Source organism: Desulfosarcina alkanivorans (assembly GCF_009688945.1).
Classification (GTDB): Bacteria; Desulfobacterota; Desulfobacteria; order Desulfobacterales; family Desulfosarcinaceae; genus Desulfosarcina; species Desulfosarcina alkanivorans.
In genome coordinates, this window is sequence record NZ_AP021874.1 from 6,915,343 (window position 1) to 7,030,685 (window position 115,343).

General features: G+C 57.6%; 109 protein-coding genes, 2 pseudogenes and 2 riboswitches (2 of these 113 only partly in view). Of the genes and pseudogenes, 58 read left to right on the forward strand and 53 right to left on the reverse strand.

Annotated features, from left to right (window positions below; all coding sequences use genetic code 11):
• Positions 1-138, reverse strand: the 5' end (the start) of a protein-coding gene (gene tnpC, locus DSCA_RS30020) for an IS66 family transposase (RefSeq protein ID WP_155314961.1). The gene continues 1,254 nt to the left of window position 1, outside the view; only the first 138 of its 1,392 coding nucleotides appear in the window; the start codon lies at positions 136-138; its stop codon lies beyond the left edge, outside the window.
• A gap of 463 nt (positions 139-601) precedes the next feature.
• Here tnpC (DSCA_RS30020) and DSCA_RS30025 point away from each other — a divergent pair, with 463 nt between their 5' ends.
• Both DSCA_RS30025 and DSCA_RS30030 read left to right on the forward strand, forming a co-directional pair.
• Positions 602-1,510, forward strand: a complete 909-nt coding sequence (locus DSCA_RS30025) for a hypothetical protein (RefSeq protein WP_155319926.1) — start codon at positions 602-604, stop codon at positions 1,508-1,510.
• A gap of 19 nt (positions 1,511-1,529) precedes the next feature.
• The gene (locus tag DSCA_RS30030) at positions 1,530-2,069 is read left to right on the forward strand and encodes a peptidase associated/transthyretin-like domain-containing protein (RefSeq protein ID WP_155319927.1); all 540 of its coding nucleotides are present in this window, start codon (positions 1,530-1,532) and stop codon (positions 2,067-2,069) included.
• Between the two features lie 338 nt (positions 2,070-2,407).
• Here the strand turns inward: DSCA_RS30030 and DSCA_RS30035 are convergent, their stop codons facing one another.
• From DSCA_RS30035 to DSCA_RS30045, 3 genes and pseudogenes are all read right to left on the reverse strand, one after another.
• A complete protein-coding gene (locus DSCA_RS30035; RefSeq protein WP_155319928.1) occupies positions 2,408-2,572 on the reverse strand; it encodes a hypothetical protein in 165 nt (54 codons plus the stop codon).
• Between the two features lie 157 nt (positions 2,573-2,729).
• Positions 2,730-4,121, reverse strand: a complete 1,392-nt coding sequence (gene tnpC, locus DSCA_RS30040; RefSeq protein WP_155314961.1) for an IS66 family transposase — start codon at positions 4,119-4,121, stop codon at positions 2,730-2,732.
• A gap of 128 nt (positions 4,122-4,249) precedes the next feature.
• A pseudogene (locus DSCA_RS30045) lies at positions 4,250-5,023 on the reverse strand (IS110 family transposase); the annotation flags it as partial.
• A gap of 670 nt (positions 5,024-5,693) precedes the next feature.
• On the opposite strand from DSCA_RS30045, the gene DSCA_RS30050 reads away from it, so the two are divergent.
• The 4 genes from DSCA_RS30050 (at position 5,694) to DSCA_RS30065 (ending at position 9,497) form a co-directional block, all read left to right on the forward strand.
• Positions 5,694-6,707 (forward strand): transposase, encoded by a 1,014-nt coding sequence (locus tag DSCA_RS30050; RefSeq protein ID WP_155319909.1) that lies wholly within the window; start codon positions 5,694-5,696, stop codon positions 6,705-6,707.
• 135 nt (positions 6,708-6,842) lie between these two features.
• Positions 6,843-7,631, forward strand: coding sequence for a hypothetical protein (locus DSCA_RS30055; RefSeq protein ID WP_155319930.1), 789 nt, complete (start codon positions 6,843-6,845; stop codon positions 7,629-7,631).
• An 86-nt stretch (positions 7,632-7,717) separates the two neighbouring features.
• Positions 7,718-8,722: a transposase gene (locus DSCA_RS30060; protein WP_155319931.1), complete on the forward strand. Its 1,005-nt coding sequence runs from the start codon at positions 7,718-7,720 to the stop codon at positions 8,720-8,722.
• A 91-nt stretch (positions 8,723-8,813) separates the two neighbouring features.
• Entirely contained in the window at positions 8,814-9,497 is a 684-nt protein-coding gene (locus DSCA_RS30065) for an integrase domain-containing protein (protein WP_269434698.1), read from the forward strand.
• 149 nt (positions 9,498-9,646) lie between these two features.
• Here the strand turns inward: DSCA_RS30065 and DSCA_RS30070 are convergent, their stop codons facing one another.
• Genes DSCA_RS30070 through DSCA_RS30080 form a run of 3 tightly spaced genes read right to left on the reverse strand, consistent with a single transcriptional unit; the run spans position 9,647 to position 10,548 of the window.
• Entirely contained in the window at positions 9,647-9,922 is a 276-nt protein-coding gene (locus tag DSCA_RS30070) for a DUF2442 domain-containing protein (protein WP_155319932.1), read from the reverse strand.
• Positions 9,903-10,139 (reverse strand): DUF4160 domain-containing protein, encoded by a 237-nt coding sequence (locus DSCA_RS30075; RefSeq protein ID WP_155319933.1) that lies wholly within the window; start codon positions 10,137-10,139, stop codon positions 9,903-9,905. The genes DSCA_RS30070 and DSCA_RS30075 overlap by 20 nt, the downstream gene beginning before the upstream one ends.
• A gap of 1 nt (position 10,140) precedes the next feature.
• Positions 10,141-10,548, reverse strand: coding sequence for a helix-turn-helix domain-containing protein (locus DSCA_RS30080; RefSeq protein WP_155319934.1), 408 nt, complete (start codon positions 10,546-10,548; stop codon positions 10,141-10,143).
• Positions 10,549-10,673: 125 nt separating this feature from the next.
• Between DSCA_RS30080 and DSCA_RS30085 the strand changes: the two genes are divergently transcribed.
• The 3 genes from DSCA_RS30085 (at position 10,674) to DSCA_RS30095 (ending at position 12,825) form a co-directional block, all read left to right on the forward strand.
• Complete coding sequence (locus DSCA_RS30085; protein ID WP_167528015.1) at positions 10,674-11,990, forward strand: CHC2 zinc finger domain-containing protein; 1,317 nt, start codon at positions 10,674-10,676, stop codon at positions 11,988-11,990.
• A complete protein-coding gene (locus DSCA_RS30090) occupies positions 11,911-12,468 on the forward strand; it encodes a hypothetical protein (RefSeq protein WP_155319936.1) in 558 nt (185 codons plus the stop codon). Before DSCA_RS30085 ends, DSCA_RS30090 begins: the two co-directional genes overlap by 80 nt.
• A gap of 117 nt (positions 12,469-12,585) precedes the next feature.
• A complete protein-coding gene (locus DSCA_RS30095) occupies positions 12,586-12,825 on the forward strand; it encodes a hypothetical protein (protein ID WP_155319937.1) in 240 nt (79 codons plus the stop codon).
• 127 nt (positions 12,826-12,952) lie between these two features.
• Here the strand turns inward: DSCA_RS30095 and DSCA_RS33420 are convergent, their stop codons facing one another.
• Positions 12,953-13,093: a hypothetical protein gene (locus tag DSCA_RS33420; protein WP_155319938.1), complete on the reverse strand. Its 141-nt coding sequence runs from the start codon at positions 13,091-13,093 to the stop codon at positions 12,953-12,955.
• Between the two features lie 711 nt (positions 13,094-13,804).
• Here DSCA_RS33420 and DSCA_RS30105 point away from each other — a divergent pair.
• Positions 13,805-14,098, forward strand: a complete 294-nt coding sequence (locus DSCA_RS30105) for a hypothetical protein (protein ID WP_155319939.1) — start codon at positions 13,805-13,807, stop codon at positions 14,096-14,098.
• Between the two features lie 214 nt (positions 14,099-14,312).
• Here the strand turns inward: DSCA_RS30105 and DSCA_RS30110 are convergent, their stop codons facing one another.
• Complete coding sequence (locus tag DSCA_RS30110) at positions 14,313-14,813, reverse strand: cyclic nucleotide-binding domain-containing protein (protein WP_167528016.1); 501 nt, start codon at positions 14,811-14,813, stop codon at positions 14,313-14,315.
• Positions 14,814-15,022: 209 nt separating this feature from the next.
• Here DSCA_RS30110 and DSCA_RS30115 point away from each other — a divergent pair, with 209 nt between their 5' ends.
• The 3 genes from DSCA_RS30115 (at position 15,023) to DSCA_RS30125 (ending at position 17,509) form a co-directional block, all read left to right on the forward strand.
• Positions 15,023-15,934, forward strand: coding sequence for a DMT family transporter (locus tag DSCA_RS30115; protein ID WP_155319941.1), 912 nt, complete (start codon positions 15,023-15,025; stop codon positions 15,932-15,934).
• A gap of 68 nt (positions 15,935-16,002) precedes the next feature.
• Entirely contained in the window at positions 16,003-16,473 is a 471-nt protein-coding gene (locus DSCA_RS30120; RefSeq protein ID WP_155319942.1) for an HAD family hydrolase, read from the forward strand.
• 223 nt (positions 16,474-16,696) lie between these two features.
• Positions 16,697-17,509 carry a class I SAM-dependent methyltransferase gene (locus DSCA_RS30125; protein ID WP_155319943.1) on the forward strand — a complete coding sequence of 271 codons (813 nt, stop codon included), beginning with the start codon at positions 16,697-16,699 and terminating at the stop codon, positions 17,507-17,509.
• Between the two features lie 97 nt (positions 17,510-17,606).
• Here the strand turns inward: DSCA_RS30125 and DSCA_RS30130 are convergent, their stop codons facing one another.
• The 9 genes from DSCA_RS30130 to DSCA_RS30170 form a co-directional block, all read right to left on the reverse strand.
• Positions 17,607-19,436, reverse strand: a complete 1,830-nt coding sequence (locus DSCA_RS30130; RefSeq protein WP_197904693.1) for an HD domain-containing phosphohydrolase — start codon at positions 19,434-19,436, stop codon at positions 17,607-17,609.
• Between the two features lie 173 nt (positions 19,437-19,609).
• Positions 19,610-21,718, reverse strand: coding sequence for a PilZ domain-containing protein (locus DSCA_RS30135; protein ID WP_155319944.1), 2,109 nt, complete (start codon positions 21,716-21,718; stop codon positions 19,610-19,612).
• A 219-nt stretch (positions 21,719-21,937) separates the two neighbouring features.
• The gene (gene moaA, locus DSCA_RS30140) at positions 21,938-22,957 is read right to left on the reverse strand and encodes a GTP 3',8-cyclase MoaA (RefSeq protein ID WP_231716320.1); all 1,020 of its coding nucleotides are present in this window, start codon (positions 22,955-22,957) and stop codon (positions 21,938-21,940) included.
• 51 nt (positions 22,958-23,008) lie between these two features.
• Positions 23,009-24,538 carry a uroporphyrinogen-III C-methyltransferase gene (gene cobA, locus DSCA_RS30145; RefSeq protein WP_155319945.1) on the reverse strand — a complete coding sequence of 510 codons (1,530 nt, stop codon included), beginning with the start codon at positions 24,536-24,538 and terminating at the stop codon, positions 23,009-23,011.
• A complete protein-coding gene (gene hemC, locus DSCA_RS30150; protein ID WP_231716321.1) occupies positions 24,525-25,508 on the reverse strand; it encodes a hydroxymethylbilane synthase in 984 nt (327 codons plus the stop codon). The genes cobA and hemC overlap by 14 nt, the downstream gene beginning before the upstream one ends.
• Positions 25,463-25,696, reverse strand: a complete 234-nt coding sequence (locus DSCA_RS30155; protein WP_155319946.1) for an FmdB family zinc ribbon protein — start codon at positions 25,694-25,696, stop codon at positions 25,463-25,465. Before DSCA_RS30155 ends, hemC begins: the two co-directional genes overlap by 46 nt.
• Positions 25,697-25,940: 244 nt before the next feature.
• The gene (locus DSCA_RS30160; protein ID WP_167528017.1) at positions 25,941-27,296 is read right to left on the reverse strand and encodes a tetratricopeptide repeat protein; all 1,356 of its coding nucleotides are present in this window, start codon (positions 27,294-27,296) and stop codon (positions 25,941-25,943) included.
• Positions 27,297-27,300: 4 nt separating this feature from the next.
• The gene (gene selA, locus DSCA_RS30165; protein ID WP_155319948.1) at positions 27,301-28,728 is read right to left on the reverse strand and encodes an L-seryl-tRNA(Sec) selenium transferase; all 1,428 of its coding nucleotides are present in this window, start codon (positions 28,726-28,728) and stop codon (positions 27,301-27,303) included.
• Between the two features lie 12 nt (positions 28,729-28,740).
• Positions 28,741-30,114, reverse strand: coding sequence for an HDOD domain-containing protein (locus DSCA_RS30170; RefSeq protein ID WP_155319949.1), 1,374 nt, complete (start codon positions 30,112-30,114; stop codon positions 28,741-28,743).
• A 206-nt stretch (positions 30,115-30,320) separates the two neighbouring features.
• Positions 30,321-30,523, forward strand: a riboswitch (cobalamin riboswitch).
• Positions 30,524-30,748: 225 nt separating this feature from the next.
• Here DSCA_RS30170 and DSCA_RS30175 point away from each other — a divergent pair.
• The 9 genes from DSCA_RS30175 to DSCA_RS30215 all read left to right on the forward strand — a co-directional run bounded on the left by DSCA_RS30175 (position 30,749) and on the right by DSCA_RS30215 (position 39,053).
• Positions 30,749-31,813: a FecCD family ABC transporter permease gene (locus DSCA_RS30175; protein WP_155319950.1), complete on the forward strand. Its 1,065-nt coding sequence runs from the start codon at positions 30,749-30,751 to the stop codon at positions 31,811-31,813.
• Between the two features lie 2 nt (positions 31,814-31,815).
• Complete coding sequence (locus DSCA_RS30180) at positions 31,816-32,604, forward strand: ABC transporter ATP-binding protein (RefSeq protein WP_155319951.1); 789 nt, start codon at positions 31,816-31,818, stop codon at positions 32,602-32,604.
• A 3-nt stretch (positions 32,605-32,607) separates the two neighbouring features.
• The gene (locus DSCA_RS30185) at positions 32,608-33,552 is read left to right on the forward strand and encodes an ABC transporter substrate-binding protein (protein ID WP_155319952.1); all 945 of its coding nucleotides are present in this window, start codon (positions 32,608-32,610) and stop codon (positions 33,550-33,552) included.
• 51 nt (positions 33,553-33,603) lie between these two features.
• Complete coding sequence (locus tag DSCA_RS30190) at positions 33,604-34,995, forward strand: cobyrinate a,c-diamide synthase (protein WP_331457178.1); 1,392 nt, start codon at positions 33,604-33,606, stop codon at positions 34,993-34,995.
• The gene (locus DSCA_RS30195) at positions 34,979-35,599 is read left to right on the forward strand and encodes a precorrin-8X methylmutase (protein WP_331457137.1); all 621 of its coding nucleotides are present in this window, start codon (positions 34,979-34,981) and stop codon (positions 35,597-35,599) included. Before DSCA_RS30190 ends, DSCA_RS30195 begins: the two co-directional genes overlap by 17 nt.
• 101 nt (positions 35,600-35,700) lie before the next feature.
• Positions 35,701-36,435, forward strand: a complete 735-nt coding sequence (cobI, locus tag DSCA_RS30200; RefSeq protein ID WP_155319954.1) for a precorrin-2 C(20)-methyltransferase — start codon at positions 35,701-35,703, stop codon at positions 36,433-36,435.
• Entirely contained in the window at positions 36,422-37,480 is a 1,059-nt protein-coding gene (locus DSCA_RS30205; RefSeq protein ID WP_155319955.1) for a nucleoside recognition protein, read from the forward strand. The genes cobI and DSCA_RS30205 overlap by 14 nt, the downstream gene beginning before the upstream one ends.
• A gap of 205 nt (positions 37,481-37,685) precedes the next feature.
• Entirely contained in the window at positions 37,686-38,717 is a 1,032-nt protein-coding gene (locus DSCA_RS30210; protein WP_155319956.1) for a glycoside hydrolase family 3 N-terminal domain-containing protein, read from the forward strand.
• A 69-nt stretch (positions 38,718-38,786) separates the two neighbouring features.
• Positions 38,787-39,053, forward strand: coding sequence for a DksA/TraR family C4-type zinc finger protein (locus tag DSCA_RS30215; protein ID WP_155319957.1), 267 nt, complete (start codon positions 38,787-38,789; stop codon positions 39,051-39,053).
• A 3-nt stretch (positions 39,054-39,056) separates the two neighbouring features.
• Here DSCA_RS30215 and tsaD read toward each other — a convergent pair whose 3' ends face one another.
• Positions 39,057-40,061 carry a tRNA (adenosine(37)-N6)-threonylcarbamoyltransferase complex transferase subunit TsaD gene (tsaD, locus tag DSCA_RS30220; protein ID WP_155319958.1) on the reverse strand — a complete coding sequence of 335 codons (1,005 nt, stop codon included), beginning with the start codon at positions 40,059-40,061 and terminating at the stop codon, positions 39,057-39,059.
• A 297-nt stretch (positions 40,062-40,358) separates the two neighbouring features.
• On the reverse strand, positions 40,359-41,405 hold the full coding sequence (purM, locus tag DSCA_RS30225; RefSeq protein ID WP_155319959.1) for a phosphoribosylformylglycinamidine cyclo-ligase: 1,047 nt from the start codon (positions 41,403-41,405) through the stop codon (positions 40,359-40,361).
• Positions 41,406-41,832: 427 nt separating this feature from the next.
• Between purM and DSCA_RS30230 the strand changes: the two genes are divergently transcribed.
• Positions 41,833-42,999, forward strand: coding sequence for an aminotransferase class I/II-fold pyridoxal phosphate-dependent enzyme (locus DSCA_RS30230; RefSeq protein ID WP_155319960.1), 1,167 nt, complete (start codon positions 41,833-41,835; stop codon positions 42,997-42,999).
• Between the two features lie 441 nt (positions 43,000-43,440).
• Positions 43,441-44,136 (forward strand): ferritin family protein, encoded by a 696-nt coding sequence (locus tag DSCA_RS30235; RefSeq protein WP_167528018.1) that lies wholly within the window; start codon positions 43,441-43,443, stop codon positions 44,134-44,136.
• Between the two features lie 160 nt (positions 44,137-44,296).
• Here the strand turns inward: DSCA_RS30235 and DSCA_RS30240 are convergent, their stop codons facing one another.
• The 4 genes from DSCA_RS30240 to DSCA_RS30255 all read right to left on the reverse strand — a co-directional run bounded on the left by DSCA_RS30240 (position 44,297) and on the right by DSCA_RS30255 (position 50,482).
• Positions 44,297-44,749 carry a hypothetical protein gene (locus DSCA_RS30240; RefSeq protein ID WP_155319962.1) on the reverse strand — a complete coding sequence of 151 codons (453 nt, stop codon included), beginning with the start codon at positions 44,747-44,749 and terminating at the stop codon, positions 44,297-44,299.
• Positions 44,750-45,977: 1,228 nt separating this feature from the next.
• The gene (locus DSCA_RS33045) at positions 45,978-48,059 is read right to left on the reverse strand and encodes a molybdopterin-dependent oxidoreductase (RefSeq protein WP_155319963.1); all 2,082 of its coding nucleotides are present in this window, start codon (positions 48,057-48,059) and stop codon (positions 45,978-45,980) included.
• A gap of 102 nt (positions 48,060-48,161) precedes the next feature.
• Positions 48,162-49,862, reverse strand: coding sequence for an FmdE family protein (locus DSCA_RS30250; protein WP_155319964.1), 1,701 nt, complete (start codon positions 49,860-49,862; stop codon positions 48,162-48,164).
• 398 nt (positions 49,863-50,260) lie between these two features.
• Positions 50,261-50,482, reverse strand: coding sequence for an amphi-Trp domain-containing protein (locus tag DSCA_RS30255; protein ID WP_155319965.1), 222 nt, complete (start codon positions 50,480-50,482; stop codon positions 50,261-50,263).
• Positions 50,483-50,834: 352 nt separating this feature from the next.
• On the opposite strand from DSCA_RS30255, the gene DSCA_RS30260 reads away from it, so the two are divergent.
• Positions 50,835-51,821: a zinc-dependent alcohol dehydrogenase family protein gene (locus tag DSCA_RS30260; RefSeq protein WP_155319966.1), complete on the forward strand. Its 987-nt coding sequence runs from the start codon at positions 50,835-50,837 to the stop codon at positions 51,819-51,821.
• Positions 51,822-52,095: 274 nt separating this feature from the next.
• Here DSCA_RS30260 and DSCA_RS30265 read toward each other — a convergent pair whose 3' ends face one another.
• The gene (locus tag DSCA_RS30265; RefSeq protein ID WP_155319967.1) at positions 52,096-52,422 is read right to left on the reverse strand and encodes a winged helix-turn-helix transcriptional regulator; all 327 of its coding nucleotides are present in this window, start codon (positions 52,420-52,422) and stop codon (positions 52,096-52,098) included.
• A gap of 104 nt (positions 52,423-52,526) precedes the next feature.
• Here DSCA_RS30265 and DSCA_RS30270 point away from each other — a divergent pair, with 104 nt between their 5' ends.
• The 11 genes from DSCA_RS30270 (at position 52,527) to DSCA_RS30320 (ending at position 64,472) form a co-directional block, all read left to right on the forward strand.
• Positions 52,527-53,003: an enoyl-CoA hydratase/isomerase family protein gene (locus tag DSCA_RS30270; protein WP_197904694.1), complete on the forward strand. Its 477-nt coding sequence runs from the start codon at positions 52,527-52,529 to the stop codon at positions 53,001-53,003.
• The gene (locus DSCA_RS30275) at positions 53,003-53,821 is read left to right on the forward strand and encodes an SDR family NAD(P)-dependent oxidoreductase (RefSeq protein ID WP_155319968.1); all 819 of its coding nucleotides are present in this window, start codon (positions 53,003-53,005) and stop codon (positions 53,819-53,821) included. The genes DSCA_RS30270 and DSCA_RS30275 overlap by 1 nt, the downstream gene beginning before the upstream one ends.
• A 16-nt stretch (positions 53,822-53,837) precedes the next feature.
• Positions 53,838-54,713, forward strand: a complete 876-nt coding sequence (locus DSCA_RS30280; protein ID WP_155319969.1) for a B12-binding domain-containing radical SAM protein — start codon at positions 53,838-53,840, stop codon at positions 54,711-54,713.
• A 361-nt stretch (positions 54,714-55,074) separates the two neighbouring features.
• Positions 55,075-56,397: a sigma-54-dependent transcriptional regulator gene (locus tag DSCA_RS30285; RefSeq protein ID WP_231716568.1), complete on the forward strand. Its 1,323-nt coding sequence runs from the start codon at positions 55,075-55,077 to the stop codon at positions 56,395-56,397.
• Positions 56,398-56,643: 246 nt separating this feature from the next.
• Positions 56,644-58,350: a sensor histidine kinase gene (locus DSCA_RS30290; RefSeq protein ID WP_155319971.1), complete on the forward strand. Its 1,707-nt coding sequence runs from the start codon at positions 56,644-56,646 to the stop codon at positions 58,348-58,350.
• Between the two features lie 52 nt (positions 58,351-58,402).
• The gene (locus DSCA_RS30295) at positions 58,403-58,837 is read left to right on the forward strand and encodes a response regulator (protein WP_155319972.1); all 435 of its coding nucleotides are present in this window, start codon (positions 58,403-58,405) and stop codon (positions 58,835-58,837) included.
• 9 nt (positions 58,838-58,846) lie between these two features.
• Positions 58,847-59,242, forward strand: coding sequence for a response regulator (locus DSCA_RS30300; protein ID WP_155319973.1), 396 nt, complete (start codon positions 58,847-58,849; stop codon positions 59,240-59,242).
• Entirely contained in the window at positions 59,239-59,670 is a 432-nt protein-coding gene (locus DSCA_RS30305) for a response regulator (RefSeq protein ID WP_155319974.1), read from the forward strand. Before DSCA_RS30300 ends, DSCA_RS30305 begins: the two co-directional genes overlap by 4 nt.
• Before the next feature lie 16 nt (positions 59,671-59,686).
• Positions 59,687-60,979 (forward strand): sulfite exporter TauE/SafE family protein, encoded by a 1,293-nt coding sequence (locus DSCA_RS30310; protein WP_155319975.1) that lies wholly within the window; start codon positions 59,687-59,689, stop codon positions 60,977-60,979.
• Positions 60,976-61,665 carry a hypothetical protein gene (locus DSCA_RS30315; RefSeq protein ID WP_155319976.1) on the forward strand — a complete coding sequence of 230 codons (690 nt, stop codon included), beginning with the start codon at positions 60,976-60,978 and terminating at the stop codon, positions 61,663-61,665. The genes DSCA_RS30310 and DSCA_RS30315 overlap by 4 nt, the downstream gene beginning before the upstream one ends.
• 179 nt (positions 61,666-61,844) lie before the next feature.
• Positions 61,845-64,472 carry a PEP/pyruvate-binding domain-containing protein gene (locus DSCA_RS30320; protein WP_155319977.1) on the forward strand — a complete coding sequence of 876 codons (2,628 nt, stop codon included), beginning with the start codon at positions 61,845-61,847 and terminating at the stop codon, positions 64,470-64,472.
• A gap of 42 nt (positions 64,473-64,514) precedes the next feature.
• Here DSCA_RS30320 and DSCA_RS30325 read toward each other — a convergent pair whose 3' ends face one another.
• The 5 genes and pseudogenes from DSCA_RS30325 to DSCA_RS32195 form a co-directional block, all read right to left on the reverse strand.
• Positions 64,515-65,573, reverse strand: a complete 1,059-nt coding sequence (locus DSCA_RS30325) for a proline racemase family protein (protein WP_155319978.1) — start codon at positions 65,571-65,573, stop codon at positions 64,515-64,517.
• A gap of 9 nt (positions 65,574-65,582) precedes the next feature.
• The gene (locus DSCA_RS30330; protein WP_167528019.1) at positions 65,583-66,542 is read right to left on the reverse strand and encodes an ornithine cyclodeaminase family protein; all 960 of its coding nucleotides are present in this window, start codon (positions 66,540-66,542) and stop codon (positions 65,583-65,585) included.
• Between the two features lie 54 nt (positions 66,543-66,596).
• The gene (locus DSCA_RS32190; RefSeq protein ID WP_456236726.1) at positions 66,597-66,938 is read right to left on the reverse strand and encodes an AAA-type ATPase lid domain-containing protein; all 342 of its coding nucleotides are present in this window, start codon (positions 66,936-66,938) and stop codon (positions 66,597-66,599) included.
• Positions 66,924-66,986 (reverse strand): annotated as a pseudogene (locus DSCA_RS33085) (hypothetical protein); the annotation flags it as partial. The gene DSCA_RS32190 and the pseudogene DSCA_RS33085, both read right to left, overlap by 15 nt.
• A gap of 12 nt (positions 66,987-66,998) precedes the next feature.
• Positions 66,999-67,388, reverse strand: coding sequence for a transcriptional regulator (locus DSCA_RS32195; RefSeq protein ID WP_155319980.1), 390 nt, complete (start codon positions 67,386-67,388; stop codon positions 66,999-67,001).
• A gap of 459 nt (positions 67,389-67,847) precedes the next feature.
• Between DSCA_RS32195 and DSCA_RS30345 the strand changes: the two genes are divergently transcribed.
• The 3 genes from DSCA_RS30345 to cobT all read left to right on the forward strand — a co-directional run bounded on the left by DSCA_RS30345 (position 67,848) and on the right by cobT (position 72,046).
• Entirely contained in the window at positions 67,848-69,050 is a 1,203-nt protein-coding gene (locus DSCA_RS30345; RefSeq protein ID WP_155319981.1) for a multidrug effflux MFS transporter, read from the forward strand.
• Between the two features lie 131 nt (positions 69,051-69,181).
• A riboswitch (cobalamin riboswitch) is annotated at positions 69,182-69,395 on the forward strand.
• A 106-nt stretch (positions 69,396-69,501) separates the two neighbouring features.
• Complete coding sequence (thiC, locus tag DSCA_RS30350; protein ID WP_155319982.1) at positions 69,502-70,815, forward strand: phosphomethylpyrimidine synthase ThiC; 1,314 nt, start codon at positions 69,502-69,504, stop codon at positions 70,813-70,815.
• Between the two features lie 169 nt (positions 70,816-70,984).
• Positions 70,985-72,046: a nicotinate-nucleotide--dimethylbenzimidazole phosphoribosyltransferase gene (gene cobT, locus DSCA_RS30355; RefSeq protein WP_155319983.1), complete on the forward strand. Its 1,062-nt coding sequence runs from the start codon at positions 70,985-70,987 to the stop codon at positions 72,044-72,046.
• Positions 72,047-72,192: 146 nt separating this feature from the next.
• Here the strand turns inward: cobT and DSCA_RS30360 are convergent, their stop codons facing one another.
• Positions 72,193-72,465 (reverse strand): hypothetical protein, encoded by a 273-nt coding sequence (locus tag DSCA_RS30360; protein ID WP_155319984.1) that lies wholly within the window; start codon positions 72,463-72,465, stop codon positions 72,193-72,195.
• Positions 72,466-72,491: 26 nt separating this feature from the next.
• Here DSCA_RS30360 and tyrS point away from each other — a divergent pair, with 26 nt between their 5' ends.
• Entirely contained in the window at positions 72,492-73,775 is a 1,284-nt protein-coding gene (gene tyrS, locus DSCA_RS30365) for a tyrosine--tRNA ligase (RefSeq protein ID WP_155320606.1), read from the forward strand.
• 53 nt (positions 73,776-73,828) lie between these two features.
• On the opposite strand, the gene DSCA_RS30370 is transcribed toward tyrS, so the two are convergent.
• The 5 genes from DSCA_RS30370 to DSCA_RS30390 all read right to left on the reverse strand — a co-directional run bounded on the left by DSCA_RS30370 (position 73,829) and on the right by DSCA_RS30390 (position 78,507).
• A complete protein-coding gene (locus DSCA_RS30370; RefSeq protein WP_155319985.1) occupies positions 73,829-74,413 on the reverse strand; it encodes an IMPACT family protein in 585 nt (194 codons plus the stop codon).
• A gap of 37 nt (positions 74,414-74,450) precedes the next feature.
• On the reverse strand, positions 74,451-75,389 hold the full coding sequence (locus DSCA_RS30375; protein WP_155319986.1) for a WXG100 family type VII secretion target: 939 nt from the start codon (positions 75,387-75,389) through the stop codon (positions 74,451-74,453).
• A 66-nt stretch (positions 75,390-75,455) separates the two neighbouring features.
• A complete protein-coding gene (locus DSCA_RS30380) occupies positions 75,456-76,205 on the reverse strand; it encodes a hypothetical protein (protein WP_155319987.1) in 750 nt (249 codons plus the stop codon).
• Positions 76,206-76,390: 185 nt separating this feature from the next.
• Positions 76,391-77,041, reverse strand: a complete 651-nt coding sequence (locus tag DSCA_RS30385) for a CPBP family intramembrane glutamic endopeptidase (protein ID WP_155319988.1) — start codon at positions 77,039-77,041, stop codon at positions 76,391-76,393.
• A complete protein-coding gene (locus DSCA_RS30390; protein WP_155319989.1) occupies positions 77,005-78,507 on the reverse strand; it encodes an MFS transporter in 1,503 nt (500 codons plus the stop codon). Before DSCA_RS30390 ends, DSCA_RS30385 begins: the two co-directional genes overlap by 37 nt.
• A 142-nt stretch (positions 78,508-78,649) precedes the next feature.
• Here DSCA_RS30390 and DSCA_RS30395 point away from each other — a divergent pair, with 142 nt between their 5' ends.
• From DSCA_RS30395 to DSCA_RS30435, 10 genes are all read left to right on the forward strand, one after another.
• Positions 78,650-79,936, forward strand: a complete 1,287-nt coding sequence (locus DSCA_RS30395; protein ID WP_155319990.1) for a thiolase family protein — start codon at positions 78,650-78,652, stop codon at positions 79,934-79,936.
• Positions 79,937-80,042: 106 nt separating this feature from the next.
• Positions 80,043-80,198 (forward strand): hypothetical protein, encoded by a 156-nt coding sequence (locus tag DSCA_RS32085; RefSeq protein ID WP_167528020.1) that lies wholly within the window; start codon positions 80,043-80,045, stop codon positions 80,196-80,198.
• Between the two features lie 312 nt (positions 80,199-80,510).
• A complete protein-coding gene (locus tag DSCA_RS30400; protein WP_155319991.1) occupies positions 80,511-81,593 on the forward strand; it encodes an AI-2E family transporter in 1,083 nt (360 codons plus the stop codon).
• 73 nt (positions 81,594-81,666) lie between these two features.
• Positions 81,667-84,162 (forward strand): DNA gyrase subunit A, encoded by a 2,496-nt coding sequence (gene gyrA / locus DSCA_RS30405; protein WP_155319992.1) that lies wholly within the window; start codon positions 81,667-81,669, stop codon positions 84,160-84,162.
• Between the two features lie 5 nt (positions 84,163-84,167).
• On the forward strand, positions 84,168-85,202 hold the full coding sequence (locus tag DSCA_RS30410) for an NAD(P)H-dependent glycerol-3-phosphate dehydrogenase (protein WP_197904695.1): 1,035 nt from the start codon (positions 84,168-84,170) through the stop codon (positions 85,200-85,202).
• 149 nt (positions 85,203-85,351) lie between these two features.
• The gene (gene radC / locus DSCA_RS30415) at positions 85,352-86,077 is read left to right on the forward strand and encodes a RadC family protein (protein WP_155319993.1); all 726 of its coding nucleotides are present in this window, start codon (positions 85,352-85,354) and stop codon (positions 86,075-86,077) included.
• Positions 86,078-86,132: 55 nt separating this feature from the next.
• Entirely contained in the window at positions 86,133-86,408 is a 276-nt protein-coding gene (locus DSCA_RS30420) for a hypothetical protein (protein ID WP_155319994.1), read from the forward strand.
• A gap of 211 nt (positions 86,409-86,619) precedes the next feature.
• The gene (locus DSCA_RS30425) at positions 86,620-87,816 is read left to right on the forward strand and encodes a phosphoglycerate kinase (protein ID WP_155319995.1); all 1,197 of its coding nucleotides are present in this window, start codon (positions 86,620-86,622) and stop codon (positions 87,814-87,816) included.
• Between the two features lie 45 nt (positions 87,817-87,861).
• Positions 87,862-88,578, forward strand: coding sequence for a TVP38/TMEM64 family protein (locus DSCA_RS30430; protein WP_155319996.1), 717 nt, complete (start codon positions 87,862-87,864; stop codon positions 88,576-88,578).
• Positions 88,579-88,672: 94 nt separating this feature from the next.
• Positions 88,673-89,734, forward strand: a complete 1,062-nt coding sequence (locus DSCA_RS30435) for a hypothetical protein (RefSeq protein ID WP_155319997.1) — start codon at positions 88,673-88,675, stop codon at positions 89,732-89,734.
• A gap of 225 nt (positions 89,735-89,959) precedes the next feature.
• Here the strand turns inward: DSCA_RS30435 and DSCA_RS30440 are convergent, their stop codons facing one another.
• Positions 89,960-90,811: an alpha/beta hydrolase gene (locus tag DSCA_RS30440; protein ID WP_155319998.1), complete on the reverse strand. Its 852-nt coding sequence runs from the start codon at positions 90,809-90,811 to the stop codon at positions 89,960-89,962.
• 228 nt (positions 90,812-91,039) lie between these two features.
• Between DSCA_RS30440 and DSCA_RS30445 the strand changes: the two genes are divergently transcribed.
• Positions 91,040-91,303, forward strand: a complete 264-nt coding sequence (locus DSCA_RS30445) for a hypothetical protein (protein WP_155319999.1) — start codon at positions 91,040-91,042, stop codon at positions 91,301-91,303.
• Between the two features lie 13 nt (positions 91,304-91,316).
• The gene (locus DSCA_RS30450) at positions 91,317-91,637 is read left to right on the forward strand and encodes a YhbY family RNA-binding protein (RefSeq protein ID WP_155320000.1); all 321 of its coding nucleotides are present in this window, start codon (positions 91,317-91,319) and stop codon (positions 91,635-91,637) included.
• A gap of 108 nt (positions 91,638-91,745) precedes the next feature.
• On the opposite strand, the gene DSCA_RS30455 is transcribed toward DSCA_RS30450, so the two are convergent.
• Positions 91,746-93,701: a penicillin-binding protein 1A gene (locus DSCA_RS30455; protein ID WP_167528021.1), complete on the reverse strand. Its 1,956-nt coding sequence runs from the start codon at positions 93,699-93,701 to the stop codon at positions 91,746-91,748.
• Between the two features lie 309 nt (positions 93,702-94,010).
• Between DSCA_RS30455 and DSCA_RS30460 the strand changes: the two genes are divergently transcribed.
• On the forward strand, positions 94,011-94,310 hold the full coding sequence (locus DSCA_RS30460) for a hypothetical protein (protein ID WP_155320002.1): 300 nt from the start codon (positions 94,011-94,013) through the stop codon (positions 94,308-94,310).
• A 198-nt stretch (positions 94,311-94,508) separates the two neighbouring features.
• Here DSCA_RS30460 and DSCA_RS30465 read toward each other — a convergent pair whose 3' ends face one another.
• From DSCA_RS30465 to mltG, 15 genes are all read right to left on the reverse strand, one after another.
• Positions 94,509-95,291: a dihydropteroate synthase gene (locus tag DSCA_RS30465; protein WP_155320003.1), complete on the reverse strand. Its 783-nt coding sequence runs from the start codon at positions 95,289-95,291 to the stop codon at positions 94,509-94,511.
• Positions 95,288-96,532 (reverse strand): peptidase U32 family protein, encoded by a 1,245-nt coding sequence (locus DSCA_RS30470; protein WP_155320004.1) that lies wholly within the window; start codon positions 96,530-96,532, stop codon positions 95,288-95,290. Before DSCA_RS30470 ends, DSCA_RS30465 begins: the two co-directional genes overlap by 4 nt.
• Positions 96,533-96,637: 105 nt before the next feature.
• The gene (gene cbiR, locus DSCA_RS30475; RefSeq protein WP_155320005.1) at positions 96,638-97,459 is read right to left on the reverse strand and encodes a cobamide remodeling phosphodiesterase CbiR; all 822 of its coding nucleotides are present in this window, start codon (positions 97,457-97,459) and stop codon (positions 96,638-96,640) included.
• A 233-nt stretch (positions 97,460-97,692) separates the two neighbouring features.
• Positions 97,693-98,667 (reverse strand): adenosylcobinamide-phosphate synthase CbiB, encoded by a 975-nt coding sequence (gene cbiB, locus DSCA_RS30480; RefSeq protein ID WP_155320006.1) that lies wholly within the window; start codon positions 98,665-98,667, stop codon positions 97,693-97,695.
• A complete protein-coding gene (locus DSCA_RS30485) occupies positions 98,657-99,766 on the reverse strand; it encodes a pyridoxal phosphate-dependent aminotransferase (protein ID WP_155320007.1) in 1,110 nt (369 codons plus the stop codon). The genes cbiB and DSCA_RS30485 overlap by 11 nt, the downstream gene beginning before the upstream one ends.
• Positions 99,763-100,491, reverse strand: a complete 729-nt coding sequence (gene cobS, locus DSCA_RS30490) for an adenosylcobinamide-GDP ribazoletransferase (protein WP_155320008.1) — start codon at positions 100,489-100,491, stop codon at positions 99,763-99,765. Before cobS ends, DSCA_RS30485 begins: the two co-directional genes overlap by 4 nt.
• Positions 100,488-101,036 (reverse strand): bifunctional adenosylcobinamide kinase/adenosylcobinamide-phosphate guanylyltransferase, encoded by a 549-nt coding sequence (gene cobU, locus DSCA_RS30495; RefSeq protein WP_155320009.1) that lies wholly within the window; start codon positions 101,034-101,036, stop codon positions 100,488-100,490. Before cobU ends, cobS begins: the two co-directional genes overlap by 4 nt.
• A complete protein-coding gene (locus tag DSCA_RS30500; RefSeq protein ID WP_155320010.1) occupies positions 101,033-102,586 on the reverse strand; it encodes a cobyric acid synthase in 1,554 nt (517 codons plus the stop codon). Before DSCA_RS30500 ends, cobU begins: the two co-directional genes overlap by 4 nt.
• Positions 102,587-102,760: 174 nt before the next feature.
• The gene (locus DSCA_RS30505; RefSeq protein WP_155320011.1) at positions 102,761-103,285 is read right to left on the reverse strand and encodes a cob(I)yrinic acid a,c-diamide adenosyltransferase; all 525 of its coding nucleotides are present in this window, start codon (positions 103,283-103,285) and stop codon (positions 102,761-102,763) included.
• Between the two features lie 239 nt (positions 103,286-103,524).
• Positions 103,525-104,298 (reverse strand): precorrin-3B C(17)-methyltransferase, encoded by a 774-nt coding sequence (gene cobJ, locus DSCA_RS30510; protein WP_331457179.1) that lies wholly within the window; start codon positions 104,296-104,298, stop codon positions 103,525-103,527.
• Entirely contained in the window at positions 104,256-105,341 is a 1,086-nt protein-coding gene (locus tag DSCA_RS30515) for a cobalt-precorrin 5A hydrolase (RefSeq protein WP_231716323.1), read from the reverse strand. The genes cobJ and DSCA_RS30515 overlap by 43 nt, the downstream gene beginning before the upstream one ends.
• A complete protein-coding gene (gene cobM / locus DSCA_RS30520) occupies positions 105,338-106,114 on the reverse strand; it encodes a precorrin-4 C(11)-methyltransferase (protein WP_155320013.1) in 777 nt (258 codons plus the stop codon). The genes DSCA_RS30515 and cobM overlap by 4 nt, the downstream gene beginning before the upstream one ends.
• 58 nt (positions 106,115-106,172) lie before the next feature.
• Positions 106,173-107,390, reverse strand: coding sequence for a precorrin-6y C5,15-methyltransferase (decarboxylating) subunit CbiE (gene cbiE / locus DSCA_RS30525; protein ID WP_155320014.1), 1,218 nt, complete (start codon positions 107,388-107,390; stop codon positions 106,173-106,175).
• Between the two features lie 86 nt (positions 107,391-107,476).
• On the reverse strand, positions 107,477-108,580 hold the full coding sequence (gene cbiD / locus DSCA_RS30530) for a cobalt-precorrin-5B (C(1))-methyltransferase CbiD (protein ID WP_155320015.1): 1,104 nt from the start codon (positions 108,578-108,580) through the stop codon (positions 107,477-107,479).
• A complete protein-coding gene (gene mltG, locus DSCA_RS30535) occupies positions 108,577-109,593 on the reverse strand; it encodes an endolytic transglycosylase MltG (RefSeq protein ID WP_155320016.1) in 1,017 nt (338 codons plus the stop codon). Before mltG ends, cbiD begins: the two co-directional genes overlap by 4 nt.
• Before the next feature lie 291 nt (positions 109,594-109,884).
• On the opposite strand from mltG, the gene DSCA_RS30540 reads away from it, so the two are divergent.
• The 5 genes from DSCA_RS30540 to DSCA_RS30560 form a co-directional block, all read left to right on the forward strand.
• Positions 109,885-111,489 (forward strand): PAS domain-containing protein, encoded by a 1,605-nt coding sequence (locus tag DSCA_RS30540; RefSeq protein WP_167528022.1) that lies wholly within the window; start codon positions 109,885-109,887, stop codon positions 111,487-111,489.
• 1 nt (position 111,490) lies between these two features.
• The gene (locus DSCA_RS30545) at positions 111,491-112,144 is read left to right on the forward strand and encodes a response regulator (protein ID WP_155320018.1); all 654 of its coding nucleotides are present in this window, start codon (positions 111,491-111,493) and stop codon (positions 112,142-112,144) included.
• 365 nt (positions 112,145-112,509) lie between these two features.
• Entirely contained in the window at positions 112,510-113,226 is a 717-nt protein-coding gene (locus DSCA_RS30550; protein ID WP_155320019.1) for a 4Fe-4S dicluster domain-containing protein, read from the forward strand.
• A 2-nt stretch (positions 113,227-113,228) separates the two neighbouring features.
• Positions 113,229-115,028, forward strand: coding sequence for an aldehyde ferredoxin oxidoreductase family protein (locus DSCA_RS30555; protein ID WP_155320020.1), 1,800 nt, complete (start codon positions 113,229-113,231; stop codon positions 115,026-115,028).
• Between the two features lie 132 nt (positions 115,029-115,160).
• Positions 115,161-115,343: the 5' portion of a 4Fe-4S dicluster domain-containing protein gene (locus DSCA_RS30560; RefSeq protein ID WP_155320021.1), read on the forward strand. 519 nt of this gene lie beyond the right edge of the window; 183 of the gene's 702 nt are visible here — the first part of the coding sequence; its start codon is at positions 115,161-115,163; the stop codon falls past the right edge of the window.

Below are 115,343 nucleotides of genomic sequence, written 5' to 3' on the forward strand. Positions count from 1 at the left end.
CTTCTCGAGCCGTTTTTCGTGAAGTGCAATCCGCTGTTCCATATCGAAAAGCGTCCGTTCCAGAGCCATGATGTAATGACGCACCGGCTCTGGCGTCAGTTGCCAATCGAGTTCCGAAAAAGGTCTTTTGAGTGCCATGAAAAGCACCCTATCATAGCCAAAAAGAAAAATCTAGATTTATTTTGAATTATTCCAGATGGTTAGGGACCTTACTTTTGTGTATTGATTTCGGGGACTTGCGAAGCCAATCGGACCATCAAAGTACCCCGTGAATGCTTACCAAATAGCTATTCCAAAAACGGAGCTGTTTTAGGCCTTAAATCGATGTTTTTTAGTCAGAAAAGCGTTGTTTAAGAAATCGTCCGACGCCATTCACCGACCACACCTGCAACACCACCGTCATCCGCCGGTATTCCAACGGCGTGCCCTATGAAATCGAATCTCCCGACGGGTTGGTCACCCGGCTGACCGTCGATAGCCACAACCAGTTGACCGCCATCGACTATCCGGACTCTATCGGAGCACTAATACGAAAGAGGCACAACGTATCGGTGCGATTGAGCCGAGCGGAACCATGACAGTGTATCCATTGCAAACCACAATGTATACGATCACAGCCACCGGGTCGGGAGGGACAACCACTGCGAGTGCGGTCGTAACCGTAAACCATCCGATCACCCTGCAAATCACCGAACCGCTGGATGGAGCGGTGATATCGGATACGGCGGTGACCGTACGGGGAACCATTGCCCATGCCAATGGGCTCGAAACCGGCCTGATGGTCAACGGTGTTGCAACCATCATCGACGGTGGCCAGTTCACGGCCAATCACGTGCCGCTGGTTCAGGGAGAAAACACCATTACGGCCACGGCCACGGATACTTCCGGCCTCACGTTATCGGATTCCATCACGGTCAATGCGGAAATGCCCGAGGATTATATCCGCCTGACCGCCACTCCGGTTTCGGGAACGTCGCCTTTCGAGACCACGCTGCGGATTGACAGCTCGTTTGCCATCGCTTCAGTCCAGATGACCTATTTCGGGCCGGATGATGTGACCTTCATGGATCAGACCATTGATGAATCCCGGGTGGAGATCATCACCAGCGGCGTTTATACCTTCAGTGTCGAGGTTACCGATCGGCAGGGGGAAATATATACCGATAGCGTGAGTGTGGAAGTGGTCGAGGCGGCGGCGCTGGACGGCTTGCTGCGGGATAAATGGTCGGGAATGAAGGCGGCCCTGATTGCAGGTGATATTGAAAATGCCGTGACATTTTTTGTCTTTGAACGGCAGAATGCCTATAACCTTGTATTCGATGATCTATTGGACAAAATCGGTGACATTATCTCAGCCACGGGAGCGCTGGAATCGTTTGAAGCCTCCGATAGCCAGGCACGATACACCATAAGCTATCCCACTACGGTCGATGGAGTCGCCACCACCGCCGGGACTTATGTCATCTTCGTACAAGACACCGATGGACTATGGAAAATACGATTTTTTTAGACACACAAGGAGGATCTGAATGCCTCTGTATTTAAAATTCTGTATCACGATTCTGGCCCTCATTTTGACCTTTGTAACATGTCGGGAAATAAAAGACAGGCGCAAGCGAATAATCGTCACCATGGCGATATTGCTGGCTATCAGCACCTTCAGCAACCGATCGATTTACTGGTTTATCTACTGGGACGGGCCTTACTTCGGTCAAGTTGTAGACGCTGACACCGGTGAACCTATCGAAGGTGCTTCTGTGGCCGGCGTCTGGCAATTTGAAGGCTTCATACTGCTTATTGCTTCCCTGACCCATTTTGCCACTGCCAAGGAGACCGTAACCGATGCAGAGGGTAAATTTACGATTCCCCTAACCTCTATATGGCCTCCGGTTGTCAAGGAAAAAACTTCTCCCATGGATCGGAATAATCAATTTCTAAGCGAACCTCTTCCGTCTCTTTTCTCGGATCCCTTGACAAGCAATTCGTTGGTTCCGGCTTGCGTCTTCGGTCGCGAGCGTCAGCGCGTTTGGATAACGCGTCTGCACCAAACATCTATCAGGATTGACTGATTTGCCAGATGGTTCTTTGACAATCAGCGTGCCACCTTAAGGCGGCTTCAGAATATATTTCGATTCCCTTATTCCGGCGCAGTCAAAGGTATCGGCTCGTCCGACGGGCGGACGTCCAGTTAGGGTGTCACTCGGATAAGGGGCAGAACACGATCACCACCGGTCAAGCTATCCGTATGCGTGGATGGAACCGAAAGGTGCCGCCAATCAAAGCATTGAGCTTCGGGCATCGGGTCCACTCTTTTTTCGCAGTCGGGCTGCATGTCTTAAATCGAGAGACTCAGATCCGCCCGTTTGATCTCAGTTATGCGATAAGTTGACACCTTCCGGTTCCACATCTATTGATCGAAGAATCGTTTCATGTTGAACGCCTCCTTGTTTTTGAGCATAAAGTAAATGGCCCGGCCCAGCTTGTGGGTGAAGATTCCCAGAGCCTTGCCTTTATTGTATTTGTGTTCCAGTTTGGAAACGAAATACTTTGCCTGGGATGAATCCCTGAGCATGAGGATCGCGGCTTCCTTGATCGCCCATTTGAGATGGTGGTTGCCGATCTTCTTGTTGCTGTGCCCGGCCCACTTGCCGTCGGACTCTTTTACCGGCCGGATCAGCCTGGCATAGGATGAGAAATCCGTACGCGTTCACGGGATATTCCCGTATGAATCAAATCCAGGAAAGGTCAGGCATTATATTACGAAAGTAGGAAGCAATACATTCCACGAGAAATGGGAACGTGGGCTTTTCATTTAAACGGCAGGTCTCTTTCAGTGACAAGATCCGCTCGACCCACCGATTACCCTTTTCGCTTTGGGTTCCCAGACTGCGTTTTCGCCACAGCACACCAAAACGTAAGGCCCGCTCAGCGCGATTATTTGTAGGTTCGACGCCATGGTGATCGAGAAAGGTCCACAGACTGTCCATTTCCCGTACGATCTGACGGGCAAGTCTACCAGCATCGGTCTTGTCCTCCTCCCAAAGGGAGACGGTGAACAAGAAGAACGTATAAAAATCCGACCACTGTTTTGAGTCGGGAGGTTCTTTGGCAAACGATACCAGTTGCCTCAGCCAGGCGGCGACGATTTCTCCGAAGCGGCGAAGGTCGGGTTTCTTTCTTTCCGTCAGGGCATCGGCCTTGCGGATCAGGTGAGCCAGGCAGGTTTGGCGGTGCACCCATTTTTGGTATAGGCCGTATCCATCACTGACCAGAATGCCGTTCCAATCCTGGATTAAGTTTTCGAAGGCCTCCTTAGACCGGTGTGGGTCGATACGATAAAATGCCACCCGTTCATTTACCATGGCCCACAGCCAGTGCAGATCATTTTGCTTAAACCAGGATGTTTCGTCGATGTAGTTACACCAAAAGCGTCGGGCGATCTGGCCGATGCGTTCGTAGACTGGCAATAGCGCATTTGAGGTGCGGTCGACAATTTTCTGGATGGTTCCGGTGGCAATGGGAATGTCTAATACAGATTCGCACAACTTTTTGACATCGTTTCGGCTCATGCCCTTGATGCCGCTCAGTTCACCGATAAAGGCGGTAAAACGAGGACCGTAACCGGTGGACATCTCAGGTGGCAGCATGGCTTTGACCACGTTACCGCAGTTAGGGCAATCGCATTGCTGGAGAAGATAGTGATTGACTTGCATTTCGATTTCGGGAAGCTCAATATGTTGATGTACGTAAAACGTTTTCATCTTTTCCTGATCGAAAGCCGAATGCCCGCATGAGCAACGTTGCGGGGTCAACCAATAGCTCTCGGTCGGGTCCAGCACTTGCTGCTGGTGCGGCTTATGGCCTTTCTGACCGCCTTTAGCCTTTTTGCTCTTTTTTTGCTTTCTCTTCTTCCTCGCAAAAGGTGGATCGGAAGACGGTGGCTTGCTGGAGTTGTGAGAATTTTTCCGGGTCCGAACCTCGAGCTTCTCGAGCCGTTTTTCGTGGAGTGCAATCCGCTGTTCCATATCGAAAAGCGTCCGTTCCAGAGCCATGATGTAATGACGCACCGGCTCTGGCGTCAGTTGCCAATCGAGTTCCGAAAAAGGTCTTTTGAGTGCCATGAAAAGCACCCTATCATAGCCAAAAAGAAAAATCTAGATTTATTTTGAATTATTCCAGATGGTTAGGAGCCTTACTTTTGTGTATTGATTTCGGGGACTTGCGAAGCCAATCGGACCATCAAAGTACCCCGTGAATGCTTACAGAAATCCTGTACCCTGGGAAACCGCCTGACATCATGGACCTCGTACAGGATTACCAGGGCCAGGATCTGCCCGACACCGGGGATTGAGCGCAGCAGATATAAAGTGTGGTAATCATGCTGGCGGGCGGTTTTTTCGATATGCCATTCAAGCTTTTTAAGAATCTGATTCATGGCATCGATCATGGCCAAGTCGACTTCGATGCTCTTTCTGACAGCCGGGTCTTCAAACCTTTCGGCGACACCGCCATGGTTGTATTTGCGTGACAATTTTTTCCTGAACGCCGGCAGGTTGTACTGGGTATTGGTGTTGTTAATATGGGCTACCAGTTCGCTGCATCGTCTCGACAGATACATGCGCCGGCGCAGCAGATCCCGTGTTGCCCGCCACTTGGCCGGATAGGGATAAGCGGTGGGAAAATTGCCGCCTTTGAGTAACATGGCGAGTTTGTAAGAATCGATTTTATCGTTTTTGGTTTTGCCGCCGTGGATGGCTTTCATGTATAATGCGTGTCCAAGGACGAAATCGATTTTGTGATCGGCGCACAGATCGGCCAGCCAGTACCAGCAGAAGACACATTCAACACCGACAACAACGTCTTCGATAAACGGGAACACCAGTTCGAAAAAGAGTTCCGGGTCGGTTTTGATATTCAGGTGAACAACAATTTTTCCTTTATGGTCGAGGATGCAGACATACATTTTCCTGGCATGCAGATCGACACCGCAGTAATACTTGTGCTGTCGGTTGTAAAATTTCATGATGTGCCTCCTTTTGCTTGGGTAAGTATTTGTTAGGGGTAACAAAAGTTTACCGTTGCAAGTGAAAGGGGGCAACCCATCATCATGTTTTCTGTTCGAGAATGGGGTATTAAAAAGCTCGTCGGAGAACAGGAAATATGATGATGGGTTTACACGACAGCCCCGTTTCTTTGGGAGGCCATAACTAGTATCATTTGCATTTACTTTCTGGCCCATGTCAGCACTAGATAAGATGGATTTGGTGGTATTTAAGCCGGGGTATGATTCTCATCCGCCTGCAATACAAAGAGAGATGGAAAAACCTGAACAGATTGAACACACTTCACCGGATGGAGAATATTTTGTGGGACGGCGTGCTCATTGTGGAATATGGAGAAAATGCAAAGTTAAGTTGAATAAGGCAAAAAGTTTGGAAGAAAGAAGGCGAGCTTCTAATGAATGCCGTAATAGCTTGAACCAATTACGAGTCGACGACTCAAGGATTGCCAACTTTTCAAAGGCTTTAAAAAAGGCATAATAGTATCTGAATTAATATTGAAAATGGTTTTGATCCAATACTACCTTCATATATAAGCAAATGGAAATTAAAGATGATTAAATCAGGGAAAGTTAGGGACATCCATAAATTTATAAATTGACATAATCATAACCACCATGTAAAAAGACACCCATGCCACGTCAATCCCGCATCGATGCACCTGGCGCGCTTCACCACCTGATCATCCGTGGTATCGAACGAAAGGCTATTTTCAAAGACGACGCGGATCGGTATGGATTTATTGAAAGAATCGAGTCCATCTTTTCAGAGACCGATACCCCATGCTTTGCATGGGCGTTGATGTCCAATCATGTGCATCTTCTGACCCGCACTGCGCAGACCCCCCTGGCCACTTTAATGAGGCGGTTGCTCACCGGCTATGCGGTGGCATTTAATCGCAGGCATCATCGACATGGCCATCTTTTCCAGAATCGCTATAAATCCATCCTTTGTCAGGAAGACGCTTACCTGCTTGAACTGACCCGTTATATCCACCTGAATCCACTGCGCGCCGGAATAGTCAAAGATATTGATGCGCTAAACGTTTATCCGTTCACGGGACACAGCGTCATCATGGGCATTCAAGATGCGAAATGGCAGAACACTGAAAAGATTCTCGGCATGTTCGCCAAATACAAGAAGACCGCTCGGAGAAAATATCGGGAGTTCGTGGAGGGGGGAATCGATGCCGGTCGCAGGCCTGAATTGGTGGGCGGCGGGTTGATTCGCAGTGTGGGGGGATGGAAACAAGCAAAAATTCTATTGAAGGGACAAGAGCGGGTGAAAGGCGATGAGCGGATATTGGGCGACACCGATTTTGTCCAGGATGTGCTCAATCGGTGCAACGAAAATTATATGCGAAAATATCGATTGGCCGCTCAAGGGGTCGAGTTAGATACCTTGTCCAAAGGCGTCGCTGCGTATTTCAATCTGACCTGTGATCGGTTGTATAGCCCCGGCCGTTATCCCGCCGTTGTGCAGGCTCGCAGTGTGCTTTGTTTCCTCGCTGTCCGCCAGTTGGGTCTGACAGCCACCGAACTGGCCCGAAAAATTGGATTGACCCAACCGGCAATCAGTATTTCTGTGAAACGGGGAGAGGGGATCGTCAAGGAAAGAAGGTTCGATATTTCAGACTTCCTACCGTAATTTATATATTTATGGATGTCCCTAAGGTTCCTGTGAAACGGGGAGAGGGGATCGTCAAGGAAAGAAGGTTCGATATTTCAGACTTCCTACCGTAATTTATATATTTATGGATGTCCCTAAGGTTCCTATTTATGGATGTCCCTAAGGTTCTCTAAGGTTCTTGATCATGCCGAGGGTCTTGAAACCGGCCTGATGGTAAATAGCCTGCCCGCGATGATCGACGGCGATCAGTTCACGGTCAACCATGTGCCCCTGATCCAGGGAGAAAACATCATCACGGCCGCGGCCACGGATGCTTCCGGGCTTACGTTATCGGATTCTATCACGGTCAATGCGGAAATGCCCGAGGATTATATCCGCCTGACCGCCAGTCCGGTTTCGGGAACGTCGCCCTTCGAGACCACGCTGAGGATCGACAGCTCGTTTGCCGTCGCTTCAGTCCAGATGACCTATTTTGGGCCGGATGACGTCACCTATCTCGATGAATCAATGGATGAGATACGGCTGGAAGTTACGACAGAAGGCATACATACCTTTGAGATAGAGGCAACCGATTCAGAGGGCAATGTATATACGGATGAGATTAGCATTGAAGTGGTTGATCGGGCTGCGCTGGATGACTTGCTGCAAGACAAATGGACGAACATGAAAGCCGCTTTGATGGCCGGTGATGTAGATGGAGCGCTGGAATACCATCATGAGGATGCTCGGGAGCGCTATGCCGCCATCTACAATGCATTGGGTGATGATTTGGCAACGCTGGTTGGGCGAATGCAGAACATATCCTGGATAAATTACGTTAACGGAGTCGCTAAATACCGGATTCGACAGAATCATGAGATCAACGGTCAAGTCGTTACCATTACCTACTATATTTATTTTAGCCGCGACAAGAACGGGTTGTGGTTAATTGAAAGATACTGATAAATCAGGGGTGATAGTTTGGGAATTAGGGACGCCCTTAACATATAAACTTGACGCAAGCTGGTCGGGCTGATAATCAGTCCTGCATGCCCCGCCAAGCCCGCATAGACACCCCCGGAGCGCTGCACCACATCATTGCCCGCGGCATCGAGCGTCGCAAGATCTTCAACGACGACGAAGACCGCGACGCCTTCATCGAACGCCTGGGCACGATTCTCGATCAAACCGGAACCGAATGCTACGCCTGGGCGTTGATCCCCAACCACTTCCACCTTTTGCTGCGCACCGGTAGCGCTCCCATCGCCACGGTGATGCGCCGGTTGCTGACCGGCCATGCCATCTGTTTCAACCGCCGGCACCGGCGCAGCGGCCACCTGTTCCAAAACCGCTATAAATCCATCTTGTGCCAGGAAGACGCCTATTTGTTGGAACTGGTGCGATACATCCATTTGAATCCCCTGAGAGCCAAACTGGTCGCCGACATGAAAGCCTTGGACAAGTACCCCTACTGTGGTCACGCGACGGTCATGGGCACTATCGATTGCGCCTGGCAAAATGTTACGGTGGTTCTGAGGCAATTCGGTAAAAGAGTTGCGTCGGCGCGCAAGGGCTACCGGTCGTTTGTCGAAAAAGGAATCGCGAATGGAAAACGAACCGATCTGACCGGCGGCGGTCTGATCCGAAGCGCCGGCGGCTGGACCGCGGTGAAGGCGATCAGAGCTGCCGCTACCCATGAAAAGAGCGACGAGCGGATTCTTGGCGATGGCGCTTTTGTCGAACGGATTCTTGCGGAAAGCCAGGAGGTTTTAGATCGGCGTTATGCGCTGAAGGCCCAAGGATTGACCGTGGAAGATGTGGCTGATCGGGTTGCGCAGGTGCTTGGCATCACCACCGACCGGGTCTGGCTTCCCGGCAAGTACAAACAGCAGGTCATGGCCCGTAGCCTGCTCTGCTTTTGGTCGGTGCAGGAATTGGGCGAGAGCATGGCCGCCATGGCCGGGCGGTTGGGCATTTCCACTACAGCTGTGAGCAAGTCCGTCCGGCGGGGCGCCCACATCGCCGACGATCTTGGCGTGAAGTTGATAAGTTGAGGGCGTCCCATATGCCCCCTAAGTTGAGGGCGTCCCATATGCCCCGTAAGTTGAGGGCGTCCCATATGCCACCATATGCCACATATGCCCACTGCGGCAAACCGGCCATGGCGTCCAGAAATGGACCAATCTCACCAACAAACACGTGGGGGCGGTGGTGGACCGCTGGCAGGCCGAGGGTCTGGCCGTGGGCACAATCAAGGAATATCTCTCCGGCGTCCGCACCGTCTTGCGTCACTTCGACAACGACCGCATCGCCGCCGACAACCGGGCCTTCAATCTTGCAAACCGCGTCTACGTCAGCAACCAGGACAAATCCTTACCCCAGGCGGCCTACGAGAAAGCCGTGTCCGCCTTGCAATCAAGCAACAGCATCAACGACAACCGCATTGCCGCCCAGCTGATGCTCCAGCGTACGTTGGGCTTGAGAAAAGAGGAGAGCTTCAAGTTCAGTCCCGCCCGCAGTGTCCTGGCCGACGGGCGCATTTACATCACCGACGGCACCAAGGGGGGCAGAGACCGCATACTTCACCAGATCTCGGACCCGGCAAGGGTGGCCATTGCATACGCAAAAACCGTGCTCTCCGGAGCCAATACCATGGCCAACACCATGACCGAGCGGCAGTGGAACGCTCTGTTTTACCGCACCATCAAGGCCCAAGGAATTACGAAACAACAATGCGGAGCCTCTGCCCACGGCCTGCGCCACGCTTACGCCCGGGAGCGTTACCGGGCACTGACCGGCTTTGCCGCCCGGTCACGTCGATACCGCTGAAGCGTTTAGGGCCAATGCCCGGCAGGTGGCTGGCAGCGAATGGAAAAAACTGGACCAGGACGCCCGGACCTTGCTGAAAAGTGAGTTGGGGCACGGTCCCGACCGGGACGATGTGGTGGCTGTTTACGTGGGAAGTGCTTAGATGGCCGTCAGGCCACGTTGGGCATGGTCTTGCGCGGAGCTGGCGCACCCCTTAACAGGCCCTCGGTGCTCAGATCCTCGTCGATGTCAGGCCAGTGGATGCCGAATCCCCCACCTGCAAGCTGCCAGTTGCCGCGCTGCTCGGCGCTAGCGTGTAAAAGACGCGGATACCAGGCCAGAGGCACGCTGATCGTGCGGCCGTCCATCAGATCGACGCTCAGGCTGTCTTCGGTAAAATGTACGTCTTTGACCCGTTCACCAGGGTTAATCTGAGAAATACTCATGCCAGGCCTCCAAAAGCTCCTGTTGGTTGTCGATGACCAGTCTTTCCATCTCACGCAATTCTTTGGCGCTAAATCCCAGGTTGCGGACCAGCGCCACCGGATCGATCCAGAACTTGCAGGTTGCATCGTCCCGGTCGATGTGCACATGGGGCGGTTCGTTGGGCTCGTGACTGTAAAAATATAAGCGGTAGGGACCGGATCGCAACACCGTAGGCATGTCAGCTGGCCTTTTGCGCGAATGGCTGGATCGCTCCTTCCACCTTGTTTTTGACGATCATCGCATCGATCAGCTTGATGACCGCCTCCTGATCCTCGGCATCGAAATGTTCCAACTCCCGAAACCGTTTGATCAGCCTTGTGTTGTGCAGCGAACAGTCCTGCGGGGTCTCTCCGCTTAGCAGATAGTCCACGGAGGTATCCAAAAGACGGGATAGCTCGATGAGTTTTTCTGCTGGTGGAATGTGCAGCCCGCATTCGTATTTGTTGAACTGGGAAAAACCGATATCCGCCATGGCCGCCAGCTCCTTTTGCGTCCACCGCTTTTGCTTCCTCAGCGCTTTAAGCCTCTTTCCAAAGGACTTTCTTACGTTTTTATCGGCCATGATGATGCGGTCCCCCTTTATCATTTTTTGCCTCCTTCTATATCACAAGGGTTAACGAAGCTCTTGACATGTGTTCCTTATATGGATAACAGAAATCCGAAATACGGACAATGAAAATGCTTGACAGATTTTGGGGAGGAGGCCCCACTATGGCTATAGTGAAGGAGCGGATCGAGGCCGTCAAACGTGGCGTTGATCTGGTAGCCCTGGTAGAATCCAGGGGCATTGCACTCAAGAAAAACGGCAGCGGCTGGTTTGGCCTTTGTCCGTTCCACGACGACACCAATCCTTCTTTATCGATCAATCCGGATGAAAATCTGTTCCAGTGCTTCGGCTGCGGGGCTGCCGGTGACGTGATCCGGTTCGTTGAGCTGTTCGACAAGGTTCCGTTTACCGAGGCTGTCAAACGGCTGTCCGGCAGCGATCTTGACCGCCCACCCCGGTCCCGCCGGAAAAAGGAGACGCCCCCCAAAAAACCGACCGCCGCCCAGGTGAAGCTGTTGCGGCGGGTGATCGATTTTTACCACACGGCCTTTGCCGAAGATCCGCGAGCGATGCAGTACCTTGAGCGCCGGGGCATCACGGATAAAGCCGTGTACAGTGCCCACAAGCTCGGCTTTGCCAACGGCACGCTGCTCAACGTGCTGCCTCATGACGGCGATATCAGCGGGCAGTTAAAGGGCATGGGCGTGCTCGCGGACAATGGCCATGAGCACTTTTACGGGTATGTGACCTTCCCCTTGTATGATGCAGGCGGCAATCCGTGCGGCATTTATGGCCGCCGCCTGGATGAGATGGTGACCGGCAACGTGCCCGATCATCTGCAATGGCTGGCCGCCTGCAAGGTAAAAACCGTGCACATCTGCTTCGATGCCGACGAGACCGGACGCAAGGCCGCAGACAAGACAGTGGCCAGGCTTGAGGGCGAAGGCTTTACCACCCGCCGCATCGACCTTCCCGAGGGCAAGGATATCAACGACTTTTTTCTTTTAACCGCCGATGCCGCTGGCCGGTTCCAGGCCCTGGTGCACCCGCAAGCGCCGGTCAGCGGCCAGAAAGTGCCGGATACGGTGCGCGTAATGCCCATGGACGGCGGCTTTGTAATGCATGCCGCAGATTGCCGCTACGAGGTGCGGGGCATTGTCAAACGCGGCACCAAACTCAAAGCCACGGTCAAGGGGGTTGTGGGCAAAAAAGGGGCGGCCCGGCGCATGCACGTGGACACGGTGGATTTTTACTCGGCGCGCTCCAGGGCCTATCTGGTCAAGGCTGTGCGATGTGTTCGGGAAAGACGAGCAGACGGTGACCGCAGACGCCCAGCGCCTGCTGGAGCTGGCGGAGAGCCACAAAGCGCCCGACTCAAAGCCGCAAGCGTCCCAAAAGAAGATGAGCGATGCGGACCGGGCGGCGGCGCTGGCCTTTTTGAAAAACCCGGACCTGCTCGACGAGTTGCTGGCCGACTTTGAGACCATCGGCTACACCGGCGAGGCCATGAACAGACTGCTTTGCTACATCGCCGCTGTCTCGCGCAAGATGGACGAACCCTTGTCGGTGATGATCCAATCCAGGAGCGCCGCGGGTAAATCGTTTTTGCAGGACACGGTGTTGTCCCTGATCCCCATCGATGAGGTCATCAAATACACCCGCCTGACCGACCAGGCCCTGTTTTACAAGGAGTCGGACAGTCTCTATCACAAGATCCTGGCCATCGAGGAGCTGGACGGCACCAGCGGGGCCATCTACTCCATCCGCAGTATCCAGAGTTCCAAAAAAATTACCATCGCCTATAAGGGCAAGGATGCGGCCACCGGCAAGCTCAAAACCGAGGAGAACACGGTGGAAGGCCCGCTGATGGTCTTCATCACCACCACCGCGTGGATATCGACGGAGAGACGGCCATCCTGTACAACATCTGTAATCTGGATGCGTATGGCCTGCCAATAATTAACATTTAAGATGCGACCCCTATGCCTTCCTTTGCGGGGAGTGGACTTTCGCTTTTTCTATGGCCCCAAAGGATCGGATCGGTTTTGATAAAAAACGGCGGTTAAAGAGAGAAAAATGAACTCCTCAACCACCGCCTATTTTGTCAAATGTGGTGACCTGACCCCGTTTTTCTTTTGCCAACGCTTCCGGCTGGTGGAGTTGATAAGAGATGATTACCATCATCTCGATTGTTCAATCGCTCTTTCAAAACTTTTTCTCGTCAAGCAACCTTTGAAATCCCCGTCAGCTGGGTTTCAGTATCTTTGGGACAGTTCAGCCATACCTGCTGGACCGGTTCCCAATTGCGGCTTTTAGCGCTCCACCGATCGGGCCTTTTTTGCTTGGCCAGCTGATAGACCCTGTGGCGGTTAGCCAGGATCGTGTGATCCTCACCTCTATGACGTTGAGACGGGGTGACATATCTTCACTGCGCCTTCTCGAGTTAAGGGTCTTGAAATTCACCATACTTCCATAAACCATCTTGTGTTTGCCCATCACTATGAATCATTTTACCTCTTCCATGTGGTTCCCCATTTTTCCAATTTCCATCGTATATCGCCGTTATCCCTGAAGTATTTCCCATAGATCGGCTGCCCGGCAATCTTATCCTCTTCAAAGGATTGCGACCATGGCCAGGCCGTTGCGTGTGGAATATCCAGGCGTTTTTTACCACATTGTACCGCGCCACGAGGTTTGGAACCCCGCGTCGGATGGTTTGGAACCATGTTTTTGCTGGTAGGTTTAAACTATTATTCAATTTTATTTTAACTTCAGGCGGTGGTATAGAAGGTGATCGCTGGACTGGATTTTAAGGCTCATTTACGCGGTTTCAAACCAACCGTCAAATGGTTTAAAACCAAGTGTCAGATTACACGTCCGCCACGTGCCCTGAAACGCCCCACCGTTTGAGTCCGTGAACGTACAGCCAGGCCGGATAATTAAAATTGGCTCTGTGCGTCAGTCTCTGGACGGTGCCCCAACGGTTCCCGTCAGGGCCCGATTTTCCTGGTATAAAGTGGCAATATTTAAAATATATCTTGATTGTCACATAAATTCAATATATTGGGGGTTTATTGACCTCAATCCGGCACGGGCTTCGAACCCAAAACCCACCGGGGGCAACCCCGTTCCGGTTCGGTTCGGATTTCCGGCGCCATCCCGAAAAGAAACGGTGGCTGTGTTTCGTTGGCGGCTTATATTGAGGGGGCATCGATCATTGCTGACCGTCCGACCGGTTTTTTTAGCGTACGAGCGAAGCCGGAGCGCACCATTACCATAGAGGAGGACTGGTAACATGTGGGAACAGATTAAAAAATACATCATCATCGGCCTTATCATCGCCGCCGGATACTATATCCTGAGTCACCATTTCATTTACTATAACCGGTCTTTTTCCCTGATGCCCAAAGAAGAACTGACCCTCAAATACACCTTCTACAGCATGGACAACAAACGTCCGGAAACGATCCTGAAAGTCGATGAGCTGCGTTGGGCCGGCATCGGCGATATCATGGTGGAGAAAGAGATTGTTTCCGACAGCCGGATGCGGATGCTTGAGGACAAGGCGGAGATGGCATCGGATGAGTGATGCGGCGTTGGAAAAAAATGCGTCGCGAAGGCATCCGTTAGCCGCCGGATGCGACGCCCGTCCAGTGCGTGACGTGTTTCCTGTTTTCCCGGATGGGGCTTTTTCACTGCTGGTCTCCGGTGTCCGGTTCAGACTTGTTACCCCAAGGCAGGGCACTCCCCCCGTGACAGGCATGTTGAGGATGGCCGTCGAACGCCGATGAGGAGACCGGGTGTCATCCCATGGGGAGCATGTTGTCTGCCAGACGGTTGGATGCCTTTTTCAGGTTGATGCTGAGCAGGGTGGCCAATCCTTTCAGAATGCTGATCCCGATATCCGCTTTTTTTTCCAGAATGTCCTCGAAGGCCGAACGGGGAAAAACCGCCAGCCTGACCCTGGAGCGGGCAACGACCGTCGATGATCGTGGAAAATTGTTGATGATGGACATCTCTCCGATGGATCTTCCCCTTCTTAATGTGGCCATGACCTCACTGCTGTCGGGGCCGGTTTTTTTGGTCACATCCAGTTCCCCGCTTTCAATGAAACAGACAAAATCCGCCCTGTCCCATTCCCGGAACAACACCTCCCCGGGATCCAGGTCTACAAAATTCATCCGGACGGCGACTTCGAAAAGATCCTCTTTTTCCAGAAACTCAAACAGGGGGAGGTTGATGATAAAATCGACCAGTTCCTTTTCGGGGTCCGGCGATGCCGGCGCCAGTTGTTTTTCCAGCATTTTTTTTCCTGTCATTTTTGGGAATTCCCCGTTAATTCATGACGCATCTGCGTCGGGGAAACAAATCTCTGGCGATTTCGCGGCAAACCAGCTACAACCAATGGCCGGTGCCTGTGTTATCGGCACCGGGACATGAGGACGTTAATTCAATTGATCCAAACCCTTTTCCAACAGAAAGTCAAGGATTGACCCACCCGGAACCCACTCCAATGCTGAGCACCTATCTGAAATTGCTGATGACCGCCGTTTTCTGGGGCGGCACCTTTATCTCCGGCAGAATGCTGGCGGAATCCGTTGCGCCGTTTTCGGCTGCATTTTTTCGATTTCTCTTCGCCGCGGTGTGCCTGTATGCCATTATCTGGCGCAGGCAGGGGAAAATTCCCGGGTTGGAAAAACAGCAGATATTGCCCGTGGTGCTGCTGGGGTTGACCGGCGTATTTGCGTACAACGCATTTTTCTTCAGTGGCTTGAAGCTGGTCGCCGCCAGCCGGGCATCTATTATTATCGCCAACAACCCCATTGTCATTTCTGCGCTGTCCATGCTGTTCTTCAAGGAATTTCTCTCTCCAGCCAAGATCCTCGGCATTCTGATTTCCGTTGCCGGCGCCATTACCGCCATTTCCGGTGGCGATCCGTTGGCCCTGTTTTCCGGCGGCATCGGCCGGGGGGATCTGTTTATTTTTGGCTGCGTGATCAGCTGGTCGGCCTATTCGCTGTTGGGAAAACGTGTCATGCGCGACCTTTCACCGTTGACGGCCGTGTCCCACTCGGCGGCCGTCGGTGTGCTGGCGCTGCTGATCCCGGCCTGTGTGGAAGGCATGCCGACGTCGGCGCCGGGCTATTCCCTGGCCGATTGGGGCAACCTGGCCTATCTTGGATGGTTTGGAACGGTTCTGGGGTTTGTCTGGTACTACGAAGGCATCCGGGTGGTCGGGCCGTCCCGGGCCAGCCTGTTTATCAATTTTGTTCCCATCAGTGCGATCTGCCTGGCCAACCTTATTCTCAACGAGCCCTTGACGCCGTCACTTCTCGTGGGAGCCGTCCTGGTGATCGGCGGCGTTACCTTGAACCACCTGCCTGTGCCGGGTTTTCACAGGGCTCGATTAAAAGCGCCGTCATGAACCACGGGCGGATGCTTGTCCACCCTGTTAAAGGCGGTTCATGGGGCCAGACATGAAAGGAGATTCTCGTGTTATCCACAGCCATTCCCGGTTTTGGTGAACTGGCGCTTGAGCATTTGGTGCTGGACTATAACGGAACGCTTGCCGTGGACGGTGTTTTGCTCCCCGGTGTCAAAGCGGCACTGAATGCAATTGCAGAACACCTGACGGTCCATGTGGTCACTGCGGACACCTTCGGAAAAGCGGCTGACGGCCTCGATGGGGTCCATTGCCAATTGACCGTTTTACCGCCGGGGCGCCAGGACCAGGCCAAGGTCAACTTCGTCAACCGGCTGGGTGCGGAGCGGACGGCCAGTATCGGCAATGGCCGCAACGATTCACTGATGCTGGCCGCCTCCGCCCTGGGTATCATCGTTATCCTCGCGGAAGGTGCTTCCGCCATAAGCCTGAATGCCGCAGACATTGTCTGCACGGATATCGTCTCGGCGCTTGAACTGCTCGGACATCCATTGCGTCTTACGGCCACCCTGAGAACATGAGGTCCTCTGCGATAACCCGCCCTTGGCATGATGGGCGCTGCATTGACTAATTTCTATGACGATGTTAAGTGGAGGCCGCCAATAATGCTGACCAACGGTGATGCCTGTGGGGTATCGGGAAGAAAATGATTGTTGAAAGGCACCATGAACCCAGTCCAAAAAGACAAGACGTCGATTTCTGAATGTTACACCACGCTTTCATACGGGTTAAGGATCGAAAACGATGTCTGATTTAAGTTATTTCATGGAAAATGATGATGAAACGCTTCGCCTTGAAATAAAAACCGACCTGGACAATGTGAAGCGCCAGGCGCTTTGGGCCGGCCTGCGTCCGGGAATGCGTGTGGCGGACCTTGCCTGTGGACCGGGAAAAACCACCCAGTTGTTCCACGACCTCGTTCAACCTCAGGGAAGCGCGGTGGGAATTGACGGGTCAGCCAATAGAATTGCTCATGCCGAAAAAACGCATAGCCCCAACGGTCCTGCCTTTTTCTGTCGCAACCTGCTCGAGCCCCTGGATGACATAGCGCCCTTTGATTTTATCTGGGTGCGCTTTTTTCTGGAATACCATAAAACCGACGCCTTTCAAATTGTCAAGAACATCAGTCGCCTGTTGAATCCGGGAGGCATCTTGTGCCTGGTGGATCTCGATTATAATTGTCTCAGCCACTATGGCATTCCTGAAAGAATGCAGCGAACGATTTCCCGGGTAATTCATGTCCTGGAGAACAAAGAGGACTTCGATCCCCGTGTCGGCATCAAGCTGTATTCATTTCTATACGACCTGGGGTTCGAAAATATCGATGTCATGATGGAGCCGCATCACCTGATATTTGGCGAATTGGGCGCGGTGGACGAGTTTAACTGGACCACCAAGGTTGAAGTCGCGGTCAAGAAGTTCCAGTTTTTGCTGGATGAATATGAAAATGGATATGATGCGTTTTATGATGAGTTCAAAAAGGCGTTCAGCAATCCACGGCGCTTTACCTATACACCGCTGATATCCTGCCGCGGACGGCGTCCCGCAGGCGGATAACCGCATTGGTTCATTCCGATGGCGGCAGGCTGGTTTTACCGGTGCTTGCGGCCACCATCAGGCTGGGGCGGGCGCCGCTTGGTCGGGGAGCAGGGGCTCAACCCACTTTTTTCATGGGAATCACTTTTTTCGGAAAGTGCATTTCGGCTTTCTTAATCTGCTTGTCGTAAAACTTGACAAACGCGTCAACGATCTTCTCATCGAAGTGGATGCCCCGACCCTTTTCCAGGAGGCGGAATGCGTAGCTGATCGGCAGCGGGTCGCGATAGTGGCGCTTGGCGGTGACGGCCTCGAAGAAATCGGCCACCGCTATAATCCGTGCCCCGAGTGGAATCTCTTCGCCTTTCAGACCGTTGGGGTAGCCGCTGCCGTCAATTTTTTCATGGTGGGAACCGGCAATTTCCGGGACCTGGCTGAAGATCCCCTCAAAATTGACTTGTTCAAGGATCTTTTGCGTTTTTTCCGCGTGGGTTTTTACCTTCTCATATTCTTCCTGTGTCAACCGCCCCGGTTTTTTCAAGATGGCATCCGGCACACCGATTTTTCCATAGTCGTGCAGCAGGGACGCGACACGAATCATTTCCCGGTAGTTGGCCGACAGATTCAATTCTTCGCATATCCCCATCGCATAGTCGGTGACTTTTTCCGAATGGCCGGCTGTCAGAGGGTCTCTGGCGTCGATGCTTGCCGCCAGCACCTGCAGAATGGAGTCGAACTGACGCTGGCGGGCCTCCAGCAGGTCGGTATTGCTGATGCTGATACCAATGATCGAAGCGATTCCCATGAGAAGACTCAGATCGCTTTGCACCAGGGGGCGCTTGGAGCGCAGGTTGTCGACCGCCAGGACGCCAATGGATTTGCCGTCGCAGATAATGGGGCAGCATATGAAAGATTGCGTGCCCATCTGGTGGGCAAAGGCCAGGCTTCGCCTGGACAGGCTGTTTCCGATTTCTTTGATGTCATTGATTAAAAATGGTTTCTTCTCTTTGCAGGAAACGACAAAAACGCCCTTTGAATTGGGGTTGTCCAGGTGAAAGGCAGCCTTTTGGATGTATTCCAGCTGCCGGTCGTTATACCCGAATCCGGCGGCAAACGACAACAGGGTCCTTTTCTCATTGACGAGAAGGATCAGCCCGCGGTCATAGTCGAGCCGCTTTTCAAAAATAGAGATGGCCTGGGAAAGCACATCCGCTTTATTGGTCAGGTTGGCGATGGTCTGGCCGATTTCATTGGCAGTCCGCGTAATGTTATAGTTGATTTCGATCTGGGCGGCGAGCTGATCCGACGATTCCTTGAGATTGAATGCACTGGCTTTTAATTCTCTTTTCTCTGTATTTTCCGCAATCAGCATTACCAGCATCAGGGCGGTTAAACCCAAAAAGATCATCGGAAGGGTGACGAAACCGGCATCAACGATCAGCAGGGCCGTGAACAGCGGAATCAGCAGCAGTATCATCAGGTTCCTGATCTTCTTCCATATGGATGATATCTGCATATCCCATGAGATGATGTATCGGCAGCATTTACCGCCGGTGAACATGCATTCCGTGTGTTCGATCTTAGGCGGCTTGGAGTTGAATACCAAGGAGATGGCTTCCATAAAACCGATTCGATTCTGGCATTGAAAAGGCTCTTCCTTTACACCGGGGTATGGGGTGACCGTGATCTCTATTTTCTGGGGGCTTATTTTCCGGGATTTATAGGAGGCGGATTTTACGAATTTTTCCGTTGTCTTGCCAATGAGTTCGTAGACGGTGGACGGGTCGACGAGCCCTAAAACGTATTGGCGCATCATGCCGATGGCATCCGGGGATGCCGCATACTGGCCCGCTTCCCGGGCAAGAAAAGGGTTGCCCGTTTCGCGAAGCGCTTTCTCATAAAACAGGTTGATCTGCTGCTGGTTGAACCAGTGTCCCTGGTCGGCCACCTGGTATGGCTCCATGCCGGCATAGGCGATCAATTCATTGATATTTACAAAGCCGTACTTGTTTTTGATCAGCTTGATGAAGGAATCAACGATTCTGCTGTTGTAAATCCCGGGCCCTGTCGTCTTCCGGCGATTTCCCCATGTTCGACAACGCCTTTTCCATTGCTTTGGCCTCAATGCTTGATGAATTTCAACAGCCGTTTCAGATATCTGAAGTAATCATCAGTATGGTTCATGCTCAAAATCCACAGATTGTAGGTTTTTTCCGTCGGAACCTTCAATCGCTCAGCGCTTTGCGCCGGGTAGGTGAGCACCGGTAGTTCGTCAAGGTGAAACCGGTTGAACAGTTCCACCAGGCTGGCCTGTATGATGGGATAGCTCAGGCCTTCATGTTTGAGGATGATGAATTTGGCCGAATTGGTCAGATCGGACATGTTCAGGCCAATATCGGCAATATCGATCATGATTACCGCTTTCAGTTCACCCGCCATTTTGATCGAATAGAGGTGCCGGGAACGGACCAGGCCGATCTGGTCAAACGCCGCTTCCGTCTCCCGGATGTCGTGGTTGTCTGCGCCCAGGTCCAGGGCATGGATCATCAAGCCGCCGGAATGTTCCTCGTAGTGGCACTCCAGGTCGCGAAGGTCGCTCTCGGTGACGGGTGCAAGGTGCCAGCCCGCGGGAAGCGGGTTGGCGCTCTGTTCGCTTTTCCGAAAATGGAAGTAGGAAAAACGATCGATGGAGCATCCCCCGGGGTTCTGAATATGTTTGGCGGCGCCGCCGAAAACATGGTTTGGAAATTTATTTTCCGGCCGGTAGTAGCAGAAGACATAATTCATCTTGATGGAGTTGAGCCGGTGCGAGTCATTGATGAAACTGCCGATCTGGTTGAGCACGGCCAGGCCGCCCCGGTTCGTTGACGATCGAATGGCCGCATGGTGATGGATCAGCCAGGCGTTTTCGTAAAACCGCACCATGGCCATGTGGGCCAGAATCAGGCCATTTCGCTGATGAATGAAGTGCCGGGCGATCTCGGGACTTTCGGTGTACAGCTTTTTGTAGGTCGCTTTGATGCGGACCTTGTTTTTTTCTATGAATTCGTATTTTTGCGGGTAGATGAAGCCGGTTTCAAAGAAAAAGTTCCACAGGTCGTCCAGGTTGACCCGGTGGCATAGGTAGGAATTCTTATTGCCGGTCTGCTGGATGAGGGACAGGACTTTAATATGCTCGTCCGCGGGCATTTCCAAAATGGCAATTCCGCAACGGAGCATGCCGGCCTGTTCCGCGTCTTCGATGGACAGACTGTAAACCACCTGGGCGGCGCAGGTGACATGGGAGCCATCCCCGAAACAGATTTGAAGGTCCGGGATGATCAAGCCCGGCAACAGCACTGCATGGCTGACCTCCTCCCGGACAGCCAAGCCTGAGCCGGACAGATCCATCACTTCCAGGTGGATCTGCTTTTTAGAGAACGGATGGACGAAACTGATGGTTGGCAAGGGAACCATCTTCTGGCGGGTGCTTCTGAACTCTTTGGGCCTGAACCGCCGAATATGCCGCCGGGCAGGCTTCAATATCCATTCCTGGCTCTTGTGCCCATGGGTTTGTTTGATCACTCGGCATTCTCCGGAATAAAGGGTCCGGCTGCCGTCGAAAAGAATGACATTCACGGGCAAGTCGATATCCATCCACTCAAACGTCTGGGGAGGCGTCGTCCGCGCTTTAACCCGAAAGGAAAAAGCGGAAAAATCGAGCATGGATCCGTAGAACAGGGCCCCGTTCTGAGTCACATATACGTTGATGTCCATGCATCGGTGCCGCCTGGTGCTTCTGGCCTCTGCGGCACTGCAGGTTTCCGGTAAAATGAGGCGGATGGTTTCGTTGTTGATTTCCAGCACATCCGGTGCAGCCACGATAAACCGCTTGCCGTCAGGGATGAGGATGTTCTGAAAACAAAAGTCGTCCGGATGGTCGATGATGCCGCCTGCATCCTGTTGCCAGCGGCATGTCAGCCGGTTGTCCTGGCACGGCAGCGGGCTGGCCTTGATGGACAGGGTGCGGTGGTATCGCTTGTGTTGAAAATTGACGAAAATAGACTTGTCGAGAAAATTGGAGTAGTTGAGCTTGTCGATCAGTTGACGCTGGCTGATCGGTTTGGTTTTGCATGCATCCTCAGAAACGGGGGATGCGGGGGTGCTGGGGGTGGAGATGAGCTTTTTTTCGTTGGGACTGACCGCAGTGTCTGCCTGGGCAGTATCCGAATACAGGTTTGCCCGTTCCATGGCTGAGCCTCAGTGTCGACGTACCGTATCAATGCAATAGAAACAAAGGAATTGCTGTTCAGAACCAAGCTGCCTGGATGACCAGAACGAACTTTTCTGCACTCATCCACACAAACCGTTAGCATAAATTCCCTTTTGATGCAAGGGGTTATATAGAACAGACGCCTTTTCCGGATGGTAAGGGGAACGAAGGGGAAACTACCAAGGGGTTGTGGTTGGTCAGCCGCCGATACCCTGCATCTGGTCTTTTACGGTTGTGAACCCATTGGGGCAAAGATCATGCCTGGCCGCTTTTTGCCGCACCGCGGTTCTAAATATTTCAGCGATCTGTTCATCTGATCCGCCATTTCTCAACACCTCTTTGACGGGCTCATGGTGGTCCGAAAGCAGGCAGGCACGAAGCTTTCCGTCTGCCGTCAGGCGCAGCCGGTTGCAATGGCTGCAAAAATGATGGCTCAACGCGCTGATGAACCCGACTTCTCCACGGGCGCCTGCGATGCGGAAGCGCCTGGCCGGCCCGTCGCTGTATCCGTTGTCCACCGGAATCAGCTCGCCGATGGTGGCGATCATTTGCTGGATTTCCGGTGTCAGAATCTGATCCGTGGAACTGGTCCTGCTGTTTCCGATGGGCATGTATTCGATAAAACGGATGTGGAACGGATGGTCTATTGACAGCCTGCCGAAGTCGAGGATTTCGTCATCGTTGATGCCCCGCATGGCCACGACATTGATCTTGATGGGCGCGAAACCGATTTTCCGGGCCCGCTGGATGCCCTCCCAAACCCGATTGAACTGATGGTAGCCGGTGATCTGGGCGTATTTTTCCGGGTTCAGCGAGTCCAGGCTGACGTTGATGCGGCGAATGCCGGCGTCGAATATGCGCTGGGCGTTGGCAGCCAGCAGGACGCCGTTGGTGGTCAGCGATACATCTTTCAATTCCGGGATACGGGCCAACCGGCCCAGCAGGTCAATGGCCCCTTTTCTGACCAGGGGCTCTCCGCCGGTGATGCGAACTTTTCTGATACCGAGCCGGATGCCGATCCTTATCAGACGCAGGATCTCTTCGTAGCTCAGGATGTCGTCATGACCCAGTTTCGGGATGCGGCCCTCCGGCACACAGTAAAGGCACCTGAGATTGCAGCGGTCGGTAATGGAAACCCGTAGGTAGTTCAAATGACGTTTTTCACGGTCGACCAACTCGCCGACCGGGGCCATGCTGTTGTCCATGCTTTTTCCCATTGCAGTTTTCCGGCGCCACCGGCTGTTGCTGCGCAGTGCTTTCGCGCTGCCTTACGCCTGATGGCCCAAAATGGCCTGAATCAGGCCGGGGATCGTGTAGGTTTGCGCCTCCATGGTCACCGACAGGCCCAGATCCCTGGCCGTCTCAGAGGTAATGGGGCCGATACTGGCCACTGTGACACCGTCCATCAGGTCTCGGACGCGGTCCGGCGGCAGCAGCCGGTGAAAGTTTTTCACGGTAGACGAACTGGTGAAGGTCACCATGTCGATGGTCCCGTCTTCGAGACGGGCGATCAATTCTGCGGCGTTGTCTTCCACGCGCCGGGTTTCGTACACCGTCACCTCGTCCACCGTGGCGCCCATGCGGGTCAACTCGACGGGGAGCACGCTGCGCGCTTCTTTTGCCCGGGGCAGTAAAATCCTGCTGCCCTTGACCGGTGTGGCGGCAAAAGCATCCACCACGGATTCGGCGCGGTAGCTTTCCGGAACAATGTCGCTTTTCAGTCCCCGGGCCTGGAGCCGGTGGGCGGTTGCAGGCCCGATGGTGGCCGTCTTGATGTGCCCCAGCGCCCGAACGTCCAGTCCTTTTTCGATGAGGCGCCGAAAGAAAAAATCCACCCCGTTGACGCTGGTAAAGACGATCCAGTCATACCGGTCGAGGGCTTCGATGGCCTTGTCTGCCGGTTCCCAGTCCTTCGGCGGTACCACCCGGATGGTGGGGCACTGAATGCATTCGGCGCCATATTCCGTCAATTGCCGAACCAGTCCGCTGGCTTGCTCACGGGCCCGGGTGACCACGATGCGTCGTCCCATCAAGGGTCGGTTTTCGAACCACCGCATGGTTTTTCGCAGGTTGACCACCCCGCCAACGATGATGATGGCCGGGGCTTTGATGCCTGCCCGCCGGGTCTCATCGACGATGGTGGCCAGTGTGCCGGTTACGGTTTTCTGCTTGGGGGTGGTTCCCCAGCGGATCACTGCCACCGGGGTGTCCGCCGGTCGCCCGTTGGCAGCCAGGTTGCCGGTGATGGTCGGCAGGTTCTTGACCCCCATAAAGAAAACCAGGGTGCCGATGCCGGTCGCCAGCGCTTTCCAGTCCACACTGGATTCGGATTTGGTGGGGTCCTCGTGGCCGGTGACAAAGGCCACGTCCGACGTATAGTCCCGGTGGGTCAGGGGGATCCCCGCGTAGGCCGACGCACCGATGGCGGCGGTAACACCCGGAACCACTTCGAAGGGAATGCCCGCGGCGATCAACACTTCCGCTTCTTCGCCGCCCCGGCCGAAGATAAAGGGATCTCCTCCCTTCAGCCGGGCCACCGTGTTACCCTGCCTGGCCTTTTCCACGATCAGGGCGTTGATGCCATCCTGGGGAAGGGTGTGATCGCCTCCCTTTTTCCCGACATAGATCATTTCCGCATCGGGATTGGCGTGTGCCAGCAAGGCCGGCGACGCCAGATAGTCGTAGACGACCACATCGGCCATGGCAATGCAGTCCACGCCCTTTACCGTGATCAGGCCGGGGTCGCCCGGGCCGGCACCCACCAGAAACACGCGGCCTGTTTTATCATTGCTTTGCATCTGCGTTCAGCCTTTCCAGAATTTCTCCGGCACCTTCGGCCAGAAGCGCTTCAGCCAGTTCCAGTCCGACCTTTTCGCTCCCGGCTTCAGGCCCGGTCAGGGCCTGTTTGATCTGGTGGGAGCCGTCCACATCACAGACCAGGCCGGTGAGGGTGTAGCCCTTCTCGTCGATATGCCCGTGACCGGCAATGGGAACCTGGCAGCCGCCTTCGAGACGATTTAAAAATGCACGCTCGCCCATCACCACCCGCCGGGTGGGCAGATCGTCCAGGGCAGCCACCACCGATGCGATGCGCGGGTCTTTCTCCCTGGTTTCGATGCACAGGGCGCCCTGGCCCACGGCCGGCAGCATGATCGATTCGTCCAGGGTCTGGGTGATCCGGTCCGCCAGTCCCAGGCGGCGAATGCCGGCGGCGGCCAGGACGATGGCATCCAGCGACTCGCTTGCCAGCTTTTTCAAGCGGGTGTCCAGGTTGCCGCGCAAGGGAACGATCGTCAGATCGGGCCGTGCATGCAGGAGCTGGGCCGAGCGGCGGAGGCTGCTGGTACCCACACGCGATCCTTTTTTCAACTGGTCGAGTGGCCGTCCGCTGCGGGTGATCAGGACGTCACGGGGCTCTTCCCGCTCGGGAATCGCACCGATGCACAGGCCGTGGGGAATATCGGCGGGCATGTCTTTCATGCTGTGCACCGCCAGGTCGATGCGGCCGTCCAGCAGGGCTTCTTCGATCTCTTTGACGAACAGGCCTTTGCCGCCCACTTTGGCCAGCGGCACATCGAGAATCTTGTCCCCCCGGGTCTTGATGATGGCCAGTTCTACGGTGATCTCCGGATGGTGCCCGCTGATGGCATTTTTGACCCAGTTGGCCTGCCACAGCGCCAGCTGGCTGCCCCGGGTGCCGATGGTGACGGTGCCGCCGGCCATCAGTGACCACACCCGGCGCAGCTGGAGGCGCTGCACCCGGTGCATGAGGAGGCGCCGGCCGACTGACTCACGGTTTCGCCGCCGCTGCCCTTGCTGACAAAGCCACAGGTGGACATGAGGCGGCAGACCTTGTTTGCTTTGCAGTCGGGGCACTGGTCCGGCTCGCTGCCGCCCAGGACCAGATACTCGAAATTGTGACCGCATCCGTTGCAGTGGTACTCATAGATGGGCATGGAAGGGGTTCTCCTTGTTTTTGATCTTTCTCAACGTTCGCATTTACAAGGTTCCAGCGGCGGGCCGCGTGGAAACTCATCCGGATGGCATTTGTTTTTCTTGGGCCGTTCCTTTCGACCGTTGCCGCCGATTCACCGTCAGAAAGGTCTACAATAAGCACAAAAGCCCTGATAACAACCTTCGCCGGTTCAGGCCGGTCAACTTCGGTTGAATGGCATGGCCGCCCGTCTTCCCGGCCTTCTTTCAGGAAGCCTTGGCCGCCATCATGAGCTCCTGCGTCGCCTCGATCTGCGAACGGCTGCCATGGCCGAGGCTGTCGGCCAGTTCAAATTCTGCCAGTGCATGGTCCAACTTGCCCTGATTCAGGTACACGTTTCCCAGACGATGTCTGAAAACCCCATCGTCCGGGCGCAGGCGGACACTTTGCTCACACAGCACGGCAGCCACGTCCAGGCTTTCCCCCAGCCGGGTGTAAAGCTGACCTAAAATCGAGAGCGCGTCCGCATCTTCGGGATATATTTTGACCACGTTTTTGTAGGCCTGGATGGCTTCCCGGGTCAGCCCCAACGCATCCAGGCAGGCGCCCAGACTTTTGAATGCCGGCCCCGAGCGGGCGTTGATGCGGACAGCGTCCTCCAGGTAGGGCCTGGCTTTTTCATTTTTTCCCATTTCCACAAGCGTCTGGCCGATGTGAAAGACCACTTCGAACACGTTCGGTTCGCGGTCGTCGGCCTGCCTGAAGCATTCCAGCGCCAGCTCCCGGTTTCCCTGGAGCAGGAGGACATACCCTTTGTTGTAGATGGCCATCACGTCCTCCGGTGCCAGCCAGATGGCCTTTTCGAAGGCGGCCAGGGCATTGTCGTAATCTTTCAATACCCCATGGCACACCCCCAGGCTGTTTTGCAGATTGACGTCCGCGGGATCGAGCAGCAGGCCTTTTTGGAATTCATCCATGGCGGCGGTGATATCCCCGGCCTGGTAATGGCGGTCCCCGCTGATGTTCAGACTGACCGCATCGAACCGGGTAATGGTCCCCGGGCCGAAGAAGCCGGCGTGCTCGAGGGCTTTTTCCGCATTATCGACGATCTGGCCGCGCGTATAATTGATCGTCGGGTAGGTGGCAACGCCGATGGTGATGCGCGGGCGCCCGTTATCGGTGACAGCATCCATCAGTTTCCGGGCCAGCCTCCCGCCGTCGGTGACGGCCAGATGGGGGAGCACGCAGACCAGACGGTTTCGACCGGTCTTTGCCCAGGCACCGTCATGCGCCCGGCATAATCTGGCGACGGGCATGGCGGCGTCTTCCCCTAAACCGGTTTCCTCCTGACCGTCCGGCCTTTCCCTGGATGGCCGGTCCATCCTGACCGCAAGGGCGCACAGCATGGACGCGGTGGCCATACGGGTGTCGATGGCATCGGCCAGTCCCTTCCGGTCGAGCATGTCGGGGAAAAGGGCGTTGGGGGGCGCGACCGCGGCATTATCCCTGTCGGTGCAGATTTCCTTTTCGCTGCCTGCATCTATAAGGTCTTCGGAAGGGGAGAAGAGGAATTCCTTTGTCGCGCTTCGATTCTTGAACAGCTCCGGGGTTTGTTTTGCCATCGATTTACCTTCTCTCGGTGCCATGGGCCAGCATGTCTGCAAATGCCTTAACGATAATATCCAGTTCTTCTTCCTGTAATGTACGGGGATCCATAATGAATCGACCGTTTTCGATTCTGCCGATAATGGGCGGAGTATGGCTGCGCATCCACAACTCGACGGCATTGGCCGATATCCCGTCGACGGTAACCCCTGCGCAGCAGCTGGGCAGGTCCAGCATCGGCAGCGAACCGCCGCCGGCCTTCGAGGAATAATCGAGCAGTTCAACCGTGAGCGTTCTGCCGGGCAGTCCCTCAAGACGGGATTTGAGTGCTGCCGCCTGTGCCCGGATGACCGTCAGCGGCGTGGTCAGCATCCTCAAGGTGGGAACCTGTTGCACCGCCTGCTGCTCGTCCCGGTAGAGCCGCAAGGTGCCTTCCAGGGCCGCCAGGGTCATTTTGTCGATTCTCAGGGCCCGGGTCAGCGGATTGGCCTTGATCCGGTCGATGTGTGAGGTGTCACCCAGGATGATGCCGGTCTGGGGGCCGCCCAACAGCTTGTCACCGCTGAAGGTGACGACATCCACCCCGGCGGCCAGAGATTCCTGGACGGTGGGCTCCTTGTCCAGCCCATATTTGGAAAAATCCACCAGGGTGCCGCTGCCCAGGTCTTCCATCACGGGAAGATGATGGCGCCGGCCGATGGATACCAGGTCGGCGAGGGACACCGCAGCCGTGAATCCAACGATGCTGTAGTTGCTGGTGTGGGCCTTGAGCAGCAGGCCGGTCTGTTCACCGATGGCGTTTTCGTAGTCCCGGGGGTGGGTCCGGTTGGTGGTCCCCACCTCTTTCAGGATGGCCCCGCTTTTGGCCATGACGTCCGGAATTCGGAAGGCCCCGCCGATTTCCACCAGTTCCCCGCGGGACACAATCACTTCGCGACCGGTGGCCAAGGTGTCCAGGCAAAGCAGAACGGCAGCGGCGTTGTTGTTTACGACCATGGCGGCCCGGGCGCCCGTCAACTCGCACAGGATGTCTTCGACGGTACTGTAACGGGAACCCCGTTGTCCCTTTTCCAGGTCAAACTCAAGGTTGGAGTACCGGCTGGAAATTGTCGTCAATTGGTCCAGAACCGCCGGTGCGAGCAGAGAACGGCCCAGGTTGGTGTGCACCACGACACCGGTCGCGTTGACGGTGCGTTTCAGCTTAAGGGCCGTGGTTTTGCAGGCCCGTTGCTTCACTTCCGCCACCAGCGTGGCTTTGGAAAAACAGCCGTCGTCCACCGGTGCTTCGGATTCGAGTATCCGTCCCCGCAGGGCCTCGATGACGCCGCGGATGGCGGGAAGCAGGACGGTTTTGGGAATGTCGTCGAACAGTCGGTCCCTGGCCCCATACTCGAGAATACGGTCTACACCGGGGAGCTGTTTCAACTGAGCCTGTTTGCGTTTATCCATAGAGTTGGGTTCTCAATCGGTTGAGGGGTTAAGCTCGTCGTTGGTCTTTTCCACGGCTGGCTCGAAAACTTTCCCCGGGATCAGATCGACGAGGTCGCTTAACTGGGCCGTGGACAGGTCGATCCGTGCCAGGTGGTCGGTCAGGTTGTTAGTCCCCATGCGCTCCAGTTCGAGGCCGGAGTGGAATCTGGACATCAGCAGATCCGCCAGGTAGACGATGGTGGTCAATGCGTCGCTGTTTCGGGACTGGGCCGGATTGTGGTGATATCGGATCGCATCGGTAAGCGGCGCAGGCAAGGACCATTTTCGGGCCAGCAACGCCCCCACCCGGGTATGGTCCATACCCAGGATTCGGGTTTCCACATCGATGATTTCCGATTGGCGGTCCTGGAATTCCCGATAGAGCATCGGGTAGGCACCCGTGATATACTGATCGAGGACCACCTTGCCGATATCGTGAAGCAGTCCGGCCGTGTAGGCGACGCCGGGAACCGCTTTTCCTGTCGTGGCGGCAATTTTCTGAGCAATCATGGCGGTGCCGATGGCGTGGTGGTACAACCCTCCCTTGCACAGGCTGTATCCATTGCCCACCTGATTGAAGTAGCTCTGCACGGCTGCCGAAATGACCAGCCTGATAAACAATTCCTGTCCGAGAAAGACCAGGGCATGCCCTAGAGACGCCACGTCGTGGCGTTTGGTGAACATGGCCGAATTGCACAATTGGATGGTTCTGGCACTGATCACCTGGTCTTTTTTTACCTCTTCGGTGACTTTTTGGATGTCGTAACTGCCATCATCGGTGATCCGCAATACCTTCAAGGCGACCTGGGGGATGGGTCTGATTGCTTCAATGGCCTGCTGGATGTCTGCATTTGTCGGCGATGATTCGGCGATGGTCGTGTCCACCGCATCGAAGCCGGCGGGCTGGATGCTGCATTCCCAGTGCCGCATGTCCAGTTCAAGGCAGCAGGTGAAAAAACCGCCGGTTTCCGCACCGGCCACCTCAATCCCCTCGTTGTGGAGCGCGATGTAGACGTTTTCAGCCGTTCTTCCACCGATATCCAGATTGATGTCCTGGGATGTCAAGGGCCCCACCAGGGCACCGCCGGCCACCACGGCCTTCATGTTTTCGCGGGTGGCGCCCATTTGCTTCAGCTGCTGCAGGAATATCGGAATGCCGGTGGTGGCGTACTTTTCAGGCTGATCCAGGCTTCCGGCACTGACCGGCTCCGGTAACAACAGGTGGATAAGTCCTCCGACGCCGGCCGTGTCATCAAAAACGGCAACGCCCACACAGGTGCCTAAAAATGCCTGAAGCAGGCGGGAATCGGTATTGCCGGTTTCGAAAGACCCGGAGGCCACATGATATTTTTTTAAGACTCCCATTCTGGGCGGCCTTCCATTTTATGGAATTATCAACCTGAAAGCATACCATCAGTATCATATGGTTTTCAACCATGGATCTCCTTTTTTCACCAGCAGGCGATCCCTGATGCCCGCGGGAAATTTTAACCGGGAAGAAGCGTTTCGAATCCCTGCGCCGGGCGATAGGCTGGCAGATGTTTTGGGCATTGACAGGGCGGGGCATTTAACTTACAAGCGAAGATAAAGGTGCGTTTCGCTTAATAGGGAATCCCGTGAAAACCGGGAGCGGTCCCGCCGCTGTAACCCCTGCCCCTTTACACGGAACGAAAGGGAACCGATGGACCATGTGCCACTGCTCCGGGATGCCGGTGTGGGAAGGCGCCCATCGGGTGGGGAAAGCCAGAAGACCTGCCTTTCCTGGGTGCCGGAGACGCCTTCCTGGAAAAGGGTTCCCGGCCGTCATATGTCTGGGGCCAAGTAAACCGGGTGCAACCCTTCGAACCGTTTGACAGGTTTGAAGGGTTTTTGTTTTAGGCCACTGCCGTTGCCGGTTCGCGACGGGGAGCCGGCGGAGGACGCCCCTTCTGCCGGCAGAAGGCTGGGACCCTTGGCTAAAATTGACAGGAACCATCGCGGGCGCGAGAACGGATTAATTATGCCCGACGCAACACCCGACAAATCGATCCGGCGCCTGGGCCGCTGCAGCCGCCTCCTAACCGGTCTGATGGTCCTGGCGCTGCTGCTGACCATTATCCTGTCGGCCGGCATGGGTTACCTGAAGATCGCCTGGGTGGATGTGCTGCGGGTCGTCGGCGGCAGCCTGACGGGCAACGCGGCGCTGACCAGCGGGCTGGACGAACTGACCCGGGTCGTCATCATGGAGGTCCGTCTGCCGCGAATCCTCACCGCTGCTGCGGTGGGCGGCGGACTGGCCCTTTGCGGGGTGGTGTTCCAGGGCATCCTGCTCAATCCCCTGGCCGATCCATACACCCTTGGGGTTTCCGCCGGCGCCGCTTTCGGCGCTGCCCTGGCCCTCCTGCTGAACCTGACGGCGGCGGGCATTTACAGCGTCCCGCTGTGCGCCTTTATCGGGGCAACCGCCACCCTGGTGCTGGTCGTCTACCTCAGTTCGTCGGCCGGTGGGGCCAATGCCAACAACCTGATTCTTTCAGGCATCATCGTGGCGGCGATCCTGTCCGCCGGCATCAGCTTCCTGAAGTTTGTGGCCGACGAGCAGGTTTCGGTGATCATTTTCTGGCTCATGGGCAGTTTTGCTTCGAAAACCTGGGCCGATGCTGGCCTGACGTCCGCCTTTCTCCTGGTCGGCCTGGCGGTCTTCATCTATTACGCCCGTGATCTGAATCTGCTGTGCCTGGGGCGACGGGCCGCCGGATCGCTGGGTGTAGATGCCCGGCGGGTTCCCTGGATCCTGCTTGTCACTGCGTCTCTGGTGGCCGCCGCCTGCGTGGCCGTATCGGGGATTATCGGTTTCGTGGGCCTGCTGGTTCCCCACATGATGCGTGCCCTGGTGGGGCCGGATAACCGGCGCCTGCTGCCCATGTCCCTGTTCGGGGGGGCGATCCTGCTCCTGTGTGCCGATACGGTGACCCGTGCCGTGCTGCCCCATGAGATCCCTATCGGGGTGCTTACGGCACTGATCGGCGGGCCTTTTTTCTGCTATCTGTTCCGCAGGCGCCAGACCGGTGGAAAGGGCTTTTGATCATGAGCTTTTCCCTTTCCGGAATCGGTTTCGCCCATCCGGGCAAAACCATTTTTAAAGATCTGGACCTCAATCTCGCGTCCGGCCGCTTTACCGGCATCATCGGTCCCAACGGCTGCGGCAAGACCACGCTGCTGGACCTGATCTGCCGGCACCGAAGGCCCCAGAATGGTGATATCCGATATGCCGGCCGGCCCCTGGCCGCCTTCGGCCGGCGGGCGCTGGCCAGGCAGATTGCACTGGTGCCGCAGGATTACCGCGTCAATTTTCCATTTACTGTCGAAGAGGTGGTGTCCATGGGGCGATATCCCCATACGCCGCGATTCGGCGCCCCCTCCGCCGAGGACCGGGAGCGGGTTGCCCGGACCATGGCCGAGTGCGATGTGCTCGCCTTCAAGGACCGTCCCGTTACCACCTTGAGCGGGGGAGAGCGCCAGCGGGTGATTTTTGCGCGGGCGCTGGCCCAGGATACCCCGGTGCTGGTACTGGATGAGGCCACCGCCAACCTGGACGTCTGCCACGCCCTGACGATGCTGGACCGGGTGGCCGGCCTGGTGCAGGCTGAAAACCGGACGGTGATTGCGGTGTTTCAGGACCTGAACCTGGCATCGGCATACAGCCAGGAGATGGTGATGATCAAAGCCGGCCGGGTCGTGGCAGGCGGTCCCACTGAAGATGTGCTGACGCCGCAGAACCTGAACACCGTATTCGGCATCCAGGCCCGGGTGTCCGTTGACGATTTTACCGGACGACTTCAGGTCCGATATAAAAGGAGCCGATTGGGGGATTGAAGGATGGGGAATAGACAGATTTCATTCTGGGTTGCGGCCGTATGGCTGTTCCTGGCGGGAGCCGGGCTGGCCGGCGACCTTCAGGTGGATCCATCCGTGGTGGACGGCGGACCCTACCACCGGATCATCTCCCTGTACGGTGCCCATACGGAGAACCTGCTGGCCCTCGGGGCGGCCTCACGGCTGGCGGGCATCGATGGCCAGTCCGTCCATCTGCCCGGGGCAGGGGGCAAAGCGGTTTTTTCCTACCACGACGATCCGGAACGGTTTCTGGCCGCCCGGCCGGACCTGGTGCTGATCCGGCCGATGATTGCCCGCGGGTATCCCCGGCTGGTGCGGCGGTTGCGTCAGAGCGGGATCCGGGTGGTGTCGCTGCAGCCCACGACCGTGGACCAGTTGGCGGGATACTGGTCCCTGCTGGGGCAGCTTGCCGATCGGGAGCCGCAGGCCGACCGGATGATCCGCGTTTTCGAGCGCTCGGTGGCCGGCTTTAAGCGCCTGTCGGCACAGGTGCAAAAACGGGAGCGGGTATATTTCGAAGCCATCCACAGCAAAATGAAAACCTTCACCCCGCAGGCCATGGCCATTTTTGCACTGGAGACCGCCGGCGGGATCAATGTGGCTGCCGATGCGCCGGTGCGTGAAAACAATAACATCGCCGTTTACGGCAAGGAACGGCTGCTCTCCCATGCCGCCGAAATCGACGTGTTTCTCTCCCAGCAGGGGGCAATGAACCAGACATCGGTGGCGGCCATCATGGCCGAACCGGGGTTCGGCGTCATCAGGGCGATCAAAACGGGGCGGGTGTTCCAGGTGGACGAAACCATGGTTTCGCGGCCCACCCTCGGGCTGCTCAACGGAATCTACCACATCGGCTGTCTGCTCTATCCGGACCTGTATGGTTCCGCGGGGCGAGACATACTGGCGTCCGCCGGCATCGACGGTTGACGCCGCGGACCAGAGGGGACTTTTGAGGAGGTCGCGATCAAAGGCATTGTCATTGCCGGCACCCACAGCGGGGCCGGTAAAACCACCATTACACTGGGGCTGATGGCCGCACTTACGGCCAGGGGGCATACCGTTGCCCCCTTCAAAGTGGGGCCGGATTTTATCGATCCCGGCCACCACAGCCGGGTCACCGGGCGTGCCAGCCGGAACCTGGACGGCTGGATGCTCTCCCAGGCCTATAACCTGGACCTTTTCGCCCGGCAAGCCGGCGGCGCCGACATCGCCGTGGTGGAAGGGGTCATGGGCCTGTTCGACGGCTACGACGGCCGCAGCGAGGCCGGCTCCACCGCCCAGATGGCCAAGTGGCTGGATCTGCCGGTGGTTCTGGTGGTGGGCGCACGAGCCATGGCCCGCAGTGCCGCCGCCCTGGTACAGGGATTCGAACGGTTTGACCGCGGCGTGTCCTATGCCGGGGTGCTGTTCAACCACCTGGGCAGCGATCGCCATCTGGATTATCTGAAGGATGCCATGGACGGCCATGTGCACATGCCGGTGCTGGGCGGTGTGTTGCGTGATGAAACGATCGCCATTCCCGAGCGGCACCTGGGGCTGGTGACCCGTGATGATCACGATATGACCGATGCGGATCGCATCCGTCTGGCCGGGCTCGTCGAACGTCGACTCGACCTCGACGCGTTGCTGGAAGGGCTGCCTGAAATCGATCTTCAGGGGCGTCCATCGAGGCCGGTCCCCATGGGAAAGCCTGCCGGTGTGCGCATCGGTGTGGCCCGGGATGCCGCCTTCTGTTTCTACTATCCGGACAACCTGGAACTGCTTGCGGCGGCCGGTGCCCAGCTGGTCTATTTTTCTCCCCTGGCAGACAACCGTCTGCCGGAGGGGCTGGATGGCCTTTATTTCGGAGGGGGATATCCCGAACTGCATGCCAGCGACCTGGCCGATAACCGTCCGCTGCGGCAGGAAATCCGGCAGTTGAGCCGGAAGAATATGCCCATTTACGGCGAGTGCGGCGGATTCATGTACCTGTGCCGGGAGATGGGCGACACCCATGGTGATGTGTTCCCCATGACCGGTTGCCTGCCTTTCGGCACCCGCATGCTGGACCGGCTCAAGGCCCTGGGATACCGGGAGATTGCCCAGACGCAGCCCTCCGTGCTGGGACCGGCCGGCCAGATCATGCGGGGGCATGAATTTCATTATTCCACCATCGCCGATGGCGCCGGTGGGGTGTCCGGGGTCTACCGGGTGACCGACCGGGCCGGCATGGAGACGCCCGCCGAAGGTTTTGCGGCCGGCCAGACCCTGGGCAGCTACGTCCACCTGCATTTCGGCAGCTGTCCACCCGCCGCCCGGTACTTTGTAGACGCCTGCCGGCAGTGGCGCGATAAAACGAAGAGTAAAGGATTGAATGATGAAACCCAATGAGATCGAGCGGTTGAGTTTTCAGATGATTGACGGCGAAGCCGGCGTCCACGACTTCCCGCCGGATCAGTGGCAGGTGGTGCGCCGGGTGATTCATACGAGCGCGGACTTTGAATGGCAGGGGATGATCCGGCTGCACCCGGAGGCCATTGCGTCCGGGGTGGCCGCGATTCGCAGCGGCTGTGCCATCATTACCGACACCAACATGGCGCGGGTGGGCATCCGCCAGCGGGACCTGACCCGCTTTGGCGGCGCGGTGGCCTGTTACATGGCCGATGAACGGGTCGCCGAGACGGCCGCCCGGGAGGGCATCACCCGGGCCAAGGCGGCTGTGGACGTCGCTTTGCCGGCGCTCGCCGGCGGTATCTACGTCGTGGGAAACGCCCCCACGGCCCTGCTGCGGCTGATCGAACACATGGAGGCGGGCCGGGTGCGCCCGGCCCTGGTGGTCGGGCTGCCGGTGGGCTTTGTCAACGCGGCCGAATCCAAGGCCCTGCTGCTTGGGTGTGACGTCCCCCATATTACCAACGTGGGCCGCAAAGGTGGCTCCAACGTGGCTGCGGCCGTGGTCAACGCACTTATTGTCATGGCCGGCGAAAAAGACTGAGCCGGTTTGTTTTTTCAGAGGGCACAACAACGAGAAACGATTACCCGCTGCTGAACGGCTTCAGCCTTCAGCCTAAAAACCTATTTCTAACAGGCGACACCATGAACACTATCCAATACGGAACGCTTTACGGCATCGGCGTGGGGCCCGGTGACCCCGACCTGATCCCCCTTAAATCGGTCCGGATCATCAACCGGGTCGAGGTGATCTTCGCGGCCTCCTCCACCAAAAATGAACACAGCCAGGCCGTCACCATTGCCGCCCCCCACATTCCCGAAAACAGCGACGTGCGGCTGCTGCCTTTTCCCATGACCAAGAACCAGGCCGAAAAAGAGGCCTGCTGGCAGGCCCATGCCCGCACCATCATCGCCGAACTGGAAACCGGGCGAGACGTGGCTTTTCTCACCCTGGGCGATTCCCTGACCTACGCCACCTACGGGTATGTCCTCAAGTATGTGCTGGCCCTGGCGCCCGACGCACCGGTGGTCACCATTCCCGGTATTACGGCCTATCAGGCTGCGGCCGCCCGGGTGAACCGTCCGCTGGTGGAAGGCGAGGAATCCCTGCTGGTATTGTCCGGCGTCGAGGGGGGCCACCGCCTGCGCCAGCTTTCGGAAACCGTGGATAACGTGGTTTTCATGAAAGCCTACCGCAACGCAGGGGATATCATCGACGCCCTGAAAGAGAAGCACATGATTGAAAACAGTGTGGCCGTGGCCAATTGCTGCCTGGCCAACGAAGAGGTGATCGAAGACGTCAACACGTTGAAGCAGCGCAAACCGGGGTACTGGACCCTGGTCCTTGCCAAGAAAAAAAGCACCCATGAGGCAAGTTGAGGCGCGGCTGCCCTATGCGGCCCTGGCGATTTCAATGGCCTGCTCCCTTCTGCTGGTCGGCTGGGGGTGGCTGAACCTGGATGGGCTGACCGCCGATCGGCTGGCCCGGCGCCTCATCGTCCCACTGACCCGCCTGCTTGTTTTCATCGCCCTGGGACTGGTGGTCGGGCAGACGATCGAAGCCACCGGCTGGACCCGGCGTCTGGCCGTGGTGGCCGCTCCCCTGTTTCGCTTCAGCAACATAGGCCCTCGCTGTTCGGCCGCTTTCACGACAGCCTTTTTTTCCGGTGTGGCCGCCAACGCCATGCTGCTGTCCTTTTTCAAGGAGGCGACGATTACCCGGCGGCAATTGTTTCTGGGCAATCTCATGAACCAGCTGCCGGCTTATTTTCTTCACCTGCCGACCACCTTTTTCATTGTCATCCCCCTCACCGGTCGTGCCGGGGCGCTTTATTTTCTGCTGACGTTTGTGGCCCTGGTCCTTCGGACCCTGCTGGTGATGATATACGGCCGTCTGTTCTGCACGTCGGATTGGGTCTCGGAAGCGGCGGTCGACCCCGTGGCGCAGCGGGGCAAAGACCGGCGGGAGCCCATGGGAATCGTTCAGGCCATCCGAAAACGGATGCCCGGGCGGCTGATCCGCATTGCCGTTTACGTGGTTCCCATCTACACCCTGGTGTTCATGGTCAACACCATGGGCGGCTTTGATGCGGCACGCGAGTGGCTGGCCCGGTTCGTGGTCACGAGCCTGCTGCCGGTGGAGTCCCTGTCCGTTGTCATTTTAAGCTTTGCCGCAGAGTTTACCTCCGGCTTCGCCGCTGCCGGCGCCCTGATGGAGGCCGGGGTCCTGACGGTCAAGCAGACCGTGATTGCGCTTCTGGCGGGCAATGTCGTGGCATTTCCCGTTCGTGCCCTGCGCCACCAATTGCCGCGTTATATGGGGATTTTCTCGCCGGCCATGGGCCTGCAGCTGCTGCTTCTCGGCCAGACGCTGCGCGTCATCAGCCTGGTGGTTGTCGGGGTTGGGTATTACTGGCTTTTTTAAACGCGGCAAGGATTCGAGGATTCAGGGGAAGAGGCGTCCAACCGACGTCTGATCGATCGGCAATATGGGGTGCCTGGTTTCAGGTACAAAGACGATCCGGGAGTCTACATGCAATTGCACTGGTCTGGAACCCTTGACCCCTCCATCCCTTTGTGGCTCAATAGAGAGATCCCTGGGCCAGAAATACAACCTGGAATAGAGACCCATGCATCCTTCCGAAAGTAATTTTCTGGCCGGCCAGCGCTTGATGGTCGGCTTTGACGGCACCGATTTCAACGATGACCTGGAATTCCTTATCGGTACGCTGCAGGTGGGGGGGCTGATTCTCTTCTCCCGTAATGTGGATACACCCGATCAGATCCGGCATCTGTGCCGTGACTGCCAGTCTTTCGCTGCCAGCTGCGGCCTGCCGCCACTGTTCATTGCCATCGACCAGGAGGGGGGGCAGGTGGCACGGCTCAGGGCGCCCTTTACCCAGTTTCCCGGAAATCCGGCCATGACGCATCCCGACGACGCCGCCCATTTTGCCCGGGTGACCGCCGGAGAACTCACCGGTGTGGGAATCAATATGGACATGGCGCCGGTTTTGGACGTTGCCCCCGAAGGGGTGGAAAGCGTCATGGCCGGCCGTGCCTTCGGCAGTGACCCCGGTTGGGTCGCCGCCATGGGAGCCACGATGATCGACCATTTTCAGCGGCGCGGCATCATGGCGGTGGCCAAGCATTTTCCCGGCATCGGGCGCACGGTCCTGGACAGCCACCTGGCATTGCCCGACCTTGACATCGATGCCAAGACCCTGGCCGATTCGGATCTGGTTCCCTTCCAGGCCGCCATCCATGGCCGGGTGGCCGGCATCATGCTCTCCCACATCCGTTATGCCGGTATCGACCCGGTATGGCCGGCCAGCTTGAGCCCGGCGGTCACCGCCGACCTCCTGAGAGGCCGGATGGGGTACCAGGGTGTCGTGATGACGGACGACCTGGACATGGGGGCGATCAAACCCAACCTCACCATCGACACGACCATCGGACAGATCATGATTGCCGATGTGGACATCGCCCTGATCTGCCACAAAGGGCCCGATATCCAGGCGGCGTGTGAGAAAATCCGCAAGGCGCTGGTTGCCGACAGGGGGCTCCGGCGGATGGGCGTGCGTTCGGTGGAACGGATTCTGCGCTTGAAGCGCAGGTTCCTGGCGGGGCCCTGGGCCTTGAAATACGAGAACCCGAGGGGTTGACGACCGGTTCCGATAGATTGTATTCATGGTCCGATCAATAGTCGGCAGACTTTGAAGTAGGAGGAACTTATGGCCGGAGGCTGGTCCCGCGACGGGGCCGTTCAGGATCAGATAGACGCCAGTGTCGAAGATGCCGTCAAGCTGGCCAGGAGCCGATTGCCCGATGGCGAGGGGTCAACCCATTGCGAGGAATGCGAACGCCTTATCCCCGAAGCTCGCCGCAGGGCCGTTCCCGGCGTTCGCCTGTGCGTCAGCTGCCAGTCGGCGCTCGAAAAAAAACAGACCGATACCACCGGTTTTAATCGGCGCGGAAGCAAAGACAGTCAGCTGAAGTAGGCCTCAGGGTTTGAATTTTACCCGTGAATAGACATCGTCGTCCATGCCGGCGCGTTCGCCGGCTTTCAGTCGATGGTAACCCACGGCGGCCACCATGGCGGCGTTGTCCCCGCACAGGTCAAGGGCGGGGATGTGAACGGTAATGCCTTTTTCCGCCGCATCCCGGGTGATGGCGTCGCGCAGGCCCCGGTTTGCGGCCACACCGCCCACCACGGCCAGATGGCCGCATCCCTTTTCTCCGGCTGCACGGATGATTTTGTATGCCAGCACATCCACTACGGCTGCCTGGAATCCGGCGGCAATGTGGGCCTGGTCATCCCGGTAGGTGTCCGGGTGGGTCTGAATATAACGGCCCACCGCCGACTTGATTCCGCTGAAGGAAAAATCGAACCGGGCCTTGTCGAGATACGGCCGGGTGAAAAAAACCTTGCCCGAATCGCCCCGGGCCGCCAGCCGGTCGATCACCATCCCGCCGGGATAGCCCAGCCCCAGCATTTTCGCGACCTTGTCGTAGGCTTCCCCGGCGGCGTCATCCCGGGTCTGGCCCATCGGCTCGAACTCCCGGTGGGAGGTCACGTGATAGATGCTGGTGTGACCGCCGGAAACCAGCAGGGCCACAAAGGGGAAGGGCGGCGGGTCCGGTTCCAGGAACACGGAATTGATATGCCCCTCAAGATGATCCACGCCAATCCACGGAATCCCATGGCCGTAAGCGAACCCCTTTGCAAATGAGAATCCCACCAGCAGCGACCCCACCAGGCCGGGCCCCTGGGTGACGGCCACCCCATCGATCCGGGTTTCGTCGATACCCGCTTCGGCGATGGCGCCGTTGACAACGGGCACGATGGCCTCGATGTGTTTGCGGGAGGCCAGTTCCGGCACCACACCGCCGTAAGGGTGGTGGACGGCTACCTGCGAAGCCACCACCGAGGAGAGCACCTGACGCCCGTCGCGCACCACCGCCGCCGCCGTTTCGTCGCAGGATGATTCTATACCGAGTACAATCATGGTTCTCTTTCCGATCGGTTGCCGGTGGGCCTGACCGGCAACCAATAAAAAACCGAAACAGCGGCCATTTTCACCGGCCGTTCCGGCTTAAGTGCTCATTTCATCCATCAACGGGTTATCCCTGATTCTTTTTCCGGCTGGCAGACCCCGGACCGGGGTTTCGACTACCGGGCGCTCAGGTTTTGCAGACCGGCTGCCGCTTCTGCCCCTCGGCGATCCATTCGAACAAACGGGAGATGGACGCTATGATTTTTTTAAACATGGATACTCCCATCAAATGCGGTCTGATCCCGGGCTTTATACCAGTTGAACCCGGGACCTCGCGTTTTTACGGGTTTGGGTCACTTCTCCGATGGCCCACGCTTTCTCGCCGCTGCCGGACAGCCGGTTAAGCACTTCCTGGGTGCTTTCCTCCGGTACCACCGCTACCAGACCGACGCCATTGTTGAAGGTGCGCATCATCTCTTTTTCATCGACATTGCCCGCATCCTGCAAAAAGGGGAAGACGGGCGGAATGTCCCAGGATCCTTTTTTGATGGCGATACCGCAGGCCTGGGGGATCACGCGGATAATGTTGTCCGTGATGCCGCCGCCGGTAATGTGCGCCAGCCCCTGGATGGGAAGATCGCGAACCAGGGACTGGATGGTTTCCGAATAAATCCGGGTGGGGGTGATCAATTCTTCTCCCAGGGGTTTTCCCAGTTCGGGGACGTGGCTGTCCACCTTCAGCCCCAGCACATCGAAGCAGATTTTACGCACCAAGGAATAGCCGTTGCTGTGCAGGCCGCTGGAGGCGATGCCGATGATCTGGTGCCCGGGTCGGATTTCCGAGCCGTCGACAATTTTGGTGTTGTCGACGAGGCCCACGGCAAAGCCGGCCAGGTCATATTCATTGTCCTGGTAAAAACCGGGCATCTCTGCGGTTTCCCCTCCGATGAGGGCGCAATCGGCCTGTATGCATCCGTCGCCGATGCCTTTGACGATATCGGTGACCGTGCCGGTCTTGAGCTTTCCCGTGGCCAGGTAGTCCAGGAAGAAAAGGGGCCTGGCGCCCTGAACGGCAATGTCGTTCACGCACATGGCCACCAGGTCGATGCCCACCGTGTCATGGCGATCCATCAAAAAGGCGATCTTCAGCTTGGTGCCCACACCGTCCGTGGAGCTGACCAGCACCGGGCTTTCCATATTGGCGGTGTTCAGGGAGAACAGGCCGCCGAATCCCCCGATTTCACCCATGACGCCGGTCCTTCGGGTTTTCTTGGCGATCTTTTTTATGGCATCGACAAGGTGATCGGCCTTGTCGATGTCGACGCCGGCATCGGCATAGGTCAGCTTTTTTTTCATTCAAATACTCCTGACGGTTATTCGGCTGATTGGTGGATTCATTGTCAAAACGCCCTGTCTCTGCCCAAAGACGGTATTGGGATCAATCTCATATCTTCAGAATACGCTGTGGATCCTTTGGGTTGAAAGGTCAGGCCACCTCGATCCGGCCGGACGGCAACGTATAGAACAGGCGCTGTAAATAGGCGTAAAACTAATCTGATACCACCAAAAAGTCAAACCCATTTCCACGGATATTGGTGGATAAAGATCCCCGTGACCCGGGTCGCCGACGCTGATCGGGCCATGCCGCCGCGTTGCGGCCGACACGGCCAATAAAATTTTGACAATCTTCGGTGACTATTATATTTATCTTTATATTCAAGCCCTTTCTGACCGACTTTTAAAAACTATAACACCGCCCATATTTACCTAAAAGGAAGGCATCATGACCCGATTCGCCAGGCTGGACCGTTTGCCGCCCTATGTGTTCGCCACCGTCAACGAGATCAAAATGGAAGCCCGGCGCGCCGGGGAAGACATTATCGACCTGGGCATGGGCAACCCGGACATCGGCACGCCCCAGCACATTGTGGACAAGCTTACCGAGGCATCCCAGAATCCCCGGAACCATCGCTATTCGGCCTCCATGGGCATCACCAAACTGCGCATGGCCATCAGCGACTGGTACAAACGCCGCTACGATGTGGACATCGATCCCGAAAGGGAGGCCATCGTCACCATCGGCGTCAAAGAAGGCATGTCTCATCTGATTCTGGTGACCATTCGGCCCGGCGACGTGGTGTTTGCCCCCAACCCCACTTATCCCATCCATCCTTACTCCTCTATTATTTCCGGCGGTGATGTGCGGGGCATCCCGGCAGGCCCCGACCAGGATTTTTTCGAGAACCTGATCCAGGCCACCAAGCAGACCTGGCCCCGGCCCAAGGTGCTGGTGCTCAGCTACCCCCACAACCCCACCACGGAAGTGGTGGATCTGGATTTTTTCCAGCGGGTGGTGGATTTTGCCAGGGAACACGACATCATGGTGATCCATGATTTCGCCTATGCCGATCTGACCTTCGACGGATACGTGGCCCCCAGCTTTCTGCAGGCCAGGGGGGCCAAGGAGGTGGGGGTTGAGTTCTTCTCCATGTCCAAGAGTTACTCCATGGCCGGGTGGCGGGTCGGCTATTGCGTCGGCAACCCGGAAACCATCGCCGCCCTGAAGCGCATAAAAAGTTACCTGGACTACGGGATTTTCCAGCCGATCCAGATCGCCTCAATCATTGCCTTGAACGGCCCCCAGGAGTGCGTGGCCGAGATCCGCGATACCTATAAATCACGGCGCGATGCCCTTATTTCCGGATTGTCGCGGGCCGGCTGGGAAATCGAAAGCCCCAAGGGCACCATGTTCGTCTGGGCAAAAATCCCGGAGCAATACAGCAAGATGGGGTCCGTGGAGTTTTCCAAATTCCTCATCCGTGAGGCCCAGGTGGCCGTATCGCCGGGCCTGGGATTCGGCGAATACGGCGACGACTATGTGCGCTTTGCCCTCATCGAAAACAACATGCGCATCAGCCAGGCGGTGAGAGGTATCCGCAAAGTATTGTAGACGTTCAGGCAATGATTTTGGCGGCGTTACCGGTCGTCTCGGTATGCCTGATACATCTTCCTTCCTCCGGCCTTGCCAAAAACTGTGTCTGAACGTCTGCATGAAGACCTGCTGTCAGGGGGTGCGCTTCATGTTTCGACCTCGCTGCGGCCTTGGCGTGTCGCAGATCCCGCACCGCGGGGGGCAGAACTCCACCATTTCAGGGCAGGCTCCGCACCCAGGACAACGCTTTTGGACTGCGCTATCGGTCGTTGCGGTATGGATCATACAGAACTCAATTTATGTGAAGCCGGGGTTTAAGTTTTAGCGATATCCTTCAAATTAGATGATATGCTGGAATTGGCTATTTGGCCCCCTGTATTGGGTGTTAACAAGACGTCTATTGTAATCAATGTCCGGTATTTATTAATTCATGGTAAATTCGACACTTCTAAGGAAGTTATGATTTCAAGAAGACAACTATTGTATTTCTCTACTCTGTTTTTTTTCTATTCGCCTCTTGCAACCCTAAAATCTTTCGCTGTGGCAGATGGGGATAAATATGAAAAACGATACCCGTTGACCATTGACTTACTAAAAAAAGCTTATAGAACAGAGATGATCGCCAGTAAGCATTATGATGGATATTGCCAGAAAGCCCTTTCTGAAGATTATCAAAATATTGCATATCTTTTTTCCACATTATCAGTCTCTGAGAAAATACATGCAGATAACTATCAAAAATTAATCGTTTCTTTAGGAACAACGCTACGAAAAATAGAAATATCCGTATCCATTTCCAACACCAAGGAAAATCTAAATACTGCATCCATGAAAGAGTTAGAAAAAATAAATAAATTTTACCCGGAAATTCTAAAAGAATTATCATCTGAGTCACATGAACAGGCTGTAAAAAGTTGCATGTATTCCTGGAAATCGCATCAACAACACGAAGAGATGATAAATGATATCAAAAAATATTCTGGAGTATTTTTCAGACTGTTAGCCAGAAAAATTGAAGATATGAAACCCAATTATTATGTGTGTGAAATTTGTGGCTCTACAATAACTGAAAAACCGGAAAAGCCATGCGTGATATGCAGCTACCCTATGTCTCATTACAGAGCGATTAAACGACCAATTCTGTTGACCCCTTGATACCGTCAAACAAAAATCTGCCGAACGGGTTCAAAACGGCCTTGACGGTGCTCTTCATTTGGTCAGCAAATGCGTAGGCAAGAGAATGTCCTTTAAGATTAAAGTGGTACGCTGATGATTATCAACGCATATCGGCAGCTCTTATATAAAACTCAACAAATTAATCAACGGCCCGGTTTTTGGGTTCGCTGAATTTAAAGGTTAGATCAATATCATATTTTTCTTTAACTTTATGCTTTATCCATTCTTCAGCATCATCTCTCTCTTTGAAGACCATTGTCTCCCACTGTAGATCATTAATTTCAATAAGAGTTTCCCACATACGTGAGACACCAAATTCGACATCTTTTTTTGCTACAATTGCTACAATGTATTCGGGTAAGTATTTTGAAATTTCTTTATCCTGGGCCGCTATAGTTTCTATTTCAGACGCTGACACATCGAAATTAGAAGCATAAGAATAGTCTACAATGCAGTATTTACTGGTTTTAATTTTTTCTTTAAAAGATAAAAGTGTCCTATTTGAATGAATAATCTCTTCACCGGCGACTATTCCCTCACCAATGAACACAACACCTAATCCAGCATCCAAATTTTTCATCTTTATAGACATGACGTTTTCCTATAAGGATCTATCATCAGTTAGTACCCACCCATAAATGGCCAATTTGTCCGATATCTGCGTTGCGCTCAAAATTTTATCCTCGGAATATCAGCCATATGCCTGTGGGACATCCCGTGATCTATACGGGGCGGTAAAATTTTTCGCGCGCCTTGATCTCGACCCAATTTTCCTATTTCTGGATGAACACTAGTTACTCAACGCAATACGATGAGCATCGGTTGAATGTTTTTGGGGATTTGCACAAAAAATTGATTTCTACCTAGTTTTCCTTTTATCTACCATATCTCCTTGATTAATCAAAGATTTTTCGATTAACCGTCAACAATCAAAGGTTTTGCATATTGCAAAAAAAGACGGGTTAGAGCCAAATTTGGGTTGCTAACCGTATTTTACGATGAGCATTGCAACACTATAAGGGGGTAAATAGGATACAGGAATTCAAGCTGTATTTGTCCACCCAGAAAGTGATCCATCAAAAAAAAATCCATTATTGCGTGAAGTGGGGCCAACAGCTCTATCAGTATCATGACAAGCCTGCTGAGAATGCCCTAACCGATCAAGCTATCAGTGCTTTTCTAACCCAATTGTTAAAACATTGTAAACAATGGCAGGTCGAACAGGCAGGTGACGTTATACAACTTTTTTCCTTTTTCTGCAGGCGAAAATACATTGCACCTTAAATTCAGGATGCCTCATCCAAAAAGAAGTAAAAACTCTATACCCACGTTGCATAAGTCAATTTCGATGGCGTAAGGAGCACACTGGATCGAATCTAAAATTCGCTTTGGGCATTTTGGGGTTGAGTGTAAAAACAGGCCGTATCCATTTGTCTCGGATACGGTCTGAGACCTATTTCAAGGTAAACAACCGCTGTCAAATTCTACACCGTTAAAAAGTACAAGAAAAAAGCCCAACAGTGCCCCATGAAAAGACATCTTCTGGCATTAGCAGGTTTAGCAAATAATTGGCCAACCACTATATGTTGTGGTTGGCCTTTTTCATAGATGTTGAAACTATGTCGATGTATCTTAACCGGAAAAGTTCCCTCCTGAAGTTGGACTCCAACGAATCACAGGTCTGGGCATTGACCGTGCAGCAAAGATGATCTCGATGAATCTTTAATAAATGACTCTGTAATAGTGGACCGACCAAGATTATCATGCCGGGCGGTGGGACATTGAGTGGCCGCGCGGCCACTCAATGTCCCGATAGCTTGTCACGCCTTTTCCACCTTCACGAAATGCTCCTGGTAAGCGACGGCGCCGCCGGCCTGGTCCCAGACAGTCAATCCGCCGGACATGAAATTGTTGTCCGCAAGCCCTTTGCCAAAGGCGCGGCTTTCAGCGGCCAACTGGTGACCGAATCCGTGGATCACGAATATCGCCTCGGGATGGATCATGTCGGTTACCTTGGCCCGGATGGTCTCCCAATGGCCGTTCTGGGAAACCCGAACGGTGTCGCCGTCGTCCACACCGATGCCCTCGGCTTTCTTGCGGTTGATCCAAAGCAGGTTTTCAGGCATTTTATCAAACAGGGCCGGATTGTTCACGGTGTGGCCCTGGGTATGCAGAATGCAGCGGCCGAAGGTCAGGCGGAACTGGCCTTCCGGCGGTGATTGAGGTGATTCGTAAGGTTTAAGGGATGGCAGCCCATTGCTTTCCAGGCGGTCCGATACCAGCTCGATTTTGCCGCTGGGGGTTTTGAATTTGAAGGTTTCCATGTCCTTGTAAATGGGCGCGTCGGCCAGCGGAACCATGCCGGTGGCATTGAAATCCCCGATGGACACGCCGGTGCCTTCCAGCTGGAAATTCCACAAATCCTCCACCGAGTCGAAGGCCAGGTCGGGCAATCCCATCCGCCTGGCCAGGCCGCCGAAAATTTCCCAGTCGGCCCGGGTGTTATAACGGGGCGCCACCGCCCGCTGGCGAACGAAAAATTGCGGCTTCAGGGCATTTTTGGTGGCGATCACGTCATCGCGTTCCAGGTAAGGGGAGAGGGGCAGGACCACATCGGCGTTCCAGGCCGTATCCGACCAGCTGAAGGTAATGGAGACCAGCAAATCGAGATTGCTCCAGAGTTCCTTGATCCGCTCCTGGTCGGGATACCCCATCAACGGATCGTGACGATAGGCAATGTACCCCTTGACCGGATAGGGATCCGCGGTTTCCATGGCCTCGAACATCAAATGGAGCAGACCGGGGCCCGTCTCGAATTGCGGGTACCGCCAACCCACCCCGTCGGCCCGTTTCTCTTCGGGTTTGGGATACAGGTCCATAAAGGATTTCAACCCTTTTTTCCCCACATCGCCCGGTTTACTGACAAAGGGCAATCCCCCTTTGGCCCCGTAGGCTCCCAACAGGGCATTGATGGTGTAAATGGAACGGCAGATGTAAAAGGAGTCCTTGTAGCGTGCGGCCATCCAGCCCGGATGCCAGATTACGGCGGGGCTGGCCTCGGCCAGTTCCTTGACGAATGCCCGCAACTGGGTGGCAGGGATGCCGGTCTCTTGTTCCGCCCATTCCGGGGTGTAGGGTTTGACGAACTGTTCCAGTTTATTCATGCCCGCCACGTGGGCCTGGACAAAGGCTTCATTGTATAGACGCCGGGCGATCAGTTCGTGAATTACCGCCAGGTTGAAGGCATAGTCGGTACCGGGACGGATCTGCAGGTACCGGGTGGCCTTGGTTGCCGAGATATTGGCACGAACGTCGATCACGGTCAGCTTGCAGCCATTATCCATGGCATGCATGAGATTGCTTACTTCCTGGATATTGACGGCCTCGAAAATATTCCTGAATTGCAGCACCACGTGACGGGCGTGTTTAAGGTCGTAGGCCACGGCCTTTCGCCCCATACCGGTCAGGGAAATGGCAGCATGCTGGATATTCCGGGCGCAGGACGAGTCGTGGTTGCAGTAGTTAGGGGTTCCGATGCCGCGCAAAAACGCCCGGTGGTGATCCCTGAAAGGGCCGCCCCGATCGGAAAAGGCGATCCCCCGGGCGCCGTATTTCTCTTTTATTTTCGTCAATCGACCGGCAACGTAATCCAGGGCCTCGTCCCAGGAGGCCTCCCTCCACTTGCCTTCACCACGTTCGCCTGTGCGGATCAGCGGCGTCTGGGGCCGTTCGGAATCTTCAATCAATGCCGTTCCGGCCACCCCCCGCGGGCAAACCCCGGTCATGGCCGGGACATGGGGGTTGCCCCGAATGCGCTTCACCGTTCCGTTTTCCGAATCCACTTGAATGGGACAACGTGCCGTGCACATACCGCAGATACTGAACGCCTTACTTGTGGTCATTGGGTCTTCTCCTCTGGTTCGATGATAAAATAACGCGCGGCCCAAGATTCCCCTGCCGCGTCAATCGATTCGCGATCCGCTCAGGTCGAAAATGCCGAATGTCTATTTGCCAAAGGCACATTTGGGGAAACTGCAAGATTCACAAGACAGGCAGAAACTGCCGTGTCCCATTCGGGCCAGGTCCTGCCGGGTGACGGACACACCGGCCAGAAGGCGGGGTAGCAATAAATCCAGGGCCGTGGTCTGATAATAGAGGGCGCAGGCCGGCACCCCGAGCACATCCACGGCTCCGATGCGGGCTAAAAGGGTCATGGCTCCCGGCAAAATCGGCATGCCGAAGCGCAAATCCGTTACCCCGGCGTCCAGCAACCCCAGGCGAGTGACATCATCGGGATCTACGGACAGACCAGCGGTGGTCACCAGCAGATCGGCACCGCCAGCGATCAGCTCTTGAACGCCGTCGACAATCGCCTGCCGCTGATCGGGGACAACCAGCGAACCGACGATTCGGGATCCGATTTTTTCAATCTTGGCGCGAAGGATCGACTCGAACCCGTCCTCGACCAGCCCCTTGAACACTTCGGTGCCCGTGATCAATACCCCCACCCGTGCCCGGCGCAGGGGATGGACACGGAACACCGGTGTTTCACCAAGCACCGTGAGGGCTTTTTCAAAATCGGTGCGGGGCAGGAACAATGGGATGGCCCTGGTGCCGCCGAGGGGCCGTCCGGTTTTCACAATCGAATACCCCTTGCGGGTGGCGCACATGACGTTCGGAACCAGATTGAAGGCCTCGAGTCGGGCCTCGTCAATGGTCAACAACCCGTCGTCGGCAGCGGTAAAATTGATTTTTCCCTCTTTGGGAGGCGTCTCAAAGGCCACCCCGGGTCCGGCCATAACCCGGGCGAAGGCCAAGGCCGCATCATTTTCATGAACCCATCCGTCCCTTTCAGGCACGTCATCCGCCACATACACATTGGCCCGGCCCATCCGTTGCAGCCGGCACACATCGCCCGCGGCGATCCGCTGGCCATGAACAAAGGCCGCCCCCTTGGCTTGGCCGGGAACCACACGGGTCATATCGTGCAGGGCACGGTGCCCCACGGCATCCGCCAGGGGCAGGACCTTGAGTGGCGGCTGATCCTGAATCGGGCTCGACGCTCCCTGCCTTGGTTGGCGGTAGGGCGCCGATCCCTGGCATCCACGGCAGATCCGGCCATGTCGAACCGGATAGGCCTCATGACAGATGGGGCAATCGGCGGTGGGGCCGACCTCGCGCTTTTCAAGAAAGGCCGGTTGCATCCGTATGGTCTGAACCGAAAACAGGTTCTCGCCGGCCGTCGCCATTTCTTCATGCAGCCGGTCATTGTCCTGCTCCGCCTTTGGCTTGAGCTTATAAAACCATGCTTTTATCTCCGGCCAGGCATTGATTTTGGCAGAATCGATATGGACCCGGAACCCGCTGCCGTTGAGCTTGTCATAAAGGCTCAAGGCAAAACGTCCCAGCGGAACCACCTTGAGCCAGCCGTTTCCCGTGGTGCACAGGGTCAGCATTTGAATGGCGTCAGGAAGGCAAAAAGCGGTTTCACATACCGAATCGAACAAAATGGATTCGTCCAAGCGATCCAAGGCCATGCTGACCATCTTACCGCCCAGGATCAGTCCGGGGGCGGCATAGCCGTGAAACCGCCGAATCCGATGAATGTATTCGTCAAAAGTGTAGGGGATATGGGTGTGGTCCCGGCACCAAGGCCCATCACCAATCAGTTGGCGGGGGGGGACTACTTTTGCTATACTGGTCATTTACACTCCGTTTCATTCAGAAAATTATGATCAAACTCCAGAAGCGATACAAAACAACAGATTCAAACCAGGGCGAATGGCGGGTACCACTTTTCTCATACTATGTCAACGAAGACATAACGTGGTTCGAGAAAATTCCGATAAATTCCAGTATGGATGTTCTCAACGGCGGGTTGAAAACCGTGATATCGTTGCCTGCGCGAAAAAATCAAATCCTGTTCGCCATGAGAACCCAGATCGCCTCCATCATTGCCTTAAACGGCCCCCAGGCGTGTGTGGCTGAGATCCGGGATACCTGCACGTCCCGGCGCGGGATGTCTTGCTCCCTCCGGCCTTGCCCCAATCCTTATCTTGAAACCGATGCTTCCGGGGGGTGAACCAGCCGGAGAGAATGGCCTTCAATTCTCGCATTTGAACTGAAACTCGAGTTTTTCCGTCCGGCCTTCCGGTTCGTGCTCGACATTGAAGACCGCCCCGGTCGGTACGCGGATGCGTTCGCCGGTGACCTGAATCGTAAACGGTTGGTTCGGCTCCAGGCAGTTGGCCGGTCGCCGCAGTTTGGCCACGGTCTGCTTCACTGAACAGGCTTTTTCCACGTCACGTTCGGTTTTCTCTGGCATGCGGGGCTCCATGATAGGGTAAGGGATGGCGTCATGTTTCCATGACACCCTATCACCTGTGGAGATCAGGGAAGAGCCATCCACTGGCGGGCGGCCCGGTTGCTTTTCGCCGCGCCTGGCGGTTGCTGCGCCGGGGATAGCCGGAATCCCGCTGCAATTCAGGGAGGACGATATCTCATTTTTATGTCGTGAGTCGCATTGTCCAATCCATTGGTATCCATTTTGTTACTACGCCATTAAAAAGTGCCTACTTGCGATAGTGGAATGTGCGAACTATTATTCTTAGCCATTGCCGGGGGCAATTGAAATCATGAATATCCTGTCAGGACAAAAACTAAAGGAGAAAGAATCAATGAAAGCCATGATAATCCGAAATTTTGGCAGTTCCAGTGTATTTGAGTCTGCGGAAATCACCAAACCGGAGGTTAAGCCGGGCCACGTATTGGTTAAGGTCGCTGCCACCAGCATCAATACCGTCGATACCATGATTCGCGAGATGGGTAGGGAGCTGCCGATTTCACCGGAGCTGCCAGCTGTTTTGGGTATGGACTTCGCCGGCACTGTCGAATCGGTGGGTGAGGGTGTCTCTGAATATGCTGTTGGCGATGAGGTCTACGGCTGTGCCGGAGGCTTGGGTGATTTGCCGGGTACCCTTGCAGAATACATGGTTGCGGATGCCAATTTGATCGCTCACAAACCGGAAACCCTTACGATGCGTGAATCTGCCGCATTGCCTTTGGTGGGTATCACGGCTTATGAAGGGCTGACACGGGCCGGCGTTGCCCGGGGCCAGAAAGTGCTGGTCCATGGCGGTTCCGGTGGCGTTGGTCACATTGCGCTGCAGCTGGCGCGTCATTTCGGAGCTGATGTCTGTGCGACAGGCGGCGGCGACAGGCAGCTGGCACTGATCCAAGAACTCGGGGCTACCGGAATAAATTACAAGACCGAACCGGTTGCCGATTACGTTGCCAAGTATACCGACGGCGCCGGTTTTGATGTTGTTTTCGATTCAGTTGGCGGTGCGAACATGGCAAATTCCTTTGAAGCGGCCGCCCTCAATGGCCAAGTTGCTTCGACCGTGGCCATGGTTGAGCTGGATCTGTCAGTCGCGCATTTTAAAGGGCTGTCATTGCATGTCGTGTTCATGTTAATCCCGATGATCCACAATTATAAACGGGAAGAACACGCCAAGATTCTCAGGAAGCTGGCCGAAATCGTTGATGCGGGTGGTTTGCGTCCGATACTGGATGAACAGGGATTTTCCCTTGAGGAAGCTGGAAACGCTCATGACCGTCTTTCCAGCGGTCATGCCATGGGTAAAGTCGTTGTAGAAATATAGCCGATTTCGGAATGCCAACACCAGGGTGTGTCAACCGCTCCGGATTAAAACACCCTGGCATCTATTTTTTCTGCTTGTTGAATACCTTGTCACCAAAGTAGTAGCGGATGGTCTTTAACTCAAAGACAACAGCCTGTTTCAAAACGATTCATTTCGGTCAAGATCAAGGCGAACGATCATTTCCACCACAGACATACAGGCAGTATTTCGAGGATTGAAATGTGAGGCCAACGACGATACTGGCCGAAAGGGGGTGTATTGAAATTGGCTCAAGCTACAGGCCAAAATGGTTCCGTCCCCAGTCACGCATCATCATCATGACATCCCTCAAACTTTCGCCGACATCGGTAAGCGAGTATTCAACCTTTGGCGGCACCTCCGCATAAACCTTGCGGTGGATAATCCCATCTGCTTCCAGTTCACGAAGCTGCTTGGTCAGCATGCGCTGGGTTACACCCGGCATCACCCGTTTCAATTCTCCGAAACGATAGGTGCGCTCCATCAGGTGATAGAGGATGACTCCCTTCCATTTTCCGCCGATAATTTCCAACGTCGCCTCTACGGGGCATCCATTGTTACATTTGTACGTGCTGTGTCGCATTGATTTTCCTTATTGGTATCCTTTTTGTTACTACGACATTTAAAAGTGCCTACTTGCGCAATAAGAACGCACGAACTATTATCCCATGACGTTGTTGAGGTCAATTGAAATCATGCATATCCGGTTCGGACAAGAACAAATTCATGCAGATGGAAGTCGGCATGGGTATCCTTCCCTGCGGCGGCGGCGCATCCCGCATGGCGCGGCAGGTCGGACTGGGCCGGGCACTGGAAATCATTCTCAGTGCCCGCGACTTCGACGCGGACGAAGCGGAAGCATACGGCACCATCAACAAGGCGCTGGACCCGGATGAAATCGGTGAATACGTAATTACGTTGGCCAGGCGCATTGCCCAATTCCCGGCGGAATCAATCAATGCCTGCAAACAGATGGTGTACGAATCCATCGACAGGCCAATTGAAGAAGCCCTCAAGGCCGAAGCATTCTGGCTCTATCAGGCAACCAGCAAGACGCCCGCCATCAAGCGGTTCACCATCGCTGATGAAAAAGGCATGGAGCATGATATGGATAACCAGCGCAACTGGAACGATCTGGTGATGGACGTTCAGGAGATCAGATAATGACCACCCAACAAAAAACCATTCTTATTACCGGCGCCACCGACGGGATCGGGCTGGAAACTGCCAGAATGCTGGTCTCGTCGGGCCACGCCGTCTTGCTGCACGGGCGTAACCCGGCAAAACTGGAAACCGTGGCGCGAACGCTTGCAGCGCTGTCCGGCGGGGGGGGCGTGGAAAGCTACGTGGCCGACCTGTCACGGTTTGCCGATGTCGAGGCGCTGGCGAAGGCGGTGGCTGAAAAGCACGCCAAGCTCGATGTGCTCATCAACAATGCCGGCGTTTACAGCGTGTCCGATCCCCTTACCAAGGATGGGCTCGATGTTCGGTTTGCTGTCAATACGATTGCACCCTATCTGCTGACCAAACGGCTTCTGCCGCTGCTCGGCGCGTCCGGACGGGTAATCAACCTCTCCTCCGCTGCCCAGGCGACCGTCGATCCGGAAGCGTTGGCCGGACGGGTCAACCTGCACGCCGGTATGGCCTATGCGCAAAGCAAGCTGGCGATTACCATGTGGTCACGCGCTATGGCCCTTTCGCTCATGGATGACGGCCCGGCCGTCATCGCCGTCAATCCCCGGTCGATGCTGGGCAGCAAGATGGTGAAGCAGGCCTATGGCTTGGCCGGCGGCGATCTGCGCATCGGTGCGGAGATTCTTTGCCGTGCGGCTCTGTCAGATGAATTCGCGGCGGCTTCCGGGCAGTATTTTGACAATGACACCGGTCAGTTTGCCTCGCCCCACCCCGATGCACGGAACCCACAGAAATGTGAAGCGATGGTTCGTGTTATCGAAGAACTCCTGGCTGGAGCAATACGATAAAAAAATGGAGACAGGCATGTATTACGAAGGAAAAATATACCGTCCCTGGATGGAGGCCAACAGCCTGCTGATACAGACAACCCTGGGCTGTACGCATAATAAATGCACATTCTGCGACATGTTCAGGGAAAAGCGGTTTCGCATCCGGAAGATCGAGGAGATTTTCAAGGATATCGATCGAGCACGGCAGACGTTTCCGCATATCCGGTCCATATTTCTCATTGACGGGAATGTACTCGCCCTGAAAACCGGTTTTCTTCTGAAGATCCTGGACAAGGTCACCGAGACGTTTCCGGAGTGTGCAAAAATCGCCCTCTACGCCGGGTTGAATGATCTGAGGCGCAAAAGCGTCGAAGAACTCAAGGAACTGAAGCGGGCCGGGTTGACGCTGGCCTACACCGGATTGGAGTCCGGCGATCCGGTTACACTCGAGCGGATAAAGAAAGGCCTGACACCGGAACAGGCCGAAAAGGGAATGGCCCGGGCCAAAGCCGCGGGCATTGACCTCCTCGCGTCCATTATTTTCGGCATCGGTGGCAGGGACCGTTCCCGGGAACACATTGTTGAAACCACAAGGCTGCTCAACGTTATGAAGCCGGAACAGATCGCTCCCATGGCGCTGACGATCCAGCCGGGCACCGAACTTGCCAAACAGGTTGAATCCGGAGAATTCATCCAGGCAACCCCGTTGCAGATCCTTGAAGAGGAAAAATACCTCCTGGAAAACCTGTCGGGTTTCGAGACCATTTATCGGGGAGATCACGCCAATAACATTGTCTCTTCCAAGGGCATCCTGCCCGAATCCCGTGAGCTGTTCATAGGAAAGATTGACCATGCAATAGCCAATCATCCGGTTACGGAACACGACGTGCTCATGACATCACCCTGGTAGAAACAAGCTGTCATATATTCTCATTGAAAGGAAAGGCAATGGATATTTCTATCACGTATTGTTCACTGTCCAGATTGGCGGCCATGCTATCCCGGATTCTGACAGGTTTTCCGTTGTAGGATAACTACCTGTAATACAGGGTTATATCAAGTCGTTAAGTTGATGATGGGATGGGCCATCGTTTGTCTGCAGATTCAATGCCCCTTGTCAGTGCATCCGCCCCCTTCAGCGATTTATATTGATAATCGTTTGGTATGTTGCTTAAAAATCCGTGTAACGATATAGATGAAGCCAGAATTGAATGATTTCTTCCTTCTAACCGGACCCTTTTCCATTGAAAGCGCACGACCCTTTTAAATTGTTGGCTGTTGACAGCGACGCAAGGGCGCTGGACGACATCCGGGACTGCCTGGCCGAGGGCAAGCTTGACGTTACCACTGCCCCCTCGGGGGCTGAGGCGCTTCGGGTACTTGAATTCAGCAAAGTGGACCTGGTGGTCCTTGATCTTCAGATACCTGACGTCGACGGACTGTCTCTCCTCCAGTATATCCGGGAACATTTTAAAGACATCGAAGTCATTATGACCGCCGAGTTCCCCACTGTTCCCGATGCCGTTCTGGCGATCAAACGGGGAGCTGAAAACCTCCTTGTCAAGCCATTGCAGCCCGATGAATTGCGCTCAACCGTCAATCGCCTGATTGGAAAATTAAGCCATCGCCGGGCGCTGGTGTTTGAGTGTACACCGCCGGAAACCTATGGCCTGATCGGCATATCCGATGGCATTTGCAACGTTATCGAACGCATAGAACGTGCCGCCGCCATCAACGCCAACGTTCTCATCCATGGTGAAAGCGGCACCGGCAAAGAGCTTGTCGCTCGGGCGATTCACTACGGCGGCGACAGGGCAGCGGCCCGCTTTGTGCCGGTCAACTGCACGGCAATTCCTGATACTTTAATCGAGAGCGAACTGTTCGGCCACGTCAAAGGGGCCTTCACCGGAGCCAAGGATTCCAGGGCGGGATTTTTTCAAATCGCCGACGGCGGGACCATCTTCCTTGATGAGATTGGTGATGCCAGCCTTAATCTGCAGGGGAAACTGCTGCGCGTCCTCCAGAACAAGGAAATCCATATTGTCGGCTCCAGCCACGTTCGCAAGGTTGATACCCGCATCATCGCGGCGACGCACAAAGATCTTCTGGCCATGGTCGATAAAAACCTTTTCCGGGAAGATTTATATTACAGGCTGGATGTCGTTGATATTTATGTGCCGCCCTTGCGTGAGCGGCCGGCGGATATCCTGCCCCTGGTCAATCATTTCCTGAACCAGTATGCGAAAGAGATGGGCATTGAACCGCCGATCTTTACAGACCGGGCGATAGAAAACCTGAAAAATCACAGCTGGCCGGGCAATGTCCGTGAACTCGAGAACCTGGCGCAACGTCTCCTTGTAAATGCAGACAGCGACACCCTCGACGTGGCGGATTTGCCGAAAACAATGCGCCAGGGCGTGCGGCCCAGAGCCGAAGGGCTTCAAACCCTGAGTGCGTTGGAGGCCGAGCACATATTGCGCGTGCTGGAGTCCACCGGTGGCAATAAAACCCGGGCCGCCGCTATTCTCGGGATCGACCGCAAAACCCTGCGTGAAAAACTAAAACGCATTGTTGAGATCCACCAACCGGGGTAAAACGCCCCGCCGGGGTAAAACGCCCCGCCCGTTTGGCCCCCTTTCTGCCAATTTTGATCCTGCTTTCGCCGTACACGACCCTGCCGCTCATTCCTCCTTGTCGGGCAAAACAGCAAAATAATAATTAATATCAGGCTGTTAAAAAATTTAATGTGGTTGGATATGTGCTTGTTCACGTATTCTGGCCTGTCTTTTGCTCAGTTGGGACCCGACCGGAACTGCATCCAACCCTGAAAGGACCGGCACATGAACCCAAGGGATATCGAGCGAAAAAACTACTACCGACCGCTCCGGCGCAATATCCTGCTCGTCGTGATCTTCGTATCGTTTATTCCTTTGATTGTCGTCAGCAGCGGTATCCTGTTGCATATGTACACCAATTACCAGGAAAAAGTCCGGGTTCATCTCGAAACGCTGGTTAAAAAGCATAAACAGAATATTGATCACTTCCTGCGGGAGCGTCAAAACAACATCTCCTTTTTGGCCGACGTATACTCCTACGAATATCTGAGCGACAGTACCAACCTTTCCGCACTGCTGCAAAAGCTTCAAAGCACGTATGGTTATGTCTTTTCGGATATCGGCGTTGTGCGGGCCGATGGCGGTCAGGTTTCCTATGCCGGCCCCTTTCAACTGGAAAGAGCCCAATACGACGATGCGGACTGGTTCCAGGCCGCCATTCGGACCGATGCCTATACCAGCGATGTCTTTAAAGGGCTGCGGGGATTTACCCATTTCATCGTCACCGCACGCAAAGAAGTGGACGGGCAGCCCTGGATTCTGCGGGCCACCGTGGATTTTCTGGCCTTTAACGACGTGGTCGAAAATATCCTTATCGGTCAGACCGGTTTCGCCCGCATCATCAATCGCGTCGGTGCGTTGCAGACCCGGACCGCCGGACGTCCAGTGCCCGAAAATCATGCATATCTGGAACTCTTCCGGCATCCGGACCGAACCGGAAAGGGTGACATTCGGTTCGGCACCCGAAAAGACGAACACGGTGAAGACCTGATCTACGTGGCCGGTATGCTGAAAAACAACCAATGGGCCCTGATTTTCCAACAGGATAAAAAAGACGCGTTTCGCGATTTCTACAGGACACGCAACATTATCTTTCTGGCATTTGGCCTGGGCGGTATCGCCATCGCCACCATGGCCACCGTGCTTTCCGGGCGAATGGTCAACCGCATTGCCGCAGCCGACCGGGAGAAGGTCCTTATGAACAAGCAGATCGTCGAAAGTGGTCATCTGGCCTCACTGGGAGAACTGGCGGCTGGCATTGCGCATGAGATTAACAATCCCGTGGCAATCATGGTGGAGGAAGCCGGATGGATCGAGGATCTGCTTGAAGAGGAAACCTCATGTGAAAGTGAAAACCGGGGCGAGTTCAAACGCGCATTAACCCAAATTCGCAACCAGGGAATCCGGGCACGCGACATCACCCATAAACTGCTAAGCTTCGCCAGGCGATCGGACAGCCGCATGGACCGGGTCGACGTTAACGATTTGATCAGAGATATCGTCAGTCTGTCGGCACAGCAGGCAAGGTACAACAATGTTGAAATCAAGACCAGTCTCCTGGATTCCCTGCCGGCCGTCTGGGCATCACAGACCGAACTCCAGCAGGTGCTGATCAATCTGATCAACAATGCCATTGATGCAATCGACAGGCAGGGGGGGATCATTGAGGTCAAGACCTGGCGGCCGGCCTATGACAGAGTCCACTTTAGCGTTCAGGACAATGGCCCCGGCATACCCGAGGCAAACCTCAAACGGATATTCGAACCCTTTTTTACAACCAAGCCGGTCGGCAAAGGCACGGGACTGGGGTTGTCGATCTGCTACGGAATAATCAATACGATGGGCGGCGATATCGTAGCGGAAAGCCGGGTTGGAGACGGAACCCGGTTTGAAGTCAGCCTTCCGGTCAATGCGCCGAAGCGCAGCAGGTAAAACACGGCCGTGGTTACAAGCTGAAAGCCCTAACCCCATAAGGAGAAAAACAATGACAATCGCTAATTTGCTTCTGGTCGATGACGAAACCGCCTTTGTGGACGCCATGGCCCGGCGTCTGAAGAAACGCGATTTCGAGGTCTTCACCGCACATTCGGGGATGGACGCCCTGGATGTGCTCAGCCAAAACGGCGAGAAAATCGAGGTCGTCATTCTGGATGTCAAAATGCCCGGTATGGACGGTATCGAAACCCTTGCCGAAATCAAGCGAAAATACCCTTTGATCGAGGTCGTGATGCTGACGGGGCATGCCACTGTCTCCTCCGCCATCGACGGCATGAAACAGGGTGCCTTTGACTATCTGATGAAACCTTGCGACATGGCGGTCCTCGTAGACAAAGTCAATGAGGCGGCCGCCAAAAAGCGTCAGCAGGAGGAGAAAATTATCGAAGCCCGGATGAAGGCCATCACTACCCGGCGCGCATAGGTGTCTATCATGAAATCAATCCCGAACGAACCGATTCGGCTGCTGCTGATCGACGATGAAGACGCTTTCGTCCGTGTGCTGACCAAAAGGATGGCCAAGCGGCATATCGATGTAACCCCCGCCTTCAGCGGCACCGAGGCGCTTCAGCGCATGCGCCGGGCGGATTTTGACGTGGCGATGCTGGATCTCAAAATGGAGGGCATGGATGGCATCGAAGTCTTGAAAATACTCAAGAAAATGGTTCCCCAACTGCCCGTTATCATGCTGACCGGTCACGGGTGCCACGTTTCGGCCCAGGATGCCATTGCCAACGGTGCCTTTGATTATCTTTCGAAACCCTACGACTTCGAAGACCTTCTGCATAAAATCCGCGAGGCCCATCAAAGCGGAAAGGATGCCTTATGACCGATTTCACGGTGATGTTGGTGGACGATGAGAAGGATTTCCTCGAGCCGTTGGCCAAACGCCTGGAGAAACGCAATCTGCGTGTGCTCAAGGCAGGCAACGGTGAGGCCGGTCTGGAGATGATCCGGCAGACGCCTGTGGATCTTGTGTTGCTGGATGTGCGCATGCCCGGGATGGACGGGATCGAGGTGCTGCGGGCCATAAAGGCTTCCGATCCGACGATCGAGGTGGTCCTGCTGACGGGGCACGCCAGTGTCGAGGCTGCTTATGAGGGCATTGCCCAGGGGGCTTTTGACTACCTGATGAAACCCGTCGGTATCGATGAACTTATGTTCAAACTTCAGGATGCTTACAAGGCCCGCACGATAAGCTTGAAATGCAACAAACAGGGGGCTTCCCCTGATGAGTGCAACCAAAAATTTCAATGAAAGGAGCTTGATTGCCATGAGTTTTTTCAAACAATGGGCGCAATTCATGCTCGCCGGCGCGAAAGCACATGCCCGGTGGGAGAAGGAGATGTCCGACAACATTCTGGGGAGTCCCAAACGTTTGATGGTTCTTGGACTGTTTTTGCTGCCGGTTATCGTCGGCGGCATTGCCTTTGCGGATCAGTTGGTCAGCGAGATACCGGATGTGCTGGGGGGTAAGAAGGCTTACAGCCCGTCCTTTTTCACCACCGGCATCTTTCTGGCTTCAATCCTGATCGGCCTTGGCGCCGGATTGATTACCGGCTGCATCGGCGCCGGGGGCGGTTTCATCATCGCTCCGGCCCTGATGAGTGCCGGCATCAAAGGTATCCTGGCCGTTGGCACCGACCTTTTTCACATTTTTGCCAAGGCCATCATGGGCAGCGTGATCCATCGAAAACTGGGAAACATTTCGGTTCCCCTGGCGCTGATTTTTCTTATCGGCGCCATTCTTGGGGCAACCTGCGGGGGCGTGATCAACCGTGTGCTCTACGAGATCAATCCCGTGCTGAGCGATGCCTTCATCACCACGATTTATGTTCTCATGCTGGGGTTGCTGGGGATGTATGCCCTGACGGATTTTCTCAAAGCCCGCAGTAGGGGGGATGCCGGCGGGGCCCACGATCATGGCGGCAAGTCCGAAGGTGCCGATCTTGGGTCCCTGCCCCAGAAACTGCAGGGCATGCGGATTCCTCCCATGGTTACCTTCGATAAGGATATCGTTCCCGGGGGGCGCCAGATTTCTTCTGTCTTTCTGGTGCTCAGCGGTGCCCTGGTGGGATTTGCGGCGGCGATCATGGGTGTCGGTGGCGGGTTTTTGACCTTTCCGATTTTTGTCTATGTACTGGGTGTTTCCTCCATGACCACGGTTGGCACAGACATCTTCCAGATCGTCTTTACCGCCGGTTATGCCGCTGTCAGCCAGTACGCCATTTACGGGTTCATTTTCTACACACTGGCCATGGGCATGCTGCTCGGTTCGCTCATCGGCATCCAGATCGGGGCCATGGTCACCAAGGTTGTCAGCGGCATCACCATCCGCGGGTTCTACGCAATGGCCGTGCTGGCGGGGTTCGTCAACCGGGTTTTTGCCCTGCCCGGCAAACTCGGCGCCATGGACATCATTTCCATCGCACCGGCTACGGCCAAGATCCTCGACACGATTGGTATCTGGGCCTTTTTCATCGTGATCGGCGGTTTCGGCGTTTGGGTGATTGGCACCTTTTTGCGCAATATCAAGAACCTCAAGAAAGCGGAGGTGGCATCATGATAGCGGATAAGAAGATCTTTTTCATGGGGTCCGGCCTGCTGGTCGGGTTTGCGGTGGTGTTTTGCATCCTGTTTATGCCGATCTTCGGCGCCGGACAAAATGCGCTGAACTATTTTGACAATCTGTTTAATTCCATTTCCAAAGGGTCGGCCTATTACATTCCGGATCTGGTCAAAAAAAATGAGGCCTTTGACGGTCGGGAGGTCGCGGTGACAATCGATGCCGGTTCCGCAGAGCAGGCGGAGCGCACGACCATGCTGCTCTGGAAGGCCGGAGCCGCGGCCGAAGTCGATGACACCAAGGTTTCGTTAAAGGGTGATCTGGGAAGAATTCTGGCGGCCGGCCTCGAGGACGCCGATCTTCTGTTTCACAACCGATCCGAGGCCCTGCAGACCAAGTACGGCTTTGACGGGCGCGAGGCGCTCTACAGCTGGTGGAACGCCCTCAAGGGAATGGACAAGGAACTTAAGAAGCAAAAGCAATTTGAGAATGCCGCATTTGTGGCCACGGTGCAGGCCAAGGCCGTCGAGGTGGCGTTCAACTTCAACGGCATCGAGCCTCAGAATATTACCGACAAGATATGGATCGTTATCTTTGCCCTGGCGTTTTACATCATCTACACGTTATGGTTCGGCTTTTCCATCATGTACATGTTCGAAGGCTGGGGAATGGAACTTGAGCATTAACACCATCGACCCGGGGTCTTTCCGCACTCTTTACCGGATGCGGGAAGACCCTGATGATCAGCGCGTAAAAACACACCCGGCATGAACCCACACCGAACGCCCCGAAATTACGGGCTGCCGGGAAGTCGTGCCGGGTCTGCAATGACCCCTTTGATTGTTATGCGAGGCGTGGCCAGACCATGATGGGACGCATTCGAGAGTATTTGAAGCACCGGTTTTCCCGATCCCGGCCGACCCTTTCCGAGGAAGCGGCCGAGCAACTGCGGGTGGACTTCAAAGACCGATATCACCACTTCAAGCTGCTGCTAAGCGCAAACAAGCACGCACTCGAGAAGATGGCCGAAATCGAAGGTGCCCTGCGGGGTGGGGGCGCCTTCGGCATGACCTTCGTCCGGTCGGTCTGTACCGAAGTCGCGGCTTCCGTAATGCGCATGATCCGTTATATGAAGATATTGGCGCCGGATAAATATCCGGAGCTATTACATCGCTTTAAAGCGATTCAGGAGGAGATCCTGACGCTTCTGGAAGCCTCCTTTCGTCCCCACGTCGATTCCGCCCTTGTTGTCCCCCTCAGCGTCATTGATCACACCTGGAGGGAGCAGACTGGTGGAAAGATGGCCAATCTGGGGGAACTTCATCGCCATACCCAGTTGATCGTCCCTGACGGCTTTGTGATCACCACCGCCGCCTATATGCGGTTCATGGCCCATTCCGGTCTTCAGGATGAAATAGACCGCCTCCTCCAGGTAACCACCGCGGATGACACCGCCGGTCTGCTGGCCTTGAGTTCACGCATCCAACAGGTCGTGCGCAAAGCACCCATTCCCCCGGATCTTGCAAGTGCCATCGGTTTGGCCTGGAAGGCATTGGCGGCTCGACATGGCACCGGGTTCAGGATCGCACTGCGCAGCAGCAGCCTGTTTGAAGACAGTGAAGCCGTTGCTTTCGCGGGGCAGTTCAAGACGGAACTCAATATCTCTCAGGACCATCTCCTGACGTCTTATCGGGAAGTGGTGGCCAGCAAGTACAGCCTGCAGGCCTTGACCTATCGTCTCAGGCGAGGCATCCGGGACGAAGATTTAGCGGTCGCTGTGGGCGCCATGGTCATGGTGGACGCCGTGACCGGCGGTGTGGCCTATTCGGTCAATCCGGTGGACCCGGCGGACCGCAGCGTTCATATCGATGCGGCCTGGGGGCTGCCCAAGACAATCGTCGACGGATCGGCGGCCTTCGACAGCTTTACCGTGGACAGGTCTCCGGAGCCGCGCCTTTCCAGACAGACCATCAGACATAAGCGCGACCTTTTTGTCTGTAATCCGGAGGATGGCGTCTGCCAGATCGTCGCCGCTGGTGAAATGACGGACCGTCCTTGTCTGACCCCGGAACAGGCGGTCGCTGTCGCTAGGGTAACGCTGGATATTGAGGCCCACTACAGCCGCCCCCAGGACATTGAATGGGCATTGACCTCAGATGGCAGGGTCACCGTGCTGCAATGCCGCCCCCTTTCCGTGTCGGCTGGGGAAGAGGGGGGGATGGAGCCCCCAGCCACTGTTACGGAGGCCGACGTTTTATTGGAGGGCGGCGTTACGGCCAGCCCGGGTGCCGGCAGCGGTCCCGTGTTTCTGGCCGACAGATACGCAGACGCGCCCAAGTTTCCGTCGGGTGCCGTGCTTGTGGTGCGCCAGGCGGCGCCTCATTGGGCAACGCTGATCGGTCGCGCAAGCGCCGTTGTTTCTGAACAAGGCGGTTTCGCAGGCCACCTGGCCAACGTGGCCCGGGAATTCGGTGTGCCCGCCCTTTTCGGCTGTGCGGATGCCATGGTGCGTCTTGCGGCCGATACAGAGGTGACTTTGGATGCCGATCGCCGGAAGGTTTACGCCGGGATAATCGAAGGGCTTCAGGCGCGGCCTCCCAAGGCGATCAATCCCATGGTAGACTCACCGGTATATCAGTTGCTTAAAAAACTCGACCGGCTGATCGTTCCCCTGAACCTTTTAGACCCGACCGCACGGGAATTTCATGCGAAGAACTGCCGGACCCTCCATGACATCACCCGGTTTCTGCATGAGAAATCCGTTCAGGAGATGTTCAACTTCGGCAAGGATCACCAGTTTCCCGAGCGTTCCAGCAAACAACTCTTTTTCGAAGTGCCCATGCAGTGGTGGGTGCTCAACCTGGATGATGGCTTCAAAGAGGAAGTCGACGGGAAATATGTGCACCTGGAGAATATCGCCTCAGAGCCCATGCGGGCCTTTTGGGAAGGTTTTACGGCCATTCCCTGGGCGGGCCCACCCCCCATCGATCATCGGGGACTGGCTTCAGTACTCTTTCAGTCCACCGCCAACACAGCCCTCACCACGGGGCGCCAGAGCCGCTATGCCGAAAAGAATTATTTCATGATCTCGCGCCATTACTGCAATCTAAGCTCCAGATTGGGCTATCACTTCGCAACGCTCGAAGCCCTGGTCAGCGAACGCGCGCCAGAAAACTACATCACGTTTCAGTTCAAGGGGGGGGCGGCCGACATCGAGCGGCGCCTCAGGCGTGTGCATTTCATTGCCGAACTGCTGGAAAACTACGCTTTTCGTGTCACGACGCAGGAGGACCACCTGACCGCCCGAATTGACAACGACGATTGCGAGTTCATGTATGAACGCCTGAAAATCCTCGGATATTTTTCACTGCATACCCGCCAGATCGACATGGTCATGAAAAACAGCGCACGAGTGAACGCGTTACGGAAAAAGATGCTTGCCGACATCGATGGCGAACTCCTCGACCCGGCATCTGCAGGTCAGCGCGACTGACTGGCCGGCAGCCCTTCGAATTTTGCCAGCGATATTATCGTCCTACACTGGCCAGATGTCACCCATCCTGAAGCCTTCCGGAAATGGATCTGATGGGTCGAGGACGTAGGTGTTGAATCCGGTTATCCACGACTGCCCGCTCAAGGTAGGCACAACAGCTTTAAAATGCCCGACTTTGGTTTCTCTGATCAATCTGCCCGTAAAAATGGTTCCCAGCAAGCCTTCATGTTTGAAGTCTTGGTTAAGTTGAAGTTCACCTTTGGCATATAGCGCCGCCATTTTAGCGCATGTTCCCGTTCCGCAGGGACACCGGTCCAGTGCACCCGTCCAGGTTTCTGGTTTGTCCCAATTTAATGGACCGGTTGCTACCGTTACTGCATTTTTTAAATCCCTTTCAGGGCGGGTTGGCGGGCCAGAAATCAGCGAAATAGTCACATTCTTGAAATCGGGATTTTCCGGATGCACTACTGGTATTTGTTCGGCAGCGGCGGCGGTCAACCTGGAAGAAATATTCCTAATGCGCCGTCCATTTTGAACATCCAATGTTAATCCGTCAAATTGATTGGCGTCGGCAATAACATAGAACATGCCACCCCATGCAACATCAACGGTCACCTTGCCCAGCCCTTTCACATCAATTTCGACATCCGAGCGGATTGAAAATGCAGGTACATTCTCAAAAGTTACATTGACCACTTTGCCATCAATGCAATCGGCTTTGATGTCAATGAGTCCCGCAGGAGATTCAAGCGTCAATTCGGTAACTGGTTCCTGCATTGGCAATATACCGGTCTCTAAGAGGACCGTGGCCACCGATATCGTATTGCCACCGGACATGGGGGGATATTCGGTCTGTTCCATGACGATGAATCCGGCATCGGCTTCCGGATGGCAGGGGGGAACGATAAGGTTGCAGCACACGGCCGGATACCCGCGCGGTTCCCGGAGCATCATCAGACGCAGGTCGTCCCCTTCGGTTTCCAGCCATCTCATTTTCTCAAGAACGGTTGCTCCGGGGATATGCGGTACGCCGCCGGTGATGACGCGCATGGGTTCTCCGGCATGGGTGTCTACTGCGGTGATCATTTTCTTGAATGTCATGCTGTGTCCTTATTGCTCGGAATCACGGGATGAGAAAGCGACATCTTGGCCGAACCCTTTTGACAGGCACGCTTCATGGGCAAACAGCGCCAGGGCCATGTCGAGCACCGAGAAGCCAACACTTTCATAGATCGTGATATCTTTTTCGGACTTACGGCCGGGGATTTCCCCTGACATGATACGATCCAGAGCCGCGACGACGTCCTTATTCGCCAGGCAGGCCAGATCTCCCGACGCGTTCAATGTATCTCGGGGGACGTCGGTCACGATACGGTCCGCCCGGTTGACGGTTTTCTCATCCAGTTCCTGCATATCCAAATTGTAGGATCCCATGGCGTTGATATGGCATCCCGGAGACAGATCATCACCATCGAGCACCGGTTTGCGACTGGTGGTGCAGGTGCATACAATCTGTGCATCCCGGACACAGCCCCGGCTTGATTCGGCCACCAGGCATTCCACGTCGAGTACTTCTTGCGCATATGTTGCAAACACCCTGGCCTGGCGCGGGTTCAAATCGAAAATATTGACCCGTTCGATCTTCATCACCCTGCAAATGGCTGCCAGGACCGGTCGTGAAAGGACGCCGCTGCCGATAATACCCACCACCCGTGTATCGGGCCGCGCCAGATGCCTGGCGGCAATGGCCGCGGCAACGCCGGTTTTGATGCTGGTCATCTCCATAAAATCCATGACGGCCCGGGGCTGGCCGGTAACATTGCTGTACAGAAAATATTGGCTGAGCACGGTAGGCAGCCCCCGACCGGCATTTTCCGAAAACGTCGTGGCCTGCTTGAATCCGTAGTATTGTTTGCGGATATGGGTTGCCGGTAAAACAAGGGAGGTGTCGCCGGGTTTTCCGCAGGGCGCCATCAGCCGGCCTCCGAGGGCGATATCGCCTCGATTGTAATCCATGAAGGCCTGTTCGAGGGCCCCGATGGCGTCATCAAGGGTGACCGCGCGGGACAAATCCTCTGCCGAGTAAAATCGAATTTTTTTGCTCCATCATTTCGGTAGAACGTCTCAGGCGGACCCCAGCGTGCGGCACAGTTGCGGAAGCTCAGGGAGATAAATGGCACCGTGATGCGTCCGGTTCTGGTTGTTGTAGCCGCTTCCCATCCGCTGGCAGTTGTTCATGAAGTAGGAGGAAAGATGATGCCTGCGGATCGTGTTCTCCCCATGGAGAATGCTCAGACTGGATTTCAGGGTGTGTTCCAGTTTTCTGACGTTTCCCGGCCAGCTATAGCGGTTGAACATCTCATCGACCGCTTCGGAAACATCCACCCGGTGGTGCCGGGACCGATCCGCCCACTGGTCTAAAAAATACCGGCACAGCAGCGGGATGTCGGCACAGTTGATGGGAATAAACGGGTTTTTCCGCCTGGCCGATGAATGGTGGATGGATTGGGCGAAAAGCTCTTTGCCTCAGCCGGTTTCGGCCCAGATCAGGGCCGATAAGTCGGTCTGGCTGTTGGACTTTGCATAGGCGACCGCATTTTTAAACTGAGGGTCTTCACCCACAAGCGAATCGAAGGTGTAGTGTTCCCTTTTACCGGCCGGGCGTTTGTCCGGCGGCGGTGGCTCCCGGCATTCGTATTTCTCGATCAACCGCTGGCTGATCTGCAGATTCAGTGAAAAATGGATCACCCCCTCCACTTTCCCATGAGAATACAGCGGAAACGTCGAGCAGAGCGAGTTGACAAGTTGGTTTTTATGGGAGTAGTAGAGGATCGTCTTTTTGATGATCGGCTTGCCGCTTTTGATCGTCCGAATGGAAATATGCCGTTCCTTTTCCATGGGATAAAAATCGACCATATTTTTTGCCGATAATAGCCACATCCTGCAATTCATCGGTTCGGATCAGAAGGCGGTTGATGTAAAGCACGACGCCGTCTTTATCCATAATCATGATGCCCAGCAAAGAGTTATCCCATATCTGGCGGTACGCCGGGGATAGAACCGTCTCCAAGTTGAGGTCTTTATCACGCAGCACGCATCCTTATCAGGCAGGGTCCCGATTCGTCGACCAACGGGCCAATCGTACCAGATTTTTTATTCATGATATAGTGACAGCGGGGAAAATCTGAATGGGGTGCCGCTGGCAACCGGCCTTATCCCTTCGCTCTGTTCCATCGTTTCATCCGGCGAATGGGCGACGCAATTGGCAGGCAGTTGGGTGTGGGTTGAAAAAAAAGGGTCGGTGCCGGTACAAACCGGTGACCAGAGGCCGCTTTCGGCGATTAGAATAAGATGAATAAAGGATTTCCTGAACAGATGAAACGCGGTCCGGGATACCGGGAATTTGTCACCCTGATGGCGGTCATGATATCCATAACGGCCCTGTCCATCGATATGATGTTGCCGGCGCTGCCGGAGATCGGCAGGGATCTTCGTGTGGGGCACGCCAACGATGTCCAGCTCGTTGTTACCGTATTGCTGTTCGGCATGGGAATCGGTCAGCTGGTGTTCGGCCCCCTTGCGGATTCATTCGGCAGAAAACCCGTCATTCTTACCGGTTTTGTCATTTTTATCATGGGATGCTGGTTGTCTGTCTTTTCCAGCCGATTTGAGGTGATGGTGATCGGGAGAATGATTCAGGGCATTGGTACGGGCGGACCACGAACGGCAATCCTTGCCCTTGTCAGAGACCAGTACGGCGGTCGGGCCATGGCCCGCATCATGTCCGTTGTGATGGCGATTTTTATCGTTGTACCGGCCATCGCACCGGCTGTGGGACAGGCCGTCTTGCTGACAATGGGGTGGCGGGCCATTTTCGGTGTTTTGATGATTCAGGGGTTTGTCGCTTTGACGTGGTTTGCCGTCAGGCAGCCGGAGACGCTTTCCCGGGACGATCGCATTCCCTTTTCCGGCAGTCGAATTCTGGATGCTGTCCTCGGCGTGTGCAAAAATCGCCGCTCCATGGGGTACACCCTCGCTTCGGGGTTCATCGCCGGCGCGCTTATGTCGTATCTGAGCAGCGCACAGCAACTCTTCCAGGAGGTGTACGGTCTGGGCAGGGAATTTCCCATCTACATGGCCGTTCTGGCGCTCTTCGTGGGCGGGGCCTCCTTCGTGAATTCCCGCATCGTCATGCGATTCGGAATGCGGGCGCTGTCCCACCGGGCGGTTCTGTTATTTATCGTTCTGACGACGATGTTTCTCGCGGCCACCTGTCAGATGGGCGGTCGACCACCGCTATGGCTGATGATGGCCTTTTTCGCACCGTCGTTTTTCTGCATGGGAATACTCTTTGGAAATTTGAGTGCCATCGCCATGGATCCGTTGAAGCATATGGCAGGCATCGGTGCAGCGATTGTCGGATCGTTGTCCAATTTCATCTCTTCCTCATCGGGTGCACTGGTCGGAAGATGCTATGACGGCTCTGCGCTTCCGCTTGCCTGTGGATTGGTTATTCTGGGGATTTTAACGGCAATCGCCATGCGATGGTCGGAAAAGCCCCCGGTGGTGAAAAGATAATCTTGCCAATGGTCAAAACGAGCCGGATCGTATGGCGTTCGATAGGGGGCATGAATTGGGGTGACATCTGCGGCCGTCAGGGAAAAAATCCATTGACAGCCGGCACCGCTTCTTTTAAACCATGGCCACAATTGGCTGTTGAACCTTTCGGTGCCCGCATTCCACATGGAGTGCAAGGGATAATAGGGAACCCGGTGTGATTCCGGGGCGAACCCGTCGCTGTGAGCGGGGACGAAGGCCGCCAGAACCACTGTGCCGCGAATGTTTTTTTCGAAACGGCACGGGAAGGGGCGGCCGGTAGGACGATCCGCGAGTCAGAAAACCTGCCGCAAGGAGGTCCGTCTTGGTGGTGATGGCAAAACCCCAGGCTGAAAATTTATTTTTCGGCACGGGGTTTTTTAGTTTGGCCGAAGATGCCGGCTTCCCCGTCCCGAACCCAAAGGGAATACCTATGAAGACTCAGATTGAACTGGCAAGGGAAGGGATCACTACCGAACAGATGCAGACCGTTGCCGACGACGAGAACATGGACGCGGCCATGATCAGGGACTGCGTGGCCAAAGGGCAGATCGTCATTCCCAACAACCCCTTTCGCAAGGGGCAGAAAGTGGTGGGCATCGGCCGGGGCCTGAGCACCAAGGTGAATGCCTCCATCGGGACGTCGTCGGACATCTGCGATATCGACATGGAGGTGAGAAAAGCGCTGGCCGCCGAACAGGAGGGTGCCGATACCCTCATGGAACTGTCCGCCGGCGGCGACCTGGACGCCGTGCGCCGGGCCGTGCTGGCCGCCACCACCCGTCCGGTGGGAAACGTTCCCCTCTATCAGGCCTTCAAGGAAACGACCCGCAAGTACCAGAATCCGGCCCGGCTGGATCCGGAGTATCTGTTCGACCTCATCGAGCAGCAGCTGGCCGACGGGCTCAGCTTTATGGCCATCCACTGCGGTATCAACCAGTACACCATCCGGCGGTTGAGAAAACAGGGGTTCCGATACGGCGGCCTGGCCTCCAAGGGGGGCACCTTCATGGTGGCCTGGATGGACATGAACAAAAAGGAAAATCCCCTTTATGAGCAATTCGACCGGGTGTGCGGCCTGATGAAAAAATACGACGCCGTGCTTTCCCTGGGCAACGGCATCCGGGCCGGCGCCATTCACGACAGCCACGACCGTGCCCAGATGGCGGAGATGATCATCAACTGCGAACTGGCCGAGATCGGCCGGGAGATGGGCTGCCAGACCATGGTGGAAGGCCCGGGGCATGTGCCCATGGACGAGATCGCCGGCAATATCATGCTGGAAAAGCGCATGAGCGGACACGCCCCCTATTACGTGCTGGGACCGATCCCGTCGGATGTCGGGGCCGGCTACGACCACGTGACCGCTGCCATCGGCGCGGCGAACTCGGCCCGGCACGGCGCCGATCTGATCTGCTATATCACCCCGGCCGAACACCTGGCCCTGCCCACGGAGGACGATGTTCGCGAAGGCGTGCGCGTCACCCGTCTGGCCGTGCATATCGGCGATCTGAGCAAATACCCCGAGCGGCGGGACAGGGACAAGCAGGCCGCCATGGCCAGGCGGGACATGCGCTGGGACGATCTGCAGGAACTGCTGCTGTTCCCGGAGGTGGCCCGGTCCATCCGCGACAGCCGCCGGCCGGAAGTGTCGGAAACCTGCACCATGTGCGGTGACTTCTGTGCCATGAAAAAAGGCATGGAAGTTTTTAACCAGGATATCAGCGGAGACAAGATATCCTCGTGAAGGGGCATTGATCGCCCCGGGCCGTCGTTCCCGCCATGACGAAATCTTCAACGCCGCGCAGCGGCGCCTCCGGTTTCGTCATCGCCGGGTCCCTGGCGGGTCGCAGGTTCCGATCAGCGGAGACCCAACATCTGCCATTTCACCACAACCATTCGATACTGGAGGCATCATGGATCTCATCGAAAGAAGCATTGCATCGATCCAACCGATCGATGCCGTAATGTTAGACCAGGCAAACGAACGGCTGGCCAACCAGGCCCGGCCGGCCGGCAGTCTGGGGCTGCTGGAGCCGGCATCGGCCCGCCTGGCGGCCATTTTCGGCACCCTGGATGTGCGCCTGGACAACAAGGTGATCATCACCTGTGCCGGTGACCATGGCGTGACCGACGAAGGGGTCAGCCTGTTTCCCCAGGAGGTTACCCCCCAGATGGTGTTCAACTTCGTCAACGGGGGGGCCTCCATCAATGTCCTTGGCCGGCATGCCGGCGCGCGGGTGATCGCTGCGGACCTGGGCGTCAATTACGATTTCGAACCGGACCTGCCCATCTTCCACAAAAAGGTCGGCAAGGGTACCGCCAATTTTGCACGGGTGCCGGCCATGAGCCGCCAGGACGCGGAAAAAAGCGTGGCGGCCGGCATCGAGATCGTCAACGAACTGCTCGCCGAAGGCCCGCTGAGCATGCTGGGTACCGGCGACATGGGCATCGGCAACACCACGCCGTCCTCAGCCGTGATCGCCGCTTTCTCCGGCATAGCGGTGGAGAAGCTGACCGGTCGGGGCACCGGCATCGACGATGCGGCCCTGGCCAACAAGATCCGGGTCATCGAACAGGCCCTGGCCCTCCATCGGCCTGATCCCAAAGACCCGCTGGATGTACTGGCCAAGGTCGGGGGCTTCGAGATCGGCGGCCTGGCCGGTCTGGTGATCGGCGCCGCGGCGTCCGGCATCCCCGTCGTGTGCGACGGGCTGATCGCAACTGCCGGTGCCCTGATCGCCTGCGAACTGGCGCCTGCGGCCAAATCATACCTGTTTGCCAGCCACCGGTCGGTGGAGGTGGGGCACCGCTTCATGCATGAACGGCTGGGCGTCGAACCCCTGCTGGATCTTCAATTCCGGCTGGGGGAGGGCACGGGGGCGGCGGTCGCCATGGAACTGCTCGACGCCGCCACCCGGGTGCTGTGCGACATCAAGACCTTCGAAGAGGTGGCCATCGTGGATGCGCAGAAGTGAGCCGCGCCGGCGGGAGGGGATCGGTTTTTACTTGTGGGCTCGCGCTCTTGCGGTCGCTATCCCCTGTCGATGCGGAAGGGTTGACATTCGGCTTCTGCCGGCATAATGATGCATCCCATTGGAGGGTGGACAGTTGACACACGGGGTTACACAGAAACGATATTATTGCGGGTATTGCTTATATCCGTTGCCCCGTGGTGCACCCCATCCGACATGAAGTAAAATAAAGTGAATTCCAAAGCCGCGGAGCAAGAGACCTCCGCGGCTTTTTTCATGGAGAGGGCCGCGCGGATTTCCTGGCGATGCGGCCCTTTTTTATGGCGATGCCCGGTATACGCCCCCGCCAGGCGATGCGGCTTCGGTAAAAACCGCTTTTGATACCCATTGATTCCCCGCTGAAATGCGGCGGGGGCGTTCATTCAATTCAACCCGAAAGGAAATGATGATGTGTGTGCTCGACATCCTGAAAAATCGCGGCTTCATTGAAAAACAAACCCACGATGCTGAACTCGAGGCCTATCTGGGACAAAAAGGGGCGCGTTGCTACATCGGTTTCGACCCCACTGCCGACAGCCTTCACGTGGGCCATCTGATCCCCATCATGTCCCTGGCCCATATGCAGCGATGCGGGCACCGTCCCATTGCGCTGGTCGGTGGCGGCACCGGCATGATCGGCGATCCCAGCGGAAAGACGGAGATGCGCAAGATGATGACCGCGGCAACCATCGGAAACAACGTGAATGCAATCCAGGCGCAGCTTTCCCGTTTTGTTGATTTTGATGATGGCGCCCTTCTGGTGAACAATGCAGACTGGCTGGCCGGCCTCGAGCTCATCCCTTTTTTGAGGGATGTCGGCCGTCATTTCAGCGTCAACCGCATGATCAAGGCGGAAAGCTACCGCCAGCGAATCGAATCGGAGGAAGGCCTGAACTTCATTGAATTCAACTACATGCTGCTTCAGTCCTTCGATTTCCTCAAGCTCTTCGACAATCACAACTGCAGGCTCCAGATGGGCGGCAGCGACCAGTGGGGCAACATCATCGCCGGCGCGGACCTGGTGAGAAGGAAGCGTCAGGAGACGGTCTTTGGCATTACCTTCCGGCTGATCACCAAAAGCGACGGCAGCAAAATGGGCAAAAGTGCCAGCGGCGCCGTATGGCTGGACCCGGAAAAGACTTCCCCTTACGAGTATTACCAGTTCTGGATCAACACCGACGACCGGGACGTGAGCCGGTTCATCGCTCTTTTTACCTTTCTTCCCCTGGCGGAAATCAAGGCGCTTGAACGGCTTTCAGGCGCGGATCTGAACTGTGCCAAGACCATCCTCGCGTTCGAGGCGACGGTGCTGGCCCATGGGCGGGAGGATGCGTTAACGGCACATGCTGCGGCAGCAGGGGCTTTCGGCGGCCGGAAAATTCCTCATGGAATGCTGCCCTCCAGCGGTATCCCGAGGGAGCGCCTCGCCGACACCGTAAACAGCCTCCCCACCACCTTGTTCGACAGGAATGAGATCGCGGGGGGCATCCCCGCCTACCAGCTGTTCCAGCGGGTGGGGCTTGCCAGGTCGGCCGGGGAGGCGCGCCGGCTCATCGGCCAGAACGGCGCATACATCAACGAGAACAGAGTGGTGGCTTTCGACTTCAGGGTCGGCCCCCGGGAGCTGAGAAATGGTGAAATCGTTTTGAGAGCGGGGAAAAAAAGATATCATCGGATCGTGCTCGACGGATAAGCGTTGGACGGGATGCCGACTGCCGGCGCCGGCATCGGCATCCCACGCCCGGCTCAGCACCCGGACAGCAGTTCCATGGTTCCGGCACTGGCATCGGTCAGGGCGGCAACCAGGGCCTTGCAATCTGCCCGGCCGACTTTCAATTGGATGTCAAGCCCCGTGTCCGTGTACGCTTCCCCCAGTTTCGTCGCACCGAAGCGGTCGATGATGGCATACAACGCGCCAATATGATCGAACGCGATCCTCAGCTTGATATGGGCCATCGGTACGATGCGCTTCAGTCGGGCACCCTGCAGGCATTTCGCCGAGCAGCCGCCATAGGCCCGGGCCAACCCGCCGGCCCCCAGTTTGACGCCGCCATAATACCTGATGACCACCACCATGACGCCATCGATATCCTGTTTTTCGATGGCGTTCAGAATCGGTTTTCCGGCGGTTCCCCCGGGCTCACCATCGTCCGAAAAGCGGTACTTCGGCCCTATTCTATACGCCCAGCAGTGGTGGGTCGCCCGTGCTTCCCGTATCCGTTCCAGGAATGCCGCTGCCTCCCCGGGACTGGATACGCTCGCGGCTCTGGCAATAAACCGGCTTTTTTTGATCTCTTCCCGGAAAACCGCCTCCTGGGTCAACGTATACATCGATCTCCCACCATCTTGTGCGTCTGCACTTGCGTTGCTATCCGGCGCGCTGGCCCCGGGGGCGCTCGTAGGCATCCACCAGGTCCTGCCAGGCCTGTTTGTAAACGGTCAGGGCCTTGGCCAGTTCGGGAATCACCTGCTCCGCCACACTGTCGTAGCGCCGGCGGTCCATGGGATTGACGTTTTCGTATCGGGTGGCTTTCAGGTAGGTCAGCGTTTCGATGGCAAAAACCATTCGCCGGGCGCGCTGCGGGGTCGGCGGACGATAGCGGTAGGTGTTCCGGATGGTCTCAACTTTTTTCGGATCCGGCGGCAGCAGCGCCAGGATGTTCCCGGTACCCGTGCAAAGGGTCTGGTGTGCATTCTTGAGGCGCTCCAGAAGATCTCTCAGATCCGTCCGGCTGCGGGATACCGTGTCGGCCACCTGCCGGATTTCGTCGGGCAACGGCTGTTTGCCGTATTCCACGTCGGTCTGGAAAAAGCGGGCCAGTTCCAGGCCGGGGGACCCCTTGAGCCGGCTGCCTTCGATCCGCCGGCGGATGTCCGAAAAACGCTGGCAGTCCGCGTTGCAGATATACAGCATCTTGTCCATGAGGATGTCGTTCAGGATACCTGCGGACGGGATCTCCGGGGTGTTCAGCTGCCGCTGCAATACCCCGCAGGTCCGCTCGATGCAGTCATTCATCAGGGAGCGCATGAACAGCGGGCCTTTGATGCGGATCTTCGCCGCGCGCCGCTTGAGTCGTTTGACCCCCATGTAGATACCGACCATCAGCCAGGCGATGACGATCAGCGGCAGCACCGGACCGAATCGCCCCATCCGGGTCAAGGTGCCGGTAAGATCCAGGGCCGAATAGACCACAATGGTCAGAACCAGCCCGAGAAAGAGGGTGGCGGCTACCGCGTTCACGGCGAACCCGCTTTCATTCATGGCCTCGGGGCGGTATCGCTGGTGGTCAGGGCGGATTGAAGGCATGGGCGTGCGGTTCGGTTCAACGGTAGAATCAGTCGGCTTGCCGGTCCCCACGGATTTGTCGCTGTCTCATTTGGAAGGGGGCATGATTTTCAGGGCTTCCCGCTCTTCGGACGGCTTCTGGGATTCCGGCAGAAGCATTTGCTTCTGGCTGATCAGCTTGCCGTTTTTATCGATCACCGTATCGTCTTCCATGATCAGAAAACCCAGTTTTTCCATGACATCATTGCGATAGCGGTACTCGTGTTCCATGTGCCGCTTGCTGAGCTTGTAGTTGCTGACGATCCAGGCGATGCCGAAAATCATGCCGGCCACCAGCAGGACGCCGCAGGCGATCAGGCTGTAGGTGACCATCTTTTCACCGGCATTGAAAATAAAAAGAAAGATGGCGTCCAGTTTGTAAAACAATACCGTACAGGCCACGATGACGAACAGCATCGGCAGAAAAGGCACCTTTTTCATGTGGGTGAGAAACAGGTTGAACTGGAAGAGCTTGGATCGGCTGTCGTCTGTTTCCGTGCCTTCACCCCCGTCCTCTCCGGCCACCGGCGAGTTGCCGAAGATGAACTGGTTGAATGCCAGGATAAATACACCCAGCAGGAAGGTGATGGCCACCGGCGTAATGAAGGAGACGTAAAAATAGAACTTCCACGGGAAGGGGCCTTTGTCCGGGCCCAGATTCCCCAGAAAACTCACCAGGAAGATCAGGATCTCCACGGCAATGATAAACCAGAGGTAGTTGATGAAAAAACTCTTCAGTTCCACCCCGTCAAAAAGGGTGGCCAGTCCACTATGTTTTTCTTTTTTATCGGCACTCATTGGAATTCACTGATTGGTTTGGGTAAGGTTCCCAACCTGAATTGGAACCCGTATTTTAAAGTCGATACGAGGGCCGGTCGCTGCCCCGTAATGCGAAAAATCCTTGTTGCGAGATCTAAATCTATTAAAACAGCCGGGAACTGTCAAGCCGCGAATATCGGACCGGCTGGTTTCCATCGCCATGTTCATCCATGAAAAAAAGGCAGGGAGAGGGTGAAAATTGCCAGGTTCCCCAATGTGTGGACGACGATGGGTGTCATCAGGCTTTTGCCCGTGTGGTAGGCGACGGCGAAGACAATCCCCCCCACGATCTGGGTGACGGGAATGGCCGGGCCCGGGTGAATGGCGGCAAACAGGGCGGTGGAAATCAGGACGGCCGCCGGAAGTCCCCAGCGGCGCAGATAGCCGAATATCAGCCCCCTGAAGACGAGCTCTTCGGCCACGGGGGCCAGGAGGCCCCCCACGAAAAAGAACAGGGCCCGGTGATAGATCGCTTCTGGCAGCGGTGTGCGGATCAGGGGCAGCGGATTGCGTCCGGACAGGAAAAAAACCAGAAATAAAAGCCCCGCCACCGCGGCGAAACCGGCGGACCAGGCCAGCCCCTTTCTGAGTCCGGCCAGCATGTCTTTTTTCCCCAGGCCCAGCGCATTCACGCCGCCGGCCTGGAATCCGGCCAGTGTCAATACCGCCAGCATCTGAATGGCCCGGGTGGCGGCGATCAGCCACAGCCGCGCCGACGGTGTGCGTGCGCCCAGGGCGGCCGCCGCCAGTTCGACCAGCACCACGGCCAGCAGGGATGCTAATAGGAAAGCAGTTGAGATCGGGGCTGGACCCATCCCAGTGTCCTCAAGGCACGGTAGCCATACATCTGTATGTACCAGTGGGAAGCGGCGTTGATCCGGTCGATGATCTGCGGAATCACGGCACGGTTTTTACGTTCACCCATGGCCCACAGGGCCTGGCAGGCAACGATGGGCACCGGATCGTCGGCAAGGGCCATCAGCATGGCATGGGAAACCGGATTTCTGGCGTAGGCCAGGCTTCGCGCCAGCCAGTAACGTTCGGTGACATGGGGGCTTTCATCGAGCCGGTATCGTTTGGCCTCAACGGCAATGTCCCGGCGGTCTTCGCATGCCTGCCGGAGCGCGGTGATGCGGTCGACCCCGACGGGGGCGGAAAGCGCAACGGCCGGACGGGCAGGGGCCGCCGCGGCGTGCCCCTGGTAGACCGGCATCAGCAGGATGACGCCGGCCAGGATACAAAGGGCGGCGGCGATGATGTCGGATATCCCCGCGGTAAAAAATAAACCGGGCAGGGAGCCCAGCGTGCAGAACAGGATGGTAAAAAGCACGAGGGGGAATCCCAGCAGCAGGCAGCCCAGGGTCAGCGTCCTGAACATGCGATTGCGGTCCTGTTCCCGGGAATAGGCTGCCAGCACCTCGGCTGGATTGCCGAACATTTCCTGTTCCGGTACGTGAAGGATGATCCGCTGGTTGAATCCCAGGGAAAATTGTTTTTTCCGGGGGTCATGGCCGATGGTCAGGTCGGCCGGGGTGCCTGCCGGTATGGGCAGGTAGTCATGGGCGCGGACGGTCCGCTCAATACGGCTCCAGTGGGACCGGTCGAGGGTGTCGCCGAGCACGCAGGTGCGGATCTGTTTCTGTTCCAGGGACTTGAATGCCTCGGCGGGGAACAGGGTGTAGGCGTAGTAGGCGTTGGTGATGGACCGTCCGGCACGGCTGGCCAGCAGCAGGTGGTCGCGGATGTTGGTGAACATGTGGCGGTCCAGCACCAGGCCCCACAACAGGGCCAGGATGATGGCCGCGGATACGGGCCAGAAGACACCTGTGGGCGACAGCAGGGTCGTGCGGGCCGGCATCAGCTGGATGGCGGCAATCCCGGTGACCGGCGGCACCACCAGAAGGTAGGCGGAGGCCACCATATTCCAGCCGTTGTGGTTGACCAGGAAAAGGCCGGTGGTCCACAGGACCAGGCAGCAGCCGGTCGCCGTCCAGCGCCTGCGGAAAACCCGGTCCCACAGCCAGGCACCGATCAGGGTGGCCAGCGAGAGGCCGGCGCCGATGCTCAGGGTGAAGAAGACCCCGCCGGCCATGGCCGGCGCCAGGCGGTTGAGGTCTTCCGTGATGAGCTTGTTGGGGACGGCGAGGTAGCCCGCGCGCATCACCGTTTCCGTGGCCTGCAGGAGGTCCAGGTTGGACAGGTAGACGTGGGCGGTGGCCACGATCTGGGCACTCAGCAGGCCGACGAAAAGCACTGCCGGGGCGTATAGGCGGCGTTTCATTTCGTATTGGACACTTTCGCGGATTCTGTGGTATTGACCAAAACCGTTACGTCTGACGTTTTTGCCTGGAAGTTAACGGTCGGCAACCTTTTTGATTCATACCAGTTGAACTGCCAAGAAGCAACTACAGGAGGAGAACACCATGAGAGAAGTCGTTATTGTCAGCGGTGCCCGAACCGCGGTGGGATCATTCGGCGGATCATTGAAAACCATCCCGGTGGTGGATCTGGGGGCCACCGTCATGAAGGATACGCTCAAAAGAGCCGGCGTCAGGCCGCAGTCCAGCGACGCGATGAAGGCGGCCGGGCCGGATGCCCTCAAAGACCAGGGCCTCATCGAGCTGGAAGAAAAGGCCATGGACTGGGGGGATGATCTGCCGGCGGTGTGCATTGACGAAGTCATTATGGGCAACGTACTGCAGGCGGGCCAGGGGCAAAATCCCGCCCGCCAGGCCATGGTTCGCGCCGGCCTGCCCAAGGAGACGCCGGCTTTTTCGATCAACAAGGTGTGCGGCAGCGGTCTCAAGGCCATTGCACTGGGGGCATCGGCCATCATGACCGGTGAATCGGATGTCGTTCTGGCCGGGGGCATGGAGAACATGAGCCTGGCCCCCATGGCCCTGCCCAAGGCCCGCTGGGGGCACCGCATGGAGCTGACCGGCACCGGGGATATCTATGACCTGATGGTGTTCGACGGCCTGTATGAGATTTTTTACGGCTACCACATGGGCATGACCGCGGAAAATATCGCCAGTCTCTACGATATCAGCCGCCAGGAACAGGACGAACTGGGGGTGCTCAGCCATACCCGTGCCCGTGCCGCCATCACCGGAGGCCTCTTTGCCGAGGAGATCGTCCCGGTGACGGTCAAATCCCGCAAAGGGGACACGATCGTCGATACCGACGAGCGCCCCATGGACACCAGCATGGAAAAAATGGCCCGGTTGCGGCCGGCATTCAAGCGTGACGGCACCGTTACCGCCGGCAACGCCTCGGGCATCAATGACGGCGCCGCGGCGGTGCTGCTGATGAGCGCGGACCGGGCCAGGGACCTCGGACTGACGCCCATCGTCAAGATCAAGGCCTTTCGTTCCGGCGGTCTGGATCCGGCCTACATGGGACTGGGGCCGGTTCCGGCCGTGAAAAAAGTGCTGGCGGCAACGGGAATGACGCTGGATGACATCGGCATGATCGAACTCAACGAGGCCTTTGCCTCCCAGGCCATCGGCTGCATGCGGGAGTTGGGCATCGAGACGGATCGCCCCAACGAACTGGGCAGCGGCATTTCCCTGGGGCATCCCATCGGCTGCACCGGTGCGCGGCAGATGGTCAGTGGTATGAATCAGATGCAGCGCAAAGGCTATTCCACCGGGCTGATCACCATGTGCATCGGCGGCGGCATGGGCATGGCGATGGTGATCGAGAGATGATTTTTTCCTTTACTTTTTCGGCTGTTATTGGTAAATATCGTCCGTTTTCGGGGATCGCAGATAAACCCCTCGCCAAAGACGGCTGCAACGGTGACAGGAGATAACTATGGATATCAGCAGAAAGTTGGGGATTCTCGTGTTTTGTGGCGTTCCCGCCATTATCGGCGGCGGGATCATCTATGGGGTGGCCGGCAGCTATATCCCGGTCGCTGTCTATGAATTGTTGCTTTATCTCGTTGCCGGTGCCATCATCAGCAAGTAAGCCGCCCGGCCGAATCTCCGTCGATTCCGGCTGACCTTGACCATCAGCGCCTGACGCATTCAACCTATATTCTGCGCAAATGCCTCTTTTCTCGTTATACAGGCGTTTGCGCAGATTACGTTAGGGTCGCGGCAAACCACGACCCCGACCGCCAGGCAGGATGTGGACGCGTATCCCGCGGCGGCGTGACGGCACCGCCCCTGAAGAAGGCCGGATACGTCATTTTCTGCGTCCGAAGCGTGCGGCGGACAGGCATCGGCAGAACCTGCCTGCCGCCCTGACCGATGCGGGCTGCCGGTTTCTGGAGGAACCATGGAGGACCTGACCTCTCAAAATATGATTCTGTGGTTTTTTCTGGCCTGTTTCCTCATATCCATTTCCCTGATGGCGTGGCTGCTGTCTCCCTTTTTTTCAATCATTGTTCTGGGCGCCGTCGTTGCCGGTGTTTTTCATCCGGTCAGCAGCCTGCTTGCCGCCCATGAAAAAATCAGTCCCCGTTTCGCATCACTGTTAACCTGCCTGCTGATTTTCTTTATCCTGTTCATTCCCATTGTTTTCTTCGTGGGCGTCCTGGCCCAGGAGGCTTTCGAGCTGATTCAACTGGCCAAGAGCCCGGCGCTTTCCAGCTTCATCAATACCCATTTTACCAACAGCGCCATGCTGGACCGGATCAACCCGTTGCTGGCCAGTTTCGATATCGTTATCACCGGGGAGGAATTGAACAAGACCATTTCTGATATCGGCAGGGCGGTGGGCCTTTTTCTATACGACCAGGCCCGGGCCATCGCCTCCAATACCCTGTCCTTCCTGGCCAGTTTTTTTCTCATGCTGCTGGTTATTTTTTTCCTGCTTATCGACGGGCCGAAGCTGGTGCGATTTTTGATCGATCTGTCGCCCCTTCCTGAAGAACAGGACGTCCAGCTGATCGGAAAATTCAGGGACATGGCCGGCGCCATCCTTGTGGGAAACGGCCTGTGCGGACTGATTCAGGGTGCTGCCGGCGGTCTGCTTTTCTGGCTGTTTGGCCTTCAGTCGGCTTTTCTATGGGGCGTGATCATGTCCCTGCTGGCGTTTTTACCGATCATCGGGATCGGGGCGGTGTTTGTTCCCACGGTGATTTTTCTCTTCCTGAAGGGGCGCGTCGGTGCCAGCCTTTTCTTTTTGGTGTTTTACCTGATATTGTCCGGCGGCGTCGAATACCTGTTAAAGCCCAGGGTGGTGGGAAAGCGGGTCCAGATGCATACCCTGGTTGTGTTTTTGTCCATTATCGGCGGTCTGAAAATATTCGGGATCCTGGGGATCATCTATGGCCCGTTGATTGCCACCGCCTTTCTCACGTTGACCAACATCTATCATACCAGTTATCAGAAGATGATCGAACACTCTCAACCCTAACCGGACCGGCCGTGGCGGTGAACCGCTGGTTCGCCAGATGCCGGGATGGCCACAAGAAGGATGGCTCGCGAATATGAGTGACAACACGACCGAGGCCCTGAACAGCCCCGAAATCAGCATCGAGACAGAAATGAAGAAGTCCTACCTCGATTACGCCATGAGCGTGATCATCGGCAGGGCGCTTCCCGACGTCCGCGACGGGCTCAAGCCCGTTCACCGCCGGGTGCTTTACGCCATGCGGGAACTGAAAAACGACTACAACAAACCTTACAAAAAATCGGCCCGTATCGTGGGAGACGTTATCGGTAAATACCATCCCCACGGCGACAGCGCGGTCTACGATACCATCGTGCGCCTGGCCCAGGATTTTTCCATGCGCTACCCGCTGGTGGACGGGCAGGGCAACTTCGGTTCCATCGACGGCGATCCGGCGGCCGCCATGCGATATACGGAAATCCGCATGATGCGGCTGGCCCACGAGATGCTCGAGGACCTGGACAAAGAGACCGTCAACGCGATCCCCAACTACGATGAATCCCTCACCGAGCCGTCGGTGTTGCCGGCCAAATTCCCCGCCCTGCTGGTCAACGGATCTTCGGGGATTGCCGTGGGCATGGCGACCAATATCCCACCGCACAACCTGTCCGAGGTGATCGAGGGAATCAAGGCGCTGATCGACGATCCGGCAATTACCCCCGGGGAACTGATGGCCCACATCCCCGGGCCGGATTTTCCCACCGCCGGCATCATCCACGGCATTCAGGGCATCCGGGACGCCTACGAAACGGGGCGGGGCATTGTCCGCACGCGGGCGCGGGTAACGGTCGAGGAGGACAAGAAAACCGGCCAGGAAACCATTGTGGTCACAGAGATCCCATACATGGTGAACAAGGCGCGTCTGATCGAAAAGATTGCCGAGTTGATGAAGCACAAGACCATCGAGGGGCTGCGCTATGTCCGCGACGAGTCCGACCGGCGCGGCATGCGCATTGCCATGGGCGTGAAAAAAGATTTCATGGCCGGCATCATCACCAACCAGCTGTACAAGCATACCCAGATGGCGAGCAGTTTCGGGATCATTCTGCTGGCGGTGGTCAACAACCGGCCCCAGGTTCTCAACCTGAAACAGATCCTGGAGCATTTCGTGCTCCACCGCAAGGAGATCGTTATCCGCCGCACCCGCTTCGACCTGAACAAGGCCGAAGCCCGGGCCCACATTCTGGAAGGGCTGAAGGTGGCCCTGGACAACCTGGACGCCGTGGTCAAGCTGATCCGATCCTCCAAGACCCCCGTGGAAGCCAAAGAACGGCTCATGGAAGATTTCGGCCTCAGCGTCATACAGGCCCAGGCCATCCTGGACATGCGGCTGCAGCGGCTCACCGGCCTGGAGCGGGAAAAGATCAACGACGAATACAATGCCGTGCTCAAGGACATCGCCCGGTTCAAGGAGATTCTGGGAAGCGAGCGGATGGTGCTGGGCATCATCAAAAACGAGCTGGACATCCTCAAGGGGGAATTCGGTGATGAACGCCGTACGGAGATCCTGACAGACACCCGGGAACTGACCATCGAGGACATGATTGCCGAAGAGGACATGGTCGTGACCATCACCAACACCGGCTACATCAAACGCAATCCGATCACCTTGTATCAAAGTCAGCGGCGGGGTGGAAAAGGCAAGACCGCCATGGGCACCAAGGATGAAGATTACGTCTCCCACCTGTTTGTGGCATCGACCCATCACTATTTTCTCTTTTTCACCAATCTGGGCAAAGTCTACTGGTGCAAGGTCTACGGCATTCCCCAGGCCGGCCGGCAGAGCCGGGGCAAGGCCATCGTCAACCTGCTCGATTTTGCCGATGGCGAACACATGACCGCCGTGCTGGCCGTTCCCGAATTCGAACCGGGGCTGCACGTGTTGATGGCCACGCGCAACGGGACGGTGAAAAAAACCGATCTCATGGCCTTCAGCCGTCCCCGTACCGGTGGAATTATCGCCCTGGGCCTGGCCGATGGCGATGAATTGATTGCCGTGAAGCTGTCCGACGGCACCCAGAATGTCTTTCTGGGATCCGCCCTGGGTAAATCCATCCGGTTTCATGAATCGGATGTACGCCCCACCGGCAGGACGGCGCGGGGCGTGCGGGGGATGAGCCTGGCCCCGGGTGACCGCCTTGTGGGCATGGAGGTGCTTCAGCACGGACAGACCCTTTTTACGGTGACCGAAAACGGTTACGGAAAACGGACCTCCATCGATGAATACCCGGTCCACAGACGCGGCGGAAAAGGCGTGATTTCCATCAAGGCCAGCGAACGCAACGGACAGGTGGTCAACATCATCCTGGTGCAGGACGAAGACGATCTGATGCTGGTGACCAATAACGGCAAACTGATTCGCATGCCCGTTTCCGGGACCTCGGTCATCAGCCGGAACACCCAGGGGGTGCGGCTGATCGTCATGGATTCGGGAGAGCGGGTGGTCAGTGCCGCCGGATTGGCTGAAACAGAGGATGAGGACGGTGAGCCGGCGGATGGCCGGGACTTGCCCCCGGAACTACCGGAGGAATAGATGCGATGAAGACACCTGTCGATCCCAATACCATGCCCATCGGCGTCGTCGGCGCCGGCAGCTGGGGGACCGCCCTGGCCAACCTGTTGGCGGTCAAAGGCTTTGCCGTAGACCATTGGGTCTATGAGCCCGAGGTGAAAGCGCAGATGGCGGCGGACCGGGAGAACCGGCGGTTCCTGCCCGGCGTCACCCTGTCCCCCAACCTGCATCCCTCCGCGGATCTAGAATCGGTCGTGGCCGGCAAGGACCTGGTACTGGTGGTGACGCCTTCCCATGTCACCCGCCAGACCATGGAGACCTGCGGCCACGCCATCGGTCCGGACACGGTGGTGGTCAGTGCATCCAAAGGGATTGAAAACCGGACGCACCTTACCATGTCGGGTGTGCTGGCGCAGGTGATTCCCGGCCTGTCGGCGGATCGGCTGGCCGTGCTGACCGGCCCGAGTTTCGCCCGGGAGGTGGCCCGGCAGGTGGCCACGGTGGTGACCGTGGCCTCCCATGAGGCCAGCACGGCGGCATTGGTCCAGCAGACCTTCGCCACCGACTATTTTCGGGTATACACCATCGATGACGTGATCGGCGCCGAACTGGGTGCGGCCGTTAAAAATGTCATCGCCATCGCTGCCGGCGTCATCGACGGCCTGGGGCTGGGGCTCAATACCCGCGCCGCCCTGATTACCCGCGGATTGGTTGAAATCCGCCGGCTGGGTCTGGCCATGGCGGCCCAGCCGAGAACATTCACCGGCCTGGCCGGCGTCGGGGACTTGATTCTCACCTGCACCGGGGAGCTGAGCCGGAACCACACCATCGGCAAGCAGATCGGCGAAGGCAAAAAACTCAAGGACCTGCTGGCAGAAATGCACATGGTGGCCGAAGGGGTAAAAACCGCCCGGTCGGTATTCAACCTGTCAAGCAAGCTGGGCGTTGAAATGCCCATATCCCACGCCGTTTATCATGTCCTCTACGACGATCTTGACCCCAGGACGGCCCTCTTCCAGCTGATGACCAGAGACCTGAAACAGGAGTTGGACGAAACCTGACGGTTCCGTAAAAAGCACGATATCTGCGTTACGCTTCATCCCTCGTCACTGCGGCGTACCGAACGTACGCCTCACTCCTCGGGATTCGCAAGCCTTGATCTCGAGCTTTTTACGAATCCGTCGAATGACGTGTCAACGGGAGCAAACCGGTGACGGAGAATCATAAAAGACCGCCGCACAAGGGCGCGGGGCACCGCGGGCGACTGCGGGACCGGTTCCTCAAATCCGGCCTGGACGGGTTCCATGACTACGAGGTCATTGAACTGCTGCTCACTCTGGGCACGCCCCGAAAAGATTGCAAGGCGCCGGCCAAAGCCGCTTTGAGCCGTTTCAAAACCCTGCAGGGTGTTCTCGAGGCGACGCCGGCAGACCTGTGCCAGCTGCCGGGCATCGGTCCCATAAACCTGTTCGGGCTCAAGCTGATTACGGCGGTCTCCAGGCGGTACCTCCGGCAGCGGCTGGAGGGGAAAACCCCCCTCACCAACTCGCGGGAGCTTTTCGACTACCTCAATCACACGATTCGTGATAGAAAAAGAGAGTGCTTCGTGGCCATCTACCTGGATGCAAAGAACCGGGTGATCGCCGATGAAGTGCTTTTTACCGGTACGCTGACGGCCAGTGCCGTCTATCCCCGGGAGGTGGTCCAGGCCGCATTGGCCCATACGGCGGCGGCCGTTATTTTTGCCCACAACCACCCCTCCGGTGATCCGGCCCCGTCCCCGGATGACATGGCCATTACCCGCAAACTGGTTCACGCCTGCGCCCTGATGGGCATTACGGTTCATGAGCACCTGATCATCGGTACGGAAGGCTACTTCAGTTTTGCCGACCATGGGCACATGGCCAGGATAAGCGCTGAAGAAAAATCCCTTTAATCCGCCCGGCAATCCGTTTGCCCGGAGGGCGGGGCGGCAACGTGAGAATACCCTGATGACCGTTAACCAGAAAAAGTTTCCACCCTGTTTCGGAGACCTTGAAACCGTCTTCCCCAAGGGGGAAGAGGGGCTGCGGCAAACCCCGGAATCCTGCATGCCCTGCTGTTACAAGACCACGTGCCTGAGAAAAGCCATGGCGGAAAAGGGCGGCATCCGTGTTCGGGAAGAAATGGTGGACCGGGCTTACGCTTCGGGAATGGTCGGCTTTTTTGAACGCTGGTCGAGGAAAAAGGCCTTGAATACGCAAAAACAAAAAAATAAATCACAATAGCCAAAAAAAACGACCCATAAATCACCATCGTCAAATTCAAAATTCCAGTCAACGCCTGGTTTCAGCCCTTTTTTAAGAGTGGGGCATTGCAGTTTGGAATTTTTTTGAGATGGGTTGCTTGTATATTTTTTCAACGATTGGGTGCTTGCAGTCTGAAGGAATTACGACTCATGTTGATCCCTTTGAAGGGACTTCACTTTAGGAGATACCCATGGCAAAACTGACCGTTTCAGACCTAGACGTCAAGGACCGCCGCGTGCTCATGCGCGTGGATTTTAATGTTCCCCTGGAAAAAGGGCAGGTTGCCAACGACAAGCGCCTGCGGGCGGCCCTGCCCACCATCCGTTTCATCCTCGAACAGGGCGGCCGGCTGGTGCTCATGTCCCACCTCGGCCGGCCCGGGGGAAAACGGGTTCCTGAATTGTCTTTAAAACCCTGTTCCGCTGCGCTGGAAGCATTGTTGGGGCAGCCGGTGGCCTTTGCCGGGGACTGCGTGGGGGCGCCGGCGAAAGCGGCTGTTTCGGCGCTCGGGCCGGGGCAGGTGCTGCTGCTGGAAAACCTGCGTTTTCACAGGGCTGAAACGGATAACGACGAGGCCTTCGCCCGGGCGCTGGCCGAACTGGCCGACGTGTATGTCAACGATGCCTTCGGCACGGCCCATCGGGCACACGCTTCCACCGAGGGCGTGACCCGTTTTATGGACCGCTGTGCCATGGGGTTTCTCATCGAAAAGGAAATCGCCTACCTGGGAGATGCCCTCAAGACGCCCCGACGGCCTTTCGTGGCCGTTCTCGGCGGTGCCAAGATTTCGGGGAAGATCGATGTCATCGAGAGCCTGCTGCCAGCCGTGGACCGGCTGATCATCGGCGGTGGCATGGCGTGCACCTTTATCGCGGCAAAGGGGCTGGAGATCGGGAAATCCCTGGTGGAACCGGACAAGATCGACCTTGCCCGGTCGCTGCTGGACAAGGGGGGAGAAAAGCTGATTCTCCCGGTGGATTGCCTGTGCACCGACCGCTTTGATTTCGGCGCCCGAACCATTGGCGATCTGGTCCCCGCCGATATGGACGCCATTCCCGCGGACGGCTTCGTCCTGGATATCGGGCCCGCCTCCGTTGCACTGTTCGAAGGCATCCTGGAGGACGCCCGAACCATCGTGTGGAATGGCCCCATGGGCGTGTTTGAAATCGATGCCACAGCCGGCGGTACCTATGCGCTGGCCCGGGCCATGGCATTGGCAACGGATAAGGGCGCCACGACGGTGATCGGTGGGGGTGATTCGGCTGCGGCCGTGGAGAAGGCCGGCCTGGCCGGGCGGATGACCCATATCTCAACCGGCGGCGGCGCCTCCCTGGAGTTTCTGGAAGGCAGGGTCCTCCCCGGTGTTGCGGCGTTGACGGACTGCTGATACCGGTGATCTCTCTTTTCCCATTTTATCTCCGGGCGAGGTGATGTGAAAACAGGAAAAACAAATCAATGGCTCTGGATCGGCGGTTCGTTGCTCGGCTTGCTGCTGTTGATTCTCCTTTTCCGCCATGAACTGGCCGCCGGCCTGATGACTGCCTACCGATGGATCTCCAATCGTGATCAGGTAGAGCATTTTATCGCCGCTTTTGGAAATGGGGCGCCGGTCGCCTTCATGGCGCTTCAGGTGCTTCAGGTGGTCCTTGCCCCGGTTCCGGGTGAGGCCACCGGATTCATCGGCGGTTATCTTTTCGGCACCGTCAAGGGGTTTATTTACTCCAGCCTGGCGTTAGCCGCCGGATCCTGGATCAACTTCGCCATCGGCCGTTACCTGGGCAGCCATTTTGTCCGGCGATGGATCCCGGCAGAAAAACTGGACCGGTTCGATCATCTGCTGAAGCGGCAGGGCATCATCGTTTTACTCATCCTTTTTGTGTTCCCCGGATTCCCCAAAGACTATTTATGCCTGTTTCTGGGGATCACCGCAATTCCCCTCAAGGCATTTTTACTGATTGCTTCCATCGGCAGAATGCCCGGGACCCTGATGCTGAGCATCCAGGGAGAATTTGTTTTCCAGAAAAACTACGTGGTATTTGCCGTGGTTTTTGGGGTGACTGTGCTGGCGGCCTTCCTGAGTATCCGTTACCGGGAAACGATCTATCGATGGATGGAAAGACTCAATGGAAAAACGGACGGCAGCCGTTGACCCGCGCAGGCAATCGTGTTAACTAAGGAATGACAGTACCATCCGTACCATCTCCCGCAGTACTGAACCCACAACCCGCCCAAGGGGAATCGCGGTGGCATTCTGGAGTGTAAGAGAAGAACTCAGCCAGTTCAACCGGCTGCGGCGTTCTTATTACGAGTTGCTCAGGGACGAACTGGACCAGTTCATGCTCGACTATGCCCTGATTCAGTCTTACCAGCAGTTTCTCGACCGGAAACTGCCCTATCCCTTCATCGAGAAAAGGGAACTCAAACCCCGCGCGAGGATTCCCGGCATCGAGTACGAGCCCCAGAAAACATTTCTGGTGCTTTTTGTCGAGGACGTCATTCCGGCGGCCCACAAGAAGTATATTCGTTTTTTCGATGTGAACAAACCCACCAAGACCAACCTGTTGGAATCCAAGGCGCTTCCCCTGCCCGAGAAGTTTGACCGGACGCACAAATATCTGGATTCCGTTCAGTTTTATGATTTCATGAATTTACTGCTGCCGGTGGATTACGCGCTGCTGATTCAGCGTGACCCCACCACCCGTTCCGCCAACCGCTACAGTCTGACCCACTATCATGTGAGAATCGACTGGCCTATCGCCGATGCGGCCGAAGATCTGGCCCAAAGCCTGCGGTATATTTCCAAAGACCTTTACGAGAAGGGAGATAAATACGCCGAACTGGCCCAGCGCAAGCTCTTCGAATATTACGGCATGCCGGTAATGGTGGGGGGGCGGCGTACGGCCGCCATGGTGGCGGCCCAGTACCTGAAGCGGATTCCCTGCATCTCCACCGTTTATGCCGGCAGCAGCGAATCCCGTGCCCTGTACCGCATTTCCGAAAGGGGGGTGTCCAAAGCGGCACTGGTTCGTTTTTCCAACGACGAGGTCCGGCGGATTGCCGATTCTCAGCAGATGCCGCTGCGTACCTTCAAGAAGAACTACGTCGTCGCCAAAAAGGGCAAGAACAGCGTCTGCATCTTCCAGGCCACATACGCCTACACCGATCATGCCCGGCCGCCTGACGACGGTAAGCTCCGGGAGATCAATCCCGACGTGAACTGGCTTACCGTCGGAGATGAGCACGTACTGCCCAAACCCGGGGTCCGTAAGTATGCGCCGATCAACCTCAATCTGATCTACACATAGAGAGCCAATTTCAAAACGCCCCATTTCGGCCAATATCGGTGTTGGGCCCACATTTCAAGTTCGAATTCCCCCTCACCCTGTCGCTATCCCCAAAGGGGCGAGGGGACGCAGTCACTATTTCGGGAACGGGCCCGGAACTTCTGGTTAAGGGGTTGTCGTTTTCCGTTCCCTGTTCCCGAATCGCCGTTCACGATTGGACCCAATCCCTCCACTCCCGATTACTTTTCACAGGTAGCGGTCGGCCACCCACTGTTTCAAATCCTCAAGCACCTTTTTGCGGTCCGCAGGCGTTTCATTGTAAATTTCATGGAACAGGCGCTCATAGTGGCAAAGGGTTTTGTCGGCGACCGTCAGCCCCTCGAAGAACGCCAGGGCGGCCGGAGCGCTGACCAGGTGGTCGTCTCCGCCGACCTGCATGAGGGTGGGCTGCCGGATCGCTTCCGGTGAACCGCCGGTTAGCCGAATTTCGGACATGCACCGGGTGAACCAGCGAGCACTGATGCGGCTGTGAACCCATTCGTCGCTGACATAAGCCTTCACGACGGCCCTGTCATGGCTGATCCGCGACGGATCCAGTTTGTTGTTCAGGCTCAGGGTCGGCCAGAGCATGGACATGAAGCGGGCAATGGCAGCCAGCGCCGCCGGCGGGGGCTGCGGCACCCCAAGTAAAGGAGAAGAGAGGATCAACCCGTCGAGGTGCCGGGGATGCTGACGCGCAAAAGACAGGGCGATAAGGCCCCCCATGCTGTGCCCCAGTAAGAGGAGGGGCACCGTCTCCGGTCGCTGCCTCCCGGCGAGTTCGACCATCACCTTGAGATCACCGACGTAATCGTTGAACGCGTTGACATGTCCCCTTTTTCCCTGGCTGCGGCCGTGACCGCGATGGTCGTGGATCCACAGGGATGCGCCCATCGGGCAAAGGGCGTCGACCACATGGGTGTAGCGCCCCGAATGTTCCCCCAGTCCGTGGGATACCACGACCCGGAATCGTTCTTTCTGCGCAGGGAAATTCCGGTAAAAAAGCATTGTGCCGTCAATGCCTTCAATCCTGGCGGATTTTTCCTTGATATCTGCCATCCATGTCTCCGGGTTCAGGTTGTTTGTTTGCTTGAAGCAGGCAGGTGACCGACGGGATCATGGCTCGATGATCATCGGTCGCCGTCGTTTTTAGCACAGTCTCCGAACAAAAACAATTTGGACATAAAATGCTTGAAATCGCGGGATATAACCGATACCGTGAAGAAACGAATGCGCGGAAAAAAACGCGCCCGGGGTCAGTTATTTCCAATTGAACGAGGAACCGCCATGGAGAAATTTATAGGCCACCTGAAAAAAGAGTGGAAGCTTTACGTGATGGGCATCTGGATGATCGGGGTGACCGTTTTTTTATTTGGTGTGAACACGCAACTCCAGGCACTCAGGCAAACAGAGGCCAAACTCGTTTCCGATGTGGACGCCATGGAGAGTATTCTCATCGGAACGGACGGCAATGTAGCCGAAGTGAAAGAGCAGATTGGCGCGATTTCTTCCAAAGTGAGGACGATCCATAAACGCGTGATGCGCCGGTAGCAGGAGGATCAGAATGGACCGTTTAAAAGGATATCAGAAACGATTTCTCCGCGGCCGCGCCCACGGCCTCAGACCGGTTGTGTTCGTCGGGCAGAAAGGTTTTACGCAGCCATTGGCCGATGCCATGGACGACGCATTGGATCACCATGAACTGGTAAAGGTCAAGTTCGTCGAATTCAAGGAAAAAGATAAGAAATTGGCCCTGATCGCGCAGATAGAAAAAAAGGTATCGTGCGAGATGGCGGGATTGATCGGCCACACGGCCATTTTTTTCCGTCGCCAGAGCGATCCGGAAAAAAGAAAAATAGTCTTTCCCACGCGTGCGGACGGTTGATGCGGCCAGTTGGATTCGGGCGTAGGGATCGCCGGGTGGTCCCGTGAGCATGCTCTATTGCGCCGGGCCCCGGTCAATCATTTACATGGCGGATCCGGGCCGTTTCCGTTAATTTCCTTTTGGCTCCGTCCCGCTGACAAACAGCGCCTTCACCGCCCCCTCGTCACCGTCGGCGGCCACACGGCCTGACATCGGATCCATGAGGATTTTTTTCATATTGTCCGGGATGGCAAAGTAGTGCGCCGTTGAATCGGACCGCGTAGCCGCCATGAAATCCATCCAGATGGGCAGGGCGGCGCGGGCGCCGGTCTCCAGGTTCCCCAGGGAGGTATCGTCATCCATGCCCACCCAGACGCCGGCAGCCACCGCCGGTGAGAATCCTGCGAAGAGGGCATCCCGGTAATCGTTGGTGGTGCCGGTTTTTCCTGCAACGGGCATGTTTAGCCGGCGTGCCCGCTTCCCCGTTCCCTCCCGGACCACGCCCTGGAGCATATCCACCATGATGGCGGCCTGTGCGTCGGTCATCACCGCGCGAATCGCCGGTCTGGCCCGCCAGCGAAGTTCATCGTTTCTGTCCAGAATCTCGGTGACACCGAACGGCTGGATATGGTTGCCGCCGTTGGGAAAAACGGCGAAGGCGGCCGTGAGTTCCAGCAGGGTGGTGTTGGTTGCTCCCAGGGCGATGGACAGGTTGGGGAAGAGGGACGAGTCGATACCCAGGCGATGGGCGAACTGCACCACGGATGAGGGGCCCAACCGCTCCGCCAGCCTGACGGCCGGTATGTTTTTGGAATGGGTCAGGGCCCGACGGAGGGTCATTTCCCCCTGGTAGCGCCTGGAAAAATTCTCCGGCTGCCAGTCTTTCTTTTGGGCGCCCCCCTTGAAAACCACCGGTGCGTCCAGTACCAGGCTGGCCTGGGTGAACCCGCGGGTGATGGCCAATGCATAGATGATGGGCTTGAACGCGGACCCCGGCTGGCGCCGGGCATCGACGGCCCTGTTGAAAGCGCTTTTGGAAAAATCCCTGCCACCCACCATGGCCAGAATCCCACCCGTCCGGATGTCGATGGCCACCAGCGCGCCCTGGGGGCCGCTGCCTGGTCCTTTTCCTGAAGGCATCCGTTTCTGCAGATGTGAAAGACCCTCGGCCATCGCCTTTTCGGCAGCCTGCTGGAGGCGATGGGAGAGGGTGGTGTGCACCGTCAGCCCTCCCTTGTACAGCAGGCTGGGCCCGATGGCCGCCTCCAGTGCCGGCGTGATATACTGGACAAAGTAGGGGGCTGAGCCGGTTGCGGTCGCGCCTGAGGCCGCCAGCACCGGTTCGCCGATGGCCATACGGTGCTGGTCGTCGGTAATCAGGTCCTGGTCGCGCATGATGCCCAGTACCAGGTTGCGCCGTTTTTCCGCCAGATGCGGGTTGACCAGGGGGCTGTACCTGGACGGCGCCTTGGGCAGGCCCGCGATAAGGGCGCATTGGGCGAGGTCCATCCGGGACGCGGGTTTGCCGAAAAACAGCCGGGCCGCCGATTCCACGCCGTAAGCACCGCTGCCGAAATAGATCTGGTTCAGGTAGAGGGCCAGCAATTCATCTTTCGTGTACCGGCGTTCCAGCTGGATGGCCAGGATGGCCTCCTTGATCTTGCGGGTGAGTGTTTTCTCCCGGGACAGGAACAGGGTCTTGGCCAGCTGCTGGGTGATGGTGCTGGCCCCCTCGACAAACTGGCCGGCCATGATGTCCTTGACCACGGCCCGGAGGATGCCTTTCAGATCGATGCCGCTGTGGGAGAAAAACTGGCGATCCTCGGTAGCGATCAGGGCGGATTTCAGCTGCGCCGGAATCTGTTCGATGGGAACCGGCCTTCGTTTTTCCAGGAACAGTTCGGCCAGCAGCACCTGATCGGCCGAATAAACGCGGGTGACGGCGGACGGTTCGAAGTTCTCCAGTTCCCTGATCTGGGGCAGGTCCCGGGTGAGCGCGAGAAAGGCGCCGGCCGTGGCGCCCGACAGCAGGCCGACCAGGCCGGTGATCAGTATCGCGGTTCGAAGTCGAAAAGATATCTTCATGCCCATCGTTTCGTTTATCCATGGTCCCGGGGCGATGCCTTGCCCGCTGCCCTGGTTTTAGCGGCCATGGCCCGGTTGTGCAAGCGCTGATTGGCAAAAAGGCAGGTCTCAGGTGGTTGACTTCGATTCGGGGGGGGCGTAGATTGAGAAAAACCGAACGCCTGTCCTGGAAAGCGGGCCCCATCACCAGTGCAATGCCGCATGGTCTGGCAAACCCTGGCATCCCGCGCCCTTCGCACTTCAGATGCGGCTGTTCATTGCAGGTATGGGACCTCTTGAAGCGTCGTCAATCATGCAGGAGAAAATAACATGTCTCACGACCACGACCACGATCACCACCACGACCACGATCACCACCACGGGCACGACCATCACCACGGCCATTCCCACAGTCACGCGCCCCTGTCCTTTTCAGAAAAGCTGGCCAAACTGCTGGACCACTGGATCCAGCACAACGACCATCACGCCGAGGACTACCGCAAATGGGCCCGGGACGCCCGGGACAACGGCCAGGCGGAGGTGGCGGATCTCCTGGCATCCGCGGCTGAACTGACGGACACGATCACTGACCGGTTCCGTACGGCCGGTGGGAGCATTCGTCAGGACTGAGGGCTTGCACAGAAGCAAGGTCACATGCTGTAAGCCGGTGCCCCCCGACGGCCTGGTGAAAACCCGACGGTAAAAAGATCGATCCGCGTCTTCACTCCTTGCCGGACGGCGCCTCAATTTCCTGACTGTCGAACTTGTTTTTACGCGAACCCCGGGGGCCCGGTGCGCCGATGTCGGTACGACTCCGGTTGGCCGGCCTCACTGCCAGGTGAAGATCTCACCACCGGTGATATTTCGGCTGGACCGGGCAATATCCAGGATGGCCGGGTCGAGCACGTTCATCAGGATCGTGTCGATGCCGGCGGCGGCCAGCATGGGTAAAAAGGCCTTCTGGTATCGACAGCGGGCCTCGGGATCCGGCGCACCGGTGGTGAGGTTGGACAGGCCGGCGATGGTCCGCACGGGGTATCCCAGCAGGTCGGGAAGGGTCCGGATGACTTCCAGTACGGCCATGTTCTGGCGGTTGCCGTCCTGCCAGGCCAGGGGGACCACCACCGGGTCGAAGAGGATCCGCTCCGGTCGGATGTCGGCACGTTGAAGCGTGTCAAAAAGCGCGATGGCCGCTTCCATGCGGCCGGCGGCATCGACGGGCACCTGGCCGTCCGGGCGCAGCAGGTAGGCGATGATGTCTCCCTCATGCTGCCGGACCAGGGGCAGGATCCGCGCCATTTTTTCAGGTTCCTGGGAAATGCCGTTGATCGCCGCCCGCCCGCTGCACGCGGCCAGGCCGGCCGCCATGGCCCGTGGGTTGGCGGTGTCCAGAACGATGGGCAGGTCGACGCTTTCCTGTACCGTGCGGACCAGGAAGGTCATCTTCTCTTCCGGGGCACGGGACAGCGGCCCGCTGTTGATGTCGATGGCTCCGGCCCCGGCCTGCCTGCAGGCCCTGGCCAACCGCCGGATGGGGCCGGGATCCAGCCGCTCCACGGCCCGGCCGATGGCCGGCTGCGTGATGCGCAGGTTGTCGGCAAGAAGGATCATGGGACCTCCCCCGGGGATCGGTTTTCGCAGCGTCGGATCAGGTCCAGGGCCTGTGGTGGCCGGCCAAGGTGCAGGGTCACCGTGGCGCCGGGCTGGGCCAGGGGTTGGGTCATCCCGTATCTATCCACGATGCGTACAATGGTGTCCGTCCGGGTGGGGGTGCCCGGAGAAAGCACGTCCACCTCTTCACCGGCAGTGATCTTGTTTTTTACCAGCACCCGGACCCCGCCGCCGGGGGTTGGGGCGATCACCTTGGCCACAAACCGATACCCGGGCCGGATGACGTCATCCAGGTTGGCCGCCGCCTCTTGCGGGTCGCCGAAGTAAAATCCGGTGCAATAGCCCCGGTGGCTGATGGCGGCCAGTTCCTTCAACCAGCGCTTTCTGACTCGGTAGCCGCCGGGATCGTCATACCAGGCATCGATGGCTTCCCGGTAAACGTTAACCACGCCGGCCAGGTAGTGGATGCTTTTCATGCGACCTTCGATTTTAAACGCGCAGATGCCGGCGTCGATCATCCGCGGCAGGTGTTCGATCATGCACAGATCCCGGGAGTTGAAGATGTAGGCGCCCCGCGGATCTTCGGCGATGGGAAAGTACCGGCCGGGGCGGGTCTGTTCCATCAGGGTATAGTGGAACCGGCAGGGCTGGCTGCACATGCCGCGGTTGCTCCCCCGGTTGGTCAGATATCCGGACAGCAGGCAGCGGCCCGAGTAGGCCATGCACATGGCGCCATGCACAAACGCCTCCACCTCGATGCCGCTTCCGGCGGCCATCTGTCGGATTTCTTCCAGGCTCAGTTCCCTGGCCGTATTGACCCGGGTCGCGCCCAGGTCCCGCCAGAAGCGGGCCGTACCGGTGTTGGTGGTGTTGGCCTGGGTGCTGATGTGGATGGGGATACGCGGCAGGTGCTTGCGGGCCAGCGTGAAGATGGCCGGATCGGCGATGATCAGGGCGTCCGGTTCGACCGCCGCCAGCGATTCCAGGTAGTCGGCAATGGCCCGTGCTTCGCTGTCCCTCGAATAGATGTTGACGGCCACATACATGCGCACGTTTTTTTCACGGGTCGCGCGGCGGGCGGCCTGCATCTCTTCCAGGGAGAAGTTTCCGGAAAAGTTTCTCAGGCTGAAGTCCCTGCCGGCGAGGTAGACGGCATCGGCGCCGTAGTGCAGGGCGATCTCCAGTTTTTCCGGCGTGCCGGCCGGGGCCAGCAATTCCACTTTGTTGGTTGGTGCACTCATCGATTACGCTATAAATTTGGGGGCAGAGAATTCACGAACCAGGCGACCCCACCCGGGAGAACGGGTTCGCTTCCGGCTCGGCGATCCAGGTTCAAATATCCGCCTTCATGCCCGATGATCGGCTTCCGTCGTCAGGCCCGACCACCGATCGAGCAAATGGGACAGCGAAGCGTTCAGGGCCTCAAATGAAAACACCTCCAGGGAGACCACGCCGCAAAAACGGTCCAACAGCTCCAGCACCCGGACCATCCGGGCCGTTGACAGGCGGTCCAGGGGCAGGTGGTCACGGGCACCGTCCACACCGTGCAGGTGGAAGATGGTGATGCGGTCCCGCCATCGGTCGAAAAAGGCGGTGATTGCCTTGTTGTGCGCCATCAGGTGGCCCAGATCCATGCACACGCTGAGATCCAGTTTCTCGACCACGGGGGCGGCCAGTTCGAAATCGTAACCCAGGTTTTCCACGGAGATACACCGTCGGGGGATGCCGTTGGCCAGCACCGCTTCCAGGGATTCCGCCGTGTGGGCCTGCCAGCGCCGGTCGTCGGGTTCGGATCGATCCCGCTCCAGGTGAAGGGTAAAGGTGGTCGGATCGAGCGGTGCGCAGCGGTCGATGGTCCGGGTCAGTACATCCACCGCCGTTTGGCGCACACCGGCGTCCCGGTGCCCCACACGGATGTCCGTGGGCAGATGAACATTGTAAGTGATGCCGCCGTTTCGGGCCAGTTGCGCCAGTTCCCGGATCATCGACCGGGACGGCAGGCTGTCTGCAAACCGGCTTTCGAAAAAAAGCAGTTCGATTTCATCCACAAACGGCGCCAGGTGCCGGACATTGTCCGTGTAGCCTGCCGGATAAACGAATGAAGGGCAGGCCATGGAAAAAGGGAACCGTTTTTTGCACACGGTTTCCAGGGGTGGAAAGGACGGCATTGTTTTCCTTTTACTGCTAATGAAAAACCTGGTCCTTTGGGCCAGGTCAGAGATAATTGGCTCTGCCGTAATCGTCGTATAGGAATTCAGGAGTCAGAATCCAGAACTCAGAATAAGGTTTTCGCCTTTGGCTCATTCGATCTTTTTCAAAAGACGGAGCGAAGCGACATCCAAATCCTTCTGCCTTCTGACGCCTGTTGTTTCTCGCGATTGCAGCATCCCCCTTACAGGGCTCAGATGCTAAGTGGCACCGGCAGAAGCAGCATGGTCATTGCCGCCGCCATAAACACCAGGATCGTGGTGGTCAGCATCAGGCGGCAGGCCTGCCGGACGTGGACCGGGCGGGCGCTGCCCAACCCCTCGCCGATAATGGGCTTTAGCACCACCCGCCCGTGGTAATGATTGGGGCCGCCCATCCACAACCCCAGGGCGCCGGCGAAGGCGGCTTCCGGGTAACCCGCATTGGGACTGGCATGGGCACGCCCATCCTTCAAGGCGGTTTTCAGTGCCGGTCGGCCCCGGCCGTTGAGCATCTGGGCGGCCAGGGCAATAAAGGGCAGGCTCAGCCGCGCGGGGACAAAGTTGGCCACATCGTCCATGCGGGCGGCGAAACGGCCGAACTGCAGGTAGCGCTCATTTTTGTACCCGACCATGGAGTCCAGGGTGTTGACCATTTTATAGGCCATGGCCAGGGGGGCTCCGCCCAGCACGGCGAAGAACAGTGGAGAGACGACGCCGTCGACCAGGTTTTCGGCCACGGTTTCCACGGCGGCCCGGGTGACGCCCGTTTCGTCCAGCCGGTCCACCTCCCGTCCCACGATCATGGATACGGCCCGTCTGCCGGCCTGGATGCCTGACCCGGCCAGGGCTTTGGACACCGCCAGGGCGGCATCGGCCAGGGACCTGGCTGAGATGCAGACGAATATCATGGCGGTTTCGACAAGGATCCCCGCAGCCGGGTGGACGGATGCGGCCGTGTGGATCAGCAGCAGGCTGGCCCCCCACACGGCGGCCACCAGCGAAACGGCCATCAGCCCGCCGGAGACCAGGGGCCTCAGGGGCAGCCGCCGGAACCGGGGCTCCAGCCGCTCGATGGCCCTGCCCATCCAGCGAACGGGATGGGGCAGCCACAGCGGATCGCCGGCGATCATGTCCAGCGCCAGCGCGAGGGTCAGGGCCAGGGCCAGGGTCGATCCGTCAGTGTTCATGGGCGATCCCCCTTCGGGCATGATCGCGGCACAACCGGATCAGCAGGTCTGTCGCCCGACGGTTCTCCGCTTCGGTTTTCAGAGAGAGACGGATGAAGGCATCGGAGAGGCCGGTAAAGTTGGCGCAGTCACGGATCAGGATGCGGTGGTCGGCCATGTGCCGCCACACCGTCGGGGCGTCCAGACCTTCGGACAGGCGCATCAGCATGAAAGAGGTCGCCGATGGGAAACACCGGATCCCGGTCTTCTGCCGGATACATTCTTCTATTCGGGCTTTCTCTGATTCTATCATGGTTCGTGTCGACGATAGGAACTGCTCCACCGGTCCGGTGTGCTCCATGAGCCATCGGACGGCGGTCTGGGCCAGGCTGTTCACCGACCAGGGCAGGGCAAACGCTGCCAGCCGCTGCACTATCGGTGGCGGCGCCTTGACGAAGCCGATACGCAGTCCGGGAATCCGGAAGGCCTTGGACATGGAGTTGAGCACCATGACATTGGGCAGGTCCGAGGCGATCATGGTTACCGCCGAAGGGGCCGGGGCGAAGGGCAGATAGGATTCGTCGATCACGAATACCGTGTCGGGCAGGGGCCGGCAAAGGGCGTCCATGTCCGATCGTTTCACCAGGGCCCCGGTGGGGTTGTTGGGGTTGCAGAAAAAGACCAGGTCCGCCCCTGCCGCTGCCTTGCCGATGGCCTGCATGTCCGGCGTGAAATCGTCCGGTTCACGGCAGATCAGGTGGTCGCAGGCCACCCGGTTCATGGTGCAGGCATCCCGGTAGTCGGAGTAGGTGGGGCCCACCACCAGGGCTTTTTTGGCTCCCAGGGCCCGGGGGATCCGGTAGATCAGTTCGGTGGTCCCGTTGCCCGCCAGGGTCTGCCGCGGATCGATGCCGTGGACCCGCGCAAACGCATCGACGATGCCGCCGGCGTCCACCTCGGGCAGGGCCGCGATGGCCGACATATTTTTCCTTAAATGGTCGGTCAGCGCCGGCATGGGGCCCAGGGGATTGACGTTGGCGCTCATGTCGCTGATGTCCGATGGCCGGCAGCCCAACCGCCGGGCCAGCTGATAGATGTTGCCCCCGTGCCCGCCGATCATGGGTGGACTCCCACGCACAGCGCAAGGAACAGGATCGCTTCCAGGATTTCGACCATGGCCCCCAGCAGGTCCCCGGTGATGCCGCCCAACTTGCTGCGATAGAGCCGGATCAGGGCCGCCGTCGCCGCGACAAAAAACAGGTTCATCAAAAGCCCCCGCCACCCCAGAAACAGGGAGAGGGCCACCGGTACGGCCAGGTATTTAAAATCCGGCGCGGACAGGGGCGTTTCGAAAAACGGACTGCCCGTGCCTTCCTTGCCCCGGGCGTAGGGCAGAACGCGCATACCGATCATCATGGCCGACCGGGCATAGGCCGGCACGACCAGCAGCGCCAGGAAACGGGCATGGCCGATGCTGCCCAGGCCCGCGGTTTTAACGAGCAGCACGCAGGCCACGGCCACCAGCCCCATGGCGCCCACGCGGCTGTCCTTCATGATGGCCAGTGCTTTTTCCCGTTCCCGCTGGCCGTAAAGGCCGTCGGCCATGTCCGCCAGGCCGTCCAGGTGGAAGGCACCGGTGATGCACGCCAGCAGGACCACGTCCAGCACCGACGCCACCCCGGGCGGCCAGACAGCCGAGACGGCCAGGTCGAACAGCGCCAGCGTCAGTCCGATGGCCAGGCCGGCCAGCGGGAAATGAACGATGATGCCCTTGGGGTCGAAGGGGCGCGGTCGGCCCAGCGGAACCGCGGTGATGAACTGGAGCGAGGCGATGAATGCATTCATGGGGCCGTCGCCTGGAAAGCGGGTTTGATGGTCACGGGAATGCCGGCCACGGTCCAGACCACGCGGTCACAGGCGGCGGCCACAGCCTGGTTGGTCCAGCCGGCCAGGTCGCGGTAATGCCGGGCCAGCCGGTTTTCGGGAACGATGCCGGCGCCCACCTCGTTGGAAACGAGGATCACGTTGCGGGGCGCCGATCTGACGGCTTCGGCCAGATCGTCGATCCGCCGTCGGATGCAGTCCACATCGTCGGTCCGCATGAGCAGGTTGCTCAGCCACAGGGTCAGGCAGTCCACCAGAATGACGTCCGTCGACGGGCTGTGGGCGGTGATGGTCCCGGCCAGATCCACGGGAACTTCCAGGGTGTCCCAGGTGGCGTCACGTTCCCGTCGGTGACGGTCCACCCGGTCCTTCATCTCGTCGTCACGGGGCACACAGGTGGCCACGAAGATCCGGCGGCCGCCCATGCCTTCGGCCAGGTTCAGGGCATGGCTGCTTTTGCCGCTGCGGCAGCCGCCCAGGACCAGAATTTTATCGGTATTGGTCACGTCGGTTTCTTTATGAAATTTATTGGCTTTTTGTTTTCGATCTTCAACAGTTCGCTGATCCGATCCACATCCACATGCTGCCGGACATGCTCGGCCAGCAGGGCATACTGCTGCCGTTTGGCCTCCAGCCCGCCGTCGGCCGGCACGTCCATGCCGGTCAGGCCCGCCTCGGTCAGCCAGCGGGTGATCAGCGCCGGGGTGTCGAACAGGCCGTGCATGTAGCTGCCGATGGTCCGTCCGTGGTCGGCGGTGCACCCGTCGGCGTCATCCACCGGGATGCCGTTTCTTTCGGTTACCGTCAGGAGGGGGCGTCCGCCCTGCAGCCGGGTGTGACCCATGTGAATTTCATAGCCGCTGCCACGGATGCCGTCCCACGAAAAACGGCTCACGGTGGTGGTCTTGGGGGCCCGGAGCACGGTTTCCACCGGAAGCAGGCCCAGGCCGTCGGTTGTCCCCGGTGCGCCTTCGAGGCCGTCGGGGTCGTGGACCCGGAGGCCCATCATCTGGTAGCCGCCGCAGATGCCGGTGATATGGCCGCCACCGGCGCGATAGGCGGCTATCCGGGATTGCCAGCCGCTGGTGTTGAGCCATTCCAGGTCGAATCGGGTGTTCTTGGACCCCGGCAGGATCACGGCGGCGAAGGCGGCCAGATCCTGGGGCGTTTCCAAAAAGTGAACCGACATCCCCGCGACCCCCTTGAGCGGGTCGAAATCGGTGAAATTGGATATATGAGGAGTGCGGATCACCGCCACCGCGGGCATTCCGTCCGTTGGAGCCGAAACCGCTGCGGGCCGTTCGATGACCACCGAATCTTCGGGGTCGATGCGGATGTGATCGTACCAGGGCACGACCCCGAACACCGGCAGCCCCGTTTTTTCTTCGATCCACTGCACCCCGTCCGCGAACAGCCGCAGATCGCCCCGGAACCGGTTGATGATGAATCCGGCCACGCGGGCCCGGAAATGCGGGGGAAGGCATTCCAGGGTGCCCACCAACTGGGCGAAAATGCCGCCGCGGTGGATGTCGCCCACCAGGATGACCGGGGCGTCGGCGTAGTCGGCCATGGGAAGATTGACGATGTCGTGGGCCATGAGGTTCACTTCGGCGCAGGAACCGGCCCCCTCCATCACCACCAGATCGGTCCGGTCGCGCAGGCGGTCCAGGGCGGCGTTGGCGGTCCGCACCAGACGGACCTTTTTCCGGTGGTAGTCCATGGCCGTCTGGTTGCCGATGGCCTCGCCCAGGAGCACCACCTGGGAGCCCACGTCGCTGGTGGGCTTGAGCAGGATGGGATTCATGTCCACGTGGGGGGCGATGCCGGCGGCTTCGGCCTGGACAATCTGGGCCCGGCCCATCTCCAGCCCCTCCGGGGTGACCCCTGAGTTGTTGGACATGTTCTGGGCCTTGTATGGCGCCACCCGCAGGCCCCGGTCGGCAAAGATGCGGCACAGGGCGGCGGCGATGACGCTTTTGCCCACGTCGGATCCGGTGCCCAGCACGGCCAGGCAGGGGGCTGGGGAGGTGTTTTTTGTCTTGGCTTGCTTGGTCATTGGTGCACGTGTCCCATGGGGCGAGAAAAAGGGTTCGAGGGGGCAAGGATCCGGGGGGGTAGGCGGGCTTTGTCCTGGTTTCTCATGGTATTTCCCTGAGCGCCCATGTTTCTTGATCGATCCGTTCCCTGTCTTTGTTGCACGGTTTTCTCAACCCCTCGACTCCTTGAACCCTCACTTTTCTATCCCGGTCCTGGCCGCCACCCCGGCCTGGTAGTAGTGTTTGACCGCCTTCATCTCCGTCACCAGATCGGCCCTGTCGATGACCCGCGCGTCCGCCCCCCGGCCGGTGACCACCAGTTCCACATCCCCCGGTTTCTGTGCCATGATCTCCAGTATCGCGTCCACCGGAAACAGGCCGCACAGGGCCGCCACGTTGCCCTCTTCCATGATCACCACCTTATAGCGGCCCGAGGCCAGGGCGCTGCGAACGGCTGCCAGCCCCTTTTGGGCGGCGGCCACATCCTCCGGCGCCGGCTTTCCCTTGATGAACCGGCCCAGACCGAACTGTTCCACGGTGATCCGGTCCGCAAAGCGGGCCAGGGCCCTGATCTCGCTGTAGTCGCCCGATTTGATGAACTGGGCGATGTAGACCTTCAGCCCCGCACCGGCCGCCCGCAGGGCCAGTCCCAGGGATGCCGTGGTTTTGCCCTTGCCGTCGCCGGTGTAGATTTGGGTGTAGCCGTTTTTGAATGCCATTTGATAATTTCCGGATCGAGTCGCAATTTTATCTGTTCAGGTTTTCGGTTCACCGTTAACGGAAATTGGAAATTGGGTCTTCATGCTGGTGTACTGTTACTGGACGCATTCAATTAGGGGCCAGACGTATCAACTCTTTCCTGATCTCGCCGATCTCTCCCCATTTTCCAGTTTCAAGTTTCCAACCGTGAACCGATAAACGTAAACCGTGAACGGTGACGATCCACTTAACACCGCTTTTAACCCATATCGTACTTCTTCGCATACCCCCGCGGCGTCACCATGAACCCGTCGTAATTAAAGGTGTTGGAATTGCCGATGAACACCGTCGTCTGCATGTCCACCTCGGCCCGGTGCAGATCGCCGAGGGTGGTGAGCGTCACCCGCTGGTTGTCCCGCATGGCGCCGGTGACGATGCCCACGGGCGTGCCCGGCTCGCGGTGGCCGAGGACGATCTGCCGGGCGCGGGCCAGGTGTTCGGGCCGGCGCCGGCTCTTGGGGTTGTAAAGCACAATCACGAAGTCGGCCCGGGCCGCCGCATCCAGCCGCTTTTCGATGGTTTCCCAGGGCGTGAGCAGGTCACTCAGGGAGACCGCGGCAAAATCATGGGTCAGGGGCGCCCCCAGGAGGGACGCGCCGGAGCACAGGGCGGGAATGCCGGGCACCACCTCGACGATCAGACGGTTCGCGTCCGCATCTTTGTCATTGTTGCCAATGGAAATGGCCCGCTCCCGGCACATTTCCAGAACCAGGCCGGCCATGGCGTAGACCCCCGGGTCTCCGCTGGAAACCACGGCGCAGGCGCTGCCCGACACGGCCAGGTCCAGGGCGGCAGACACCCGGTCGACCTCTTTTTTCATGGCCGTGCTGACAATCAGTTTGCCGGCGATCAGCGGTCGGATCAGGTCGATGTAGGTGGTGTATCCGGCAACGGCGTCGACGGTTTTCAGCACCTGCGTGGCACGCAGGCTCAGGTGCTCCGGCCCGCCGGGTCCGATGCCGACGATATACAGCCGTCCGCGGCCACCGCCAGGGTGACGTTGGCCGTCTTCTTCTTGGGAACGATCAGACGTCCCCGGTGGGTCGCCAGCAAGGCTGCGGCTTCGCATACGCTTTTCACTCCAATGTGTTTTTCCACCATGGCCGACGGGGTGGGCACCTGCGCCACCGTTTTGAGCCGGTCACGGGTATATACCGTTATGGGTACGTTCAGGGTCTGGGCCAGGGCCAGCAGGCCGGGTTCATCGGCCTTCAGATCAACCGTGGCCAAGACGCGCAGGCTGGAAATGGAAAGGTTGTTTTCCATGAACGTGTCCATCAGCAGACGGTGCATTTCTTCGACATCGGTGCCCCGGTTGCATCCCATGCCGGCCACCAGTGATCCGGGTCGCAATACCAGCACATGGGGGGGCAGGTCAAGCTGCATGTGGTCCACGAAAATTCCGGCATCGCTCCGGTCGAACGACGCCCCGGCCGAGGATATCGTCTGGCCTGCCGGCAGCCGGTCGATCACTTCGGCATAAGGATCGTGGACGACGATCGGGCGGCCGGTGAGCAGAGCCATGTTGACTGCCTTGATGGCATCGGGATTCTCGATGGCCAGTCCGGCCTCCACGGCGACGACATCGATGGCCGGCACCCGGTTGACGTCGGTGGCCGTGGTGATCACCGGCTGCCCGCCCGTCAGCCGGGCGACTCTCCGGGCCAGGGCGTTGGCGCCGCCCACGTGGCCGGAAACAAGGCTGACGGCAAACTGGCCGGCCTCGTCGCACACCACCACTGCCGGGTCAGTGGTCTTGTGGCCCAGGTGGGCGGCGATGCTGCGTACCACGATCCCGGTTGCCATGATAAAAACGTGACCGGAAAAATGGGAAAACCGCCGGTCGATTTCATCTTTCAGCCGGCTGAATCGAACCGCACCGTCGATTCCGGCCGCCTGTTTTTCCGACAGGAAAAGGGTGCTGCCGGCCATCCCCCCGGCGATGGTGCGGGCCAGGTGGGCCCCGTTTGGGGTCAGCGCCCAGATGGCGGTGTGTCCGTGATCGGCGGAGGTCACCGGTGGTCCTCCGCCGGGCGGTATCCGTGGGCAAAGTGCCGGTCGTAGAGTTTGGAGTGGTGCACCAGGGCGTCCAGGCTTACATCCAGCACGCGTCCGACGACCACCAGGGCGGTTTTTGTTATTTTTGCCTGCCTGACCGTCTCGGCGAGTTGCCCCGTCGTGGTCCAGAGGATCTGCTGTTCGGGCTGACTGGCCCGATACACCACGGCGCAGGCCCCATCGGGACCATAGGCCCGGGAGAGAACCCGGGTCATTTCGTCGATCATCGAAATGCTCAGGTAGACCGCCATGGTGGCCCGGTGGGCGGCCAGGGATTCCAGATTCTCGCTTTCCGGCACCGGCGTCCGGCCGGCCATGCGGGTGAGGATCAGGGTCTGGGACACCTCGGGCAGGGTGTACTCGACGCCCAGGGCCGCGGCGGCGGCAAAGGCGGCGGTGACGCCGGGAATCACCGTGTAGGGAATATTGCGTTGCGAGAATTTGGCCATCTGTTCGAAAATGGCCCCGTAAAGGCTGGGGTCGCCGGTGTGCAGGCGCACCACTTTTTCACCCGCCTGCCATGCCTCGGCCATGGTCGCTACCATTTCCTCCAGGTGCAGGCCGGCGCTGCTCAGGCGGCGGCAGGCCGGCCGGGTCCATTTGAGCAGCGCCTCGGGAACCAGGGAGCCGGCATAGACGACCAGGTCGGCGGCTGCCAGGGCCTGCTGGCCCTTTACGGTGATCAGATCCGGATCACCGGGGCCGGCGCCGCAGAAAATGACGGGGTTCACGGTATCGGTATTTGAATCAGAGGATGGATGAATCACGATGGATGCTTTCTGTTGGGGGTCAGGGCCGGCGGCCGGTGATGATCCAGACCGGGTTGGCCGCTTCCAGACGACGGCTGAAGGGCATGGCCGTCGCCCGGCTGGCCTGGATCTGGACCATGTCTGCCTCAAGCCCACGGCCCTCCAGTGCCTGCATGGCACTGGACAGGTTGTCGATCAGGACGGTGTTGATCACGATGATGCCGGCCGGTTTCAAACGGTCCGCGGCCAGGCGGGCGATGTCGGCGAGGGCCTTGCCGCCGCCGCCGATGAAGATCCGGTCCGGATCGGGCAGGTCCGCCAGGCCGTCGGGCAGCCGGGCCTGGATCACCGTCATGTTGCCGATGGCGAATCGAGACCGGTTCTCATGGATGTGTTCGATCCGCTGCGCCTTCTGTTCCACCGTGTAGATGGCGCCCCGGGTGACCGTCAGCCCCGCCTCGATGGAGACCGAACCGCTGCCGGCCCCCAGGTCCCAGAAGGTGGCCCGGTCAAACAGGCGCAGCCGGGACAGGCTCACGGCACGCACTTCGGCCTTGGTGATCAGCCCTTTTTCATGGGCGAACCAATGGTCGGGCATGCCCGGAAACAGGGACGGGGCGGCCTGCCGGGCGGCATCGGGATGGAGGATCACCAGATTGGGATCGGCAAAGGACATGGTTCGGGCTCGATCGGGGCTGACCCGGATGATCCGTTCGTCGGCCGTTCCCAGCCGTTCCAGAACGGACATGCGCACCTCCGAAAGGTGATTTTCCACCAGGATTCCCGCCAGCCAGGCAGGGCTGTGATCCGGATCCGTGTAGACCGCGACCGTGTCGCCGCCGGCCAGTTGCCGAAGCAGGTGCCCGGTGTGGCTGCGGCCGTGCAGGCTGACGACGCAGGCCTCCTGCCAGGGCTCTCCCAGGCGGGCGAAGGCGGCGGCCACGGCGGAGACATTGGGCAGGATCCGGACCTGTCCGGCACCCAGCCGGCGAACCAGAAACGCACCGATGCCATAAAACAGGGGATCGCCGGAGGTGAGCACCACGATGGTGTGGTCGTTCATCCGGGCCTGGAGAAAATCGCCCAGTCCCTTCAGATCCCGGTCGATGACCCGGCGCCGGCAATCCAGATGGCTGAATGGCTCGAGGAGCCGCCGGCCGCCCACGAGGATATCCGCGGCCGCGATGGTTTGCCGCTGCCGGGTGGTCAGGTCGTCCGGGGAGACCCCCATGCCGATGATGGTGATGGGTGGTGCCAAGGGTGTTTCCTTTATTGCTGCCAACTCACTTAAATAGGAAATAAAACAATAATTTCATTTGATTAAGATACCGGGTGCGCTTCCTATTAGTCCCAATCCGGATCGGTGTCAACTGCCGTGGAGCCCTCGTAATCAAAAATGACACAGCGGACCCGAACCCGGCCGCCGGCGAATCCGACAGCGCATTGCCGGGCCCGGTCGGCCACGTGGGCAATCACCCGGGGGGCGTTTTCCGCCAGCGGATCGAAGGCGTGCCGGGCGGTATTGGACCCGGCGATCCGGTCGGCCAGTTCACGGCTGCCGGTCTGCTCCCGGGTCCACCGGGAGAGGGTTTTCAGGGTCAGTTCCGATTTCGCCGCGTGGGTGTGAGGGACATTCTGGGCCATTTTGACGGCCTTGCCGAAAAAGACGGCCAGGGTGGCCGAGGGAAACCCGCGTGCGGCGGCCGCAGCCATGGCCGCCCGGAAGAAATCACCGATCTGAATGAAGGCCTCTTCGGCCAGTTCCGGCCAGCGGTCCTGGGCAAAGCGCTCGCTGCGGCGGCCGGTGGTCAGCACCAGGTGCGTCAAGCCGGCGGCCCGGGCCACGTCCATGGCCTTTTCGATGGTGGCCACATAAGCCTCGTGGGACATGGGACGCACGACACCGGTGGTCCCCAGGATGGAGAGGCCGCCGATGATTCCCAAACGGGCATTGAGGGTCTTTTTTGCCAGGCGCTCCCCCTCGGGCACGAACACCTCGACGTGGACGCCGGCATCGGCGGGGCGGGTGGCCAGCAGTTCCTGGAGGCTGTTGGTGATCATGGTCACCGGACCCCGGGTGATGGCCGCCTGTCCCGGTGGGTTTTCCAGGCCGGGCTTGGTCACCACCCCCACCCCACGGCCTCCGGTGATCCGGATCGGGTTCCCGCCGGAGCGCGCTTCCAGGGTGACCCGAGCTCCGATTTCGGCGCCATGGGTGACGTCCGGGTCGTCACCGGCATCCTTGATCACCGTGCACCTGGCCGTTCCCGGTTCCGTCAGCCGGCACCGGTGGACGGCGATCTGGGTGGATTCACCGGTCAGGAAGGTGATCGTCACCCGTGACGGCGCCTGTCCGGTAAGCAGCATCTGCAGCGCGGCTTTGGCTGCCGCCGCCGCTGCTGCGCCGGTGGTGAAGCCGGACCTGAGGGGGCGGGTCGGCGGGGTCAACGCTTGCGCCTTCCCAACTGATATTTTCTCACGGCCGCGTTGTGCTCCTTGATCGTTCTGGAGAACTGATGGGTGCCGTCTTTTTTGGAGACGAAATAGAGAAAATCGCTTTGGGCGGGGAACAGGGCCGCTTCCAGGGCAAGCGCCCCCGGGCTGGCGATGGGACCGGGGGGCAGTCCCTTGATTTTGTATGTGTTGTAGGGGGTGTACGTTTCCAGGTGCCGCCGCTTGATGTTGCCGTCAAAATCGGGGATGCCGTAGATCACGGTGGGGTCGGTCTCCAGACGCATGCCTTTTTTCAGCCGGTTGTGAAAGACCGAGGCGATCAGCGGACGCTCCTGGGGCGCGCCGGTCTCTTTTTCGATGATGGAGGCCAGGGTGACCACCTCGTGGACCGTCATCCCCAGTGCCTCCGCCTGCTGCTCCCAGGCCGGTTTGAAGGCGGCCCTGAACTGCTTGACCATCGTGGCGATGATCGTGGGGCTGTCCAGCCCCCGGGGGAAGTAGTAGGTGTCCGGAAACAGGTACCCTTCCAGGGAGCCGGCGTCGACGTCCACACTCTCGGCGGTGTCCGGGCTGCGGGCGGCCTCCAGAAAGCGCTTTTCATCTGCCAGCCCGGCGGCAGCGACGGCGGCGGCGATCTGAACCAGATTGTACCCCTCCGGGATGGTGAGCCGATACAGGTGAACGCGGCCTTCAACCATCTGCCCCAGAATGTCCCGGGGCGTCATGGTGGTGGAAAAAAAATATTCCCCGGCCTTGAGCAGTTTGTCTTTTTTGTCCAGCCTGGCCAGAATCGTGAAACGAAGGGCATCGGCAACCAGTCCCTCCCGCTGGAGAGCATGGGCGGTCGCTTTGAGACCCTGGCCCGGAGCGATGGTGAAAATTTTCTCCCGGGCCGCCTGACCCGCCGGCCGGTCGGCCCAGGACATGAGATGCATGTAGAGCACGCCGGCGGCGCAGATCCCGACAAACATCAGGGCGAATATGACAAAACCCAGCTTTTTAAGCATTTCCCGGCACTTTCAGTGTAGCGCATTAACCGAAATCCTACCATAAGGCATGCCATCGACCCTTGTCAAAGAAGAACCTTCAGCACCTGGGATAAAAACCACGGGCCACGCCGGTCAATGGATGCCGGCCTGCAAGTTCTGACTGCTTTCATCCATGGAGCGGCGGCATTGGTGTTGCAAAACGCATCGGATGTGATAATCCGACAGCGTCATCATGATCACGGGGAAACACCGGCCGCCCGAACAACAGGCAGACCGGGGCAACGCATTTATCAAAAACGGGAAAACAGGGTGCGGCACGACACCGAAAACGAGATTGAACTGAAACGGGTCCTCGAGGAATGGGAACGGCTGCTCGATGCCGTGCCCGCCATGGTTTTCTTCAAGGACACGGAAAACCGGTTCGTTCGGGTCAACCGGGCCTATGCCGAGGCGATCGGATTGTCCAAGTCGGAAATTATCGGGAAGTCCGTCGGCGATTTTGTAACCGATACGAAGACGGCTGCGGCCCTCTGGGAAGACGACCGGGAAGTTATCGAAACCGGCAGGCCCAAACGCAACATTACGACCTCCCATATTACCGATGCGCAACGCTGGCTGCGCACCGAAAAGATCCCCTTCCGCAACCCAGACGGCCAGATCATCGGCGTGGCCGGACTGTCGGTGGACATCAGCGACATGAAGCGCATCGAGGCCGAGCTTGATGGCCAGGTCCGGCAGCAGAAGGCGATCGCCGACCTCGGTCAGCGGGCGCTTTCCGGCATCGACTGCAAACGCCTGTTTCATGAAGCGGCCACCCTCGTTTCCGAGACCCTCGGGGCGGAATACTGCCAGATTCTGGAATACCTGAACGACCAGGGCCGGTGTGTCCTGCGCGCCGGCAATGGCGGAACGGCGGCTTTTTGCGAAAAACCCCCCTGCGGCGATGGAAAGGCCCCGCCACCACGATGCAGCACACTGATCGAGGGGCCCATCGTGATCGCGGATCTGAAAAACGAGCCGTACTACCGGGACTTATTTCCGGTGCTCGTCAAAATGGGTGTAGCAAGCGGTCTGGTTGTGGTTATCGGCCCGAAGGCCAATCCCTTTGGCGTGCTCGGGGCACATACGACCCGACGGCGCGGATTTTCCCGGACCGACATCGATTTTCTTCAGGGGATTGCCAATATGCTGGCCCTGGCCGTGGAGCAGGAACGCGCCCGTCACGCCATCCGGGACTCGTCCAGACAGCTCCGGCACCTCTCCTCGCAACTGATCGAGGCCCAGGAAGAAGAACGCCATCGGATTTACCGGGCGCTTCATGACGAACTGGGTCAATCCCTGGCCATGCTGAAACTCCAGATCCGGGCCTTGCAGATGAAGCTGGATCCGCAACAGACAGCGTTGAAGGAAGACTGCGACCAGACCCTGATCTATGTAAAAAGGGTTATCGAAAACGTCCGCCGGCTCTGTCATGACCTGACACCGTCTGCCCTGGAGGACCTTGGACTGAATGCGGCACTGCGATGGCTGTTCGAGGAATTTGCCCGGCATTTCGATTTTAAGATGACGGTCCACCTGGACAACGTGGACCCTATTTTCCGCCGGGATGCCCAGATTATGATCTACCGGATCTTTCAGGAAGCGTTGACCAATGTGCTCAAGCATGCCGGGGCATCGCGGGTCGGGGCCACGCTGGTAAAGCGCAGCGAAGACATTTTGTGCCAGGTCGTGGACAATGGAAAAGGCATGGATCCGAAACGGGCCGTCCGGCACCCTGGTCCCGACGAGGGGATCGGCCTGGCAACCATGGGCGAACGGGCGCGGATGCTCGGCGGTCTTTTCGAGGTCGACACCCGTCCCGGTGGCGGCACCCGCATCCGGGTGACCGTTCCCATTGACGGAGGCCCGGACTAATATGGCCGCCTACCGGATAATCATAGCGGATGACCACCTCCTGATGCGCAAGGGGCTGCGAATGATGATCGAAACGCAGTCGGACCTCCATGTCTCGGGCGAAGCCGGCGACGGTATCGAGCTGTTGAAACTGCTGCGGAAAACAACACCGGACATGGTGCTCGTCGATGTGGCCATGCCCCGGCTGCGGGGGATCGAAGCGGTCGGTGAAATCCGGTCCACCTACCCTGGCATCCGCATCCTGGTCGTTTCCATGCACAAGAACCGGGAATACATCTACCACGCCTTCGCCGCCGGTGCCGACGGCTACCTCCTGAAAGAGGATTCGGACAGCGAACTGATTCTGGCCATACAGACCGTCCGCCGCGGCCAGAAGTTTCTTTCACCGCTGCTGCAGCAGGATCTGCCCGACGACCTGGTTTTCCTGTTGCGCCACGGCGGCAACCCGGAAGCCCCGTTGCTGTCGGTTCGCGAATCCGAGGTGCTTAAACTGGTGGCCGAGGGGGCTGCCAACAAGGATATCGCCGGCATCCTGTCTATCAGCAATCGGACCGTGGAGCATCACCGGGCCAGCATCATGAAGAAGCTTCAATTGAAAAGCCTCGCGGATCTGGTCAAGTATGCCATACGGAAAGGGTACACCACGAGCAACTGACCCGTCCGCCTCACCCGCCTGTGCATTGTCGCGTTGATCTTTGCCGGCCCCATTTCGAATTTCGGCGTTGGGCCGCCACCCCTGAATACCGTCCTTTGAGTCCTGTTTCCATATTACATACGGCCTTTCTCCCGCATTGAAAGTGCTCGCACCCAACCGAAACGTCTCGATGACCGATTTTTCGGGCGGGGTGTCTTTTGGCTCCAATTGGCTGTTTATGGATGGGCACTAGGTAGATTTACCCATGGGAGATTGGGTATTTCCCCCAATTGTCCGGCCGGTGCTCCGTGGCTAACATAAAAACCAAAGGGGACGATCGACATTCATCTGCAGCAGATAACTGCAAACGATCAGGAGGAATTCAGATGACAGAAAAAGAGGAGCATCGCAGTCAGAGGGTTTTGGGGAAAAAAACATCCCGCCGCGCTTTTTTGAAAAGTGTGGGTACGGCTGCCGCCGGCGCTGCCGTCGCAGCCGCCACGGTGGGTGCCGGATCCACGTCGGCCAAAGCCGCATCGGAACCCGCGGTTAAACCGAGCATGCGGTATCTGTTTGCAGAACGCCAGAACTGTGTCGGGTGCCGGGCATGTGAATATGCGTGCAGCCTGCACCACGAAGGGGTGGTCTGGCCGGCAAAATCCCGAATTCACGTATACAAACACAAAGGGGTCGTCGATGTGCCGGTGATCTGCTGGCACTGTGACGACGCCCCCTGCATCAAGGCCTGCCCGACCACGCCCAAGGCCATCGTCAAAGATCCCAAGACCAACGGCATCAAGCTGGACGAAACGCTTTGCCTCGGCGCCAAATGCAACAAGTGTATCGAGGCCTGCCCGTCCGGTTTTATCCGGCGGGACGAGGAAAAGGGGATGCCGCTGATGTGCGATCTGTGCGATGGCGATCCCGAGTGCGTGAAAGCCTGCGAGGCCCAGGCGGGCAATCCCGTCGGCCCCTGTCTGATGGCCGGAAAACTTGGTTTCGGCGTCAACCAGGCCTATCGCAACGTTACGCCCGAGGAGGCCGGCGAAGACCTGTTGACGAATATGTTCTATCCCAATGAAAACGGCGAAAGGAGGCCCTGATCATGGCAACTCCCAAAGGCGGCATTTTCGGACGCATTCTTGAAATCGATCTGACCACACAGAAATACAAAACCCTGTCTGTTGGCGAGGATACCTATCGCCGTTACCTGGGCGGGGCCGGCATGGGCAGCTATCTGCTCTTCAAACGGCTCGGCGCAGGACACGACCCCATGGCGGCGGACAGCCCCATCTTTCTGGGCGCCGGCCCCCTGTCCGGTACCGCCTGTGCATCGACCCGCTGCAGTTTTGTGAATAAAAGTCCCTACACCGGGCGCCTGAGTCATGCAGAGGTCGGCAGTTTTGTCGGCAACGAGCTCAAATGGGCCGGATGGGACGGCATTCTGATTACCGGGAAGTCCAAAAAACCGGTTTACCTTTACATCCGTAACGACACGGTCGTGTTCAAAGACGCCGGCATGCTGTGGGGAAAGGATACCCACGTGACCGAAGAGACGATTCTCGAGCAGGTCAAGGACCCCTACGTCAAGGTCGCCTCCATCGGACCCGGCGGGGAAAACCAGGTGGGGTATGCCGCCGTTATGGTGGAGCGGTTCCGGGCCGCCGCCCGGACCGGGACCGGGGCGCTCATGGGCAACAAACAGCTCAAGGCGATCGCCCTGCGGGGCACCCGTTACGTACCGGTGGCCGATCGTGAGGCCTTTACCCGGGCCGCCGCCGCCAACAAGGACTTCTCCATCAAAAAGGAAGGCTGGCAGGGGCTCAAACGCTGGGGAACCGCGGGCCTGATTGAACTCAAGCACCATGTCACCGGCTCCCTGATCACCAAGAACTACCAGACCACCTGGTACCCGGACGTCGAAGAGATCGGTGCGGAGGAGGCCAACCGACGGTTCTGGAAAAAACACAGCGCCTGTTACAACTGCCCGAACCACTGCATGAAGCTCGGTGTCATCCGCGGCGGCGACTATGACGGGCTGATTGCCGAAGGGCCGGAGTACGAAACCGGCGGCCTGCTGGGAAGCAACCTGGGCATTGCCGATTTTGACCTCATGATGGCGGCCATCGAGTTGTGCGACGCCATGGGCCTGGATGCCATTTCCACAGGCGGCTCCATTGCCTTTGCCATGGAACTTTTCCAGCGCGATCTTCTCACGGCCAAGGACCTGGGCGGGATGACCCTGGAGTGGGGCGACGGTGATGCGGTGATCGAGGTCATCAAAAAAATCGCCTTCAAAGAGGGCAAGGCGGGGCAGCTGCTGTCCAAGGGGGTCAAAAAAATGGCCGAGGAGATCGGCGGCGATGCCATGGACTATGCCTGCATCGTCAAGGGCAAGGAGATGGCCGCCCACGATCCGCGGGGTGACAAGCCCCGGGGCGTCAGCTACGCCCTGGGCACCTGCGGCGGGGACCACCACGAAGGCAACAGCCCTGCCGGCCAGGCCAAGCGGTGTCTGCACAACTCCCTGGTGATCTGCTCTTTTGTCGGCGGATACTGGTCTCCCAAAATGTTCGTCGACATGCTCAATCCCCTTTGCGGATGGGACATGGACGAAGCCGAACTGATGGCCGCCGGGCGCCGGATCCGCACCCTGGAACGCTGTTTCAACGTACGGGAAGGGGTCAGCCGCAAGGAAGACACCCTGCCCAAACGGATGCTGACCGAGCCGCTGCCGGAAGGCCCCAAAAAGGGTGCGGTCTTCTCTCCGGCCGAGATGAAGAAAGTCCAGGACGACTACTACGGCTATTTCGGCTGGGATGACAACGGCATCCCCACGGAAGCGACCCTCAATGAACTGGGCCTCGGATTCGCCGTCGAGGATGTGAATGCGGCCAGGGCCTGATACGGCCAGGAAAAGATAAACCCCAAAATATCATAAGATATCGGAGAAATGCTGGAAATACGGGGCTGCGCCGGATGGCGCGGCCCCGTTCTCGACAAGCTACGGACAAACAGTACGATTTCGTGACAATCCATGGAAAATCACCGCAGAGAATTTTTGCACTTTCTGGTAAGCGCGGCCATATCCGGTTCTTTTTTCGGACTGCTGAAAACCGTTGAGGCGAAGGCCCTGCCAAGGCCCCCGGCATCGCTGGTCGAAGCGGATTTCCTGAAGACCTGCGCCCGGTGCTACCGCTGCATCGACGCCTGTCCGGCC

Excerpts from the sequence above, each read along its gene's own strand:
- DSCA_RS30025 (WP_155319926.1), top strand. The coding sequence starts at position 602 with ATGTATACGATCACAGCCACCGGGTCGGGAGGGACAACCACTGCGAGT.
- DSCA_RS30030 (WP_155319927.1), top strand. The coding sequence starts at position 1,530 with ATGCCTCTGTATTTAAAATTCTGTATCACGATTCTGGCCCTCATTTTG.
- DSCA_RS30035 (WP_155319928.1), bottom strand. The coding sequence starts at position 2,572 with ATGCTCAGGGATTCATCCCAGGCAAAGTATTTCGTTTCCAAACTGGAA.
- tnpC (WP_155314961.1), bottom strand. The coding sequence starts at position 4,121 with ATGGCACTCAAAAGACCTTTTTCGGAACTCGATTGGCAACTGACGCCA.
- DSCA_RS30050 (WP_155319909.1), top strand. The coding sequence starts at position 5,694 with ATGCCACGTCAATCCCGCATCGATGCACCTGGCGCGCTTCACCACCTG.
- DSCA_RS30055 (WP_155319930.1), top strand. The coding sequence starts at position 6,843 with ATGTCCCTAAGGTTCTCTAAGGTTCTTGATCATGCCGAGGGTCTTGAA.
- DSCA_RS30060 (WP_155319931.1), top strand. The coding sequence starts at position 7,718 with ATGCCCCGCCAAGCCCGCATAGACACCCCCGGAGCGCTGCACCACATC.
- DSCA_RS30070 (WP_155319932.1), bottom strand. The coding sequence starts at position 9,922 with ATGAGTATTTCTCAGATTAACCCTGGTGAACGGGTCAAAGACGTACAT.
- DSCA_RS30075 (WP_155319933.1), bottom strand. The coding sequence starts at position 10,139 with ATGCCTACGGTGTTGCGATCCGGTCCCTACCGCTTATATTTTTACAGT.
- DSCA_RS30080 (WP_155319934.1), bottom strand. The coding sequence starts at position 10,548 with ATGATAAAGGGGGACCGCATCATCATGGCCGATAAAAACGTAAGAAAG.
- DSCA_RS30085 (WP_167528015.1), top strand. The coding sequence starts at position 10,674 with ATGGCTATAGTGAAGGAGCGGATCGAGGCCGTCAAACGTGGCGTTGAT.
- DSCA_RS30090 (WP_155319936.1), top strand. The coding sequence starts at position 11,911 with ATGAGCGATGCGGACCGGGCGGCGGCGCTGGCCTTTTTGAAAAACCCG.
- DSCA_RS30095 (WP_155319937.1), top strand. The coding sequence starts at position 12,586 with ATGAACTCCTCAACCACCGCCTATTTTGTCAAATGTGGTGACCTGACC.
- DSCA_RS33420 (WP_155319938.1), bottom strand. The coding sequence starts at position 13,093 with ATGGGAAATACTTCAGGGATAACGGCGATATACGATGGAAATTGGAAA.
- DSCA_RS30105 (WP_155319939.1), top strand. The coding sequence starts at position 13,805 with ATGTGGGAACAGATTAAAAAATACATCATCATCGGCCTTATCATCGCC.
- DSCA_RS30110 (WP_167528016.1), bottom strand. The coding sequence starts at position 14,813 with ATGCTGGAAAAACAACTGGCGCCGGCATCGCCGGACCCCGAAAAGGAA.
- DSCA_RS30115 (WP_155319941.1), top strand. The coding sequence starts at position 15,023 with ATGCTGAGCACCTATCTGAAATTGCTGATGACCGCCGTTTTCTGGGGC.
- DSCA_RS30125 (WP_155319943.1), top strand. The coding sequence starts at position 16,697 with ATGTCTGATTTAAGTTATTTCATGGAAAATGATGATGAAACGCTTCGC.
- DSCA_RS30135 (WP_155319944.1), bottom strand. The coding sequence starts at position 21,718 with ATGGAACGGGCAAACCTGTATTCGGATACTGCCCAGGCAGACACTGCG.
- moaA (WP_231716320.1), bottom strand. The coding sequence starts at position 22,957 with ATGGGAAAAAGCATGGACAACAGCATGGCCCCGGTCGGCGAGTTGGTC.
- cobA (WP_155319945.1), bottom strand. The coding sequence starts at position 24,538 with ATGCAAAGCAATGATAAAACAGGCCGCGTGTTTCTGGTGGGTGCCGGC.
- hemC (WP_231716321.1), bottom strand. The coding sequence starts at position 25,508 with ATGCACCGGGTGCAGCGCCTCCAGCTGCGCCGGGTGTGGTCACTGATG.
- DSCA_RS30155 (WP_155319946.1), bottom strand. The coding sequence starts at position 25,696 with ATGCCCATCTATGAGTACCACTGCAACGGATGCGGTCACAATTTCGAG.
- DSCA_RS30160 (WP_167528017.1), bottom strand. The coding sequence starts at position 27,296 with ATGGCAAAACAAACCCCGGAGCTGTTCAAGAATCGAAGCGCGACAAAG.
- selA (WP_155319948.1), bottom strand. The coding sequence starts at position 28,728 with ATGGATAAACGCAAACAGGCTCAGTTGAAACAGCTCCCCGGTGTAGAC.
- DSCA_RS30170 (WP_155319949.1), bottom strand. The coding sequence starts at position 30,114 with ATGGGAGTCTTAAAAAAATATCATGTGGCCTCCGGGTCTTTCGAAACC.
- DSCA_RS30175 (WP_155319950.1), top strand. The coding sequence starts at position 30,749 with ATGCCCGACGCAACACCCGACAAATCGATCCGGCGCCTGGGCCGCTGC.
- DSCA_RS30180 (WP_155319951.1), top strand. The coding sequence starts at position 31,816 with ATGAGCTTTTCCCTTTCCGGAATCGGTTTCGCCCATCCGGGCAAAACC.
- DSCA_RS30185 (WP_155319952.1), top strand. The coding sequence starts at position 32,608 with ATGGGGAATAGACAGATTTCATTCTGGGTTGCGGCCGTATGGCTGTTC.
- DSCA_RS30195 (WP_331457137.1), top strand. The coding sequence starts at position 34,979 with ATGATGAAACCCAATGAGATCGAGCGGTTGAGTTTTCAGATGATTGAC.
- cobI (WP_155319954.1), top strand. The coding sequence starts at position 35,701 with ATGAACACTATCCAATACGGAACGCTTTACGGCATCGGCGTGGGGCCC.
- DSCA_RS30205 (WP_155319955.1), top strand. The coding sequence starts at position 36,422 with ATGAGGCAAGTTGAGGCGCGGCTGCCCTATGCGGCCCTGGCGATTTCA.
- DSCA_RS30210 (WP_155319956.1), top strand. The coding sequence starts at position 37,686 with ATGCATCCTTCCGAAAGTAATTTTCTGGCCGGCCAGCGCTTGATGGTC.
- DSCA_RS30215 (WP_155319957.1), top strand. The coding sequence starts at position 38,787 with ATGGCCGGAGGCTGGTCCCGCGACGGGGCCGTTCAGGATCAGATAGAC.
- tsaD (WP_155319958.1), bottom strand. The coding sequence starts at position 40,061 with ATGATTGTACTCGGTATAGAATCATCCTGCGACGAAACGGCGGCGGCG.
- purM (WP_155319959.1), bottom strand. The coding sequence starts at position 41,405 with ATGAAAAAAAAGCTGACCTATGCCGATGCCGGCGTCGACATCGACAAG.
- DSCA_RS30230 (WP_155319960.1), top strand. The coding sequence starts at position 41,833 with ATGACCCGATTCGCCAGGCTGGACCGTTTGCCGCCCTATGTGTTCGCC.
- DSCA_RS30235 (WP_167528018.1), top strand. The coding sequence starts at position 43,441 with ATGATTTCAAGAAGACAACTATTGTATTTCTCTACTCTGTTTTTTTTC.
- DSCA_RS30240 (WP_155319962.1), bottom strand. The coding sequence starts at position 44,749 with ATGTCTATAAAGATGAAAAATTTGGATGCTGGATTAGGTGTTGTGTTC.
- DSCA_RS33045 (WP_155319963.1), bottom strand. The coding sequence starts at position 48,059 with ATGACCACAAGTAAGGCGTTCAGTATCTGCGGTATGTGCACGGCACGT.
- DSCA_RS30250 (WP_155319964.1), bottom strand. The coding sequence starts at position 49,862 with ATGACCAGTATAGCAAAAGTAGTCCCCCCCCGCCAACTGATTGGTGAT.
- DSCA_RS30255 (WP_155319965.1), bottom strand. The coding sequence starts at position 50,482 with ATGCCAGAGAAAACCGAACGTGACGTGGAAAAAGCCTGTTCAGTGAAG.
- DSCA_RS30260 (WP_155319966.1), top strand. The coding sequence starts at position 50,835 with ATGAAAGCCATGATAATCCGAAATTTTGGCAGTTCCAGTGTATTTGAG.
- DSCA_RS30265 (WP_155319967.1), bottom strand. The coding sequence starts at position 52,422 with ATGCGACACAGCACGTACAAATGTAACAATGGATGCCCCGTAGAGGCG.
- DSCA_RS30275 (WP_155319968.1), top strand. The coding sequence starts at position 53,003 with ATGACCACCCAACAAAAAACCATTCTTATTACCGGCGCCACCGACGGG.
- DSCA_RS30280 (WP_155319969.1), top strand. The coding sequence starts at position 53,838 with ATGTATTACGAAGGAAAAATATACCGTCCCTGGATGGAGGCCAACAGC.
- DSCA_RS30290 (WP_155319971.1), top strand. The coding sequence starts at position 56,644 with ATGAACCCAAGGGATATCGAGCGAAAAAACTACTACCGACCGCTCCGG.
- DSCA_RS30295 (WP_155319972.1), top strand. The coding sequence starts at position 58,403 with ATGACAATCGCTAATTTGCTTCTGGTCGATGACGAAACCGCCTTTGTG.
- DSCA_RS30300 (WP_155319973.1), top strand. The coding sequence starts at position 58,847 with ATGAAATCAATCCCGAACGAACCGATTCGGCTGCTGCTGATCGACGAT.
- DSCA_RS30305 (WP_155319974.1), top strand. The coding sequence starts at position 59,239 with ATGACCGATTTCACGGTGATGTTGGTGGACGATGAGAAGGATTTCCTC.
- DSCA_RS30310 (WP_155319975.1), top strand. The coding sequence starts at position 59,687 with ATGAGTTTTTTCAAACAATGGGCGCAATTCATGCTCGCCGGCGCGAAA.
- DSCA_RS30315 (WP_155319976.1), top strand. The coding sequence starts at position 60,976 with ATGATAGCGGATAAGAAGATCTTTTTCATGGGGTCCGGCCTGCTGGTC.
- DSCA_RS30320 (WP_155319977.1), top strand. The coding sequence starts at position 61,845 with ATGATGGGACGCATTCGAGAGTATTTGAAGCACCGGTTTTCCCGATCC.
- DSCA_RS30325 (WP_155319978.1), bottom strand. The coding sequence starts at position 65,573 with ATGACATTCAAGAAAATGATCACCGCAGTAGACACCCATGCCGGAGAA.
- DSCA_RS32195 (WP_155319980.1), bottom strand. The coding sequence starts at position 67,388 with ATGGTCGATTTTTATCCCATGGAAAAGGAACGGCATATTTCCATTCGG.
- DSCA_RS30345 (WP_155319981.1), top strand. The coding sequence starts at position 67,848 with ATGAAACGCGGTCCGGGATACCGGGAATTTGTCACCCTGATGGCGGTC.
- thiC (WP_155319982.1), top strand. The coding sequence starts at position 69,502 with ATGAAGACTCAGATTGAACTGGCAAGGGAAGGGATCACTACCGAACAG.
- cobT (WP_155319983.1), top strand. The coding sequence starts at position 70,985 with ATGGATCTCATCGAAAGAAGCATTGCATCGATCCAACCGATCGATGCC.
- DSCA_RS30360 (WP_155319984.1), bottom strand. The coding sequence starts at position 72,465 with ATGAACGCCCCCGCCGCATTTCAGCGGGGAATCAATGGGTATCAAAAG.
- tyrS (WP_155320606.1), top strand. The coding sequence starts at position 72,492 with ATGTGTGTGCTCGACATCCTGAAAAATCGCGGCTTCATTGAAAAACAA.
- DSCA_RS30370 (WP_155319985.1), bottom strand. The coding sequence starts at position 74,413 with ATGTATACGTTGACCCAGGAGGCGGTTTTCCGGGAAGAGATCAAAAAA.
- DSCA_RS30375 (WP_155319986.1), bottom strand. The coding sequence starts at position 75,389 with ATGCCTTCAATCCGCCCTGACCACCAGCGATACCGCCCCGAGGCCATG.
- DSCA_RS30380 (WP_155319987.1), bottom strand. The coding sequence starts at position 76,205 with ATGAGTGCCGATAAAAAAGAAAAACATAGTGGACTGGCCACCCTTTTT.
- DSCA_RS30385 (WP_155319988.1), bottom strand. The coding sequence starts at position 77,041 with ATGGGTCCAGCCCCGATCTCAACTGCTTTCCTATTAGCATCCCTGCTG.
- DSCA_RS30390 (WP_155319989.1), bottom strand. The coding sequence starts at position 78,507 with ATGAAACGCCGCCTATACGCCCCGGCAGTGCTTTTCGTCGGCCTGCTG.
- DSCA_RS30395 (WP_155319990.1), top strand. The coding sequence starts at position 78,650 with ATGAGAGAAGTCGTTATTGTCAGCGGTGCCCGAACCGCGGTGGGATCA.
- DSCA_RS32085 (WP_167528020.1), top strand. The coding sequence starts at position 80,043 with ATGGATATCAGCAGAAAGTTGGGGATTCTCGTGTTTTGTGGCGTTCCC.
- DSCA_RS30400 (WP_155319991.1), top strand. The coding sequence starts at position 80,511 with ATGGAGGACCTGACCTCTCAAAATATGATTCTGTGGTTTTTTCTGGCC.
- gyrA (WP_155319992.1), top strand. The coding sequence starts at position 81,667 with ATGAGTGACAACACGACCGAGGCCCTGAACAGCCCCGAAATCAGCATC.
- DSCA_RS30410 (WP_197904695.1), top strand. The coding sequence starts at position 84,168 with ATGAAGACACCTGTCGATCCCAATACCATGCCCATCGGCGTCGTCGGC.
- DSCA_RS30420 (WP_155319994.1), top strand. The coding sequence starts at position 86,133 with ATGACCGTTAACCAGAAAAAGTTTCCACCCTGTTTCGGAGACCTTGAA.
- DSCA_RS30425 (WP_155319995.1), top strand. The coding sequence starts at position 86,620 with ATGGCAAAACTGACCGTTTCAGACCTAGACGTCAAGGACCGCCGCGTG.
- DSCA_RS30440 (WP_155319998.1), bottom strand. The coding sequence starts at position 90,811 with ATGGCAGATATCAAGGAAAAATCCGCCAGGATTGAAGGCATTGACGGC.
- DSCA_RS30445 (WP_155319999.1), top strand. The coding sequence starts at position 91,040 with ATGGAGAAATTTATAGGCCACCTGAAAAAAGAGTGGAAGCTTTACGTG.
- DSCA_RS30450 (WP_155320000.1), top strand. The coding sequence starts at position 91,317 with ATGGACCGTTTAAAAGGATATCAGAAACGATTTCTCCGCGGCCGCGCC.
- DSCA_RS30455 (WP_167528021.1), bottom strand. The coding sequence starts at position 93,701 with ATGAAGATATCTTTTCGACTTCGAACCGCGATACTGATCACCGGCCTG.
- DSCA_RS30460 (WP_155320002.1), top strand. The coding sequence starts at position 94,011 with ATGTCTCACGACCACGACCACGATCACCACCACGACCACGATCACCAC.
- DSCA_RS30465 (WP_155320003.1), bottom strand. The coding sequence starts at position 95,291 with ATGATCCTTCTTGCCGACAACCTGCGCATCACGCAGCCGGCCATCGGC.
- DSCA_RS30470 (WP_155320004.1), bottom strand. The coding sequence starts at position 96,532 with ATGAGTGCACCAACCAACAAAGTGGAATTGCTGGCCCCGGCCGGCACG.
- cbiR (WP_155320005.1), bottom strand. The coding sequence starts at position 97,459 with ATGCCGTCCTTTCCACCCCTGGAAACCGTGTGCAAAAAACGGTTCCCT.
- cbiB (WP_155320006.1), bottom strand. The coding sequence starts at position 98,667 with ATGAACACTGACGGATCGACCCTGGCCCTGGCCCTGACCCTCGCGCTG.
- DSCA_RS30485 (WP_155320007.1), bottom strand. The coding sequence starts at position 99,766 with ATGATCGGCGGGCACGGGGGCAACATCTATCAGCTGGCCCGGCGGTTG.
- cobS (WP_155320008.1), bottom strand. The coding sequence starts at position 100,491 with ATGAATGCATTCATCGCCTCGCTCCAGTTCATCACCGCGGTTCCGCTG.
- DSCA_RS30500 (WP_155320010.1), bottom strand. The coding sequence starts at position 102,586 with ATGACCAAGCAAGCCAAGACAAAAAACACCTCCCCAGCCCCCTGCCTG.
- DSCA_RS30505 (WP_155320011.1), bottom strand. The coding sequence starts at position 103,285 with ATGGCATTCAAAAACGGCTACACCCAAATCTACACCGGCGACGGCAAG.
- mltG (WP_155320016.1), bottom strand. The coding sequence starts at position 109,593 with ATGCTTAAAAAGCTGGGTTTTGTCATATTCGCCCTGATGTTTGTCGGG.
- DSCA_RS30545 (WP_155320018.1), top strand. The coding sequence starts at position 111,491 with ATGGCCGCCTACCGGATAATCATAGCGGATGACCACCTCCTGATGCGC.
- DSCA_RS30550 (WP_155320019.1), top strand. The coding sequence starts at position 112,510 with ATGACAGAAAAAGAGGAGCATCGCAGTCAGAGGGTTTTGGGGAAAAAA.
- DSCA_RS30555 (WP_155320020.1), top strand. The coding sequence starts at position 113,229 with ATGGCAACTCCCAAAGGCGGCATTTTCGGACGCATTCTTGAAATCGAT.